Here is a 103,972-nt window from a genome sequence, read left to right as displayed (position 1 = left end):
AACCGCCTCTGTCACACATCCAAGCTCATTGTTGCCACTGCAAGTTGGTGTGCCAGAAGTCATGAGTCAGGCTATTACTTTTGATGAGTTAAAAGAGGCAGATAACGAACTGATTAAACGGACACGTTGGGCGGATGTCTTGGCTTTCGGTCCTGGTTTCGGTGAGGATGAATGGGCGCATCAAGCCTATCAATACTTATCTCAGCAGCACAAACTGAAAGTCGTTGATGCAGACGGACTCAATATTCTCGCGATGCTGAATCAGCGTAACGACGTAGTGGTTTTACGAGATGAGCAACGCGTTATGACGCCACACCCCGGAGAGGCAGCACGTTTACTTAATGTCTCTACAAAGGGCATAGAGCAAGACCGTTTTGCCGCCGCAAGACAACTTCATGAACGTTATGGTGGTGTTGTTGTTCTTAAAGGGGCGGGTACGCTTATCTATGATGGTGTGAGAATGTACATTTGTCTTGCCGGAAATCCGGGAATGGCCAGTGGCGGTATGGGGGATGTGTTATCCGGTGTAATTGCCGCACTGCTTGCCAAAGGGTTACCTATTGCTGTTGCTGCACGTTTGGGAGTGATACTCCATAGTTACGCTGCGGACATTAATGTTCAACAAAAAGGCGAAATTGGGTTATTAGCAAGTGATGTTATTGAATCACTTCGATGCGCTATAAACGTCACAGAGAGCTAGTGCGTGCGTGATACACTCAAAAAAGTGGCAGAAAAGTGATGTGAAACGTGAAAAAAATCAGAAAATTATTCTTGTACGAACCGACTAATAAGTATCGTTTGGTGTAATTTTGACCGTTTATGAGAGGTTGAACGGTAAAATTCCCGTTGTTTAACGCAAAGGTTTGCGCAAAGGATTAAATGAAGGGTGGTTTTAACTGTTTGATATTGTTAACAAAGTTATGATTTTGGAGTGTGGTGGGGTGTTTTTGATATGCGATTTCCAAAATGGTATCACAAAAAAAATTCAAATATCAGACTTGTAGGAAATAAATCACGACCTATAATGCTGAAAACCGGAGCGTCTGCCAACGCTCCGGTTTTTTTGTGTCCGAAGAACAGTGAACTCGTCTGCCAACGACTTCACTACGCACTCTGAGATGACACATATACTTATGAATCAAGGAATTACACAATGCGTATCGAACAAGAACTTAAGTTAGGTTTCAAAGATGTACTGTTTCGCCCGAAACGTTCAACCCTTAAGAGCCGTTCTCAAGTAAATTTAACCCGCGATTTTACATTCAAGCACAGTGGCCGTCAATGGTCTGGTGTACCTGTAATTGCGGCGAACATGGATTCGGTTGGTAGCTTCGCAATGGCGAAAGCGCTAGCAGAGCATGGTGTAATGACTGCTGTTCACAAACACTACACAGTAGAAGACTGGGCTGAGTTTGCGAAAACAGCAGATAAAGCAACACTAAACAACGTTATGGTTTCTACGGGTACGTCTGAAGCTGACTTCCAAAAAACCAAAGACATCATGGCGATCTCTGATGAGTTTATCTTCATCTGTATCGATATCGCGAACGGTTACTCGGAGCACCTAGTCGAGTACGTACAACGTGTACGTGCTGCATTCCCAGACAAAGTTATCTCTGCAGGTAACGTAGTGACTGGCGACATGTGTGAAGAGCTAATCCTAGCGGGCGCAGACATCGTTAAAGTGGGTATCGGCCCAGGTTCAGTATGTACTACTCGTGTTAAAACAGGTGTTGGTTACCCTCAACTTTCTGCAATCATCGAATGTGGTGACGCTGCACACGGCCTTGGTGGCATGATCATCGGTGACGGTGGTTGTTCATGTGCGGGTGACGTTGCAAAAGCATTCGGCGGCGGCGCTGACTTCGTCATGCTAGGCGGTATGCTAGCAGGTCACGAAGAGTCAGGCGGCGAGGTGATCGAGCAAGACGGCAAGCAGTTCATGAAATTCTATGGAATGTCGTCGAAGAGCGCGATGGACAAACACTCTGGTGGTGTTGCAGGCTACCGAGCAGCTGAAGGTAAAACCGTACTTCTACCATTCCGTGGCAGCGTTCACGGTACTATCCAAGACATCCTTGGCGGTGTTCGCTCAACATGTACTTACGTAGGTGCAGCTAAGCTTAAAGAGTTAACCAAGCGTACTACGTTCATCCGCGTACAAGAGCAAGAAAACAACGTATTCGGTAAAGAATAAGTTTTTGCTTAAATAGAAATAGATAGATTAAGAGCCGCAGTTTGCGGCTCTTTTTTTTGCTCTAGAAAACGAAATACCTAATACGTGTACTGATACGGTGAATAGTCGTTAATTAAGTAAAGGTTGGAAAATGCACTGATGATATTCAGCACAATTATCGGAATATCTCACAAAGCGCTCTCTTTATAATGAATTATGTTATTACTGTGAGGTATTTATTGGGCTAGGGAATGCATTTTTACTGATTTAGTCAATTTAAAGCCTCTATTAGTGAAACTGACAAAAGTGCTTTTTATATGATCGAGATTCATTTTATAAGACACGGATATCTTAATCATGAAGTTACGTTCGATTATTTCCGCCTGCGCGCTACTAAGTTGTAGCCAAACCTTTGCCAGTGAACCAGAAACGGTGACTTGCGAATCAAACAAACCAGGAACCGTGATGGTTCAAGAAGACGAATTGTTTGTGGTCGTAAATGACACGCTAATCCGCAATTCAGACTACTGGCAAAACTTTCTGGATGGCAACATCCTACTCTGCACCAGCCATGTGACGGACATGAGCGACCTGTTCGCTAAAGACCAATACTTCAATCAAGACATCAGCCGCTGGGATACTTCCCATGTTACCAACATGGATCGCATGTTCTCCGGCGCCAAGCGCTTTGACCAAGACTTAACCTACTGGAACGTCAAGCGCGTCTCTCGTCATAACGACTTCGCTAAAGGCAGTGGCCTGTCTGAAGATAACCTTCCAACCTTTACGCAATAACGTCTATTCAACCCTAGGAAAATACAATGAAAAGAACCATTACTTCTCTTCTAGTAGGCGCAGCTGCGCTTGCCAGCCAAACTGCATTTGCTGCAGATATCTCAGTAAAATGCCCAGACCAAGCCGTTAACTCCGTGATGATTGAAAACGGACAAGTCTATGTAGTTGTGGACAATGCTCTAATCAAAGACAAGACGATGCTAGATACACTAGAGCAAGGGAAAATTCGATTTTGTACCACGCAAGTGACTGACATGAATAAAGTATTTTATCTGCGAAAATCGTTTAATGCAGACATCAGTGATTGGGATACATCGAATGTAACTAATATGAGAGACATGTTTTTCCTTGCAAATATATTTAATCAAGACATAGGACATTGGAATACATCAAAAGTGACGGATATGAACGGTATGTTCGCTGGCCAAAAGAGTTACAATATATTTAACCAAGATATTAGTAACTGGGATACTTCGAATGTAACGGATATGGCTTACATGTTCTATTTTACAGACGCATTTAACCAAGATATAGGTAATTGGGATACATCGAATGTGACGGATATGACACACATGTTCTATCATGCAGATGCATTTAACCAAGATATAGGTGGTTGGGATGTATCCAAGGTGAGAAATATGAGAGATATGTTCTCATATTCAAAGGTATTTAACCAGGATATAGGTAGTTGGGATACATCAAATGTGACGAATATGATGGAGATGTTTAATTCTGCAAAAGCATTTGATCAAGATATAAGTCATTGGAATGTATCTAATGTGACGAGTATGTCGGGCATGTTTTCCAGTGCAATAGTATTCAATCAAAATATAAGCCGTTGGGATGTATCTAATGTCATGAATATGAATCAGATGTTTGCCGGTACAAAATTGTTTAACCAAGATATAAGTCGTTGGGATACATCTACTGTGACGAATATGGGTGGGATGTTTAATGGCGCAGAAGTATTTAACCAAGATATAAGTCGTTGGGACACATCTAATGTGACACAGATGGGACTCATGTTCCATAGCGCAGAATTATTTAACCAAAATATAGGTTATTGGGATACATCTAATGTTGTATATATGAATAAAATGTTTAAAGAGGCAGCTGCGTTTAATCAAGATATAAGTTATTGGAATACATCGAATGTAACGGATATGACCGAGATGTTTTCAGGCGCTTATTCGTTTAATCAAGATATTAGCTATTGGGATACGTCGAACGTAATAACTATGTGGCGGATGTTTTATGCTGCCGTTAAAATGAGCCGTGATTTAACCAGCTGGAATGTAAGCAATGTAACTGAGCATACTGACTTTGCGAAAGCCAGTGGTCTGACTGAAGAACAACTGCCGTATTTTGTAGACTAGTTTTCTCATCGGTTTAGCTAAACAAAGGCCAGTGTTGATTGATTCAACGCTGGCTTTTTTGTTTAGAAGTGACGCTAGCGAGAGGATACCAGTTAGTTCAACCCAGAGCACATAAAGTCGAATAAAAAACGGCGGAAGGCTATAGCTAGCAAAAATTGTCATGCTTTAAACTATCTCTCCAAGTAATTAAGTCATACCTTACTTACGGATATCTGTGACTATTTCTATAAATGTATCTTTTTAATTGTTGTTTAATAGCAACAGTGAATTGATTTGAGTGCTATATATCAACACTTATGGTTTTCATAACATATATCTGTTGCAGCGGGGAACGTTGCAAACCTCAGAAATCTATGGAGTAAGATATGAAAACTACTAAATTAATCCCCCTTTCGTTAGTTGCTAGTGCCGTTTTAGGAACAACATCTGTTGCTGCGGAAACCTTCTTGGGTGCTGACTATCACGATGGCAAAAATAAAGTTGCTTTTCTTAGTGAGAATGTTCGTATTGCTGGCAATGTGTTCTTGCCACCCAATTATGACGAAAGCAAAAACTATCCAGCGCTTGTAGTGATTACGCCAGCCAGTGGTGTTAAAGAGCAAACCGCAGGTATTTACGCCGAGAAAATGGCAAAAAAAGGCTATATTACCCTAGCTTTTGACCATCGTACTTACGGTGAAAGTGGTGGTTATCCTCGCGGTATGGAAAATGCGCCAATGAAGGTTGAAGATATTAAGAATGCCATTACATTCTTGAGTCATTTTCCAGGCGTTGACCCTCAGCGCATCGGTGAGCTAGGCATTTGCTCTGGTGCTGGTTACAGCTTACAAGTTGCAATGCAGGATACCCGTTTAGACTCTGTAGCAACAGTCAGTGGCTTTGTTGACTTTACTGACTATGGTATGGGTGGGGCAACTCAGTATATGGACCAACTTACGGGCGATCCGGTTGAGCAATATCGTCAGCAGATCCAAATGGCGAGCGAGGCACGTCAAAAGTATTACAAAACAGGTGAGGTCGTGCTTGTTGATGGCATTCCATCTGCAGAAAAAGCCAAATCCATGAATGAGTTTTGGGTTCGCGCTGCTGATTACTATCGTAACCCTGAGCGTGGTGGCGGTGCCGAAAACTATTCACCAATGCGCGCTGCTATGTCTCTAGATACACGCTACGCTTATAACCCATCAGAAAACATGGCGTTACTTGGCGACACTCCTTTCTTGGCTGTCGTTGGGACTGAAGCGCTATCGGCGTATTTTAGCGAAGTGGCGGTAAAACGTGGTAAAGATGCTGGTATTGACGCTGAGTTGTTTGAGATTAAAGGGGCGCAACACTTCGACCTCTACGATCAAAACAAGTATGTTGATCAAGCCGTAACTAAACTTGATAAGTTCTTCTCAGCAACGTTGTTATAGCTTTTGGAGAGGGGTGGATAAGCACTGAGTCGTGTCAAACGTACTTCGCTCATCCGTGTGCAATAACAAGAAAGCAACGTCTTTGGTAAAGAATTAGTTTTTGCCTGAATACTAAATAAACTAAGAGCCGCAGTTTGCGGCTCTTTTTTATTCGAAAGAGAGTTTCGTTAAAAGCTCAACGGAGCGTTATTGTGTCAGGTCTGCAACGAACGTTTGTTGGTTTCTTAAGCTACTTTGCAACTCCCCTTTGATCCACTGATTAAACAAACTAAAGTCAGAATGTAGCGGCCAGAAAAGGGAGGCAATGACTCTTTTGCCAAAAAAATCGGGGTGGTCGTTAATCAGCTTTAGCTTATTTTCTTTTATGTTCCCCTCTATAAGAAACTCCGGCAAAAATGCGATGCCTTTTTGGGCTTTACATAGGTCTAGGATGGTCCCTAAATCATCAAGCCTCCACAAATTATAGGCGGCGATGTTTGATAAATTGAGTAACTCTTCGCACCCATCCATTAAAAGAACGCGTTGTGATGGACTACCACCAATGTGCGTTAAGTCTTCGTGAGCTACCCACCAACAATTGACGTGAAACAATTCATCAATGTTAAAGTCGTTTCCTGTTTTGTGGTACGGGTTTCCTAAGGCAAGATCTATTTTTCCTTCGTTAATGTAATTTCCTAATACAAAACTTGGTTTAGTGACAACCAGCAGATCCACATTAGGAAATGCTTCTGAGAAATCCAACAGTGTTTTTTTTACTTCCTGATTGAATACCAATGGATCTATTCCAACGCGGTAAACAATTTGTTCCGAGATATTCATTTGTTGAGCTGTTGTCATCAATTCGCGGTACTTTGAAACAACAGGGGCTGATAAATGAAATAGGCGTTTCCCTTTTTCATTCAACCAGACTTTAGAATACTGCCTATTAAATAAATTGAAGCCTAAGTCTGATTCAAGATTTTGAACAGCAGTACTAACGGTAGATTGGGATTTACCAAGCTTACGAGCAGCAGAACTAAATGAACCCTCTTCAACTACAGCTACAAACGAAACAATATTTTCGAAATGCAGTTTCATGATTCGACCAACCTTTTAAAAGCAAGCAAATTTTAGTTTTTTGAATTGTAATTTGTATATTTGCAACACAATAGCGTGATGATGCTCGTATTTCAACACGTTTTATAAAGCATAGTTATTTAAGAGTGCAGCTTTCATTCTTGCCATATTACTATCTTGCATAAGGATTCATTACAAAAATCTATCATTTTGATAGAATCAATTATCATGTAGATAGTTTATTACTCTATAAATGATCTACCTCTCATCATTTGCATTGTTTTAATTTAAGTGATTTTTGTTATTCTTCTCAGCTTTACTAAGGTAACTATTTGTAAAATATGGTTTTGTCTGTTTTTTGTTCGGCTTCTTTTGCTTTTTGTTTGGTTGTTTTTTCGATTGCCTATCGATTTTATCAATAAGGGCTATTTTCTGTTGAATGGAAGTATTAATTAATATGGGGCTGCATTTTTAAATTCACTTCATAGGAACAAAACATGATTACTAAATTGTACGTGAAAACAGGCCTGTTTTTGTCGCAATTCAAAAACGATGAGCGTGGTGTAACGGCGATTGAATATGGTCTAATTGGTGTTGCAATGGCAGTGCTAGTTAGCGTAGCGGTAGGTGATAACGGCTTCATTAAGGAGTTGGGTAATGCGTTTGATACGATTGCTGATACGATCAAAACTGCTGGTACTAAACCAACGCCATAATTAAACATATTACCCTTTGGTTTTATGTAGATAATATCGATAGATATTTATGCCAGACCTATGGTTTTCATTGGTCTGGCATCGTTAATTCAGATTATCTAATAAATGTTTTTTGAAAATAAACCAGAAAAGTTAACCTGAGAGTCTTATTTTTGAGTCATGAATGGTATTTGTTAGTATTGGCAATTGCGTGTGTTTATGTTTCATTTGTCGATTTTATTTGTCGAAGAATACATAATTACACCTTGCTCATACTCCTCTTGTTGCAAAGTTTTTTTTCACCATTAGATATTCAAATAACAACCTTTTTGCTGGTGTTAGGGGTAGGGTTAATACTTTACGCTCTGATTTCGATTGGAGCGGGTGATATTAAGTATGCCGCTGTCTTATCTCTTTCAATCCCTTTACATGATTTGCCGTGGGCCTATATTTTGACGGCTTTTGCTGGTGGTTTTTTAGCTGTTATTTATTTGATAGGTCAAAAGCTAATAAGCAACACGTCGAATAATAAAGAGGGAATCCCATATGGAATAGCAATTAGCGTTGGATTTTACTTAGTAATTTTAACTCAAAATACGCCACATATATAAACCTCCAAAAATAGGCACGTTATGAGATCTCGACTGGTATTACTTGTTGCTATTGTTGCTTTGATAGTTGGCGCGCTAGGCGTTGTCGATTTGTTCAAAAGCGAACCTCAGTCAGCAACTACCGCTGAATTGGCAGATAACAAAGAAGAAGAGCATGTTGCTGTCTGGACGACCACAGAAGCGTATGAAAAAGGGCATGCGATCAGTGCTCAAGGCGTCATAAAACGACAGCTCCCACTAAGCGAAGCATTGACGCTTGGTGTGAGAGAAGACGCTGAAATCAGTTTTTCCCCTTCCGTTTTATTGAATCGAGATTTGAATCCTGGCGAAGTTGTGTTGCCAGAATACCAAGTCGCGTCTGGTCAGCCTGGGTATATCGATCTTCTCGTCACGGAGGGAATGACGTTGTATCCACTCGAAGTGAGCAACAAGAATCTAATCAATGATTATATCCGACCAGGTTCATACATTGATGTCCTTACGGTGAGCTCTCCAAATGATAACTTAGCGGGAAATATTGATAAGCCAAAGCGCTTCAAAGGCGTAAAAGCATCAATGTTCCTCAAGCATATTAAAGTGCTCAACATCGGTGATGGAGAAGGGGAAAACAGTTCTGTTACTGCACGAGCCCCGAGTAAAGAAGACGGTTTAACGACTGTTGTCATTGAAGTTAGACCTGATGACCTAGCCAAACTTGCGTTAGCCCAAAGAACTATGCACATCGAAATATACCGAAGCCAAACCTACAAGCAGCCTGAGTACGCAGAAGTGCGCAATATTATTGATAATTACACTGGTATTGACGAGTTGCGCGGTAACGTCAACAACCCAAGAGAGGCTCTGTAATGACAATACAACCTCAAATGAAGCAATCAGTTTACCGTTCTATTGTGCTCTTTTTTATGGGCTTACTGTGCGTAACGAATGTTTATGCGGCGAATCGCTCCATTACGCTCAATGATGGACAACATATTCAGCTTAAGACACCAATTAGAAAGGTCTTCATCAGTAATCCTGATATTGCGGATTATAAAATCATTAATGACAACACATTGGTGGTATTCGCTAATGGAATAGGGCAGTCACGATTGATTGTGTACGGGATTGATGATGATGTGCTGCTCTCTGATCGCATTATTGTTGATTTGGACTTAAGCGAAGTCAGACGCCAGCTTAAATTCCATTTTCCAGACGCTAAGGTCAAGGTTCAGTCTGTTGGTGAGCAAGTTGCCGTCAGTGGTGTTGTTGATTCCGAAGCAACGCGTGATGACATCTATCGATTGGTTGCAACACTACTTGGCCGAGAAAAGACAGAGCGATGGGACAAAGCCGAGAAGTTGGAGTTCAGCTCTGAAAGTGCCGACTATGAAGAGCCGGAGGGGATGGTTTTCGCGCGAAATATGACATGGGAAGGGATCGTCGAACGCATTGAAGTCGCGACGACTCAACAAGTGAACGTCAAAATTTCCGTTGCTCAAGTCACCGAATCATTTGGAAAAACAGTAGGCGTTGACTGGAGCTCTGTGGGTTCTAGTGTCGGTGAGTTTGTTTTTGATCAGTTTGACGCCGCAAATTTAAGCACGTTGATTACAGCATTAGGTAATGACCAAATTGCTGAAGTTTTAGCTGAACCTAATTTAACTGTACTCTCCGGCGAATCGGCAAGTTTCCTCGTTGGTGGAGAGGTGCCGGTCATCGTATCGACGGACAGCAATGTCAATATCACTTTTAAAGAGTTCGGCATTAAGTTGGACCTTACTGCGAAGGTACTTAGCCAAGATAAGATCCGAATGCAATTAGCCCCAGAAGTCAGTGAAGTAGAAAGCTATGTAGAGGCGGCTGGTATAAAAGTGCCACAGCTGGCTTCGCGTCGAGCGTTAACGACGGTCGAGTTAGCAGACGGAGATAGCTTCATTCTAGGTGGGCTAATGAGCAGCACCGATTTAGAAAAAATGCAGAAGATTCCTTTTGTCGGCGATATCCCTGTACTTGGCGCGGCATTCCGTAAGGCAACGACAGACAGAAAACGCACTGAGTTGATCATCGTGGCGACGGTAAATCTGGTTGAGCCAATGAAGCCAAAAGACATTCAACTCCCATATATCAAAAAAACATCAACATTGGCGCGTTGGTTGAATATTGAATCCGAGGGTAATTCCCCAGTGACATCGGATGCAACGATTCGCTTACTGTCTGAAGGAGGTTTCATTCAATGAAGAAACTCGTACTCATTACTTTATTGACTTCATCCCTCTTTGGTTGCGCTTCAGAGCGTTATTTTGGTGGTAACGGTGCTGAAGCTTTGGTGTACAAAGAACACCACAATTTCGAATTTGCGATCAAAAAACAAGCGGAAACCACCAAGCAGATTAAGCAACTGATTCACGATATTGAGTCGATGGATAAAGAGGCGACTTACGTGGTGGATTACAGATCAACGCGTAGCAAGACGATGTTAGAGCAGATATTTAGCCAATATCCGTCACACATTGTCGCGCCGCAAAGAGTGACGTTCCGCAATGCACCTCATTTATCGAATGAGCTCAGCATTCAAGTGACGTTAACGCGCATGAAGACTCAGCAATGTACGCCTGCACAAATTCACGTCCAACTAGGTCAACCTGACTGCTTTGTAGAGTCAATGCGTTTAAAACAAGTGTCCTACAAGTCTAGATTGGTGGGAGAGTAACATGTTTGATCTGACCAAAGCGTTAAGCACCAAGGCTAAGCCTACTCAGTCCACCGCGACTGGCGTTGCTGGTTGTACTTTGTTTTATCAATCACAAGAGTGTTTGAACCTAGTTCAGGAAGTGTTTCGATTTGAAGGTTGGAATGACCCTGAATGTGTCAAAGCCAATGCTGGATTAACTAAGTTAACGGAACAGCAGAGTAGTCACATTGTTATCCTTGAGCTTAATGAATCCAATAACGTTGTTGAAGACGCCAAATCTTTTGCCAGCAAATTGCCTACGCATAAAGGCGTGGTCGTAATTGGCAAAGAGGATGCTATTTCGACGCTGCGTTCGCTGAAAGATATGGGCTTCTATTATGTTTTTTGGCCAGTGAACAAACAGGAATTTGCTGACTTCTTAAATCATGTTAGCAAGAACCTAAAGACGTTTTCGGGTGTCAGCCAAAAACGCAAAGCAAAACGTGTTGCAGTTGTGGGAGCAAAAGGTGGTGTTGGTGCCTCATTTATCACAACAGAGTTGAGTTCACTACTGTCTACTCAGGGCACGGATACCATCCTTGTTGATCACCAATACACTGATACCAATATTGATGTCTTATTGGGCTTAAAAGAATTTAAACCCCGCGGTATCGATGAGTTTACCGCGCCATTGCATGAAATGGATGAAGAAGGTGCATTGAGCTATCTGTTTAATGCACGAAAAAACCTACGTTTGTTAGCGATTGATGGGGATATGAGTCAGACCGATATCCTTAACTATAACCAAACGCTTTGTGACCTTTTGGCAAGAAATACCAATTTCATTATCGAAGATTTCTCTGGTGGCGTGGATTTCAAAGTTGAACCTCAACTCTTGGTAGAAAACTTCGACGTGGTTGTTTTGGTATTAGACGCATCGGTGTCTTCGGTAAGAAGCGCAAAGCGGTTATTTGAAAAAATGTCGAATTTGCAGCTCACACTCGCATCTCGCACTCGTGTTATTACGGTCGTGAACTACCATCGACCAGAAAATGCTTATGTATTGCAGAAGCCTGACATAACCAAATACTTAGGGGCGGATGTTGACCTAGAAGTGGCTTACTGCAAATCGCTTTCACACATCATCATTGATGGTAAGCGAGGCCATAAACATGATCGCCACGTCAGTCGCTCTATGGAGTTACTGGTGAAGCTGATCAATGGCCAACCTGTTGATCAAAAAGGCATGGGATCGTGGTTAAAGAAGGTGCGTGCTAAATGAGTTCTAACAAAGACTTATATCTCGCTTTTCGTGGTCAAATATTTGAAGCGTTAGATGCTGAAGCGGTTCAGAAAATGAGCCGTCGAGATCTTGAGGCCCAGATACAAGCTGCGGTAGACCTTCTTGCGAACAGCTACCAACGACCGATCACTTCCATGATGAAGTCTGGGTTGGTGAAAAGCTTAATTGATGAGCTTTTTGGCTTAGGGCCTTTGCAACCTTTGGTCGAAGACCAGTCTATCTCCGATATTATGGTGAATGGACCAAACCATATTTTCTTTGAGCGACACGGGAAAGTTCAAAAGTCAGAAGTCACATTTGTAAATGAAGAACAACTCCTAGCCATTGCGAAGCGTATTGCTTCACGTGTTGGTCGCCGTGTTGATGAGTTGTCTCCAACGGTTGATGCCCGACTCGATGACGGTAGCCGTGTCAACATTGTTATCCCACCTATTGCGTTAGATGGGACGTCAATCTCGATACGTAAATTCAGGGAGCAGAACATTGGTTTCGAAGACTTGATTGGCTTTGGAACCATGTCACCAGATATGGCAAGAGTGCTCATGATTGCGTCTCGCTGTCGAATGAATGTGCTAATTTCAGGTGGTACAGGCTCAGGCAAGACCACGCTGCTCAATGCATTGTCTCAATACATTGCAGAAGATGAACGCATCGTCACGATTGAAGACGCTGCGGAACTGCGTTTGCAACAACCGAACTTGGTCCGATTAGAAACTCGAACGTCCAGCGTGGAACAAACCGGTGCGGTAACGCAACGAGATTTGGTGATCAACGCACTTCGTATGCGCCCAGACCGAATCATATTGGGTGAGTGTCGTGGGTCTGAAGCCTTTGAAATGTTGCAAGCAATGAATACTGGCCATGATGGTTCGATGTCTACGTTGCACGCTAACACTCCGAGAGATGCGATTGCTCGTGTTGAATCCATGGTGATGATGGCAAATTTGAATCAACCTCTTGACGCGATTCGAAGAACAATCGTCAGTGCCGTTCAAATGGTCGTTCAAGTTAATAGGTTACGTGATGGCTCCCGTAAAATTACCAGTATCTCTGAAATTGTTGGCCTAGAAGGCGATAGCGTCGTGATGGAAGAGATCTATCGTTTCCGTTACGACGATGCGCATTTCGGGGAAACGGTGAAAGGCGACTTTGTGACCAGTGGCATCATGCAACGATCTGAGCTTGTGAAAAAATCCCAATTCTTCGGCTTATATGACGAGCTGATGGCTGCATTTAAGGGGATATAGCATGCTCTGGATCTCGCTCATCCTCTTTGCGGTTGTACTGCTTTTGATCAGGGATTCGAAGGTCAAAAAGGTTAACCAGTTTTTCAATATTGAAGAAGCTGAAGCGGAAAACTTCAATGCTATCAACGTTAAATCATTGGTACGAAAGCAAAGCTGGCAAAAGTTCAAAGAATCCATTTCACCAACATTAACTGTATTGGGGCCGAGATCTTCTCTGTACATAGCGCTGTATATCACGGGCAGTCTGATCGCATCTTGGTACGTCGTCGTTAAATTATTGTTGATGACGAATACAGTGTTGATTCTCGGTTTATCTTTGTTGCTTACCATTTTTGGTTATCGCTACCTGGTCACAAGAAGACGTCGAGATTTTGAAAACACATTCCCGGATGCGCTGAATATTCTGATGAGCGCGGTAACGGCTGGCGACAGTCTAATGCAAGCCATTAGTTACGTCGGCGAGGTGATGGACAACTCAATTGGTCGTGAATTCAAGTTAATGGGTGACCGGTTGAAGTTAGGTGAATCTCCTGAAGTGGTACTTCAACGTTCTTGCAAGAATTACCCGTATCCGGAGTTTCTCTTCTTTACCGTGACGCTTAGAGCAAACATTGCGCGTGGTGGTCAGCTTAAAGGGGTGTTAGCAAGACTAATTCGAGTCTTGGTGGATGCTAGGACGTTAGAGAAAAAGAAAATGGCGATGACCTCTGAAGCGAGGATCTCGGCCAAGATTGTGGCAGCAATCCCATTGATTTTTATGGTTATTCTTAACTATGTAAATCCTGGCAATGTGGATTATGTCTTGTATGACCCTTCTGGCCGAATCGTGCTCTTTTATGTGCTTGGCAGTGAGTTGTTCGGGTTATTCATTGTTTGGCTGTTAGTCAAAGGAGTGCGCGCATGATGTTATTGGTTTCTCTTGTTGTGCTGTTTGTTTCGTTACTCTTTTTAATCGTTGATTCACTACGTACTGAGCAGCGACGCAAGAAAGTGGCATTTTACATCGGGGGAGATGCAGTGCGTGCCCCCTCCCGCGTTAACCGTTTTTTTGTCCGTTTCGGTAAAGAGTATCGACACGAATTAGAACAAAAAATGATTGAAGCTGGGTATTACAACACAGAGTGGGCCAAGTTCTATTTTCCGGCCAAGTTGTTGGTACTTGCTTTGGTTGCTGGTGGGGTTTTACTGTCGGATATGACAACGACCAGTCAGCTTATCGTGGTCATTTTTGCTCTTATTGGCGTGATAGTTGTACCTGATACCTTGCTGCAGCTTCGACGTAAAGTTTTGATTAGTAAGACGTCATCTCAGTTACCGTATTTATTAGACATGATGTCGGTGTGTGTTCAAACCGGTATGACGATAGAAGCGGCTTTGGTGTACTTAGGGAAGGAGTTGGCAGAGTTTGATTCAGACCTTTGCTATCAAATTAAACGCACTTCCGATTCAGCCAAAATACACGGTGTAGAAAAAGCGCTTAATGATCTCAGTGACCGGATACCAACACCAGCAGTTCGAAGCTTTGTCCTGACTATTATTCAAAATTTGCAATACGGAACCTCCGTGGCTCAAGTATTAAGTGATCTCGCAGAGGACATGCGAAAAGTTCAGATTCTTACGGTCGAGGAAAAGGTTGGCAAACTCTCGGCGAAGATGAGTGTGCCTTTGATCTTATTCATTATGTTTCCGATCGTCATTCTGATACTCGCTCCGAGTGTCATGCAAATGTCGATCAATATTGGGGGTAACTAATGGTTGCAAAACGTATTTCTGTCGTTTTGTTCGCGTTAAGCGTATTAGCAGGCTGTCAATCGACACCTTCACAGCAGAGCCAGCAACTAGATGATGTCACTAGCATGGAAAAAGTGAAGAATTACGACGGCTTAATCACGCATTATAAATCCAAGCTGGAGCAAGGTTCGCAAGATCCTGCGGTAAAAGAAAACCTCGCGTGGGCTTACTTCCATAAAGGGGATCTTGAATCAGCTAACTTCTACGTTCAACACCTCAGAAAAGAGGGTATTGAGAATCCTAGTCTGTATCAACTAGAAGGGCAGGTGTTTGATGCAAAAAACGACACTGAAAATGCCATTGCCGCTTATCTATCTTCAGTCAGTGCTGGTAATCAGGCAGGACAAATTCATGTCTTGCTCGGCGTATCCTACACCAAAGCGGGTAAGTATGAAGATGCTTATCAAGAGCTGAATAACGCCCGCTTACGTGGATACGACGATGTCGTGATCAAGAACAATATTGCGATGATACATATGGCAAACGGTGAGTACCATCAGGCAATTGAGACGCTCACTCCCGTGTTAAAAGACAATCCAGCAAATAAAGTGGTCAAAGCGAACCTTGCTATCGCACTTATGAAAGCGCAACAAATGGACGCAGCGAAGAAATTGCTCAAAGGTGATTTTTCAGCTCAAGAGATCCACAGTATCGCGACTGAATTGACTCAGACTAGGAGTTAGTGATGAGAAGTCTTTGCAAGCAGAAGGGGGTGACGGCGATAGAGTTTGCTTTGGGGGCGCTCGTGTTGTTCTTTGCCACTTTTGCTATTTTCGAGTCCAGCTATCAAATCTACGTCGTAAACATGACGGAGTACTCTCTCAGAGAAACCATCAGAAACACAAAGATATATGAGGGAAAAGGCATTAATCAACAGTATGAAGATAAGTTTCGAACGTTGATAGAAGCCGATAATAACCTGTGGCATTTCTTAATTGATAGTACCCGATTCTCTATTCAAGGTCGGTACTACAAAACCTATGACGATTTTATTGCCAATCGAGGGCATTCTGATCAAGGTCTGAACTTCAATTATGACTTAGCCGAAATCACGGTTACGTATCACTACTCTCCAATGATAAAGCTAACCGGTGCTGCTGATAAAGACATTGCTCGAACCATGGTTTTGAACTTAGAGCATGAAGGGTGGAAAGATGACACTCCGTAACCGATTTTTACCTTCTACCAAGCACCAAAAAGGCGCATTTACTATTGAGCTTGTGTTTGTTCTTGTCGCATTGTGGGGTGTTTACCTTTTTGCGGCGGATCTCAGTTATCAGTTACTTGTGCGCGCAAAGCTCGATCGTTCCAGCTTTGCCTTGGTCAATGTGATCAAAGAACGTACTCGTTACTTTGATGCTGATGTGTTGGCAGGGAAAAACTTATCCGTCACCAATACCGATTTAGAAGACCTGACTCAAGTGGCGAGCCGGATGTTGGATACAACGCCAGATAATGTGGCGATTAAAATCGAGTCGTTGACGAATAAGGCGAATGTGGCTGCTTTTACCAGTAGCAAATTCAATAAATTAGGTTGCGAAACGGACTCAATTCTTGCTCATGCAGATTTGGCTCCGGTTGAAAAAGGCATCGTATACCCACTGTATCGAGTCAGTGTATGCGAAGAGCAAAGCTCTTGGTTCAAACCTTTTTTCAATGGCGGCACAGGGACAACGGTCAAGATTGGCTCTTCTTCAATCATGCCAGGGAGATAATGAAATGAAAATGCAGCGATACCAGCATCAAAGTCTCCAACAACAAAAAGGCGTCGCCGCGATATGGATGGGTTTATTGCTTGTTCCTATCATGGGGTTCACTTTTTGGGCTGTTGAGGGAACACGTTATGTTCAAGAGTCCAGCCGATTAAGAGACTCAGCAGAGGCTGCTGCGATGGCGGTGACCATTGAAGACCAGCCCGATGCAGCTCGTGAACTGGCAACGAAATATGTCGAAAACTATGTGCGAGATATTAAATCAGCCAGCCTTTCTGCCCAGCGATTTCATCAGGCGGAAGATGAAGGGGCTGGGGTGCTCGAATACATTCAATATACGGTGAACGCAAGGACGACACACGACTCATGGTTTGCGAGTAGTTTTGTTCCTTCTTTTAATGAGCAACAGGATTTAGCGGGCCGTTCGTTAGCCAGAAAATACCCCGTTTACCTTGGAGATAACAACATCGATATTGTCTTCGTATCTGATTTTTCAGGCTCGATGGACGAAAGGTGGGGATCAAGTCGACATAAAAAAATTGATGATTTGAAAACCGCAATCGATCAAATATCAAACAAGATTCTTTGTACATCTACTCGTAAAGAGTATGTCGATGGGGAGTGGAAAGATGTTTGTGACGAGCCGGGAGAAGATACAACCGGAGACAAGCTGCTTAATCGAGTAGGTTTTGTTCCATTTAACGTTCGAACCAGAGAAATTGTCGGGGGCAATCAAGCTCGCGCGACTAGCCAATTAAGTTACAGAGATGGTTATAACGCTTATCTATCGCCGTATACCTATAACGATGTTAATTGGGATTATTGGCGTACATATTCGCAAAGTCAGGTACTCAACTGTGCGAGCAGGCAATCAAGATGTTCAAACCCAAAATCGGATAATCAAAAGTATGCGAAGCGTATTCGTGATGTCATCAATTTGGACCGTTATGCCGTTGCGGATGTTTACAACTATGTGGATTTTCCGGCGTCAGTTTCAACCATGTTTACTGATAAATCGGGATTAAAGCCCAATTTCTATAGTGTGAGCGGAACACGTCTATTTAATGCACATGGTTCCTCCAATTCATCGCAGTTTTACAACATTCGATTATCGAACAAGCTTTCCGATTTGAACGCAATTAAGTCGATGTGGGCAGATGGCGGTACTGCTGCGTTTCAAGGCATATTAAGAGGATCTCAGGTTCTTCATGATGGAGACCCAAACAGTACAGATGATGAAGAGCAGCAAGCGTACAACAAGAAAATCAAGATGCTGCTGATTTTGAGTGATGGGCAGGAAAGTCCTAACAACGGCATTCTGAAAGGGCTAGTAGACAACGGTATGTGCGACAAAGCCAGAGCAGAGATTCCGGGCTTATACATCGGTGTTATTGGTATCGATTTTCGTGCTTCTCAACAAAGTGGTTTTCAAGACTGTGTTGTCAATCCAAGTGAAGACATCATCGATGTATCTGACTTAGATGAATTGATTGAAAAGATAGAAGAACTCATCCGCAAAGGCTCAAAAACAAGCGGAATAACTAAGTTGTACTAGAGGAAAATATGAAAAAGTTAGTGATTGGCGCAGTCGCGTTATCAATGATGCCGTTAAGCTTTGCAGTAAAGGCTGGAGAAGGGCTTAGTGTTTACTGCGACAATACCTTCAGCGAGTACCAACATAGTGTCACTGTGGATGATGTTATCGGGATTGGTCAACATCGACAGGGCTTTTTGCAGATAGAGCAGAAATCCGACAGTCACGAGCTAAGACAAGTATTGGCGGGTAAATCAAAGTTGGGGTTGGAACAATCTGGATGTTCGACTTGGATTGGCAATCAAAACAACTATCTACAAGGCAAGGGCTTAGTTGCGCGTCTGCATTTTGGCTTTGACCAATCCAACTTAACTCCGATGGGCAGTAAGGCTCTGAATCAACTCGCAGGTTCGCTGAAAAATAGCGATAGTGCTATTGCGGTAGATGGTCACACCGACAGCAAGGGTTCTGAAGGCTACAACCAATCGTTGGGCTTGCAGCGTGCGTTAACAACGTCTAACGGTTTGATTGCGCAAGGCGTGGATAAAAGCCGTATCGTCGTTCGTTCATTTGGTGAAGCTCAGCCGATTGCGTCGAATTCAACCGCTGAGGGGCGATCACAAAACAGACGCTCAGAAATATGGGCTTCTAAGAATGATCAGGCAAAACTAGATCAAATAAAACCAGACGAAGTAAAGCCAACGGAATAGGTTTTAATCGCAGAGTGTTCACCTTGCCTAAAACGCAAGGTGAAGCATTAATAACAATGGTGTCGTGGTGGGTCAATTTGGAGTGGCAGTGGGTAAATCTAAAACAGTATTAGTCATATGGGTGGGTCTAGCATGGAGTGGTGTTACCGCTGCCTCAGAGCTAATTAACTTTAATGAGCAAGATAAGCTAAACAACATCAAGTCGGCTTATCAGCAAGAATATAGCGCGCTCAATATTGATGAAAATATTGCGCATTACAATAAATTGAATGCTGAAATTGAGTCCACCAAGATCAAGTTGGTCAACAACGTTGAGATGATCAAATCTGATTCAAACCGTTTAACAGACAAGTTGGTCGATGGCGTCTACGATGAATCCTTGATGCTCACCTTACGTAACACGTCATCCAAAGTGAACTCAATGAAGAAAGAGATTGAGACCGCCGGTAAGTTGCTTGCAGAAACAAAACAGCAGCTGTCGCAAGACCAACGAGAAGCCAGTCAGATTGAGCGAAAGAAAAACGACGCGTTGCTGGCTTTGTATGAGAAGATCAAAGCTCGACATTTGGACGATTCGAAACGCGTTATTAATGATACTTATCAAGGCCAATTACAGTGTAATGTCTCGGAAAGCTTATCAACGTGCGTGAACCGCAATCTTCCTTCTATCAAAAATGCATTTGTGTTGAGTAAAGGTGGCTTGTCGCGCATTCAACTTACGCGTTTTAGAGTGGTAGATGCAAACCAAAGACTAAATGGCGATCTCTCCTTTACCGCGGATGCGAGTTACAAACATGCCTACAGTGCAAATACAGAAGTGGAGCTTAGACAGGCGTTAAACCTAGATAGAGTGCGGTTTGTGTTCCGTTCGAACTCGGAAAGTACGGTGTTCTACATCAACGATCAAGAAGTCGGGTCGGGTGATAGAGTAGATGTGGCGGGTAATTACGTGGGGGTTTACAGTGTTCGCGCCGTAAATAGCAATCAGACACAATCGCTTAAATTGAATCTCAAAAATGGCGGTGATTACTTCTTCCCATTTTCAAATAAGGCCAACGCAACCGATCTCCATTCAACTCGTTCAGTAATGGAAGAGGCGAGTAAGGTTGATGATGAAGCGACTAGAGACAAGCATTCTGGCAAATTCTCTGAGAGTCTTTTACCAAAAAACGCCGTTGCCGGAATGGAGCCTGCTGTGAAGCAAGATGTGAAACGCTATACCAATAAAGTGCTGTATAAAGACGATGCGTTTACTTACCTTTTACCCCAATTCAAAGGCAACCAAAAGTCTCACGATATCTTCCTGAATAGAGAGCAGGCTACCCAGTATTGTGAACGTCTATCCTCCCGTTTACCTAGCACTACCGCCTATCAATACCTTGAAAAGTACGCCAACCTTTCTTCTGGAGATTATTGGACGAATAAAGGCAGCGTTTATTCATCAGATAAGCATAAAGAGCTTGATAAAGCGTTTGATACGAACAAGTTTATTTGCATGGTGAGTATGAGCTAACAACGATAACGATGCTATTCTGCGTCGCAAAAAACTTCTATAAGAGCCGTATTTACGGCTCTTTTTTTGTCTTCTTTTGGTGAATATTAGTTTGCTTAAAGGGGGGATAGCTTAGACAGTTGCCTTGCTGTGTTTAAATCCTTTCTCAATGCTATCCCATTATAGTTATTACCTCATAACATGTTCTTTTTAAAAATAAAACGTGAGTGGACATATGGCGAGTAGAATGTATTTAGAGTTGGCAAAGCAAGCTTGTCAGAGTGAAAGAGAATACGAATGGGGGTTGGCGTGCGAGCTTTGGTCGGAAGCTGCTACAAAAGCACCTGAGGGCAGCACGAATAAGTATTGGGCATTACTTCGGTCTGATTTTTGCCGATGTCGTGGTAGAGAGCATGGCATGTGTTTTCTAACAGAGACGGCCTATCAGCGAGAGGAAACGAGAGAGGCAGTACGAGGGTTGAATCGACTTAACTATATGAAAGGTAAATAAATACCACTTCAATGCTTCTTTTTTATGCAATAAGCGATATTGAGGGCCCGATATTCGATTAAGCCTTCAGAGGTTCTCTATGTCACGTCAGAAAAATCTGATACTCACCTGCATGTATTTCTAATTTAGGTAAATTTAAATAATCTCAAATTATGGTTGGCAGCGTTATTTGATAGAGAATACCTATAGAAGTATTCAAAGATTTAAATGCGATATCTAACTGATACCCGAGTAACTTCAAGATACCGGTTTCTTGGGTATGAATGTCCATTTTTTACAATGGGCATTTTGAGTTTTACAGGGAGGGGAGTTATATGACTTATTGTTTTAAAAATGAGTTGAGTCGGTGGGTCGATACTCGAGATATTTCTCGAAAGGACCTTATCGCGCTGTTACAAAATAACTACTATGAGGAGTTTAAAGGCCTTGATTCTATTACCTTAAGCCGATGGTTTACCGGTAAAAGTATCCCGCCAATATATAAACAGTTCTATATTGCCAAGTGTTTGGATATTGATTTAATAGAGGTTCTGTTACGAATGGATCTGTCTAAGGTTCGTTACTCGAACAAACATGATCTTGTCATCAGCACCTTAGTTCGAGCTCTAGATTTTTCGATTTCTAACCTTTCTTATCGCAAGGTGTCTGGGCCTCCTAAAAGCGAAATAAAAAGTCTGACGATCAATGAATACTCTGACATGTTCAAAGAGTTTAACCATAACATTTCACCTCTCAAAAGGTTCTATCAGGACCTTCAAGAGAAAGCGAGTGATGTGAAGTATCAATGCGTTTTAATTAAAAATGACCAAGAGGCAACGGTAGGCCATTGGTACGGCATGGTGAACATTGAAGGTATTAATGGGCTACCTTCATTTATTACGCTCCCACAGGAAGAAGCTGAGCGTAGCTGTTTGATTGGTGTAGGTTACTATACGAGCTCTGCTCATTATTTTGAATTGATTATTCAAGCACTTTGCTATTACTTGATTAGATATTCCAGTAAAAAAGATTACGCGTACTTTTTCATCGTCGATTTTCAACCACTAATTGCATTCAGTAAGCTGGTCTTTAACGCAGAAGAAGTAAAGTACTATCCGCCAAAAGAGAAGGGCAGCATGGGTGTTTACCTATTCAGACACAATATAATCAAATCGATTTCTAACCCCGTTCTATTGAAGAAGGTGAAAGAAAAGCTCGAATGTCTAGTGGATTGCGAGCCAAGTTGTAACTTGTGTAATCTGCGTGATTTTAGAAAAGATGAAATGATAATAGGTAATGGCATTCCTTTTTTAGACGTGACTGAATCTAGAACTCATGTTTGACAGTGTAGTAAGACAGAGCCGCGTATGGCGGCTCTTCGATCACTCGCTTGTGAGTGATTCCAACTCTTCATCGCTGAGATAACGGTGGCCTTGCCCAAGCCCCGATATCTTTTTGAACATCAATTCGCATTGTTCTTCTGCATGGGGATCATTTTCATTAACGCAGATACCATTTAAGAATGCATAACGTCCCTCACAGCCTATATCGTGGTTTGGGTTGATCATTGGAGTGGATAGCTGAGCTGTCACTCCATCGATTACGCAAGCGACTTTACCTTTTACGACACCGATTACACGTTTTACCCGATGTGCTTTATCTCCGCATTTCCATGCTTGGCGTGTTCCCCATTCATAACCATGTTTTTCTTTGCCTTTCTGAATATGCACAATGAGGTTCAAGTTCTTTTCCGTTGCATCAATAGGAGCTTGTACTATTTTTTGTGGCGGCGTAGTTCTGACAACAGATAAAGGCGCATTACAGTTTAGGTATTTAATCGGGTTTGCAGCGCCTTGCGGGAAATGCGAAGAAATGGCCTTGTAACGAAGCTGTTCTCGAACGGTTTCATTGGCTAATTCTCCAATAAAGCCCCAACGTTCTTTTCCATCAATATCGACTGGATACCAAGATTTGATCTTGTAAACTTCGCGAGTTAACCCACGATAGGTTGTTACTGCGTAAGTTGCTCTATCTCGTTTGCTACCAATGACCCAAGCTTCTCTTGTTGCATCGTAAAGCTCTTCTTGCGTAATTTCGCGATAGTACTTTTTATTGATGTTAATAAGTACGATGGGTAATGAGGTCTCGAGCGCTTCGGCACTATACATAGCGATAATCTCATCAGTCGTTTTAATGCCAAAATCGCTGGAGTAATGACCCCCTTGTAAATTAGACAGGTTGGTTAGTCCTATAAAATCGATGAGCGCTGCTTCAACCTCAAATGCCGTTACTTCGTCTAATCCATGCCTCAATACATAGTGTTCTACTTTGAATCCCACATTTAAAATACTTCGAATTGTGTCAAGTTTGTCGCTAGAGCTATCACTTTCTAATGCACATTCTGCATGATTAAAGATTCGATTGCCTCTGCCTTTTCCAACATAGAAGACGATGCCGTTGCGAGGGTCTCGTAGAAAGTAAACATAATATTTAAGTTGTTCGATGACTGATTGAGAAAACATAACGTGGATTGTCCGCGCGATAGTTAATAAGGGTGGTAGTGCATATTTAAATGGCGACGGAATCTATCACGAAACCTAACTTAAGTCTTGAATGTTTTGTTTGTCGCGAAATGGCAATTTTATTTCCGGTCCACTCGATATGATGCACCTGTATTGAGACAACTGACTCGGAGATAGAAACCATGAGTATCGTAATTAAAAATGCAAACGTGTTTAACGGTGTAGATGAGCAACTTCTGAAGAACGTGGACCTTCTGATTGAAAATAACTTAATCACACAAATCGGGAAAGTGGATGACTCGAATGCTGAGCAAATCATCGATGCAGAAGGCAAAACGGTGATGCCAGGTTTAATTGATGCACACGTACACATTACGCTTTCAGCGGGCTTCAATGAGCTGGATGGCATGACTCGAGAAGAGATCGCGATTCGCTCAGCGAGAATCTCTGAAGAGATGTTGATGCGTGGCTTTACGACCATTCGTGATGTTGCAGGCAACACATTAGGTCTGAAGAACAGTATCGATAAAGGTTATGCGAAAGGTCCAAGAATTTTGCCTTGTATGGCCGCGATTTCGCAAACTTGTGGTCACTCAGACTACCGTCAAAACCAAGCACAAGAACGCCTAGCGAACGGTCATGAAGACTCACCACTAATGAAGTCGGGCGCATTTAAAGTCGCGGATGGTCGTGCAGAAGTATTGAAAGCGGTTCGAGAGCAGTTGTTTATGGGCGCTTCTCAAATCAAAGTGATGGCAGGTGGTGGTGCATCCTCTACGTTTGATCCTCTGGATACGTTGCAATACACGTTAGATGAAATGAAAGCGGCGGTGGAAGCGGCAAGCGATTATGGTACCTATGTAGCGGCTCATATTCACACAGCACCAGCGATGAAACGTGCCGCAGAGGCAGGTGTCATGTCCTTTGAGCACGCCACTATTATGGATGAAGAAATTGCTCAAATTGTGAAAGAGAAAGGCATTTGGCTTGTTCCATCATACTTTACGTCATCATTGATTGCAGAACGTAAGATCCCGTTGCCAAACGAAGAGACTTACCGCAAGACAGAACGCGTTGGTAAAGCAATGTTTAAGTCTGCTGAGCTTATCAAGAAATACGATATTCAAAACCTAGCGTTTGGTACTGACTGTGTTGGTAAAGCAAACGTTCATGAAAGTCAGATGCAAGAGCTGGGCGCTATTGAAACCACATTCGATACGATTACAGCACTTCGCATGGCTACCTCAAACTGTGGGCGTCTATTTGAATTGTCGACTTACAAACATCCGTATCAAGAAGGTAAGTTAGGTCAAATTGTGGAAGGTGCTTATGCAGACTTGCTTATCGTCGATGGCAATCCACTAGAAGGTGTAGATTGCGTGGTACAAGATGAAACTAAGAAAGTCATCATGAAAGACGGTGTTGTGTATAAGAACACACTATAGGCTAAATACCTCCTTACAAAAGGCGCTCACTGAGCGCCTTTTTTGCGTTTGGGGAAAGATTGGACGCCATTTAGCGAAAGCTTTCTGGGTTAATCCTTTGACCCGTTCTAGCCCTTTAAACCTTCCTACCAGTATCATCTTTCATTGAAACTAACGTCTCCTTTTAGGCTAATTTGTATTGTCCAGCGAGAGCGCCTCGATGCTCCCCTCGCGTTGAGTTTGGTTATGTTCTAGTACCCTATGCGTAAGGGGTAAGACCTTAAACATAGCGGCATAAGAGCGATGAATAGACACAATTTCACTTCTTATTTTTGGCCGTCAATGGCCTTGTCTTAGGTACTAAAGTTTAGAAAGAGAGAAGGGGCACAAGGTGATGATAGGAACGTGAATTCAGGGATATGGCATACAAAAAAACGCACCTCAAAAAGGTGCGGTTTAGATAAAGGTAAAGTGACAGAATCAAATCGAGCTTACTTCATCACATAGCGATAAGTTTTGATTGCCAACCAAGTAAAGGCTTTGAATAAAGTTTTTACGGTCTTAAAGGCAACTTTACCTATGGACAGCATCAGTTCGCCGGCAACGGTTAGACAAGTGTGTAAATCAGTTTGTTTGAACTCTGCGTAAGTCATGTTGGTCTCTCATTTTTTAAGTGGGGGACTCCTGTCGCTCAATGCATACCCTGTAGCGGTATAGTAGAAATAAGCATGAATGGGGACTTACCATTTGGCGCCAACGGTATTTCTATTTTGAAGGCGAAGGTATGAAAACGGAACCTTACTGAACAAATACAAATACAAATACAAATGATAGTTTAATGTTCTATTGCGCTTATAAGAGTAAAGAGTCAATTTAGTACTTTAATTGAAATTCATTCATGAGAGCATCCATGTAAGGAGTCAGCTCTAGGAACAGTTTTGTAGCAAGGAAAGACTCACTCTTGATTTTAATTCGGATATAAGAGTATTGTTTTCCAAATAGCTTAATACCTCTATTTTTTACTCTACTTCCCTTCGCTATAATATCAAATTCTGTGCTGGATTCGAAAATATTGTAAATTACTTGCGTATGGCAATTAAGAATTACATATTTTATCTTAGTATGATGAGTAAGTAGCTCTAATATACGAAGGACAGTTGTTAGTCGAAACTCTGGCACAGAGCTAAAGCTCGATATTAAATACAGACTCAGAGGTTCATCTTTGCTTTTATCTAGCGTTGTGAAAGAGCAGCTTTCTAAATGCAGTTCTTCTAAGTGTTTATTGGGTGTAGTGGAAGGAATGAAGGTCATTAGAAGGTGTGCCAAAAGGTATCCGGTAGAATCTTCGACGGTTTTTATGGTAATGTTTTGATTATCATATAGTTTTTCATTGAAATTGATTTCGAGGTAATGTTCATGAAAAGCTTTAATTCTAGATATTGAGTTGCGATTGGCTGTTGCTAGATTTGATTCTTTTGTCGCCAGCCCTTCATAACCTAGCCAGTATGGATCGAGATACTGGCCTCTAAACTCATCTAATACGACTGAGGCGTTTTGGAATTTACTGACAGACGGTGCAACTAGTCTCGTGATGTCATCTCCAAAACTTCTAGCTACTAGAATCTGCTTAGACACTTTTGGCGCTGTGACGCCTCGTTCCCAACGGCTGTATGTTGTTTTATCAAGCCCTCCCAAAAGGGGGTCAAGATCAACTAGATGGTCTACTACCTGCTGCTGGGTAAGCATTTTTCTATTGCGCATACTTTTCAAGTAGTTCGCAAAAATTTCTGTCATAACATTTCTCAAGTATAAGTCTTTATTAATTATGACTCAGTGAATGATAAAAGCAAACTTCAGGTGAAATATAAATCAGGAATTTTAAAACGCGAATGTTCGTGGTTTCATCTAATTACCTAGTGTCTACCTAAGAAAAACGATATTTATAGTTTATATTCAATCGAACTTTGACGCTAATTTACAATATTCAACTCGTTGCTTTGATTGTATTTAATGTGTAGGCATATATTTTTATCTTGTATTTACTGTGCTCAATCCCAAGTGGCCCTCGTTTTGCAAAATGTATCACATCTGCTCAGTCAGGGGCATAAAGTTAATTTCCCTGAGCTTTGGTAGATTTTATTAACGATTTTACAACGTATTATTTCTTAAGGAAGAAAAATGAACAACTTTAAAAAAGTAGCATTAGCGTCTCTAGTTCTCGCAGCAATTGGTACAGCGCAGGCAGCGGACCCACAAGCAACAGTTGTATGGACTGGCTCGATTCCTAGCGTTCAACCGGGTGATACAATCCTGATCACTGGCTTAGGTGGTGACCTAACTGCACAATCGGGTGCTTTGACTCCAGCTGCTGATGGCACATTCACTTCTGAAACAATTGTTTTAGAATCGCGTTTGAATGCTGGTTCAGCAGAAACTCCTGAAGTGGGTGCACTACAAAATGCAAACTGGCAAATTGCGTCTAGTACTCTGACATACGGTGGTGTAACAAATAACGCTGCTACGTTAGAAGTATCTATCGATGGTGTTGTTGTAACAGATGACGCAGCAGCTGCTGCAGATGCTAACTCAATTCGCCTTTCAGTAGCACAAAATAGCCCTTTGACAGATGTTGGCGGTGATAGTGTCCAAGCTGCGGTAACAGTACTTGCATCATCTATGTAATGAGTATTACTTAACAATTTAGTTCTAAGGCTTGCTGCTTTCAGCAGGCCTTATTAATTTAAGCTAGTGATCAATATGAAAGAAAAAGCAGTGATGTTATTTGGATTAGCGTTCATTAGCATGAGCGTTAGTTCATTTGAAAAAACACTATTAGTTAAAACAACAATTGATATTAATAATTTTTATACAGACGCTATTACAAATGTTGAGTTCTCCCCATCAATACTAGAGTTGGAAGTTAATAGTGATAATACCGAGTTCAAACCAGCATCAACCACAATGAAAATTAGTACTAGTATACCTATGAATATATCTAGCGTTTCTTATACATCAACAATGATTGAGAATAAATCTGCGTGTATTAATTTTTCAGGACAAAAATTTGATCAGGAGGGATTTGTTACAGTTAAATTTGATGGCCAACCAATTTCAGATGATGCCTCTCTATCTGTAGAAGATTTTAACTCTAATGATGGAAATTTTAAATATAGTGAACATGAATTGGAATTGGAATTTTTACCATTTTCTGATGTTGAAATAGATGGTTCTCCAAAAGAATGTAGTGGTCAAATCGCGTTTGTTATCGGGGTTGATATATGATAAATAAAGTAAAATACGTACTATTGCCCTTATTAAGTCTTTATTCTTCGGGTAGTGCATTTGCAGCATTTATTCCTGAAAGTTTCGAAGACCACTTTAAACTCCAAGAATTGCAAGTTAAACTTCGTAATTTAGACGGCTCATTTTCAGAACCGATAACGGTTTTGAGTTCATTTAATACACTTAAAATTGATGAAAATAACATTCAAACAAAATCTTTAATTAATAGGTTCTTGGAAGAAAATAAAGTTAATGAAATATATCGTGAAGAAATAATCAGTCAGTTGATTTTAGGTATTGATGAACAATTTCAATGTTCAGGGAAACTCGAGAATTGTGAACTGTATCCGGAAACTTTTGATATTGTTCAGAATTACAACGAACGAGAAGTTTATTTATTTGTCTCACCCATGATCTTAGATCTTACAAATCGTCAAACCACTACTAAATATCATGATGCAAAAAGTGTAAGTAACGGTCTAATAAACTCGTTTGATCTGTATTTAAGTTCTTATCAAGATTCTGACTCTGTTATATCATTAAATGATGAAACTATTCTAGGGTTACCTTATGGTTATTTTAAAAGTGACTTTAACTTAACCAATAATGAACAAGGTTCTGAGCTCTATGAAGCGGCTTATCATTTAGATGTTGCCTCTTATTCGTTAAAAATTGGACACTTTGAATATGATCCTGACGTCAACTCTGTTGATTATTTGAATAGTACTGCACGTATGGCACAGAATGCAGTTACATTCGGCTCGTCAGAAAAATTACTAATTGGCGGGCAACTTAGCAACAAGGTGTTGAGTTTTTATGTACCTTCGACGGGTTCTGTTAAAGTATACCGTGATGAACGTATAATTTATCAAGCAAATGTTACGGCAGGCCAACAATCTATTTCATACACTGCGTTACCTTCGGGGCGATATGAAGCCCGTGTCGAAGTCTCTGTTAACGGGGAAGTTGTAAATGTACAGTATTTTCAAGTATATAACAGTACTAATGACACACTAGCAGAAGGCAGTATTGACTATACTGTTAGTGCGGGCTTCTTGGCAGAAAGCAACTTTGATTATCAAGACACAAATATAAATACTATTGATAATGATGTATATGGAAGAGGGCTTCTTAACTACCAAGTAACACCAAACTTGCAGTTAGGTGCTGGGGCGTTATTTACCGATTCGGGCACAATGTATAAAGTTGGTGGCAACTTTAGTTTGCTTCCCTCAGGTTGGTTAGTAGAAGGTGTCCATAGTCACTTTGAAGAAGCATCGCATACTAACGTAAATCTAAATTTTGATTTCTTCAGTATCTCTTATGACAAGCTAGATAACAAGAATGGCGATCTCCTAGCAACACACATGTACGGTTATTCAGACTATTCGCGTTGGTCAGTTAACTCATACTACAGCCTCGGTCAAGGGCGTTCAATTTACGCTATCTATACGCGAAATGAAGAAACCTTATTATCTAATAATGATAACTTTGGTGAATTGGAGCGGGAAGATAATTTAATATCTTTTGGGTATACAACACCGACAATTTTAGATTCGATTCTCAATGTTAATTTTGATTATTCAGATTTTAATCATGATAAGTCAATTAGTTTACTTTGGAGTGTCCCTCTCTCTGATTCAATGGAGGCGATGGTAAGTACCACAAGTGATACTGAAGAACTTGATCAGTTTCGAACCGCGGTTCGAGTGAATGAACTCATTGATTCTGATGCGTTCTATACGTCTCTTGAGGTAGCCAATACATATAACCGCGATAGTGAAGAGATGTATCAGGATACAACATTCTCGGTCGATGGTTCGACAAACTATGCTCGTGTAAATGCGGTAGCATATTTATCAACTCGCGATAGCAACAAGGGGGCAAATGCTGGTATTTCTAGTACACAAATACTGACAGGTGAGGGGGTGCACATCACCAAAGAGCGGGCTTCAGCTTATGCGTTGATTGATATTGAGGATGTACGTGCTAATGAAGAAATCGATGAAGAAATTATTGAACGTGGTTATGTCACTTTAGATAGAAACGGTAAATCTAGCAGTAAGTTTATTGTTTATGAGAATGAACGAATTGTTCCTTTAAGAAACTACTACGAATACGATGCTAACTTTGATTCAGAAAGCGTGAATTTGTTTAACTCTGGTGAAAGCAAAAAGACCGTCTACTCACATCCAGGCGCTGTGTCTTACCTATCACCGAAGGTTAGTAGAGTGGTGTCATTTGTTACGTCATTTAACGATATATCCGATGAACCTATTACAGAAATAACATGTAAGGGTGAAGGGTGTCTTGAAGTTAATGAAATGACAGAAGGTGTTTATCGAGTGACGGTATTAGAAGGACTGAACTTCGAACTGTCTTCTAATCGCCAACAGTGCTTATTGCCATATGAATTTAGCTCGACGAACCAGCTTAACTTTGGTCAGAATTATTGTTTGCCAATTACTGAGAATAGTGAAATTCTACAAATTGAAGTTAATGAAGAGATATTAAGTGCAGTTTTCTTAGGTGCATATGAAAATTCAAATCAACTAAAGAATTCAGTCAACAAACTTAAATTACTAGGATATAGAGTTATCCAAAAAGATGTTGGTAATTATAAAGCTGTTTATATTGCACATAAAACATCTAACATGACTGATATGTTAGCTAATCATAAAACTGAAATCGAGAATATTAAGCTACTAGCGAAAAACTTGTACAAGGCGGATTCAATTAGCTATCCAGTGGCAAAAACAAACTGAGGGAAATTATGAAATTAAAAAAAATCACACTATCTCTATTGAGTTTAGTATGTGGTCTCTACTCTTTGCAATCACAGGCCTTTCAAGTAGATAAGATGGTAATTGTCGGTGATGAGAAAGGAAATGGAATCATTACGTTGACCAACGATGAAGATTCGCCACTTTTTGTTGAAACGCTTATTGATGAAATAAAAATAAAAGACGGAACAGAGATTATAAAAAATAACTACAGTAGAGAGAATCTTTCTGATTGGAAAATATCTTTAACTCATCAACGCTTGATTCTAAAACAAGGAGAAGAGAAAGACATCGGTATTCGTAGCTTGTGCCACAATACGACGTGTGATAATTCACAAGACTTGATGTTTTCTTTATCATTTCTTCCAAGTAAATATAGGGAGGAAGGAAAAGAGGCTTCCGGTGTCGAAGTTAATTATGGTTTCGCTCCGGTTTACATTATACCTACAACAGAGCCTGTGGTTGATTACTCTATTTTAAATAGAGGTTCTGAATTAGAAGTAAAAAATAACAGTAACACTATGATACAAGTCTACTTGGATAGTTGCACAACAGAGATTACCTCCCAATGTAGACAGAAGCTAACAGTACTTGCTGGTAGACATAAAACATTCAACCTAATAGATACGATTCAAAGTGATAACCTTCGAGTAACTGTTAATTCTCATGATAAAAGTTACTCTAAGAAAGAAGTGATAAAACGGAGTAATTAACTTATGTACAAAATATTTAATCGCTTCATCGTTTTAGGGCTATCAATGTTTACCAGTAACGTATACAGCGCTTTTTACATAAGTGGTGAGGTAAAAGCGGGTGAAGTGAGATGGGATAACGTAACTTACGGTAACGATAACAGTATGGTTCCAAGCAAGTGGGGAGTTCCACCCGCACTCCGTTCAGTAATGTCTTGGTCCCCTGGTTCTTTACCTGCGGCAGCAGCGAATCAAATGATCCTAAGAGGGGGCCTAAACGGTGAAGTCACGTCTCCCATCTCTATTTCTGTCACCGGTGTACAATACAATACTACGGGAATTGATTACATTGAAGACATTAACAGTATTAACCCTTCTTGCCCGATTGATTATGTACAATTACCTATAGTTAGTGTTGGCGGTATTGGTTGCGTTTCTTCAACCAAACTTTCTACTGCAGTACCTACTTCTCCGTTCGTTTTATTTAGGCCAATGTTTCATATCGATGGAACCGTTGTTGCAAGTGCCTTAGCTGGGAAATCCGAGGGAACATATACTGGTTCAGTGCCATTTACTATTCGATATCATTATGAAAACACGAGTGGTGTTTCAACTTATAGAAATATCAGTGATGTTATAGTCTTTAACTTCATTTATGAACCTGTAGAAGTGACGAATGTGGTCGTACTCGAAGGTGATGGAGTAATGGAGCCTGTTTATAATGCCGTCAATCGAAGTGTTTCCGCCCAGACAAACTATAGGTTAGAAGCACAAGGTTATTTTAACAATGGCATCGTGCTGACCATGCACAACCAAGAGTATGAACTAGTTCATAATAATTCGCCGGAGATCATTATTCCATACAATCTAACATGCCCGGAATGCAGTGAGCAGTCTTTAGTTAGCGAAGGTAAGTTGAATCATCAAATGACGTATATTGGAGAGGAAAGTGGTATTCAAACTAATCTTCCATTTAACCTGCAATTTGACTATGATGTGGAAGGCGAACCATTGGTTTCAGGAGAATATTCAGATTCTATAACAATTATGGTATCGCCAAGGATATAAAATGAAATACTATAATTTATTAGCATTACTTGTAGTGCTACCGCCGTTTGTGAACGCTAAAAGTATCGAAGTTACATCACCTTATTACATTAAAGGTGGGGTTAATAGTTCAATTTTAGACGATAGTAAAAAAGAAAGCGAAGCGTTCGGTTTTGAAGCGGTCGCTGGCTATCACTTTAAAAATGATATTTTTTTTGAGGCGGGTTATCAAAACTTTAACGTAAATAGAGATGATAACCATGATCTAGAGGCGCTTACTATTCGCGCCAATTGGTTAATGCCGGTGAGTGATTTTACCGCAATTTATGCTGGGCCTGGTTTTTCTTATATTGATAATGAGCTAAGCCCCAGTGCTCAGTTAGGATTACAATATCAATTGTCTCGAAATTGGATAGCTGATGTTAGCTATCAGGGTATTTTTGATATCAATAAATTAGACGATGATTTGTACTCGTTTAGCTTGTCATTCTTGTATCGTTTCTCGACTTCTCAGCCTGATGTAAAAGATGATATGGACATTGTCTTCTCTACTCCTGAGTTAGAAGAACCCGAGGCAACTCCAATAGAAACTGAAGCGTGTCATCTTGAAAGTATGCCCTATAGACTGGTTGAAGGTGACTATTTGATTAAGATTTCAGAGACCAATCACATCACACTGAAAGATATACTTGATCTAAATCCTCAATTACGAGGGAGAAATATAAATTTAGTTTATCCTGGAGAAATTATCTATTATCCAGTGGTGGTGTGTAAATAAAATCGAAAAACAAAGAGGTATTTCTATAGTAATACCTCTTTATGCATATAATAACATCTTTTAAATAATAAATAAGGATTTGTTAATCCGATAAAAACGATTATCTTGGAAGTATAACGTTAGTATTGTAGTTCTATTTTTGTTTTATTTTTTAACATGTAATGTACTATATGTGGCCTTATACTTCATTGGAGTGCGAAATTATTTGGCAAGTTACTCTAAAATTAATTCTAAGTTATTGTTAATTTAACAAATAGGCTTATAAGAGAACTAGTTTTAATAAACGCTCTATCTCCTAATGAAAGTCCCATTTATTATTTTAGCTTTAAATAGTCTCAGGAATACCTTCGATGATTTATACTAGAATAAACATCTTGCCAGCAATGGTGCTGACAATGGGGTTAGCAGGATGTAATGGTGGCGATGACAGTGCCGGAAGTAACACTATCTCACCAAATCCGTTAGCCTCGACCACAATAACCGCTCAAAACATCACCTTTATCGCAGAATATACCGACCGTTACGTTGTCGACCTTTCTGATAAAGTTTCTGTCAGCAATGGAAAAAGCTTCGTCCTGCAGGACGTAAACCCACTGACACAAAGTGCCGAATGTCAACCTTTGGCCATTGGTGCTCAAAGCTTTACTATCGCAGCTGACACAGCCAAAGCCTGTGACTATGAGTACAAAGTTTCGGTGACTGAAGTGCCAAGTGCTCAAGCAAGCAGCACACGCAACGCAGTCAGCCCGATGAGCCTGACTGGCGCACCTACCGATGTCGCGGTTAGCCGTGTTGCGGTCACCCAATCTAAAAATGCAGATACTTCAGGGGTTGAGCTACGTGCTATCAGCGCGGTGACATTGATTGATACGGTAATTGAAATCAATGTCAAACAACAACTGCTGCATCAAACGGCATTCGAAGTACCAGAAGAGTATGCTTTAAATTCAACACTTTCATTGCCTTACAGCGAAGGCAACGAGGCAACAGCGGACCCACAAACCGACACCATTCTTTATTCACCTTTGGGTGGGTATCAAGGTATTGAGCGTATTCTATTCAGTTATATCAACGAAACCACAGGCGATGTTTTGCTGGGGACGCTTGATATCGCGGTCGCTGAGCGTGCAAATTTAGGTTTAGTTGTCAAAGATAACATTGTTTATGACGACGTCGAAATCAATGACGTCAAGGAAATTGATATCACACCGTACGTCGAGTCTATTGATGACGATGATTTTCAGCTTGTGTATGTTGACTCATTTAACGCTACCACGGCGCCGTTAAAACCACAAGACACTGACAATAAGGTGTTCACCTTTGTCTCCTCAAAGATGGGCAACCATTATGTCTCTTTTGCGGTAGCAGACAAAAACGGAGCCTACGCGATGGGTCTGATGGAAGTGCCAGTGTTTGACCCAAATCGAACGGCGCAATGGAACGGGATTTTCTTTGAAGGCTTGTATTTTACCGCGCCAATGACCACACAAGATGCGGCGGGGAGTCAAATTGAGTATAGAGAAACTTTGGTGGATACCTACTACACGCCGCCAGCCGACCTTGCGCTGTTTGACTTTGGTGGTGCGCAAACGTATTGCGGTTTAGAAGGTCGACTGCCAACCAGCTCTGAGCTTCAGCAGCTTCAGAAGAGAGCTGAGGGCAATGTGCAAGAAGCCAATAACTGGCCAATCTCGACGCAATATCTGGCTAGTGACAATGGCACGGCGAAAACAGTGAATCCGGACACGGGCATCGTCAGTGACTACTTGGGTGGAAACTACCTTGTGACGTGTATTGCCGGTGGGCTTACTGTCCAAGGACCGACTGAGGATGTGATTGCCAACGGGGTCGATGAAGCTCAAGTGGTCTTCACCTTGCTGGGTCAAGATGACGCCCCAATCTTAGGGCCGACCATCAACTTTACAGTGCAGAGTGCGAGCAACCAAGCAGCGTTGGCCACATTGAATGAATCGACCGATGAAAATGGACAAGCCATCGCGAGCGTCACGAACATCAAGGCGGAAGAAGTGACAGTTTGTGGTGAGGTGGGGGTACAGAACACATGTACCACAGTGTCGTTTGTCGGTGATCCGGCGACAGCAATGGTATCAGAGACATCAATGGAGACGTTAGGGTGGATCCCTGGTGATAGCGCTCCTTATCCGCTCGCAGCTAAAATATTGGATGCCAACAGTAATGCCATAAAAGGCGTTGAAGTCACCGCGGAAATCATCAGCGACTTAAATGACCCCGAAAGCGCAGAACTTATTAATCGAAGTGCCTTCACGGATGAGGAAGGAAATGCTGTCTTCAATATGGTGAACGATGAAGCCAATAACTCAGACCAAACCACAACTAGGGTCACACATATTAATACCTTAGGCGGGGTGCATTTCCTAGATCACATCACCCAATGGGGAGGATGGCAATGGGTGACTCCGTTAGATATCACCATCGCACCATATGCTGGCCACATTATTACGTCTTGTGATTCACTGGGAGATGAATGGAGACCCCTCACCCAAGCAGAAGCTCAGGAGTATATTGACGCTTCCGATGCCGAAGATATTCGTTTGACGATTGCAGAAACCAACCCGATTTGGAAAGCGCTGAATGTATGGATTGCTGCCGATGAACAGAATTATGTAACAACTACGATTACGAGCCGTAGTAGCCCAGGATTGTATACTGAAAAGAGTACTCTTAGGTTGGGGATCGATCAGGGTCGATTGGTTTTTGATGCCGACATTATCAGCATGACCCACGATCGTAACTCTTTCAATTGGAGTTTGGGTGGAGGTTCTTATAGAAGGTACTACAGTACGATCATTACTGGGGTGAACTCCTTACCAGGCCTGGATACATCAGGTTTTACCCCAAATTCTGAGGAATTAGCAACCCCTGTAATTTGTGCTAGAGAGCAATAGAACCACACCGTGGGCTCTATTTGTCCCCCTATTGGGACCACCTTTCTATTCTAAATTAACTTTTGCAGTTGCCAGACCATAAGATGTTTTTATCAAATTGAAAGGGGTTATATAACTGTAAGCTTTACGGAACCCCCAGCCTAGCAGGGCGGTTCTCTATACAACAAGAAAAGGGCATCATCACGATGCCCTCTATTAAGTTTAAACCGCTCGTTTTAAAACTCTACAAAGACTTGTTGCACAAACAAAGATTATGAACCTGTCTCCTTACTGTTTGTCTATCATAAGTTCTAAATTTATATTAAAAAACTGAAAATCAACAGTGCCGAGTTTTATTACCGCTTTGACAACGAGGGGCACATAAAGCCAACAGCATTGGCTTCAACTAAGGGATCATAATCTATACAATAGAGCATCAAATCATTTTTCAATATGTAAGTCACTCCAAAAACTGATTGTCACAAATGCGTATCAAAAAACTGAACCTCTAACTGGAATGAGCTAAGTGAAAACTTGCTTAGAAAAAGCTTCATCATTTTTGTTTTGTATTCGAAATTGATAGAGACGACATCAAATCCCGATATTAGCAAAGTTCATTTAGCTATCTACAAATTGTTGGCAACGGCTACCTCAAAGTAATTATACTTCTATCATGCGTTTATAACGTTCAGGTTATCTGTCTAAAGTCATGACTTTAAAAAGTTAAATGACAATATGCGATAACTTGTTTTTGGCTAATATTCTTATTTTGTTACCGTGGTATTTTGCCAAGATTTTGTCAAAAATGACGAAAAATCTGTCCTTCGCTTTGAACTTTCCGTTTCTGTGCTTTGGAATTTCTACTGAAAAGTAATGTTATCTTACAATGCGCAACGGATTTTATATTACTTACGACATTTTCAGATATCATATTGAGGAAAGCAAAATTGTATTTTCTATATAAACTCTCCCAAACGCGTTCATTTTGGTTCACCGTTTTTATTTTCGCTATTAGTTTTCAAGGTATAGGACTTTACTTTCAACATGCGCTTCACCTTAAACCATGTGTTTTATGTATTTATGAGCGTGTAGCGTTGATAGGTGTAGGAGTATCCGCGATATGCGGGATGACAGCAGCACAACATGTTTTTGGACGCTGGCATAGCCTTTTAACGTGGGGGGATTCTGCGTATCGTGGTTTACTTTTTTCGCTCGAGCATATTAATTACCAGTTCAGTCCATCTCCATTTGTTTCTTGTCCTTTACGTGTTAACTTTCCAGATTGGGGCCCGTTAATTTCATTGGAGCCAAGGAGGTTTGAAGCTTATAGTGATTGCGGTAAAGTTGTTTGGCAATTTATAGGGAAATCTATGCCACAATGGTTATTACTGTTTTTTTTCCTTGAATATTATTATTGTAGTTGTCTTAGTGAACGATCAATTTTTTTAGATTATACGGAATTAGTAATTCAAATTAATATATTTAGATTAAATTTGGAAATTGTATTGTAAAATAAATGGATTTGTTAATAAAGTAAAACGTATCTAAGAAAAAGAGTTTCTATAAAAAGAAATCACTTTAGGACAGCCGGGTAAAGCAATGATACTAATGAGCAATTTTGTTAATTGACAAATTTATATAGTTCGTCTCATACATTTTTCTGAATGACGCGAGCTATATGTCTTTATTCATAACTATAATACATTCGTTATTAAGTAAATAATAATATATGAAATTCCTACAGAATATCATATGTTTATGAACTGCGAAGAAAAGGTTCTTATCCGTACTCATAGTTTATTATCTTTATGCGTGAATCTAAATCTAAAGGAGACAAACTCATGCTGTAACCAATCCTGTGTATTGTGACGATTTCCCAAAAGCTAGCAGCCTTAGTGAGTTTCTTTCTCAATGACATAATCACCATAGTAAGCGAGTTAGGTCCAATACACATATTTGGCCAGCCGACTTCAATTAGATGATGCTTTGATAAATGCTGCCCGGGGTATGAAGCGAACTCCCGCAAGATTAAAAACTCACTTCGTGTGAGTCTAAGACAAAGTGGTTGCGAGTTTTTATTACGGTTTCGGTAAATTATCACAGTTAGTGAACTGGAGTGGAACTCTATATCTATCCGCATGAAAAATGACATAATTAGTGAGTAGATTTGCCATCATCCAGTATCCTTCAAGAAGATAAAAGGGCTGTTGGGAATCCGTTAAGAAATTCGTGCTTATCGGACACAAGCTATTCCTTAGCGATAGTTTTGATTTTTTGAAAATACTAAGTGCTACTTGGTTTCCGATAAGCACATACGTACAACGCAATTAAATTTTAAAACTCAAGACAGCTTCCAATTGATCCAGACTTTCTTTTTTTTCCACTTTAGATTGTTTTAGTAAAATGTCATGACCACACTTTTTTTTCAACTTAAGTAAGTCGGTCTGATTTGATACCGGATTTTCAGAACAACTAAGTTTAGGAACAACTCCCACCCACTTTACGGTTAATCCTCTTGCTTGATAAGAAGTTAAAAATATAGTGAAAAACAAAATGATAACTGGCAGTTTCATATTAATATTAGGCTCTTGCAATTTATTGTTACGTATAATGCCTAGTATTTTTCATCATTGGCAATTTGTAAAATAAAAAGTTATAAATGCCATTGCTGTTGCAGTATCCTAATTGGCGAAATTTTCAACATTTTGGTGCTATGCTTTTAAAAAATTAGCTTTAGAACAATGACCTAGAGTTAGGTGACCGCTTCGTTTTGACAACAACTTTTAGGAAGCAGAGAGTTGGATAGGCACTTTTGGTTTTAACAAAAAGAAAGTGCCATATCGAAATTGTTGCAAATTATGCATTTTGTGGAGATCGTGTAATTCGTCATTAAAAGTGGGAAGTAAATGACTGCATATCAATTGCAAAGTAAGCTATTTATGAAAAGTACAGGTGTAGAATATAATTCAGAAAAGGGTAGACATTTCAGGTACCTCGCAAAACAATGTTTGGAAAAATTTTTGGTAGACATGGTCGAAGAAAATCTGTCTCTCGTAAATTCAGCACACCGGTTGAAAGGGATTGCTTCTACATGTGGTGTTTTAGAAGTAGAAAATATCTGTCAGAAAATTGAGCGTTACTCATGTTTGGTAAACCAAAAAGCTGCACGAAATAAATTAGTAGATATGGCGATAGCTATGATATGTATCATAGATATATAAAGGGCGAAGTTTTGTCTTTCAGAAATAAGATAATATTAATAAATACAGTTGTTTTTTTGATTTTTGTTGGTTCCTTTATTTATATATCTATAAATCTAGTGAAAAACAATTACGACAGTCAATTAGATAGTATCAAATCGGGGATCATTGGTCAAAACACAAAACTAGTAGAAACGTTTGTAAAAAGTCAAGATGCTCTATTAGAAGATCAATCAAATTTTATTACAGAAGAAATCAAGTATCTAACACTTGTTTTTGAGTCATCATGTATGGAAGGGTACCCAGAACTTAATTCTATTGAAAGTAACCTAAGTTGTATCAATAGTGTTGCCACTGATTATATTAAGAATATTTCAGTAGTGGACATGAATAATAATATTGAGGTTTCACTAACAGGTGATCAATCTTCCCTTATAGCAGAATACATTGCTGAACATACTCGCTTATGGAATAGTGAAAAAGCATTGAAATTTAAAATTGTCGAAAATGAAAATGTTGTGAATTTTTATGTATTACAACCAATAGAAAAACATCCCAATCACTTTATAAAATTTGAGCTAGATCTTGATATATTTTCCAAGTCACTGTCATTTGACAGCTTAGATGCATATAATTACCGTTTTTTACTTGTAGACGACAAAGGTTATGTAGTTACATCTAATGTTGACAAAAAAATATTGAACTTATTAAGTAGCAGTAACTTTGAAGGAGGAAATGATAGCACTCTCAAGAACTATATTTTAAATCAAAGCTCTGGTTTCTTCTCTATTGACTCTGGAGATGGCATGTACAATGTAATACATAGAAAAAATAAAGCTATGAATTGGCAAATTATTCTAGTTACTCCAGAGTCCCACTTGCATTCAAGCTATGTATCGACAAGAGATTTATTGTTATCCTCAGACAATCTTTTAGTAGAAAAAATTGTTTTAGTGGCGTCTTTTTTATTTTTCTTGTTTCTATTCCTTATTTATATAACCGTGTCTAAAACGTTTAAGCCAGTAAAAAAATTAATAAATCAAGCTGATTATTTGAAAAGTCGTGACTTCAAAAATGCAATGAAAGTACTTTGCCATAATGGAGATGAAATAGAGTTACTATCTCGTGCATACAGTGAAGCCGGTGGAACGATAAAATTATTAATTGAAGATTTAGAAGAAAAAGTTAGGATACGAACAGAGCAATATGAACTAGCCGCACAAGAAGCATTGATTGCAACCAAAAATAAATCAACTTTATTATCTAATGTTTCTCATGAAATAAGGACTCCGTTAAACGCTATTATTGGATACACACATATACTAAGAAAAGAGAAGTTTATCAGTAAATATGAGCATGAACTTGAAGGAATAACAACTGCAAGTATTATGATTTTGGATATAGTCAATGATCTTTTAGACTTTGAGAGACTTGATTCTGTTAATTATACATTAAACAAAAAGAAAGTTGACCTTGGCATAATACTAAGAGATATAGAAAGGACTTTCATTCCGCTAGCACATCAAAAAGATCTAGAATTTGATGTTTGTTTAAATGGTATTGACAATGAAAATCAGCTATTTATTGATCATCTGAGGTTTCAGCAAGCATTAGCAAATATTATATCGAACGCAATTAAATTCACGGATATAGGAAGAATTCTATTAGAAGTCCGTTTAGATATGGTAGACGGAAAGGAAATGGTCGTGTTTTCAGTTTCTGACACAGGAAGAGGTATTAAGAAAGAATATATTAAATCCATCTTTAATAGCTTTGAACAATTGAATCAAGAAGATAAACAGTTTGGATTTGGTCTTGGATTGGCTATCACTAAAGCGTTGATAGGCTTGATGGAAGGCGAATTGATCGTAGAAAGTGAGTTTGGGAAGGGAAGTGTGTTCAGAGTGTGTTTGCCTATAGAAATAATGACTCCAAGCAACATCAACAGTGAAAAAGCAAGCACTCCTCGCGACATAGATATTTCTCCGCCAACACATGACTTAATCGGACTTAAAGCGCTTGTCGTTGATGATGTAGAATTCAATCGTGAGATTTTACAGTATCACCTTTCCGAGCAAGGGGTCGAATGTATATGTGCTATCGATGGTTTTGACGCTTTAGCAGCTCTGACCTTAACTAGTTTTGACGTGATACTAACGGATGTTTCAATGCCGAATATGGGAGGAATCGAATTAGCGAATCGAGTCAAAGCCGATTATCCTGGAGTGCCAATTATCGCTGTGACTGCTAGGGCGACTATTCAGGACGAAGAAAAAATGAGTCACCACTTTAACAGTTATATTACAAAGCCTATAGATCAATCAGAGTTGATAAGAACATTATTGCTTACTTTGGAAAGTTAAATGCCGTCATTCCATATTCCTAGGTGGTATGTACTAAATCATTGAAATCATATCTTTTAATACCGTAGGTGGGCATTTTTGATAATGTGGTTTTAAAAGTGCCCCTTTTTTTTTATAAGAATACAAAAGAAAATCTTAGCTTACATTAATCAAATGTGAGTTATTGCTAATGTTTGGAGAAATCCTTAGGTCTTTTAGAAAGCAGAATGGTTTATCACAGTTAGAGTTTGTAAATGCACTTCAACAGAGTAGTAAGAATTTTAACAATTTAGATGTTGTTACCTTAAGTAGGTGGGAGCGTGGTGCGACCAAACCACATTTGAACCGTCAGAATCAAATATTAGACATGCTAGGGTATAACATCTTTGATATCTGGTTGGATCAAAACAACATCAATAATTTACCTGCTTATGTAAAAAGACTCGATAACCATGGATATTTTAACGAACTAGATGTTAATAATATAGAAATTGTAATATTAAACAGTACAAATTTAGATCTTATTAAAAGATACACGAACATTTTTGAAATTATTTTTAACTTTGAAAGGAACTTGATTTTAGAAAAAATGGAAGAATCAGGGTTAATGAGAGAATCGATAGTAGCTAAGCTTATAGAACAATATGGTGGCGAAGTCACAATCGCTTTAATTGATGGGCAGTTGATTGCCCATATATTTTCATTACATTATGATGTTATTAGTGACTACCTTGGTCGAGATATTATGTCAGTCAATGAGAATTCTTATTTTATATTATCTTTTAATTGCGTTAGCTCATCGGTTTTACCTAAAATCTTGGGACGAGAAGTTTATCGTTACATGCATAGCTTCAACCCAAACACAAAGTTAGTTGTTTATGTAAATAATTCACTAAATTTTGATTTGTTTTTTTCTCTTAGTTTTGAGTATAGGAGTATTCCAGCTGAACCTTTTTCTTTTAAACTAATGAATATTGAGAGTAAAGTATTGAAATCACAACGCGTATGGATGAATATATTATCCCAATATAAGGATTACAATGATGTCTAAGTCAGTTTTAATTGTCGATGATGTATTGTTATCTCAAGGTATCTTGGAAAGTATAGTTTATGAAGTTGATAAAAAAATAAAAATAACTTGCGTGAATAATGCTTACGAGGCTCTAAATAAACTAAGATACAGGAATTATAATTTTATTATAATGGATATAGTTATGCCAAATGGTGATGGGCTGCAACTACTAAATATGCTGTCTCATATTCACATTTCATCAAAAATAATAATAATATCTTCATTGGAACAGAATGTCTTGGAGTCTATCGGATTAATAGGAAAGTTATATGATCTAAATATAATATCTACTATCAAAAAACCTTTTGATGCTGAGTTGTTAAAAAGTAGTTTGACTAAAGAGTTAGATAATAATGATGAAATGGTTTCTTATAGTAGTCTACCGGTTACTGTATACTATCAAGAAAGAGAACATTGTGATGACAATGTGGCATTTAGTATAGAAGTCTTCGGGCGTTTGGATAATGTCATGGCAGTAAACAACTTAGCGATTGATTTGAAATATGATGTAAAGCAAGTTACTCAAAGTTGTTTGTATAGTTTATTTGTATTTGATAGCTTTATCAATGATTATAAGTCTAAATTTAGTCAAGTTAAAGGTGATATCTTATTTACCATTAGTATTAATCTCAAAGCATTAAAGTCAATTCTTTCATCCGGTTGTTGTGAAAGTTTTAAGATTTTTAATGATAATCATATGATTAGTTTCAATATTGGTGGTAAAGATGTTTTGCTTTCTGATCGTGAAAGTTTATTCGAAGTTTCAAATATTTTGAAATCTTACGGCTTTAGTTTCACTATCGAAGAAAGTAGTTTAGACGTTGAATTAATGTCTAAATTGTCAGATTTTCCAATAAAATATGTGAAGTTTAATCAGGAAGTAATTCAAGAAATATCTAGTTTGCCTAAAGAGGAATTGACTCAATTATTCAGTTCGGCAAGCGAAATAGCAAAGTCTAACGGCATAGGCTTAATTTTTGACGGCGTTGAAAATGATTCTACTCGTATGCTTCTTAACTCAGCTGATATCTATCATTTACAAGGCATTTTGATCAGTCCTCCTGTAACGAGTGACAGGCTTTTGAGTGGCGGAATTTTCGAAAGATTTTTATCGCACGAAAAACGTGCAAAATCAACTTGTACTTAAACATTACTATATGCTTTGGTATTTTAAAGCCACCACTAGAAAGTGATGGCTTTTAAGGAATCTGGTTTGATTAGTATTTCACAAACAACATCTTTCTTAAGCTATTGCATCGTGATTTATCCAGTGGGTCGCCAAGATATTCTCCATCTTCAGCGGCTTTCTTCATTACTAGGGCTCTTGCTCGGTCACTGCTGTCTAGGTCTTGATATTCTTCTAAGGTTTTCAGCTTCAATAAACGGTATTTCGATTTGTCTTTGCCAGAGGCGACACGATCGTAACAGTAACTCATCGCTCCTGCGTTTGCGCCAATCTTGCTTGCGTCGGTAATCGCATGAGCGTTAAAACCAATAGTGCTCGTGAGTAAAATCAAAAGGGCATTGCGTGCTTTCATTTTTCTTTCCTAATTCAATCAAGTTGATGAATAAGATAAAGGGCAACGACCTCTAAAAATTGCCATTAAGCGACATTGGCGAAAAGTGAGCAATAACGCTTGTTTGTCAGAAACCTGTTAGTGGTAAAGGTGTGGCGCAAATTGGTAAATCTTAACAACTTGAATTCAATAATCTTTGCTCATCGAATCATTCGGAGCACGCATTATGAATGCGAGAAAATTTACTAACGATACCAAGCGCAAGTTACTTCCGTTTGTTTATCTATTGACGCTGACTGGCTGGGGGATTTACACGCTCACACATGATTACAGTTGGCAGGCATTGTTGTTGTTTGTCATCGGGTTACTGATGGTATTGCGTAATTACCACTTAGAAAGCGAACGCATTGACGAAAAGATCGCGAGTATTGCCGCGCACTCAGTGATTGGTGTCGTCATCCTCAATCAAAATTTACGAGTCGACTTTGCGAACAAAAGCTTTTCCAAGTTAACAGGACATACGGCCAAACAATTGAATGGAGAAGATTTGAAGAAGTATGGTTTCAGTTGTTTGAACGACGCGATTGCGAAGTTAGGAGCAAAAGCAAACTGGAAAGGCGAAATCAAAGTGACGAACCGTTTTGGTGACCACTTAACGTTAGATACTCACATCACGCATTATGAAATGGGGATGGGAATGAGTGATCGATATGTACTTAGCTTCCGAGATATCAGCCATCGAGTTCGGTTGGAGAATAAGCTCAAGAATCTTGCAGAAAAAGACCCACTAACGGGCTGTTGGAATCGTCGTCGTTTTGACAAGGAGATAGCACGTCACGCCAGTATTGCTGACCGTTATGCGGTGTCGAATACCACACTGGCTATTATCGATATTGATCACTTTAAGCAGATCAATGACAAACATGGTCATGATGTGGGTGATGAGGTGATTAAAGAACTTGGGGAGTTGATGCAAGCGCAGTGTCGAGAGACAGACATTGTCGCTCGTGTTGGCGGAGAGGAGTTTGCGATCATCATGCCAGAGACTAATAACCGCAACGCGTTTGAAGCGATTTACCGTCTCAAAGAAATCATTCAATCAAAAAGCGTACTGGGCATCACGATAAGTGGTGGAATTACGACGATCAATCGTTCTGTTGAGCAGAGCTATCGCCGAGCAGACAAGGCTTTGTATCGTGCGAAAACACTGGGGCGAAATCGAGTGTGTAGCTCTGATGGATATTCTGAACACATAGTTCATACGAAAAGAGCAAAAGCGTTCATGTAAATGACGCAAACAGTAACAAGTTAATCAGAAAGCGGTTTACATTTTATAACAACTTGACGAAGCAATGGTGTTTCTTTGTTCAATTGATAGTCATGAAATTAAAATGAGTCGTAATTATTTGATGTCGATGTATTTTTGTTTGTTTATGTTTTTGAGGTGTAAGTGCTCAACATGAAGTGTTTGCTCGTTAAATTCCAGTTTTCTTTTCTTAATATCTGAAATTTATTGGTTTATTTCTTATGCGTTAAGGTGTCAATCTCGATTTAAACTTCATTTTACAGATGTTTAATTAATGATTGTTGTCGAAATAATTCGGCTGTTACTGTCATCTTTTCTAGATAATTAGTTTGAGTTCGAACTAAATTTAAGGCATTTTATATTTAACTAACCGTTCAATTAAAAATAACAAGGATGCAAAATGCCCAAGGTTGGGATGCCTGAAATCAGAAAACCGCAGCTGGTCAAAGCGACGATGTCGGTCATCGACAGAGTAGGCTTGCACGCCGCGAGCATCTCGTTGATCAGCAAAGAAGCAGGAGTATCAACGGGGATCATTAATCACTATTTCGGTGGTAAGCACGGTCTGTTAGAAGAGACCATGCGTGAGATCTTGCGCCAGCTTTCTGCCACCATCAAAGAGAACCTAAACCAGCTACCGGCTGATGCGCATCATCAACGTATTAATGCCATCATCGACGGCAACTTTGTGGGTTTCCAAGCCGAGAACCAAGTGGCAAAAACTTGGTTGGCATTCTGGTCGTACTCCATGCATGACGCGCAGCTCAAACGTCTGCAACGAGTGAATGAACGACGCCTCCTTTCTCACCTAAAAAAAGAATTAAAAGCATTGCTGGATCAAGACCAAGCAGAGCTCGTTGCGCATGGTATTGCGTCACTGATTGATGGCATTTGGCTGCGCGGAACGCTCAACCCGCAAGGCATCGATGCCGAGAAAGCGCGCGTCATCATCAACGACTATCTCGACAAACAGCTCACGTTCTACTCAAAACTAAAATAAAGAGTCAAACCTTCAAATGGATATGAAAGCACACTACATCGATGGTGCCATGCACCTAGGATGCTCAGAAGAACACTTCACCACATACAATCCCGCCAATGGTGAGCCGCTTGCGAATGTGAAGCAGGCTAACCAGCAAGATATGCAAGCGGCAGTTGAATCTGCCAAGCGCGGTTTTGCGATTTGGTCTGCCATGACGGCGACAGAACGCAGTCGCATTCTGCTTAAAGCGGTGGCGCTACTTCGTGAAAGAAACGACGAACTGGCAGCATTAGAAGTCGCGGATACGGGCAAACCAATCCAAGAAGCGAATTGCGTAGACATTGCAACGGGCGCTGATGTGATCGAATACTACGCAGGTCTTGCGCCTAGCATGCATGGTGAACAACAACCGCTTAATGAATCCCAGTTTTTCTACACTCGCCGCGAGCCTCTAGGGATTTGTGCGGGCATTGGGGCGTGGAACTACCCAATTCAAATCGCGATGTGGAAATCTGCCCCTGCACTTGCTGCGGGTAATGCGATGATCTTTAAGCCATCAGAAGAAACTCCGTTAACTGCACTCAAACTAGCAGAAATCTACAGCGAAGCGGGATTGCCAGATGGCGTGTTCAACGTTATTCAAGGTGATTACCGAGTAGGGCAAATGCTCACCGCACATCCTGACATCGCTAAAGTCTCTTTCACGGGTGAATCGGGTACGGGCAAAGTTGTGATGGGTGACAGCGCCGCGACGCTGAAGCAAGTCACAATGGAGCTTGGCGGTAAATCGCCAATGATCATTTTTGATGATGCCAAGCTAGACGACGCGGTTTCTGCTGCAATGGTTGCGAACTTCTATACCCAAGGTGAGGTTTGTACACACGGTACTCGCGTGTTCGTTCATGAAGGTATCTATGATGAGTTTGTTGCTCAACTTAAGAAACGTACCGAACTGCTGGTGGTTGGCGATCCGCTTGATGAGCAAACCCAAATTGGCGCGCTAATTTCCAAAGAGCACGAATCAAAAGTCCTTTCCGCAATTGAACAAGCGAAAGCAAGCAAAGCAACGCTACTGACTGGAGGCTATAAAGTCACAGAAAACGGTTTGGCGAGCGGTAATTTTGTTGTGCCAACGGTTTTCACTGATTGCAAAGACGACATGCCCCACGTGCAACAAGAGATCTTTGGTCCCGTAATGTCAGTGCTTAAGTTCAGTGACGAAGATGAAGTGATTGCACGTGCTAACAACACCGATTACGGACTGGCAGCTGGCGTGTTCACGCAAAACCTCTCTCGTGCACACCGCGTCATTCACCAAATCCAAGCAGGAATCTGTTGGATTAACACCTGGGGTGACTCTCCAGCTGAAATGCCCGTTGGCGGTTACAAACTGTCTGGCATTGGACGTGAAAACGGCGTTGAAACCCTCAAGCATTACACCCAAACCAAGAGCGTGTTAGTGCATTTGGGTGATTTCGACAGCCCTTACGCGTAATCAGTCTGGAGGATTTGTAATGCAACAACACTACGATTACATCATCGTCGGTGCTGGCTCGGCAGGCTGTGTTTTGGCGGATCGCCTGAGTGAAAGCGGTCAGCACCAAGTCTTGCTGTTGGAAGCGGGTGGCTCAGACAAGAGCATCTTCATCCAAATGCCAACGGCGCTGTCTTACCCGATGAACACTGAAAAGTACGCATGGCAGTTTGAAACTGTAGCGGAAGAGGGGTTAGACGGACGCCAACTGCATTGTCCACGCGGCAAAGTGTTAGGCGGAAGCTCTTCGATCAACGGCATGGTTTACGTTCGTGGTCATGCATGTGACTTTGACGAATGGGAAGCAGAAGGCGCGAAAGGCTGGAACTACCAAGCGTGTTTGCCGTACTTCCGTAAAGCGGAAACGTGGACAGGCGGCGCAGACGAATACCGTGGCGACAGTGGTCCTGTTGGGACGTGTAACGGCAACGACATGAAGCTGAATCCACTTTACCAAGCGTTTATTGAAGCAGGCAAAGATGCGGGCTACCCAGAAACGCAAGATTACAACGGTTATCAGCAAGAGGGCTTCGGTCCGATGCATATGACGGTAGACAAAGGCGTGCGTGCCTCTACCTCTAACGCTTATTTAAGTCGTGCAAAAAATCGCCATAATTTCAGTTTGCTGAAAGGCGTAACTGCTCATCGCATTTTGCTTGAAGGCAAGAAAGCGGTCGGCATTGAGTTCGAACAATCTGGCAAAATCAAACAGTGCTTTGCTAATAAAGAAGTGGTGTCGAGCGCAGGTTCTATCGGCTCAGTACAACTGCTGCAACTTTCGGGTATTGGTCCTAAGACTGTGCTTGAGAAAGCGGGCGTTGAAGTGAAACACGCTCTAGAAGGTGTGGGTAAAAATTTGCAAGACCACCTTGAAGTGTACTTCCAGTATCACTGCAAACAGCCGATCACGCTTAACAGCAAGTTAGGTTTGATCAGCAAAGGTTTGATTGGTACGGAATGGATTCTGACGCGCAAGGGGTTGGGGGCAACTAACCACTTTGAATCGTGCGCGTTCATTCGTTCTCGTGAAGGATTGAAATCGCCAAACATTCAATATCACTTCCTACCAGCAGCAATGCGTTATGACGGTCGTGCGGCATTTGATGGTCACGGGTTCCAAGTTCATGTTGGTCCAAACAAGCCAGAGAGTCGCGGTAGCGTTGAAGTGGTTTCTGCCAACCCAAATGACAAGCCAAAAATCGAGTTCAACTACATCTCGACGGAACAAGACAAGCAGGATTGGCGAGACTGTATTCGTTTAACGCGTGAAATCCTCAACCAACCTGCAATGGATGCGTTCCGTGGTGAAGAGATCCAACCGGGTCTTAACATCACCAGCGATGAAGCGATTGATGAGTGGGTAAAGCAAAACGTGGAAAGTGCTTACCACCCATCGTGTAGCTGCAAAATGGGCGCAGACGATGACCCAATGGCAGTTCTGAATGAAGCTTGCCAAGTGCGTGGTTTTGAAGGCTTGCGCGTGGTGGATTCATCCATCTTCCCAACCATTCCGAATGGCAACTTAAACGCACCAACCATCATGGTCGCAGAGCGTGCTGCGGACATGATCTTAGGAAACGTACTCGAAAAATCGAATAACACACCGGTTTGGATTGCTCCGAACTGGCAAGAGACGCAAAGAATGCGTCCGCCGAAAAGAGACTTAAGCTCGATCTCTTCTATCGCTTAATAACTCAAAGAAAAGTCAGTAATCATTACAAGGAATTTAAACATGTCTACGATGACAAAAATCTTTTCATCTATCGCGCTGAGTGTAGTGGCGACAGGTGCTTACGCTAACCAATGTGAAACCGTTCGATTTGCCGATGTAGGCTGGACGGACATCACTGCGACCACAGCTGTTACTTCTGAACTGCTCAAAGGCTTGGGCTATAAAACCAAGACCGATCTGCTGTCTGTACCTGTAACGTACTCTTCAATGGCAAACGGCGACATTGACGTATTCCTAGGCAACTGGATGCCAACCATGGAAGGCGATATCGCCAAGTACCGTGAAGCTGGCACAGTGGAAACCGTTCGTGCAAACCTAGAAGGCGCAAAATACACCCTAGCCGTGCCAAAGTATGTATATGACGCAGGCGTGAAAAGCTTTGCTGACTTGGCAAAACATGCCGACAAATTCAAAGACCGCATCTACGGTATTGAGCCGGGTAACGATGGCAACCGCCTTATCCAAGATATGATCGACAGCGATGCATTCGGCTTGAAAGACTTCAGCCTAGTGGAATCAAGCGAAGCGGGCATGGTGTCTCAAGTGTCTCGTGCCGTGCGTCGTAACCAATGGATCGTTTACCTAGGTTGGGCTCCGCACCCAATGAATAGCAATGTTGAGATGGAATATCTATCTGGCGGTGATGACTTCTTTGGCCCTAACTACGGCGGTGCAAATGTTTACACCAACGTGCGCCAAGACTACCTATCTGAGTGTCAAAACGTGGGTCAACTGCTTAAGAATCTAGAGTTCAGCCTAGAGATGGAAAACCAGTTGATGGAAGCGATTCTAAACCAAAAGCAGAAGCCAGCGAAAGCAGCACAAGAATGGTTGAATGCCAACCCACAACAATTTGAAGCATGGCTAGAAGGCGTGAAGACGCTAGACGGCAAAGATGCAAAACAAGCGATTACTTCTTACCTAAAAACAAACGCTTAATCATTCCTCTCTTTAGGAAAAGGTGGGTAGAGATGCCCGCCTTTTAACACAAAGGTTTTATTGTGAATTTTATTACGGACAACAAACTTCCGTTGGGTGAATGGATGGAAACAGGCGTGGATTGGTTAACCATGAACGCGTCGGGTTTATTTGATGCTATCTCTATTTTTCTCGAAACCATCATTCTATTCGTGGTGGATATTTTCAAATGGATGCCACCGGCAGCACCTATCATCATGACTGCAGCGATTGCGTGGTTCCTACACCGCAGCATTCCTTTAGTTGTGTTTATCGTGCTGGCGCTGCTGACCATCCTCAACCTCGGCTACTGGCAAGAAATGCTGGAAACCTTTGTTCTCGTCTTCGCTGCGACAACGATTTCCGTATTAATTGGCGTGCCGCTTGGCATCATGGCGGCGCATCGCCCGTGGTTGTATACCTTATTGCGCCCGATACTCGATTTAATGCAGACCGTACCAACGTTTGTGTACCTAATCCCAACATTGGTTCTGTTTGGTTTAGGCATCGTTCCGGGGCTGATTTCTACCATTATCTTTGCCATCGCCGCGCCGATTCGTCTGACTTACCTTGGTATCACCAAAGTGCCAGAAGAGCTGATTGAAGCGGGTAAAGCGTTTGGTGCAAGCCGCATGAAATTGCTATTTAAGGTTGAGCTACCAGCAGCTTTGCCAAGCATTATGGCAGGTGTTACCCAGTGCATTATGTTGTCACTTTCTATGGTGGTGATTGCGGCGCTAGTCGGTGCGGATGGTTTGGGTAAACCAGTCGTACGAGCATTGAACACTGTGAACATTTCCCAAGGCTTTGAAGCCGGTTTAGCGATTGTTTTGGTCGCGATTATTCTCGACCGCCTGTGCAAAGCACCAAACCAAAAGGAGGCATAACATGGACGCAATTACGATTGAAAACCTCGACGTTGTGTTTGGTCAGCAGCAAGAGCAAGCATTGGCGCTTTTAGACCAAGGCAAGTCTCGCCAAGAGATCATTGATGAAACCGGACAAGTAGTTGGCGTCGATAAGGTTTCAATGAGCGTCAAGCAAGGTGAGATCTGTGTATTGATGGGGCTTTCCGGTTCGGGTAAATCTAGTCTGCTTCGTGCCGTTAATGGTTTGAATGAGATCTCTCGTGGCTCACTCAAAATCAAAGATGGCGACGACATGGTAGAGCTTGCTAACTGTGACGAGCAGACTCTGCGTAACTTGCGTACTCACCGCGTTTCTATGGTGTTCCAAAAGTTTGCGCTGATGCCGTGGTTAACCGTATTGGATAACGTGGCGTTTGGTCTTGAGATGCAGGGTATTGGCAAAGCGGAACGCCGTAAAAAAGCACGCGAGCAACTAGAAATGGTTGGGCTAATCGAGTGGGAGAGTAAGTTCCCGCATGAGCTTTCAGGTGGTATGCAGCAGCGTGTAGGTTTGGCTCGCGCCTTTGCTATGGATACCGATATCTTACTAATGGATGAACCGTTCTCCGCGCTCGATCCTCTGATTCGTGCTCAGCTTCAAGATGAATTGATTCAACTGCAAGAGAAGCTCAATAAGACGATTTTGTTTGTGAGCCATGACCTAGATGAAGCGCTGAAAATCGGTAACAACATTGCCATTATGGAGTCAGGAAAACTGATTCAACACGGCAAGCCTGAGCAAATCATCCTTGCGCCAGAAAACGACTATGTAGCAGATTTTGTGGCTCACACTAATCCGCTCAATGTTTTGAAAGGTCGTTCATTGATGCAAGCCAGTACCGAGCTTAAGCAGCAGAATGACCGCGTATTGGTGTGTGCAGATAAGCAGATTTGGGTCGAGCAAGAGCCGAAAGGTGTCACGCTGGTGGATTCCGATAAGTCATTGGTGAATTGGGAAAGTGGTTCAACTACACTAGACGACATTGGTGAAAGCACGGTTGTTCAAGCTAACCCAGACATCAGCATGCGTGAGGCGATTGAACTGAAGCAACGCAGTAACCAACCTATCTTGCTAGTAGAAGAGAACAAGTTAGTGGGCGTATTGAGTGATAACGAGTTGTACGATGCGCTGCTTGGTAACTTTAGGTCCAAGCAAGTGGCGTAGTTGTCTCTTATATCAAAACGTTTGTAGATTCCCCCTTTGCAAAATAAAAAAGAGCCGTACTCTTAGACTGGAAACTAAGAAGTACGGCTCTTTCAATTTGAACAATGATTTAGATAGCTAGGTTCTAGGCTAGGAACCAAGGACCTAGGAGACGATACTCATTAAAGAGTAGTAATTACGTCATCCATGTGTAGACGTGCTTTTGGTAGACCGTGGTTGTAGTCTTCGCCGTCTTTGTGGTAACCGATTGCTAGTGCAACTTCACATACGTGACCGTCTAGTTCTGCTTTAAACTCTTCGCCGATCAGTGTTGGGTCAACACCTTCCATTGGAGTAGAGTCGATACCTAGACGCGCTAGTGTGTGCAGTAAGTTACCAAGTGCGATGTAAACTTGCGCTTTCGTCCAGCCGCCGTTGTAGCCGTTCTCATCTGTGTTTGCTTCAGCAAATGCGTAAGCACCCATGAACATGTCGTACATGTCTGCTGGTAGGTGACCAGAAGTTACTTCAGCATCAACACGCTTCGCAAATTTCTCTTTAGTGAATTTTGGATCGTACGCTAGCAGAATAGTGTGAGACGCTGCTTTAGCGTGCGGTTGGTTGAATTGGTGCATGTTAGCAAACGTGTCGTGGAAACGCTGTTTCGCTTCGTCGCTCTCAATTACGATGAATTTCCAAGGCTGAGAGTTGATAGAAGACGCAGATAGGCGGATTGCTTCTTTGATGATTGCCATATCTTCTTGAGAGATGCGTTTCTCTTCGTCGTATTTTTTAGCTGTGTAACGGTTGTTTAGGTCTGTAATGATTTGATGAGACACGTTTATATCCTCTTAATATTATTAGACAAATGAGGATGCGCTTAGCATCGACAACCATGCGTACCTCGAAAGTGAGTCCATAATATCGACTTTTATCGAATTGATAATACGTGTTTCGTTTAAATCACTTTCTATTTTTTATTGAAAATCGAATTTGAACGGCTATCAGGCAGGTTAGCATTCTCCGCACGCCGACGTTCAGAAACCGCAGAACCCACCAATGAGCTTGGTAGTATTATTAAATTACATTCATAATGAAAATAGATAAGTTGGTTGGAGGCTAGGGGATGAACGTAATCGAAGTTTTTAACGACAGCTATGAACGCTGTGTTACCCATGAGGACTTCTTTGATTTGTTCTACGAGAACTTTTGGTCGAAAGGCGAAAACTTCAGACAGAAGTTCGATGGGGTGGACATGAAGAAGCAAATCCGGATGCTTAAAGGGTCTATCGTGTTTGTGATGATGGCAGACACCTCTACAGACGCTCGTGACATGATGCGGAAATACGGGCACAAGCACGGGCATAATAATATTGGCGTCGCCCCTGAAGATATCGATGTCTGGTTTGAAAGCCTGTTAGAAACCGTCGCCCAATGTGATCCTGACTTTGATGAAAGGGTGGAGCACGCTTGGCGTCACTGCTTTGAAACAGGATTGGCAATTATGAAGAAAGAATGCACCGATGCTTAAGTTCAATCAATGTTGAATTCGTAAAGGGAGTAGAACACAGCTACTCCCTTTTTCCTTTTTCTACTTGCCTCTATAGAGGCTACTAGGCTTACTCTTTCCCCTCTTCCGATTCTCCCTGATTCTTCTTCACCGCCTTGGCGATATCGGAGACCGCTTCGACGAGATTAATCGGCATCGGGAAGATAATGGTCGATGTTTTGTCTGTGGTGATTTCAGTGAGCGTCTGCATGTAACGAAGCTGTAATGCGTTCGGTGCTTTATTTAGCATCTCTGCTGCTTCTCTGAGCTTGTTAGAGGCTTCTAATTCACCTGTCGCGTGTATGATCTTCGCGCGACGGTTACGTTCTGCCTCGGCTTGACGGGCGAGGGCGCGCACCATGCTGTCGTTCAGATCAACGTGTTTCACCTCAACCGTTGCTATCTTGATACCCCAATCGTCAGTTTGCTGGTCGAGGATGGATTGCAGGTCTTTGTTGAGGCGCTCACGTTCAGAAAGCAACTCATCCAGTTCATGCTGACCAAGCACCGAACGCAGCGTTGTCTGTGCTAACTGGCTGGTGGCATCGCTGTAGCTTTCAATGTTGTTGATCGCCATTTGTGGGTCGACAACTCGAAAGTAAACCACGGCGTTGACTCTGACTGATACGTTGTCACGGGTGATCAAATCTTGAGTCGGAACATCCAACACTATGGTACGTAAGTCAACGCGAACCATTTGTTGAATGAAAGGAATTAATATGATCAAGCCCGGTCCTTTTACTTCTTGGAAACGACCGAGGAAGAACACCACGCCGCGCTCGTACTCACGCAGCACCTTGAACATTTGCGTTGCCAGTGCAACCAATAAAACAACGATAACGGCAACAGTGTAGAGCATCATAAGCGCCTCCTATTCCTTAGGGCGGTCACTGGGTTTCACGGTTAGGGTCAACCCTTTTATGGTTACCACGGTGACGTGGTCTCCTTGTTTGAGCTGTGCATCAGCTTTGGCTTGCCACAATGCACCATCCAGTTGGACAAGCCCCGTTCCATCAACAAAATCATCGCTCACAACGGCGAGTTTACCCGGGTAGGTTTCTAGCCCAGTGGTGGCTTTTTTGCTGCGAATTTTAAGAAGCAAGCCAACGGTAATCACAATTAATCCTGCAGAGAAAACAGCGATACCGAAGATCAGCGGTAGCGCGATTTGGAAGCCGGGGATGTCGCTGTCCATTAGGAAGATTGAGCCGAGAACAAACGCAACGACGCCACCTAAGCCGAGTATGCCAAAGCTCGGGTTAAAGGCTTCAGCAATCATCAGAGCAATACCGAGTAGCAGTAACCCTAAACCAACGTAATTTACTGGCATCATTTGCAATGCGTACATGGCTAGCAATAGGCAAATCCCACCGAGCACGCCGGGCAAGCCGATGCCGGGGTTGTAAAACTCTAGAAGCAAGCCATAAATACCAATGAGCATCAGGATATAAGCCACGTTGGGGTTGGTGATCACCGCCAACATTTCCGCACGCCAGTCGGGGACGCGCTCCACCCAAGTTGGGTTATCTAACGTCAGCTTAAACGGCTTGCCGTTCACTTTGACCTCTGTGCCATTGATGGTGGTGACCAAGTCTTCGGGCGAGTTAGCTATGAAGTCGATGACGTTGAGTTCTAATGCTTCGGTGGCGTCCAAACTAGCCGCCATGCTGACCGCTTTTTCTGCCCACTCGGCATTTCTATCGTGCAATCGCGCTAAGCCTTTGATGTACGCTTTGGCATCATTAATGACTTTCTTTTCCATTGCGGTTTTGGCAGGGACTTCGTCCGAGGCTTTTTCTGTGGATTCCGGTTGTGAATCTGTTGAATCTTTACCTTCGTCTGAAGACGGCTGTTGTGGTGCGCCACCCAAGGCAACGGGAGTCGCGGCTCCTAAGTTAGTGGCTTCTGCCATCGCAGCGACATGACTGGCGAGCAGAATGTACGTGCCTGCGCTGGCTGCCCGAGAGCCTGATGGACCAACCCAAGTTGCAATGGGTACGGAAGAGGTGGTGATGGCGTGAATGATGTCCCTCATTGAACTATCAAGCCCGCCCGGTGTGTCCATTTTTAGGATGACGAGGTCAACGCCGTTTTGTTGAGCTTCTTCAATCTCTCGCGACAGATAATCGCTCAGGGCAGGACCAATCGCACCTTTTACAGGCAATACCCAAACGGTGTTCGCTAGCGCTTGGCTGGCAAACAAGAGTAGGGGAAGAAGCCACAATCGTATCTGTTTCATACAGCCCTCCTTGTGTTACCACTGGGACTTATTGAAAACACTATTTAAAGTATAGATACGAGTAGACAAGAGAATAGATTTATCCGTCGCCTCCAAATGTATGAGCAAATGTACAAGGGTGAGGCTTAAGCTGTGATACACACTTTCTCACGTAATCTGGGTTTTCATGCGTTGTGGTTCGTAAGAAAACCAGTAAACTGCGAGGAATCAACGACACTCAGACAAGAAGGTAAGTGGGAAGTTATGATGTTAATTGCGATTCGATTGGTGAAGCTTGCCGTTATCTGTGCAGTGTTCTTCACTATCTACGATTTGATTGCGTTCGGTGAGGTGACTTGGATTAACCGTTTCTTCAATCTGTAATCCGAAATGAAAGGGGCATCGCGCCCCTTTTTGCTGTCTAATTTGTCAGTTCTGGCTGTGAAGGTGGTGTGTTCACCACGGACATCTGCTGACATCGATCTTGAGCTAGGAAAAGAAACTTGTCGTAACCGCTTCTTTCTAGTTCTTCGCTAGAGACAAGTTGTTTAACGATGTTATCGCACTTCTTGATTAGGATTTCGACTTGCAGTGCGTTCTTATTGGTTGGCCATGCACGAGTCAGCACCTTGATGATGTTGATACACACAGTACGCAGTAAAGGGCAGTGTGCTTGTAACTCAATCAAGGCATCAATGAGAGATTGATAATCTTGTTCTGCCGCGCGGATCTTTTTGTATTGTTCCTGCATCCACGCCTGTCGCTCAACATTGTCCGCTTCTAATGAGCGGCCAAGCGTAATTTTACTCGACAAAATGGTATCACTAGAATCGGTTTGTAAGTTCTCAAAACACCATGTGATTGCATGAGTAAACTCGGATTCAAAGTTCATTTCATGTAATAGCCACGCGAGATGAAACTGTGCGTAAAAATGCGCGAATGGTTTACGGTGATATAAATCACTGAGCACTTTAAACGCTGCTACATATTGGTTCTCTTCAATCGCGATATGTGCCGCAATCAAATCCAATTCATTTTTTAATGCTTTATTTTTCGGCCCAGACATGACGGATTTGAACAAGTTCTTTGCTTGAGCCAATAAGTCTTCTCTTCCCTCGAGTTTGCGTGCGCAATAAAGAAGGATTCGAATCAGGTTTAACTTTGCGTAGGTATTGTTTCTGTAAGTATCTTTGTTGATTTCCATGTATACATGGTAATGCATTAGAGCAGAATGATAGTCATGCTCAGCTAAGCATAAATTCACGATGACAAGTTCGCGTTCCGAGTTCCCCTCAACCAAACTGCTTGCAAGCTCCAAATGTTTGATCGCAGTTGGCACCTCACGGTTAAGCATTGTGTAGTTTGCTGCACATTCGCGGACTTCAACGTTGTTCGGAGACTCCTCTAACAAGGCGAGTACTATTCTTTTTGCCTCGTCTGCTTCACCCAGCGCAACCATGGTATTTGCCAAGCCAATCTTTGCCCAATTCACGTCTTTACGCTCAATCACTCGTTCGTAAACGTGTTTGGCTTCTTGGTGTAGTTTGAGGCGTGTTAGAAAGTCAGCACGAAACTTCTCAATAATGAAGAAATATTCGGGATTAAATGGTGTTAACTCATCGCAGGCCTCTAACCCTGAGCGAGCATCGTTTTTGAGTTCAGCCTCATAGAGTGCGCGCAAAGTGACTTTACGCTTTATTGCGGCTGAAATACGTTCTCTAAGCGTTATGGAATTAAAAGGTTTGAGCAGGTATTCGTCGGGTTTAAGCTCAATGATGGCACGCACGATAGTGGCAGAGCTCTCACCAGTAACAAGGATAAACACCGTGTCATGGTTCAGCAATTTGAGGTGTTTTAGCTCTTCGAAAAGCTGCTTGCCATTCATACCCCGACCGAAGTTGTAATCACAAATAATGAGATCGATGTGCTCTTTGTGCGCAATCGAAATTGCCCCTCTTGCTAAGCGTGCTGTGAAGATACGTTTATCCGAAAAGCCAAGTTTAGTCAGCATGTTACGAAGAGTAAGGACGACAATAGGTGCATCGTCAACGATCAGGATATTGTATTCAGAGAAAGATTTACTGCTCATTTCTTTATGTAATCGTCTAATGGTTTAAACAAAGCTGCTGGTTCGTCAGCAGCAATGAACAAAGGCGTTATACAAGCTTCTTTAAGGCTTCAAGTGGTATCGCTTTAGAAGCGACAAATCCCTGATACAAGTCCACTCCTAATTGATTCAAGTAGTGCAAGGTATCTTCGTCTTCGACCCCTTCTGCAACCGATTTTAAGCCCAATGACTTCGCCAGTTGAAGGCTTGAAATGGTCAATTGTTGGCTCTTGAAATTGGACAAAGAATTGCTGATAAATTGTCGATCAATTTTGAGCTCGGTGTACGGCAAGACCGCCAACTGACTTAATGATGAATAACCCGTCCCAAAATCATCAATAGCTAAACCAACGCCACGTAAACGTAAATTAGCGAGGTTGGCCAATGAGATCACACCTGAGTCGTAAACTTCATCTTCCGTCAGTTCCAAGGTGATGCGTTCAGGGGCAACGCCATAGTCAGTACATAAAGCAAAAAAGCGTTCACTCATAGGCTCTCTGAGTGATTTCTGGTTCATGTTGACCGATAAATGAATCGCTTTACCCAAATGTGCGATATCACGTAGTGCTTCTTGAAGCACGAGCCAAAATAGACGATCGAGTTCGTTGCGTTGGTTTATTTGATCCAAAAATGCAACAGGGGCAAGCAAGCCATGCACCGGATGATGGCAGCGAACCAAGGCTTCTACACCAACCAGCGTGTTGTCGTCTGTGGTGTATTGAGGTTGGTAATAGTTTTCAAACCAACCGTTATTAAAAGCCTGCTCAATCTCTTCATTATTGAGTTGAATCTGAGGTCGCTTTACTTCCGATTGCTGCATCTGTTTTTGAAATGCAGTTACAATCTCGTGTAACTGTTCAAAAGAGATGGGTTTGGTCATGGCACGCACAAATACGTAATTGGCGGATAAACACATGTTGTAAGTGATCTCGACAATGTCTTTGCTCATCGCACTTAATATCACCACACCCTTTGGTTTGATTTCCTCAGACAATGTTGAGAGTAAGTTGATACCATTTAAGTCGGGCAGGTCAATATCGCAAATCATTAGGTCAATGTTTCCGCCAGCACACACTTCTGACACTTTTGAACCGCTATGGACTAGGCTCACTTGTCCGTCAACTAAGCGGTTTGCCAAAATCTTTAAATTTGTTGCTTGTAAAATGTCGTCTTCAACAATCAACACGTTCATTTATTGCTCTCACAAAGCGTTAGCCATTGTTTAGTGATGGCTACAATCGAATTCATTTCTTGCAGAAGGGCATGTTTCGCCTGTACCTCCTGCGGTGTGCCAATTAACGTTTCACACTGTTTGGCCAAGTTTTGTAGCGGGTTGAGATTTAATGCTGCCGCCGAGCCTTTAATACGATGCGCTACTGATTTTAAGCTTTCTTTGCCTGATTCAATCAGCTCGATGTCGCTAGATAGTGCATCACAAACCACTTGAGCCATTTCGATACTCTCTTCTTGGTTATAAGCACTTAGCCACGCGCTTCTTGCTTCTTCTGTGATTTCCAATGCCAAATATTGTTCACACAAGTCACGTAGGTCATCCAAGCTATAAGGTTTGAATAATACTTCTTCTATACCAAACTCTCTTGCTCGTTCCACGACATTCCTTGAGTTTTCCGCGGTACAAGCGATGACAGGGATATGTTTCAGCGAGTTGTTTTGTTTGAGTGTTTGAGTTAACTGATAGCCGTCCATTTCTGGCATATGGCAATCAGTGATGATCAAACTGACTGGCGTTTGTTGTGTATCATCGTGAATGGCACAAAGCTGTCGTAACGCTTCTGTACCGCTTTTCGCTACATCACAGGCAATCCCAAGTCGTTCAAACTGTCTTTTGAAAAGTAATCGGTTGATCACATCATCATCAACGACAAAAACTCGTCCCTTCCAGTCTTGTCCTGGCCGCTCTTCAAGGGCGTCGTAAACCATCGAACTCGTGTCCAGCTTTTGGTGAATCAAGTCGGGGTAGATGCTGCTGTAGTTTGAATCAGCTTTGATCTCGTGATGTCGCATTTCAAATTCATCCAAGGTGACTTGCCAACACTCTAGCCATTTCTGAATGTACGCATTTTCAGTGTAAACAGGGCCAAGTCCGGTTAATTCAAGTGCCTCGCTTTTCAGTGGTAGTTGGATATATACCGTTGTTCCAATTTCGGGTTGGCTCTCTACTTCGATATGTCCGGCCATTATCTTGACTAAGCTGTATACGATAGACATACCAAGCCCTGTTCCACCGAAGCGACGACTGACACTTTTGTCTCCTTGAACAAAAGGTTGGAAAAGAGAAGCCAACTGACTGTCATTCATTCCGCAGCCACTGTCGGAAACCGACAACTTCAACGCGTCTTGTTCAATATTTAAACTGACCGTGATGTGGCCCTGTTCAGTGAATTTGACTGCATTGCTTAGCAAGTTGTTCATAATTTGATTGACGCGCAACCAATCAAGCTCAACAAAAGCATACGGGCTTGGCGTCCATTTCACATGGAATGCTAGGTCTTTTTGTTCTACGACTTTTTCAAAGCTGCGCAACATTGGCCCAAGTTCTTGGTAACTGTTTCCGACTTGAATGTCTAACTGCAACTGGTCTGCATCGATTTTTGAAAAGTCCAAAATATCGTTCACATGCAACTTTAAACGCTCAGCCGATAGCATGGCGTTCCTAAGCAATTCCTTGCTTTCTCGTCGTTTTAACTCGGGTTCTAGGAGCTCCATTAAGCCCAACATTGCTGCAATTGGCGTTCTTAGCTCATGGCTTACGACGGCGAGGAAATGATCTCGTGCTTCAATCGCTTGCATTGCTTTGATGTTTGATTCTTTAAGCGCGCACTGTTTTTGTTTTAACTCAGTAATATCGTCAAATACCGTCATTTGATATTGCACCCCATCATACGGATGAATTAGGTGTTGGCGACGAACCCTGAAGTGCTGTTTCCCCAATTGAAAAACAGGCGTGCCTGACGCATCTGACAATGGGTATTCCTTGTCTTTTAACTGCTTCAAAAAGTAAGCGCGTTCAGGCTCCGCAATGCTGATGTCTGAATTACAACGATTAAGCATATTAAGGAACGGCTTATTCGCCAGTACCTGTTTATGGTCGTCGTCAGAAATCAAAATCATATTTGGGATATGGTCCAGAACCGAAGACAGCCATTGGTTTTGACGTTGTCGGATTTGGGTCTCATATTCCTTGCGGCGAATCTTTCGCGTGAGTTCGCCAGTTCTGACGATGTAAATGATCGCGGCAAGCAGCAAAACACATGTGCCAACCAGCGCCCAAATCGCTACGATTTCTTTGTCAAAACCGTAATTCACTGTCACCTTGTTATGGCGATCTTTCAATTGCTCCAACTCTGCGTCTGTGGTGATCTTTAAGACGGTATTTAAGACTCGACGCAGAAATTCTGAGTCTTTTCGTAACTCCATGCCTAGTTTTATCTTTAGTTGAATATCGATGGGCGGCGTTGCAGCTTTGAACTTGACCCCTTGTCCTTCATAAAAATGATTGTCGATTAAGTTTTGATTGACGAAGGCGTGCGAAACCTCACCATTTTCGAAGGCTTCCATTAGGTAATCGAAATCACGATACACAGATGAATACTCATAAGAGGAGTAATCTAAAAAGTGCGGATAAAAATTACCTGAGCGGTCCAAAATCGCAACAGCATCACGTGCGTACGAATTGAGTGACTCAATATAGCCGTATTGTAGAAAGCCCAAGGATCTTGTCGTGATAAAGCGCTTCTTGTCGGTTAACGCAATATTACGAGCAGGGAGTAAATCGACGATACGTTCCTCCAACATCAAATCCACATCACGACCGTTAGGTGGAACATACTCAAATTTAATCATGCTCTTTTGCTCCATTAACTTTAGCAAATCATGAACATAGCCTTTAATTTGACCTGTTTCCGGATCTAGATAAGAAAGGTGATAGACATTATCTTGGATCGTGTAACGAACCGTCTGATGACCTTGCTGCTGTTCTAGAATATCGAGCATTAATTCGTTGTGTAGAATATTGATATTGGCTTCGATATGAACCCGGCTGTGTTTAGACTCTTTGGAGTGTGAAATATACTTGGAAACGATCGACATCAACTGTTTAGACTGTTTCGCCGTAAAGATCGTAACTTGTCCGGGCGCCAAAGCGCTATCGTAAACCACTTTTCCGATCAGTTCGCCTTTAGGGTTTTTAAATCCATAAGAGTTTAAGGTCGATAAACCAACCACTGCAGCATCGGCTGCGCCAGTATTCAAAGATGTAGTCATCATCATGGTATTACGAACCGTATGAACGTGTTCGAATCCCAAAGCTTCGATTTGGTCGCAAGCGCTGGAGTCTTTTACACATACCCACTTTAATTCGTGTAGAGGTTTACTCTCTAGTTCGATGTCTCTGAGCCAAACCAAGCGAAGGGTTTGGAAAATCGGGGCAGAATACAAAAAGCGCTCGGCACGTTTTTTAGTTGCGACAAAGCCAACAGTGAGATCGATATCTCCTGCTTCTAGCGCATCGAACAAAGCATTAAGGGTTCGGTAGGGAACGTACTCGGCTTCCACATTCAAATCATGCGTCATGGTTTCTGCATATTCGATGTTGATGCCTTCTTTTGAATCAAGATCGCCCCAATAAGGCAGCCAATCGCCTTCTAAAACGCCGACTTTTATTCGTTGTTGAGTTTCGAGAAACTTCCTGTCTTCCAGAGTAAGGAAATCACTGCCTAATGCACTGAACGATAGGGTAAAAAGTAACATTGCAATCGATGCGATTTTTTTCACTATTTTTGTGTGTCCGATCACGAAATTCAAACCGAAAGGGGAACGGATAGTATAGGTTTTCACCAAATCCATCCAATCAAGGTTGTTTATCTTGTCGACAACGCACGCTTGATACTGCCTAACAGGTAAGTAAAGGTATTGGGGGTACAAACAATCAATGGGTTATGAGGGCAGGCTCAATATCCCTATCTCTAGTAATGGAAAAAAACGGAAAAGCAACTAAGTTCATATTAAGGGGCTGGGTAAGGATACTCTTAATATGTATAAAAGGCTTACCACTAAAGGGGTGTGTGGATGTTTATTAGCATTAATCAGCGCTTCATTTTATGCGGGCGGGACGTTAGCTAAACAAGACTTACAATTGGTGAAGCCGATTGAGGGAGAGCCGAGTATCGATATGGATTTTGCTCGTGTTGGTTGGCAGCTTTTTCGTGATCCAAAGCTCTCTTCTAATGGTCAAATCAGTTGTGAAACTTGTCATGATTTACAAACGAATGGCGCGGAACCGAGTGCGGTTTCAACTGGTGTAAACGGTTTAGGTATTCGCAATTCTATTACTGTATTTAATGCGTCTCTTAATTATCGCTTTTTATGGGACGGTACCGCTAATTCACTCATGGCGCAAATCGATGGGCCGGTATTAAACCCGCTAGAAATGGACTCGACTTGGAAGGACATTGAGCAATACGTGAAAAGTGATTCAACCTACAACGCATTGTTTAAACGGGCGGATGGGCGAGAGATTACCATACGAAACATCAAAGGAGCGATTGTTGAGTTCCTGAAAGCTTTACAAACTCCTAGCTCGCCTTTTGATTCTTATCTACTAGGTTATTCCCATGCCCTTGATGAGCAGGAAATTCGAGGATGGCAAACTTTCCAAGAAGTAGGATGTGTGCAATGCCACCAAGGTAAAAACGTCGGTGGTGCGATGATTCAACGGTTTACTTACTTCCAAACGCCAGATGTTGATTTAGACACAGGACGTCGTTTAAGGACGACAGATGGAGAAGACAAGTTCTATTTCCGTGTTGCGAGCTTGCGAAACGTCGGCCAAACCAGCCCTTATTTCCACAATGGCAAAGTCGACAAACTCTCCGATGCTATTCAGATTATGTCTCAAACTCAGTTAGGCGTGACCATGAGTGATGAAAAGGTGGCAGACATCGAAGCGTTTCTCATTGCATTAACCGCCCCAAGGCCTTCGATTTTGGAGGTGTTTGAAAATGAGTAAGTTCAGAATACTTAACGTACTACTTTTTGTGATCATTGCCGTCATGATGGTATTAGCGTACATGACTCATGTGAACTCCAAAAATACTCAAGTTCTACATGCTTCTTTGTCTGAGATTGGTCATCACTTAATTGAAGAGCGGGACACGGTCGTTAATCGTTACCAGACCAGCTCAAGGAAGGACTACGAGATTACGCAAAATCTCGTCGAGTTGGAACTTGCCGCGGAGCAATTGGGTGAAGATTTTGAACAATCTATTTGGTTTAATTTCACCTCAACAAAGAACAGAGTCAAAAATATCCTTGTTCAGTTTGATGGAAAAGTGCGTGAGGCCACCCAGACACTGGATATGTTGATAGGGGTTCAGGTCGCCAATCAATATGAACTGCTGGCGCTACACAACATTTATAAGGATCAATTCGGGGCGGATACTCAGGACGTTTGGCTTGAAGAACACTACTTTGACTTTCTTACTAATGCTGCGTTGCAAGGGGACAACCCAGAAAGTCAGAACATATCGTTATTTTTGAATCGTCTACGTCAAAGTGAACGTAAGATTGAGTTGCTGACCAACAAAATATTAGAAGGTCACTATTTTGAATTTGTTGAGTATTCCGAGCATCAACTGTTGGAATTTGTTCAGCGTGAAGCACGTTTGACGTGGTTTCTTGTCTTGCTCTCTATCGTCTTACTCGTGGCGGTGTTTGTGCTGCAAACTCAACACCGTGTGAATAAGCTCAAACATCTCAATGATGATTTAACGGAAGCGACAGATAAAGCGGAACGTGCAGCAAAAGCTAAATCACAATTCTTGGCAACCATGAGTCATGAGTTGAGAACGCCGATGAATGGTGTTTTAGGAATATCTCAGATCATCGCGAGCGAGACTCAAGAGCCTAAGACCAAAGAGCACGTTCAGGTCATTCTTGACTCTGGCCAGCACTTAATGACCATTCTGAATGATATTTTGGACTTTTCCAAAGTAGAAGAGAATAAGCTGGATTTGGAAGAGGCTCCTTTTAATCTGTCGCAAGTTTTAACACCAGTATGCAGTGCAATCCAGCCTCTAATTGAAGAAAAGAACATACAGCTGTTTATTGAAAATGAAGTGCCCGATCAGGTCGAATTTCAAGGTGACTGTGCCCGTATTCGCCAAATCTTATTTAATTTGGCGGGTAATGCGGTGAAGTTTACTCATGACGGACACGTATTGATTCGTTCAGAGCTGGATCAAGAAAGAAGGCGTCTGGTGCTCTCTGTGAACGATACGGGCATAGGTATTCCCGCAGACAAGCAAGATCGCATCTTCAACTCCTTCGAGCAAGCCGATACGTCTACCACTCGTAAGTTTGGTGGTACAGGCCTTGGTTTAGCGATTGTGAAAAAAATCACCGAACTTATGGGCGGTGAAGTCAAAATCAAGAGCGTTGAGGGAATAGGCACCCAATTCCTTGTTGATATTCCCATTCCCTGGGAAGAAAAGTCGGAATTCCAACCAGAGCAAGCGAAGGAGGAGTCGAAGGGAGAGAGCAAAAGCAACCTTCGTATATTGTTGGCGGAAGACAATCGGGTTAATGCGATTGTCGCAAAAGGCTTTTGTGAGAAGTTAGGGCATACGGTAGAAATCGCTGAAAACGGTTTAATAGCCACGAAGAAAGCACAAGAAAACCAGTATGACCTGATCTTGATGGACAATCATATGCCAGAAATGAATGGTATCGAAGCCACGCGTTTCATCCGAGAAAATCTAGGGGTGAGGACTTTACTGTTTGCTTACACCGCCGATGTATTTAGAGAGGCTCATGATAACTTTATTGAAGCCGGTGCTGACCATGTATTAACCAAGCCGTTGCAACGTGAGAGCTTTACGGATGCGTTGAAGCAGTTTTCTTCACGTTTACCTGTTCAAACAATTGGGGAGGCTGAACAATCCGAGAATGTCGTTCAACTGCATCGCGAGCCAATCGAAAAGCTGCGCTTAACAGAGGAAGAGCTTACCCACTCAGATACGATTGAGATCTTGAGAGAGGAGCCTGAAGCGCTGATGGATTTGTTGAAAAGCATCGTTTGCGATTTTGAAGCCGCCGTTGATGAGCTAATTGAGTTCTTTATGGTCGAAGATTTAGATTCACTTCATAGTACCTTACATACAACGAAAGGCATGGCATTGAACCTAGGGCTTGATACCTTGGCAAATCAAGCATTAGAAATTGAAACGCAGGTAAAGAATCGACAAACCCCTGAGATTGAACAGTTGCAAAAACTGATTAACCGGCTGCAGGTCAATGTTCATCAAGGTCAACGTTTGATTGAAAAATCGAGATCGCAAATCAATGATTCCAACCAGGTGATATGAATACTTTATGCACCCCTCATTTAGGTTGTGACTGAATCTATGAGTATGTTTTACTGAGGACTCTTGATTACAAGGAGCCGTTATGAGCCAGCACACCGCACGAATTAAATGGCAGCGCAATGTTGATGAAATCTTCAGTGACAACCAGTACAGCCGTGCCCATATATGGGAGTTTGATGGAGGATTACAAGTACCCGCGTCTCCCTCTCCTCATGTTGTCCCTTTACCGTTTTCGGTAGAAGAGAATGTTGATCCAGAAGAAGCTTTCATTGCCGCACTTTCGAGTTGCCACATGCTGGTCTTTCTTTCTGTAGCGGCAAAGCGTCGTTATGTGGTGGATGCTTATATCGATGAAGCGATGGGTGAGCTTGCTGTTGGCGAAAATGGCAAGGAATGGGTTTCCAAAGTGGTGCTTAAACCAAAAGTCGTATTTTTAGGTGAGAAACAACCAACACGCGAGCAGCTAGAAAAAATGCATCATATGGCACACGAGCATTGTTTTATTGCGAACTCGGTGAAAACGGAAGTGACGACTGAAATCATTTAAAACACTCAATGCCGCGATACTCTCTCGTCATTTCAGTTCAAAATGAAAGAGTGCCGAAATAGCTTTGCTTTTCGTCGCTTTTGATTTAGCTGAAAGCTCTAATAAACGGTATTTTATGCTCGATATGAGTGACTGGTTTCACATTTTAGCTCATTTGAAGCCGAGAACTGAACCAATGTTGTGCAGTGGCGCAAACTGTTTATTGTTAAATTAATGTTAATATTGAATGGTGTGTCATTGATTAATAGCGAGCATGGATGTGCAAACGCCTTTGAATCCCTTTATTCAAGCGAATGGATTACCTCAATTTGGTCATTTAGCATCGATTCCCGAATCACTTCAGTTGGGTTCGTTTCAATATCTTAATGAGATGGACCAGCCTGCATCGAATTGGCGAAAGCGATTCGACTATAAACAGTTCCAGTTCGTCTCGATCGTGACAGAGAAATACATCATTGGTGTGGCGATTGCCGATATTCGCTATTTGGCATCTGGCTTTTGCTATGTGTTTAACGCAGAAACCCATGAACTGGTGGAGCAGCAGTGGCTAAAGCCGCTCAACATGGGCTATCAAACACAGCCTTCAAGTTGGAACAGTCAAGCCTATCTCGCTAATGATGCCATTCAATTCAAGATTGAAAATGGACTCTGGCACATACAGCTTTCAACAGACCTTATTCAAGCTGACTTGAGGTTAAAACCTGAGTCAGAAAGCTTGCCTTTGATGCTCTGCACACCAACCGCGTATTCAGGTTGGACCTACACCCAAAAACACAACGTGCTCGCTGTCCAAGGTGAAATGAGTGTGAAAGGGCAACCACAAGATCTAACCAACGCAGTCGCTGGGTATGACTTCTCTGCTGGGTATATGCGGCGGGAAACCAGTTGGCGATGGGCGAGCATTAATCATCACAGTGAAGACAAACGGATAGGGCTGAACTTTGCTGCTGGAGTTAACGAAACCGGGTATTGTGAAAACGTGATTTGGATTGATGGTGAACGGCATTTGATGCCACCTGTACAATTCGATTTTTTTCGCATGCATCAAGAAGCGTCATGGCGAATTACGTCACAAGACCAGCGCGTCGACTTGATCTTCAAACCTAAAAATCAGCGCTCAGAGAAAAAGAATTTCTGGTTTTTGAAGAGTAACTTTCGTCAGTTTGTCGGCTACTTTTCTGGCTATTTGATTGATGGCAATGGCATTAAACACGAACTTGATGAGGTGATGGGACTCACCGAAGATCACTACGCGAAGTGGTAGGAAGAGACGATGGAATGGTCACGAATTACTGAACACCCTGATTTATTATTGATGCTGCTCGCACCGATCTTTCTCCTTTGCATTGCCGCAGAGTATTGGATTGGGCAGCGAGGGGGTAAGTTACATGAAAGCGCACGCTACTATTTGCCTGAAGTTGTATGTAACTTTGTCCTTGCAAGTCTGCACCAAGCTACTGATATTCTGACTGGGTTGCTGATCGCTAAGCTCTATCTTTGGTGGTTTGGTTGGCGGTTATTTGATATCGAAATGACGGTATCGACGTTTTTACTTTTAATGGTCTTGCAAGACTTTTTCTATTACTGGTTCCACCGAGCAAGTCATCGTATCCGTTGGATGTGGGCGGCACACGTGGTGCACCACAGTTCAGAGCGCATGAACTTCAGTACCGCATTTCGTCAAAGCCTGATGTACCCATTGGCCGGCATGTGGTTGTTTTGGGTGCCACTGGTCATTATTGGTTTTGATCCTAAGTGGGTAGTGTTTGTTGTTCTGCTTAATCTCGGTCTGCAATTCTTTGTTCATACCCAGTCGATTCGTTCTCTTGGTCCTTTAGAATGGGTCTTCAATACGCCATCTCATCACCGTGTTCATCATGGTGTGAATCGTCAATATATCGATAAAAATTACGCTGGCGTGCTGATCATCTGGGATCGCATGTTTGGTACATTCGAGCCAGAAGTTGAAACGGTTCGTTATGGCATCTCAAAACCTGTTAACAGCTTTAATCCTATTACCGTGACGTTTGCGGAATGGAAAGACATGTTCAAAGAAGTGACTCGTCCTAATTTATCTTGGCGTCAGCGTTGGCGGTGTTTGTTTGCGCCTCCGTCTGACACCCTGGAATAGCCGTTTCTTATGATTAACTAAACGCCATACTATTTATTCTTGACAGTGTTCGGTAATGTTGTTTTAATGCGTACGGTGTTTTGTAAGTTTTAAGGAACGGACGGTGACATTTAATCGAGTTTTCTCAATTGTAACGATGACCGCCGCTATGCTCGGCTCTGGGTACACATACGCAGCAACTGCTTTTAGTGCCGAACAGCTGTGTAAAGCAGGGTTAGCACTGGCGATAGATAAGCAGCCCCGCGGGATTAAAACGGCGGGAACGTCAGGTCATCGTATTTTGCTGGCTTTGAAAAATGGTAAAAATGATTGGGATTACCGCTGCACGGTAAATCGTCAAAATCGTACGTTAAAGATTGACGCTAAAGACTTGAAGCGAAATGACGAATACCTCGCTCAAGCAATACGTTATCGCGTCAATGAAGGGAAGCGATCGGTCGAAGTCACCATGAAGAAACGCGCTGGTGGCGGGCTGAAAAACGACACGTTCACGACACTTCAGTTGGATTAACCCCAAAGATATGGGGAACATTATAACGAAGACACGCCCCTGTATTTTGCAGGGGCTTTTTTATGCCTGCAGTTTTAGGTAGCAAATACAAGAGATCGATTACAGCCGCAGCATGATAGCAGTGAAGTACGAATTTAAAGGATAGTTTTGGAAATTTGAGAAAAAGACTAGCTTAAGGGAAAGCTTGGAGCGGGCAGCGGGAATCGAACCCGCATCATCAGCTTGGAAGGCTGAGGTAATAGCCATTATACGATGCCCGCGCATCGATAGGACAGTTCCAATATGCCACATTAACGACAAAAGAAAAGTCTTTTTTGATCAATTGGTTGCTCAATGCGTAAATAACTCTCAAATTGCCTATAAAGCGTTCGATTTGTTGCTTTTACAGTCGTGGCGGAGCGCTCTTCTTAAACTCAATCGGGCAGAATTTTCGTCTGTTCTCGCTTTCTATTGTTTCTCGAATTTGAACACTTGGCAATCATGGTCAAGACTAAATGTTGAAATGATTCAATTTTTTCCCAGTTGCAATAAATGAAGGCCGATAAATACGGCAAAATAGAGAGGAGAATGAGTATGTGGAAAGGTTTATTGGCGGCGTCTTTCGTGTTTATGATAACGGCCTGTACAACCGTGACGACCGACGTCGATAAACAAGCGGATTTTTCATCCTACAAAACGTTTGATTTTGGAGAACAATCAGAGGCTCCAACAAGCCTAGATGCTCGTCGTATTGAGCAAGGTCTTGCTTCTCAATTGGAAGCGAAAGGGCTATCACAAGTAAAAAATGGTGGTGACCTTTATGTGCACCACGACATCATCAAAGAATCGGAGCTCGTTTCTTCTGGTTCCTCTTTCAGTGTGGGTTACGGCTGGAACAGTTTTGGCGTTGTAACCTCAAGTCCTGAGCGTTACAAAGAAAAGAAGTATGGCAAGTTAGTGGTGGAGTTAGTCGATACCAAAGCGAATCAAGTGGTATGGAAAGGGGTATCAAGCCGTAAACTTACGGAGTCGATGAGCACTGAAAAACGTGAAGAATTGATTTCGGAAGAAGTGACAAAAATGTTTGAAAATTACCCGTATGGTAAAGATTAAGCGACTATTAAATAAAGGTTAAATGGACATCAAATTGCCCTAGCAAAGGTTTGCAAAACTCTCTTTTTATTATCGATTGAGAATTTAGATTGCAAATTGGCACGCATGGAGTTAAAACAGCGTATCGTTGTGGTTTAGGTGAATTCTGTGCGTGCTTATCTAGTCTGTGTGTTAGGGCTTTTTGTTGCGCTGATGGCTTTTGAATTGAGTCAGGAACAACCGTCACCAAAACTTTCCCATGCGATTGCTTTTACTTCTTCTCTTACCAAAGGCGAAGCCCATCTTGAGGAAGTCCCTTTCTCTCCAAGGCGCAAAGTTACGGCAAGTTTACTCAGCCGCAATGCATTGCGAGTTAATCATTCTAATTCGACCACAGATAATGATGAGCTCGATGTATTGCCCGCGCGTTGGTTAACGGTATCGACAGAGTCTACGAATCGTTTTCTTTCGGCCTTTGTTTCCCCAATCCTACGAACTATTTATCCTCGTTCAAAGTATCGAATTGGAGGTCGGCAAGAATCGAACCTGATTTACCGCTTCATGCATGCGAGGTAGTGCCTAATCGTCTGTTTTCGCAAATTCGTTATGATGTTTAGGAGTATTTATGTTTGATTCAATTGTTCAGGTGTTACTTGCGCTTTGGCACCAAGATTTCACGGCTTTAATGGCCCCAGGCAGTGCAGGGCTGATTTACTTTGTTGTTGCAGCACTTATTTTCTTAGAAAGTGGCTTTATTCCAGCCGCTCCATTTCCATGTGATAGCGTGGTGGTTTTGTCCGGCACGTTAGCTGCGGTAGGTGTGTTAGATCCTGTCGTCATTATGCTAGTGATTGTTGTTAGTGCGGCAATGGGCAGTTGGGCGGCCTACCTGCAAGGAAAGTGGTTAAATCGCTTGCCGAAAGTACAGGGGTGGGTGAATGCTGTGCCAGCGAAACGTTTGGAACAAGTTGACGTGCTCTTAGGTAAACACGGATTGATTGCACTGTTTTGTGCACGTTTTATTCCTGTAGTTCGCTCTTTACTTCCATTGATGATGGGGCTTCGCGTGAATCGCGTGAGTAAATTCCATTACTTTGCATGGCTGAGTGCCATCTTGTGGACGTTGTTACTATGTGGTTTGGGGTTGCTGTTGCCATTACTACCAGAAAAGCTCAACAAGATTGTGACGATGGGTTTAATGGCTGCTCCTGTGATTACATTGACCATCGCTATCATGAGTTTTGTGTTGGTAAAAGTTCGCAAGGCTTGGAGCAAATCAAAAACAACTCCACAACTGCCATAATTGTTCTGGTAAGAAATTTGAAAAGCAAAAAAGGCGCTATCACAGCGCCTTTTTCTGTATTTACATTGTTTGCAACGAGCGCGAATCAGTAACCGATATTGTAAAGGTATTCGCCTGCTTCCTTACACTCAGTTTTGTAGAACTGTTCCATCTTCGTTTCATCCATGCCTTGTGCTTTGAACTCAGTCTCCGCAGAAGAAAGTTGGCTGAATGTATAGCCGCGCTCAGCCATGAGATAGTGTCTAAACATCGCTCTATGCTCTGGCACGGCATTACGAGCATTCGAAGCGTTCGCACATTCTAGAAGCGCTTCATTAGTCATTTGTTCTGGTTTTGATGTCTCACTTGCTGATGTTGTGAATGAAGCAAGTGCTAAAGCCATAGCGGCGGTGATTGCGAATCTTTTCATTGTAAGGATCTCGAGTTAATTCAATGGATAGATGAGATCATCCTTGGCTAACACTGACGCATTCCTTCTTTAAGTCAGTGAAGTCAAACGGCGAGCATAGATTCGCGGCCGTGTTTGAAAACGTACAATAAGTTTGCTTGTTTCCACCCTGATAGGTGAAAAGGAAGTTTGCCGTCTAAAGCATTATCATCTGGGAGAGGCGTTGCTTTTAATGCGATAGCCAACAACGGCGGAGACAAAAACGCGACGAGTAAGTGGTAGTCAGGTTTGATGTTTAATGGCAACTCACCGTCATCGCCCGAATTTCTTCGACAAGGCAATAGCCCAAGAAAATCACGTTTTAAAAAGCGAAAGTAACCGTCTTTCCCCCAGGAACTATCGCTATGCTTTTCAAGAAAAGGAGCTTTTAGCGATGCGTAATCTTGCTGACTGAGCTTAGCGAGTTTTTGTGATGTATTGAAATTCTGAGTCGAAATATCATGTGCGTGTGCGGCAACCATTTGCCCTGAGAATAGAGCAAGTGACAATAACAGCATAAGACGAAACAGATGACGCAAAACGAACCCTAAAACCTCACCAAAACGAAACCTAATGGACCTAGTGCTACTGCTAAAGGGGACCGCACGAGGTCAATGATTGCGTATACTAACCAGATGCTGAGAAGATGAACAGTTTTTTATGACCTTCAAGAAAGGGAGCGAATCCGCTCCCTTTCTTGAAGGTAGATAAACAACGACTAAGCACTTGCGTAAATGACGCTGCCGCCTTTAATGGTATCGATGATTTTGCGTGAGAGTTTCTGTGGTAGGGCTGGACATCCCCAACTGCGGCCAAGATACCCATTCTTTTGGATAAAAGAAGGGTTCGCATAGTCTGCGCCATGAACCACAATGTAGCGCTCACGTGCTTTATCGTTCACGCCTGATGTCAATCCGTCAAGACGAAGTGAGTAACCGTTAGAGCCATAATAAGTCGTGTCAGTTAAGAATGTACCCAAAGACGTCTTACGAGAGTTTACGACGTTCGAAAATTTGGTTGCTGTTTTCTTACCGCTGTTCACTCCATGAGAGACATAGGTGTTGAAGATCAGCTTCATTTTATCTAAGTCGACCACATAAAAGCGCTTTTCAGTAGATGGTTTACTGTAGTCGATAATAGTAAGAAGCGATTTCTTACGATCTGGGGTTTTCTTGTAAGCCAAAAATGCATCATTGAATAATTTGTAATCAATGACTCCGCTTAGATTGGCCTGCTTATAGGCTTTTTCAACCAGTTGTTGAGTGGCTTTAGTTTCTGTTTTTGTGCCAGAGTGATGAGCAAAGGCAAATGGCGAAACAGAGAGCGATGTCCATATCAATAATAAAAATAGCTTTTTCATTTGTACTAAATAAAACTCTTGGTGTAGCAAATTCAGCGATTGCGTCTTGCAATCGTTAATACAGCATGCACATCAATTTAATTCTATTCTCAACGTTTCCTATTATGCGTAGTGACACGTATTACCGAACCATTTTTGGTATTTGGTAGAGTTCCGCCAACTAACTCGCTGATATTAATCAACATTGAGAGGTTAATCGATGACTTTAAAAATCTTCAAGACAAATACTAGCCGATTTAGGTAATTAATAAAACTGTGTTTACCGTGATTTACTAAGCAGTGGTGCTAATAAAACGTCGTTTAATTATAAATGAAATAAAAATACCGTTTGAATTCAATGTATTTATTTCATACTTAGCATTGTGCAAAAATTTTTTAGACTGTGATCCTAGTCGTAACAAATCATTACCCAACTACAGACAATTGATAGATTAAGCGAATACTTAACTCCGCATATTCAACTATACGTGCAGCTAGGTTGTTGTATGTGGTCAATTTATTGAGTATTGCTGTTCACATCATCGGAATGATTTATGTTAGTTTGCTAAAAAACGGTTATCAAAGGACGATGAAGATGGAAGTTCATGAGTGTGTCTCATTTATCTTAGTTAAGGGCAAACAAGTGTTGCTGGAAACTAGAGCAAAGGATAAGGAATCTGACCCTGGGGCAATAGCGATACCCGGTGGCCATATGGAGTTAAACGAAACCCGACAACAAACATTGTTTAGAGAATTGCAAGAAGAACTCAACATCAAGCCACTTCAATTTGGTTATTTATGCTCTTTATATCACCCAACTACAGAACTGCAATTGATTCACTATTATGTGGTGACCAATTGGCAAGGTGATATTCAGAGTTTAGAAGCGGAGTCTGTTAACTGGTATCCAATAATAAATGCACCAGTCTCGACGGAAGTCGATCGCGTCGCATTAAGTGAATATCTTCGATTAAATACAGCGCTAAGAACGATGTTTAATAAATGAAGTTCCATAAATAATAATTGTGACGAGTAATAATATTTTTGATTGAATTGTAAATATCGAAAATATTCGAATTATCTAGTAAACAAAATATAGTGGATAAATACTTTGCGAAAACTTGATCAAAAATAAACTTTGCTTTCAGTTGGTTATGCTAGTTTCTGCAAAGGTAAGTTGAAAAAGGGATGTGTATGTCGAAGTGGTTAGATTGGGCAAAGCAACTACAAGCAATTGCTCAAGCAGGGGAAGCATACAGTAAAGATGCTTACGATCTAGAACGATTCAAAATAGTCGAAGACATCGCTCATCAGATGTTTGCTGACATCAGCGATAAGTCCGTTGCCGATATTCAAAACTTATTTATCCCTGAAACGGGCTATCCAACACCCAAAGTCGACCTACGTGCTGGGGTGATAAAAGACGGCAAGATACTTCTCGTAAAAGAGCGCGAAGACGGAGGGTGGACATTACCTGGTGGTTGGGCTGATGTTTGTGAAACTCCAAGTAGTGGGGTGGTGCGCGAAGTGCTGGAGGAATCTGGCCTCGTGGTTGCAAGACCGAAACTGATTGCGATTCGAGACAGAGCGATGCATGACTATCAGCCGCCTTATCCATTCCACATCTATAAGATGTTCTTTTTGTGTGAATACGTTTCTGGTGAACCTAAAGAGAACATTGAAGTTTCGGAAATCGATTTCTTCGCGCAGCATAAGATTCCACCACTTTCACAAAGCCGAGTTTTACCAAGAGATATTGAAATGGTCTTTGATGCTTTTTACAGTGAAGATTTTCAAGTACACGTCGATTAAGGAAGAAAATGAAAACGATAGGCCTAATTGGTGGTATGTCATGGGAGTCTACCGCGAACTATTACCAAATCATTAACCGTGAAGTGAAAGCGTGTCTAGGTGGGTTACATTCAGGAAAAGTCTGTTTGTACAGTGTCGATTTCGCCGAAATTGAAACGCTTCAACATCAAGGTCGATGGGACGACACGGTTACGATTCTCTCGCAAGCAGCAAAATCGGTGGAAGCAGGCGGTGCGGACTTCATTCTGATTTGTACTAATACCATGCATAAAGTCGCGGACCAAATTCAGCAAGCTGTCAATGTACCGCTTGTTCATATTGCAGATGCGACCGCTGAGAATCTGGTGGCGGATGGCATTAAGAAGGTTGGTTTGCTTGGTACGCGTTTTACCATGGAGCAAGACTTTTATAAGCAGCGACTCATCGATAAATTTGGTGTTGATGTTGTCGTTCCAAGTTCAGATGACCAAACGATTGTTCATGAGGTTATCTATAACGAGCTGTGCAAAGGAGAAGTGCGTGAGGATTCTCGTCAACAGTATCTCGCTATTATCGATAAGTTAGTTGAAGAGGGCGCTGAAGCGGTCATTCTTGGTTGTACTGAGATTGCGATGTTAGTTGAACCTCAACACACAGACGTTAAGCTTTACGATACAAAAGAGATTCACGCTAAGGCCGCGGTAGAAGCTGCGCTGAATGAAGCGTAATTTTCTACAGAATTGATCGACAGGATTAAATTGCTCAGGGAAGAGTTATGAATTATCGATGCGGACAATGTCGCCAGTTTACGAGACAGAAGAGCAGTGCTGATGTTTGCGGTGCTTGGGGTCATCCAACGGATGCGAACCGTGCAGCTTGCGATTATTTTATGCCGACGATTCGGGTTAAAGATCGAGTTGTTTCTCCTTTAAAAAGTAAAAATGGCTAAGTCGTTCTCATTAATTGAGAATTTCTTAATCAACCAGTATTAGTTGATTGATGCAAACGATTGCCACCTTGGGAATGTATTGTATAATTTGCGTCGCGTCACATTTTGGTGGCGCGTATTACATTTCAGGATTCCCATGTTGAAGAAATCTCTTGCTCTAATGCTTGCTGCGTACTCACTTCCTTCCGTTGCAGGTTCGACCATCGGTATTGTCGGTGCGATGGATGTCGAAGTTGAAGCGCTATTGCCAAAAATCCAAAACCAACAAGTAAAGAAAATTGGTAGCCATCGCTTTTACACGGGAGAGTTAGAGGGCAAAACCGTTGTCGTGACGAAATCTGGCGTAGGTAAGGTCAATGCAGCAATGACTACCACACTTCTGATTGAGTCTTTCGGCGTTGACCAACTGATCTTCACGGGCATTGCTGGTGCTAGCGACCCTAAATTGGACCCGTTAGATGTCGTGGTCTCTACGCGTTTGGTTCAGCATGATGTCGATCTAACCGCATTCAATATGCCGAAAGGTCTACTGCCTGATTACGAAGAGCGTTACTTTTACGCAGATAAAACACTGCAAAAATACGCATTTGATGCAGCCGTTGATACGCTTGGCAAAGAGAGTGTTTACCGTGGCGTTATCGCATCTGGTGACCAGTTCATTGCAAGCAAAGTGAAAGTGACGGGTATCTACCAAGAATACAACGCCATGGCTGTGGAAATGGAAGGCGCAGCGTTAGGCCAAGTAGCAGATGCGTTCAAAGTACCTTACGTCGTTATCCGTACGATTTCAGACAAAGCGGATGGTTCGGCAGATGTTGTCTACTCGGATCTTAAAAAGGCAACTGCGGATAATTCTGCCAACATTACGCTAAACATGCTTAAGCGAATGTAGTGTTCTACTTCTTATCTAAAAACTAAAAAAGCAGCACTTGATGTGCTGCTTTTTTGTTGAGTTTTGCACGTCGTCATGTTGGCTTATGGAGTACTCATTCGACTACGCGATATCTGATTGAGAAAATGGCTGGTCATTGGCGGATTTCCACCAGAGATTTAACTGCTCTTTATCCATTGGTTTACCGAACAGGTAGCCTTGCATAAAGTCGCACCGATAAGATGAAAGCCATTCGTGCATGACGTTGTGTTCGATGCCTTCTGCGGTGACTTTTTTATTCTGTGCATGGCAGAGCTCAATGATTGGCTTGATGACATGTCCATTATCGGTGTTCATTAATGTTAAAAGAAACTCTCGGTCAAACTTGATCTTTTGCACTGGGTATTGCACCAATTGTGTCAGTGATGTGTAGCCCGAACCGAAGTCGTCGATCGCGAGTTTGTATCCCAGTTTTGCCAACTCGTCGAGTAGGGCAGTACCTTGTTGGTCCGCAGCGAAGGTTTCGGTAATTTCCAACTCAATGCAATGTGCTGGCACGCCATTTAGTTTCGCTTTATCGTGAATAAACTCTGCCATAGAGAGCGAATTGAGTTCGGCAGACGACAAGTTGATGGATAGAATGATGTCTTTACCAAAAATGCTCTTAAGCTGGTGGTATTCTTCCATCGCGTTTGCGAAGACCCAACGGTCAATTTTCTCAAATAATCCGGTCTGTTCTGCTATCGGAATAAACTCTTTTGGCGGTATTGAACCAATGCCTTCCGCCTCCCAACGTAGTAAAACTTCTAAGCCTTCAATTTCGTTAGCATTGCTGTTCATGTAAGGTTGGAAGACTAAATGGAACTCGTCTTCAACGTTGTTTTTACGCAGTGCACGCTCAATTTGGCTGCGACGCTGCGCTTCAATATTCAGAGCGGCAGAATAGTACGCATACTGATTTTTACCTGCGCGCTTTGCTTGGTACATCGCGGCATCTGCACTAGAAAGCAATTTAGCGACATCGGCACCATCTCTTGGGTATTGGGCGATACCAACACTTGAGGTGACAGGAAATGAGTTTGTGGATGAATGACTCAAATTGTGGATGGGTTTGAGTAGTTCGGTTGCAAACAAATCTGGGATGTTACTGTCTTTGTGGTTTGCACTAAGGAGAATCGCAAATTCGTCCCCAGACAAGCGAGCTCCAAAGCATGGGCTATTGTACTGTTGAGTGAACTTTTGACAGACTTTCTTGATGTGTTTGGAAAATACTTGTAGCAGTTTATCGCCTAACTCATGGCCGTATTTGTCATTTACGTATTTGAAGTTATCAAGGTCGATATAAATCACCCACAATTGTTCTGATGGTTCCGCCAGTTCGCGGGTCGCTAATTCGTGAAAACGGTGACGGTTTGCTAACTGAGTCAGGTGATCGGTTTCTGCTAATCGTTTTGTTTTGTGATAGATATTGTTTAGCTCTTCATACATATCGAAGAAGCGGGATGACAAACGTCCTATTTCGTCATCTGTATTCAGCTTCTCAATATTTTTGCGTTTGTTTGACTCAATTTCGCGTAACTGTCTATCGAGTCGAGAAACAGGACTTAGGACGTATCGGTAGAGAATCAGTACAATCAGAGTGATTGTACAGAAAGACGCAATGCCAAATGATAGCGCCAGTTCTAGCCATACTTTATCGACTTTGTTCCACATTAAGTACTCTGCAGGAGAGAGCACCGCATAAAAATGGGGTAGCAGTTCGATGGTTTGTGCGAGTGGGATATCCAGAATAATCGGTTTGTTAGAAAAGGTGATGACGCTATGGGTATCGAACTCAATCTCGTGCTTGATGTTATTGAATGCTTCTAGAGAGACTGAAACCACAACGAAGAAAGCATTTTGTGGGTCAAAGCTTGGTGGGTGTTCGCCCGTTCGTTGATCAAACAGTTCGTATTGAAGCAGAATGCTCTGGCCGCTGGAGTTATAGATAAAGCCAGTGTGGCTAACCTCGCCATGCTGCGCGTAACTCGTTTCTACGTATTCAAGGATCTTGGGGTCAAAGCGACCACTGGATTCATAGAATTGGTTCTCAGTGTAATAAAGCAGTTCTTGATTGCCATCGAGGATCGCCATATTCGCATCGCCACTGTAGCCATGGCTTAATACATCAACGGTTTCATCGAGACGGTTGAATAGCTGTCGCTCACGATACGGATTGTCATGATTGACGAAGTAGTCTTGTAAAACTTCGCTTTTGCTTAATGTGTAGGCGTAGCTATTGAGGAATATGTTGGCCTGACGAAATTGCCCCGCGAGCTTTTCCATTTGCAGCTGAATGTAGCTGTCTTCTCGCTTAATCAGTGTGACTTTTTGAATGCTATATATGATGTAACTCGACACCAACGCGCTAATAAGAATGACTGGCGCGACAAGCAAAACAACTCTATTGCTTAGTTTCATTATGGTTCTTCAACTTCCGTTTGTGTCCCTACAAACGTTCCCTACTTAAAGGTTCCGAACGGATGACGATAGTATTTCTGTGTTTTTCAAATTGTAAGTGGGTGGTTTTCTAAAGTCAGACGACCTTCGTATATTTGTGATGCTGTGTGCGCTTTTTTACGAGATTGACCAGAATAAGTCTCAAACTTTAGACATATTTTCGTTATTTCAAACTGACTCAACACATTTTTGTTGTGAATGAGTTTGCTCTCGGAATTAACAGTTCAATGACTTTTCTCATATTTTCATAAGTCATCGAAACGTTTCGATAGGGAAGTGTGACCGCAATATCTTTTTCGTAATCAGTTAGCACTCAATTACGGATCATTCTCACACCTTATCGATCTGTGACTGGTCAATTCTTCTTGGCGTTTTATTATTGCATCGAAACGTTTCGATGAGTGTTTTGTCAATATCGAATTTAGTCCAAGAGAGACACTCACAGTTGTATGAACGTGTAACCGAAAGGTCGATGAGATGAAAAAAAGTACCCTAATTAACTCAGAAATTTCTTACTTGGTGGCGACGCTTGGTCATACCGACGAAATCACCATTTGTGACGCGGGCTTGCCAATTCCTGATCATGTACAACGTATTGATTTAGCGTTGACGCACGGAGTTCCTGGCTTTCTAGATACCGTCCGAGTGATCTTATCTGAGTCCCAAATTGAGGGGGTCATCATTGCTGAAGAATTCGCAAAAGTTAGCCCAGTTCACCATGATGCACTTGTTACTGAGTTGACGAAAGAAAGTGAGCTAACTGGTAAACAAATCGCGATTAACTACGTATCGCATGAAGACTTTAAAGCTCGTACAGAACAAAGCCGTGCTGTTGTGAGAACAGGCGAGTGCACACCTTACGCGAACGTGATTTTCCAAGCCGGCGTGGTGTTTTAAGCCAGAACTAATTGAGGACAAATTATGACTCAAGCCATTCTACAACTGAGCGACATCGAGAAAGCCTTCCCGGGCGTTAAGGCGTTGGATAAAGCCAGCCTTAATGTATACCCAGGTCGAGTGATGGCGTTGATGGGCGAGAACGGAGCTGGCAAGTCAACTTTGATGAAAGTACTCACCGGTATTTACCATATGGATGCAGGAAGCATTCAATATCAAAGTAAGCCAGCGGCGTTTAAAGGTCCAAGAGACTCGCAAGAAGCCGGCATCAGTATCATTCACCAAGAATTGAACTTGATCCCGGAGCTAACGATTGCCGAAAACATCTATCTAGGTCGTGAGTTTACCGGCACGATGGGGCGTATTCAGTGGGGCAAAATGTATGAAGAAGCAGACAAGTTGCTTCAACGCCTTAACGTAAAGCACTCATCGAAAACGCTGCTTGGTGATTTGAGCCTTGGTGAGCAACAAATGGTGGAGATTGCGAAAGCGCTGTCTTTCGAATCCAAAGTCATCATCATGGATGAACCAACGGATGCGTTAACCGACAAAGAGACGGAATCGCTGTTTAAAGTGATTAACGAACTTCGCGACCAAGGCTGCGGCATCGTTTACATCTCACACCGTCTGAAAGAAATCTTCGAAATTTGTGATGACATTACTGTGTTACGTGACGGTAAGTTCATCGGCGAATGCCAAGTTAAAGACACCAACGAAGATGGACTCATCGAAATGATGGTTGGTCGTAAGTTGGAAGAACAATATCCACGTATCGATGTGACGCATGGTGATGTTTGTCTTGAAGTGATTGGTTTGACGGGCTCGGGTGTTCACGACATTAACTTCACGCTTCAACGTGGTGAAATCCTTGGCGTATCAGGCTTGATGGGGGCGGGGCGTACTGAACTGATGAAGGTCATTTACGGTGCGCTACCGAGTGAGCGTGGTGTCATCAACTTAGACAACAAAACCATTAACCCAGTTAGCCCGCAAGACGGCTTGGCGAATGGCATTGCTTACATCTCTGAAGACCGTAAAGGCGATGGCTTGGTGCTGGAGTTATCCGTGAAGGAGAACATGTCTCTGTGTGCACTGGATAAACTCACCAAAGGCTTCCAAATCCAACATGGCGAAGAAGTCGTGGCGGTAGAAGACTTTATCAAACTATTCAACATCAAAACGCCAACCCGAGACCAAATCATTGGTAACCTTTCTGGTGGTAATCAGCAGAAAGTGGCAATCGCAAAAGGGTTAATGACCAAACCTAAAGTTCTGATTCTGGATGAGCCAACTCGTGGTGTCGACGTGGGTGCGAAGAAAGAAATCTATCAGCTAATCAACAAATTTAAAGCCGAAGGCATGAGCATCATCTTGGTTTCTTCTGAGATGCCTGAAGTGCTGGGCATGAGTGACCGCATCATGGTGATGCACGAAGGTCGTATTACTGGCGAATTCGATGCGAAAGACGCCGACCAAGAAACACTACTCGCTTGTGCCGTAGGCAGAAAGATCAATGAGGAAGCAGCATGAGTACTAAGACCATGGGCAAACCAACCGAAGCGAACAGCAAAAAGTTGTTCACCAAAGAATGGCTGATTGAGCAAAAGTCACTGATTGCACTGATTTTCTTGATTGTTGTTGTGTCATTCTTGAACCCGAACTTTTTTACGGTAGACAACATTCTTAATATTCTTCGTCAAACCTCAGTCAATGCGATCATCGCGGTAGGCATGACGTTGGTTATTCTTACCGCAGGCATAGACTTAAGTGTTGGTTCTGTACTCGCGCTGTGTGGTGCGTTTGCCGCGAGCATGATTGCGTTAGAAGTGCCAGTGCTTATTGCGGTTCCGACGGCATTGTTTGCTGGTGCGGCACTGGGTGCGATCAGCGGTATCATCATTGCTAAAGGTAAGGTTCAAGCCTTTATCGCAACACTGGTTACCATGACGTTATTACGCGGTGTAACTATGGTTTATACAGACGGTCGTCCTATCTCTACGGGCTTTACTGATACCGCAGACGCATTTGCATGGTTCGGTACAGGCTACGCACTTGGTATCCCAGTTCCTGTTTGGTTGATGGTAATTGTCTTTGCTGCGATTTGGTACCTACTGAACCATACTCGCTTTGGTCGCTATGTGTACGCACTTGGTGGCAACGAATCAGCAACGCGCCTTTCTGGTATCAACGTTGACCGTGTGAAAATTGGTGTATACGCCATCTGCGGTATGTTGGCAGCGCTTGCTGGTATCATCGTGACGTCTCGCTTGTCTTCGGCGCAGCCAACAGCGGGTATGGGTTACGAGCTAGACGCTATCGCAGCGGTTGTTCTTGGCGGCACCAGCTTGATGGGTGGTAAAGGTCGCATCATGGGGACCTTGATTGGTGCTCTGATCATCGGCTTCCTAAACAACGCGCTGAACCTACTCGATGTTTCTTCTTACTATCAAATGATTGCGAAAGCAGTGGTTATCTTGCTAGCAGTACTGGTAGACAATAAAAACAAGTAATTGATATTTAAAATAAAGAGCCCCACTAAATCCTGAATACAAATCGAGCCAGAGGACGTGTGCTGGCTCACCCTACACAAAGGACTAGAACGATGAAAAAACTCGCAACTCTTATCTCTGCTGCACTTCTTTCTTCAACCGTATCGGTAGCGGCACACGCTCAAGATACGATGGCGATTGTTGTTTCTACGCTGAATAACCCGTTCTTCGTAACGATGAAAGACGGTGCAGAAGCAAAAGCGAAAGAACTGGGATACGACTTGATTGTACTGGACTCGCAAAATGACCCGAGTAAAGAACTATCAAACATCGAAGACCTAACGATTCGTGGCGTAAAAGCGATTCTGATTAACCCAACAGATTCAGACGCTGTGTCAAACGCGATTCGTATGGCGAACCGTTCTAAGATCCCTGTGTTGACACTAGACCGTGGTGCAAGCCGTGGTGATGTAGTGAGTCACATCGCATCTGACAACGTAGTTGGTGGTGAAATGGCTGGTCACTACATCATGGAAAAAGTAGGTGAGAAAGCGAAAGTTATCCAACTAGAAGGTATTGCAGGTACGTCTGCGGCGCGTGAGCGTGGTGAAGGCTTCATGACAGCAGTGAAGGGCAGCAACATGGAGCTACTAGCAAGCCAACCTGCTGATTTTGACCGTACTAAAGGTCTGAACGTAATGGAAAACTTGCTTGCAGCTAACCCAGATGTTCAAGCGGTATTTGCTCAGAATGATGAGATGGCATTGGGTGCGCTTCGCGCAGTACAGGCATCAGGTAAAGACGTTATGATCGTTGGCTTCGACGGTACTGATGATGGCATTGCAGCAGTTAACCGTGGCAAGCTAGCAGCGACTATCGCACAACAACCAGACCTTATCGGTGCGTTGGGTGTAGAAACTGCAGCGAAAGTCTTGAAAGGCGAGAAGGTTGAGGAGTACATTCCTGTTCCGCTTAAAGTAGTGACTAAGTAAGTTTAACGTTCGACTCAGTGATTCTTCTTTGTTGAAGATAACGGAATGGCCCAATAAATGTGTTGGGTCATTCCAAACAACGAAAGCGGTAAGTTAGAAAATTAAATCTAGTTGAATCGTAATACGCTTACGTTTTTTCAAAGAGCGTAAACCTATTACTCCTGTTCAAATATAAAGGGTTCAATCAGAACCGAGGATAACCGTATGAATAAGTTAGTGGTGTTAGGTAGTGTAAACGCTGACCATGTTCTTCAAGTGCCTTCTTTCCCTCGCCCAGGCGAGACGCTGCATGGTCGCAACTATCAAGTTATCCCAGGTGGCAAAGGTGCCAACCAAGCTGTTGCGGCAGCTCGATTAAACGCAGACATCGGTTTTATTGCGTGTGTGGGTGATGATTCGTTCGGCATCAATATTCGTGAGAACTTCAAAATGGATGGCATCGACATCACTGGTGTGAAGATGCAGCCTAACTGCCCAACGGGCATTGCCATGATTCAAGTGGCGGACAGTGGCGAGAACAGCATTTGTATCTCAGCAGAAGCCAACGCAAAGCTGACTGCAGAGGCGATTGAGCCCGATCTAGAGCGCATTCGTCAGGCTGATTACTTGTTGATGCAACTAGAAACGCCAATGTGCGGCATCGAGAAAGCAGCGCGAATCGCGAAAGATGCCAAGACCAACGTGATTCTTAACCCTGCACCAGCTCGCGAGCTGTCAGATGAATTACTGTCTTGCATAGATGTGATTACACCAAACGAAACGGAAGCGGAAGTGCTAACAGGCGTGACGGTAGCAGACGATGACAGTGCACAAGAAGCGGCGAACATCCTGCATTCGAAAGGCATTGAAATCGTCATGATCACGCTGGGTGCGAAAGGGGTGTGGTTGAGTCAAAACGGTCGTGGTGAAATCATTCCTGGCTTCCGCGTAGAAGTAACAGATACCACTGCGGCGGGCGATACGTTTAATGGGGCATTAGTCACTGGTTTATTGGAAGACTTACCTTTAGAATCAGCGATTAAGTTTGCCCACGCAGCAGCAGCGATCTCAGTAACTCGCTTTGGCGCGCAAACCTCCATTCCAACCCGCAAAGAGGTTGAGGAGTTTCTGGCTCAACACCAATAATCTAGGAGTAATAACATGGCAACGATGAAAGACATCGCAAAACTGGCAGGGGTTTCCACTTCAACTGTGAGCCATGTTATTAACAAAACTCGCTTTGTCAGCGAAGAGATCTCGGAACGAGTCAACAATGCTGCCAAAGAACTCAATTACTACGCGCCGTCTGCTTTGGCGCGTAGCCTCAAAGTCAATCGAACCAAAACCATTGGTATGCTGGTGACTACCTCAACCAACCCATTTTTCGGTGAAGTCGTAAAAGGTGTTGAGCGCAGTTGCTACCATAAAGGCTACAGCCTGATCCTGTGTAACACAGAAGGTGATAACGAGCGAATGCGTGAATCTATCAATACGCTGTTGCAAAAGCGCGTTGATGGCCTGATTTTGATGTGTTCATCGTTAGAAGGGGAGCGCATTGATGTATTTGAGCGTTATCCTGACATTCCGGTTGTAGTGATGGACTGGGGCCCTATGTTGTTCACCAGCGATAAGATCCAAGATAACTCACTTCGTGGTGGTTATCTTGCAGCTAAATACCTTATCGACTGCGGCCACCAAGAGATTGGTTGTATTACAGGTCCACTAATCAAGCATCAAGCGCAAATGCGTTATGAAGGCTATAAGCGAGCAATGATTGAAGCTGAGCTTGAGTTCAATGCAAACTGGATTGTTGAATCTGACTTTGAATGTGAAGGTGGTTATCAAGCCTTCAAGAAAATGGCGGAACGTGGTCCGCTCCCAAGCTCGATTTTTGTCTCCAACGACATGATGGCAATGGGCGCAATTAACGCAGCTAACGAGCTAGGTATTAAAATTCCAGAGCAGTTATCCATTATTGGCTACGATGACATCCATATCGCCAAATTCATGTCTCCATCTTTGACCACGATCCACCAACCGAAATACCGTCTAGGGCAAGCCGCAGTCGAAACCTTATTGCGAAAACTGGATGATAAATCTGATGAAGCTCAGGTTGTACAGCTTGAACCTACATTGGTTGAGCGTAACAGTGTGAAGTGTCTCTCCGAATAAAGAAGTTATTCTTTCTCAATTAGTTATTTATCTAAACTTATAATGGTTAGCTTTCTGAATGGATTTAGAAAGTAAATGCCTTCTTTTTAAATAATAAGCCCATCAAAGTGTGATTTTTTGCGCGTAAAGTGAAAGATATCGTGTAGAAATTCACAGGAAAGCTTATTATTAGAAGAGTCTATAAATAGATTTATAAATTATTGTGGTGAATGGAAATTTTTTATGTTTGTTAAGAGATACGCACAGTATTCAACCAAGAGACCTTGGTTTCATCGTATCAATGTAATGTTGGTATTGTTCGTATTTGTAGTCAGTGTTTATGAACTGCTCGCAAACGAAGAATTCGTCTATTTGTCGGGCATCGCTTTTACGTTCATTGCAACTGCATTTTTTGCCTCTGCGTCATCTTTCAAAAAGCGCTATTTAGGGCATGAGTCGTAAACGCCTTTGGGTGACAAGTGCCATCAAAGCACTTTAAAACAATTATTGATCTGATTTATGATCGGATACATCAAAGGGAGGACAAATGTCCTCCTTTTTGTTTGCTGCGAGACAATAAGATGAGCGCATCCCAAGCACAATAATAAAGGACATCTTCATGGACCTATTTGCCCTGTTAGACATTAACAACACCCTTGTTAACATTCCTATTGGTGGTGGCTATGCAATGAGCTGGATCGAAGCGTTTGGTACAGTTTTCGGTCTGCTTTGTATTTGGTTTGCGAGCCAAGAAAAAACCATTAACTACTTGTTCGGCCTGCTGAACGTAACACTTTTTGCCGTTATCTTTTTCCAGATTCAGCTTTACGGATTGCTTCTGCTTCAACTTTTCTTCTTCTGCGCCAACATCTATGGCTGGTATGCATGGACAAGACCAAATGCACAAGGTGAGACACTTGAGGTTCGTTGGTTAAGCAAACAGAAGCTGATCGCGACAGGTTCAGTAAGCATTGTTGCGATTGCGATGTTAACGATTTACATCGACCCATTCTTCTTTACGTTGGCTAACATTGCCGTTGATACGCTAAATGTGTTCGGTGCAGGTTTGTCTGAGCCAGTCTTAGAGCCAGATGCTTTCCCATTCTGGGATGCAACCATGACCGTGCTTTCTATCGTGGCGCAAATCTTGATGACACGTAAGTACGTTGAGAACTGGATTCTTTGGGTCGTAATCAACATCATCAGCGTTGGTATTTACGCGACACAAGGTGTGTACGCAATGTCGGTTCAATACGCAATTCTCATGTTCATCGCAGCAAACGGTACAAGAGAGTGGGCACGTAGCGCAAAACGCAACGGTGAGAAGACCCTAACTCAAGCGACAGCTCAAGGTTAAGCCAATGATGAAACAACCTCATATTGGCGTAGACAGCACTCAAATAGCACCTCGAGTGATCGTGTGTGGTGAGCCAGATCGAGCAAACCGTATTGCCGCGTTATTTGATAACGCAGAACTGGTCTCTGAAAACCGTGAGTATCGAGTGTTTACGGGGACATACCGAGGTCAGCGCGTATCAGTGTGTAGTACGGGTATCGGCGCTCCATCGATGATCATTGCGGTGGAAGAGCTAAAACAGTGTGGTGTGACAGATGTGATTCGAGTGGGATCGGCTGGCGCGATGCAATCTGGCATTCAACTTGGTGGGTTGATTGTGGCTGAAGGCGCAGTGAGAGACGAAGGTGGCTCGAAAGCGTACGTTCGCTCTTCTTATCCGGCTTACGCAAGCTTTTCGTTACTGAAAGCGCTGGACAGCTATTTAGCCGAAAAAGAGGCGCGCTATCATTTAGGTGTGGTTCGTTCCCATGACAGCTTCTATACCGACGACGAAGAAACGATCTGCGAGTACTGGAACAAGAAAGGCATTCTCGGTGCGGATATGGAAACCTCAGCTCTGTTTACCGTCGGTAGGCTGCGTGGTCTGAATGTAGCCTCCATTCTGAACAATGTGGTTTTGTATCAGCAGGATGTGAAAGAAGGGGTAGGGCAGTACGTAGATGAAGCGCAAGTGATGATGGAAGGGGAGCGTTTAGCGTCTTACGCTGCTCTTGAAGCCTTAATTGCACAGAGTTAACCAGATCACAGCTTAGTTAATTTTATAAGCGGCACCTCGGTGTCGCTTTTTTATTGGCTGTCATCAAACGATTCTAGCGAGTACAATCTATTTGAGATTGTTGTCATTAAAGAGAAACTCACGTGAAAATAAGCCCTTATCCGACTGGACGTTTCAAAAGCTTTCTAGAACAGAAAAGTGCTGAGTTTCGTGACTTGATCTATCAATGCCAAATCGGCAGTCGATACTTTGACTCTGGTGAAGAGATCCTTCGCCAAGGTGAACAACTTCAATATCTCTATGTTGTGCCAGTCGGGCGAGTTTCAATGAGTATCATTGCTGCTAACGGACGTCGTTTCCAGTTGGGCGAAGCCAATTGCGATTATCATATCTATGGTGAAATGGAGTACTTCACACAAACGCCTTGCCAATGGAATGTGGTAGCTGATGAACACATGCAGGTGGATATCATCTGTATCCAAAAACTGACTGAGGCGCTGCATCAGCAACCTGACATGATGTTCTTCTTTGCCTCTGCTTTGGCGGAGGACTATCAGGATTCAATGGACATCTATACCAATCGCTTGTTACACCCAATTACTTACAACATCGCTTATGATTTGTTAGTACAAAAACAGACTAATACATTGTTGGGTGGATTTGGCAAAGTAAACCAAGAAGCCGAAAGATTTGGCACTTCCGGGCGTGTTTATCGCCGAGCGGTGAAAGATTTAATGGACAAGGGTTTGATCAGAAAGGGCGAACAGGGGCTAGAGATTGTTGATGAACTTGCACTAAAAGCGTTTCTTGATGCCTATGAATAGCCCGCAACGATTCCATTCTAAAAATAAAAGCTGCGGGCTATCTGGTTTATCTGTCATTCAATCAGAATAATGTGTGTTTACTCTGATTTAAAAACACAATTTTTAGCAAAATCAGACGCTTCGTTAGCGGTCCATTCGCCTTTTGGCTTTTCTTTCATGTCGTTACACCACGCTTCACTGCCCACCTCTGTACAAGCCATCAGTTGCGCTGCGACAAAAACCATTAATGCTAACTTCTTCATTTTCTAATCCTTTTTGATAAGACTTGTTTTGAAGTATAAGCACTCGATCACGAGATAAACATGAAAATTATTATTTTGCGCTTACCGTCTCAAATCCGATATAGGTACAGTGTAATTTGTTGATTTATTGAGCCAATTTAGAAGTGTAACGAATGTAAAGTTATTAAATAATCGGTTGAATGCCTATGTGAGTAACGATATATTGCGAATGCGCATGATAATGGATCTCATTTAAGGTTTGAAATAATGGAAAAACTCGTCAGTGCGGCTCTTGTTTCGCTGCTCACAATCTCACCTGCTTTTGCTGCAACCGTCAAAATCGATCACTACATGGGAACGACAGAAGTCGAACAATCACCAAAGCGTGTGGTTGTGATTGGCTTTGGTCCTCTTGATATGCTCGATAGCTTTAATATCGACCCTGTTGCAGTCTCGAATGCCTCGCATCTTCCTAAATACTTATCGAAATACAATAAAGACAATTACATCTCTGCTGGTAGTTTGTTTGAACCAGATTTCGAAACCATCTATATGCAAAAACCAGATTTGATTTTGGTTGGTCCTCGTGGTTCATCGAAATACGATGAGTTAAGTGAAATTGCACCAACAGTCGTTTTTGCATCAGGAGAGAAAGAAGATTACTGGCAGGGCACAAAAGCACAATGGCGTAATCTTGGTAAGATCTTCAACATAGAGGACAAGGTTGAGCAAAAGATCGAAAACTTGGATGCACAGTTCAAGGCGATTCGCGAATACAACCAAACCAATAATAATGATGCGCTCACGATTTTGAGTATCGGAGACAACATCAGTGCATTCGGTGCGAAGTCTCGTTTTGGCGCGATTTACACAGATTTTGGCTTTACTGAAACAGTGAAGAACCTCAAAACAGGCACGCACGGTGACGTCATTTCTTACGAGTTTATCCGCGAAGCTAACCCGAAAAATATTCTAGTCATTGATAGAAACTCACTTCATGCAAAGTCTGACAATGACCTTGCTAAAGCGTTGGATAACGATTTGGTTAAAGCAACTTCGGCTTACAAGAACAAGAAAATAACCTTCCTAGATGTTGATGCTTGGTACTTAGCAATGTCTGGCGTAACAGCAACGGAAAAGATGGTGAGTGAAATCAAACACACGATCGATCTGTAAAAAAGCTAGCTGAGGTTAACTTTGAAAAAGTTGTTGCTTGTTCTTATTGTTCTAAGCGTCGCATCGTTGTTTGTTGGGGTGGCAAATATGACACCCCAACAGTTGTTTTCGGGCGATGCAAAAGCAATAGAACTCTTCTTTACTAGCCGAATTCCGCGTCTATTTGCCATTCTTCTTGCCGGAGCAGGGCTGAGCATCGCTGGATTAGTGATGCAGCAAATTAGCCAAAACCGATTCGCCGCGCCTTCAACAACGGGCACGATTGAGTGTGCCATGCTCGGTTACGTAATGAGTGTGGTGTTTTTTGGTAATGGCGAACAGCTTTGGCTTGTCTTTGCTGTCTCTATTCTGGGGACCTTGATGTTCGTCCAGTTCATTCAACGCATCCAATTCAAAAGTGTCGTGTTTGTACCGCTCGTCGGCATCATCTTTGGTAACGTTGTTGACGCCGTTACTACTTTCATTGCCTACAAATACGATGCACTACAAAGTCTTTCAGCGTGGAGCGTAGCGAATTTTGCCAACATTTTGCGTGGTGATTTTGAGCTGCTTTACATTGCCGTGCCTGTGGCGCTTTTAAGCTACCTGTTTGCCGCGCGTATCTCTGCTGTTGGCATTGGTAAAGACTTTGCAGTAAACCTTGGTCTTAACTACCAACAAGTGGTGACGTTAGGTGTACTTTTGGTATCGGTAATGTCTGCCAGTGTTGTGATGATCGTTGGTCAACTGCCGTTTCTTGGGCTTATCGTTCCAAACTTAGTCAGTTACTTCTATGGCGACAATCTTAAACGCAATATCCCGCTTACTGCCATGTATGGGGCAATACTCGTTTTGGCGTGTGACTTGGTTAGCCGATTGATCATCTTCCCTCATGAAATGCCGATTTCAATCGTGATCAGTATCTTGGGCGGAGTGGTGTTTATCGCGATGTTGTTGCGAGGTAAGCAAATTGCGTGATTCCAAGAAACTGTTCTTTTTGGCAGCCGTCGCGCTGCTTTTTGCGTTTCTGTTTATTGGTATTGGCTTAACAGCAGATAACTACCAATACTTTTTGTCGCGACGTGTGCCTAAAGTATTAACCATGGTACTGGCAGGTATTGCGATAGCTCAATCTTCGTTGGTGTTCCAAACCATTACCCACAACCGGATTCTTACACCAAGCATCATGGGGTTTGATGCGTTGTATGTGTTAACGCAAGTGCTGATTGTTTTGTTGTTTGGTGGTTTAAGCGCGCTTGTTCTGAATGTCTACATCAACTTCTCGATTGCTGTGCTGGTCATGGTGGGATTTTCGCTGTTGCTGTTTGGTTTTTATTTTTCAAAAGGCGGGCGCAATCTCATCACTTTGCTGTTGGTGGGGCTGATCTTTGGGCAGTTGTTTAGCAATATTGCGGTGTTCTTCTCCCTTCTGATGGACCCAAATACGTTTGCGTTTGTGCAATCTAAACTGTACGCGAGTTTCAACAATGTGAAGGTGAACTTGGTGTATCTCAGTTCGCCAATATTGCTCATCGCTTGTTGGTTGTTGTATCGCATGCATCGCACTTTAGATGTTTTTTGGTTAGACCAAGACAATGCTAAGAGTCTAGGGGTTGATGTCCCTAAAGTGACGCGCAATGTCTTTATTCTCTCTGCGGTTCTCATTGCCATTTCGACGGCTTTAGTCGGTCCAATCATGTTCTTTGGTTTATTGGTGACGAACTTGAGCCGTGAAATGTTCCACTCTTACCAGCATCGTACTTTATTAGTTGGTTGTTCATTGATGGCAATTTGTGCCTTGTTGTCGGGGCAGTGGATTATAGAAAACCTATTTTCATTTGAAACGACGCTGAGCGTGGTGATTAACTTTATTGGTGGTATCTACTTCTTGTATCTACTGCTGAAAAACAAAGTCGTATAAACATGATAGTTATAGATAAATTAACCAAAGCATTTGGTTCCAACAAAGTCGTTGATGGCGCGGATACCCAATTTGAGAAAGGGAAGGTGACATCGATTATTGGTCCAAACGGAGCAGGCAAAAGTACCTTGTTGTCGATGGCGTCACGATTGACCGAGCGAGATGGCGGTAGTGTCATGATTGATTGCAAAGAGATTGCAGAATGGGACACCAAAGAGCTTGCGAAAAAGCTGGCGGTGTTGCGCCAAGCAAACACGATTACGATGCGTTTTACCGTGAAAGAACTGGTCTCGTTTGGGCGATTCCCTTATTCAAAAGGCAACTTGTCCAAAGATGATCACGCGATCATCGAGCAAGCAATTGACTACTTAGACCTGAAAGAAATTCAAGATAAGTTCTTAGATGAATTGAGTGGTGGTCAACGACAGTTGGCGTTTATTGCGATGGTGATTGCCCAAGATACGGATTATGTTTTCCTCGATGAACCATTGAATAATCTTGATATCAAGCACTCGCTACAGATCATGAAAGTCGTTCAGCGCCTTGCTCACGATATGAATAAAGCCATGGTTGTGGTGATTCATGATATTAACTTTGCGGCTTGTTACTCCGACGAGATCCTTGCGCTGAAGAAGGGCAAAGTGGTTGCCAGTGGCAAGGTAGATGAGGTGATTCAGGCATCCACGTTAGAAGATATCTACGAGACACCTTTTAATATCATTGAGCTTAATGGCAAGCGTATGTGTACTTACCACTAAAGCTACATTCATTACATTAAAGCGAAATAGAAAGGTTGGCGAGCTTATTTGGTGAGCTCGTCAATGATTGGACATCGGCTATCGGCATCGCCTGGGCAAGATGAAACCCAACCTTCTAATTGCTTTTTAATCTCCAACAAGTGAGCGATCTTTTGCTCAACTTCATGAAGCTTATCCATCGTACGCGCTTTCACTTCGCTACTCTTGCGATTTGGATTGTGCGCCAGTTGCACAAATTCTTTGCATTCTTGCAGTGAGAATCCTGCGTTTTTCGCTCGGGAAACAAGGTTGAGCTCTTGGATGTGTTTGTCAGAATATTCGCGATAGCCTGAATCGCTGCGAGCTGGTGAGGAGATGATGCCTTTGTCTTCGTACATACGAATCGACTTAGAAGACAACCCTGTTAATTTCGCAACTGCACCAATATTCATGATGACCTCTGTATTTCAGATAACCTTTCTCGCGAGTATAACGCCAAGTGTTTATCTTCCCAAAGGGCTTTGATAGCAAACCTATTTTGTGGCGTTTATACCCAAGTAACCTCGAGATGCTAGGTTCAGCGAGAATGACTTGGTTTGTAGACGCGGCGGCGATTTAAAGATCTAGTCATTCTAAATCAAGAATCGGCAACAAAGTATACAAGCCAAGGCAGCTCGCCCTTTGGGAGCGTGTCATTGACTCGCTTTTTTAGTCAAACAAATGGCTGCGTCAAACAACTTGGAAAGAGCTAGCTATTACACTGCGTTGTTTTCCTTACTCTCGAATCAATGACAACGCTCTGAATCCTGCATCTTGAAGTCACTTGGGTATATATGGATACCATCAATGGCTGTTTACGACCTCGTGTGGTGGAACACCAAACACTTTCTTGAAGGCGTTGGTAAAGTTCGATGGGTGGTGGTAACCCGCCTCGTATGCCGCTTCTGTGATAGTCACTAATCCGCGCTCCAAATGCTGGCGAGCGATCTCTAAGCGGCGGTGACGGATGTAACCGTTGATGGTCATATTAAAAGATTGTTTAAAGCGACGCTGCAGATTAGAAACGCTCATCGAGAACTGTTCTGCTAAGCGCTCTAAGGTTAAATCTTCTTCGAGGTGCGTCTCGATATAACTGACTACATCCTCGATTCGAGCATCGCCAGAACGCTTTTTCTCTTCGCACTCTGCGCAGTAGTCGTCTGGCATTTGCCCAATCGAGTGGGAGAGCACTTGGTAGATCAAACTCTCTACCCCGATACGATCTTTCATGTTTGTGGGAGATTCATGTTGAGTGAGAGCTCGTGTCAAATCAATTAACGTCTCATTAAGCTCCAGCGTGTAAAAGGCTTGGTGAGTTTCAATAAAGCGCTTGTGACCGCAATGTCCCGCCATTCTCGATTCCAACCAAGGTGGCTTAATAAGAATATTAATCTTATTCATTCGGTTGTTTTGAATCAGCGAGCGGCGGAAGTTTGCAGGCTTAGCTAGGTTAACAACCACGCCTTGTGGGCCTTTGCTTGCGTCAAAGTCAAATTGGAGGTCATCGTAACCAAAAGAGAGTTTTCCCTCCAAAAGAATGGTAATCAGTAGTGCAGAATGTGCGGTTGAAACGATATTCGAATCGACTAATTCAATGCAACGTCCGCCATGAACAAAGATTTGGTCGTTGTATTGGTAGGAGAGGAATTGACCTTCCGCGAGTTGGGTTTGGCTGCTTTGACCTTGAGTCACAATGATCTGTTTTTCCGTCTGCTCAAGCTTTTTGGTTAGAGCCACTTTGGCAATTTTAGTTCTTTTTTTTGTCTCTTCCGCCATTTGACGTTTCCTCATAACACCTATGCGATTTCGCATAAGTGATTCGTCTTTGTATTTATCAATAGCGACCCTATCATACGTGAGAATTATTATCATTTATATTTAGGAAGACGTTTATGGAAAGCCCAGTTAGCTCATCAATTAAGCTTTCAAGCCTATGCCTAGCAGTCGTGGTGGCACTTGCTCATCCCGCTTTAGCCCAAGATCAAGATTCTCACTTCGAAGGGGTAGTGGTATGGGGTACGAAGGTATCCAGTAACACCGAATCAATGTTTGCCGACGATATGTCGCTCAAACAAGCTGACCACATGTCTGATTTGCTTCGTGATATTCCCGGCGTTGACGTGGGCGGTACACATTCTGTCAATCAACGTATCACCATTCGTGGTCTTGGTGAAACCGATCTTGATATCCGTTTAGACGGCGCCTCTCAGCATGCCAACATGTTCCACCATATTGGTAACCTAACACTCAACCCAGACATTCTAAAGTCAGCAGATATCCAAGTGGGTAATAACTCAGTTACCCAAAGCGGTCTTGGCGGTTCAGTGTACTTTGAAACTAAAGATGCTCGTGATCTGCTGCGTTACGATGAAAACTTTGGTGCTCGCGTTTACGGCGGTTATGCGTCTAACGACAACCAACAAGGTTCTCTAACACTATATGGATTGCTGTCTGAAAATGTGGACGCGATGGTCTATGGTCACTACGTAACACGTGATGACTTTAAAGATGGTGATGGCAATAAAACCTTTGGTGCGAAAGGAGATGTTTACAACATCTTAGGTAAGCTCGGTTATGAGTTTGGCGATATTCACCGACTAGAAATCTCATACGATATGTATCGTGACAGTGGTGATTACAACCCACGCCCTGATATGTCTGGTGATGCCAATAACGGTTTGTCGAGTGAGCTTCTAATTCCAACCGATTATGACCGTGACACGGTCACATTAAGTTATGAGCTTCGTGGTGAGCAACACCAAGGGGACGTCACGTTATATAACACTGAAACCGAAATCGTCCGTGATGAATCTGTCATGGCGCCGCGTTGGCCAGCAAACCGCTTATCGAAAAATACCGCGAAAAACCAGAACTTTGGCTTAAGCGCAAAATTCCAATCAGTGCTCACTCTGGGTAGCTTTGATCATCGCGCGACTTACGGCCTTGATTACATGGATAAGACTTCTGAAAGTTACTATGGCAGCAGCAAGTTCATGGATGAATCTGCGGTTTCTACAGCTTTGTTCGTCGAAGACCAATTCTTTATCTCGGATGCACTTTCGATCACAGCCGGCCTACGATTTGACGACTACCAACGCAAAGCTGAAACAGGTAACAACGATTACGACGAAGTGACATGGGCACTAGCGGCAGAATGGGCAGTAACACAAGACTGGACGTTGTTTGCAAGTTCTCGCTCGCTATTTAAAGGTCCAGAACTAATGGAAACCTTTATTGCATACCAAGATGTGGCTTATCTACAAGATGGTTTGAAACCAGAAACGGGACTCAATACCCAAGGTGGTGTTCGTTTCAATAAGACGGTAAATGAACACACATTTGGCGCAAACCTAACCGTGTTCCAAACCGATATTGATGACTACATTGCAGAAGCGTATCAAGGAGCGACTCAAACATACCTTATTTACAATGAAGGTGATGTCGAGATCAAAGGTTTTGAAGCAAGCGCTTTCTACGGTTACGAGAGCTTCGGCAGCAAGCTGTCTTATTCTATATCGGATACGAAGAACAAAGATACGGGCGGCCCAGTAGCGGGAGGCAATGGCCGTAGTATTGACATGGGTGACAGTATCGCTTTAACGCTGGATTACCAATCTGATTCGTTAGAAACCATCTTTGGTTGGAACTCAATGTTTGTGCTTGAGGAAGACAATGTGTTTGACGGCCAACCGAAGAAAGACAGTTACGATGTTCACAACTTGTACGCACAATGGGTGCCTTCTAACGTTGACGGGCTATCGGTCACCTTTGGTATTGATAACGTATTTGATGAGCTTTACACGTCTCACGCCTCTCGCTCGGGCACAGCAAGGGGGATTACGTTAGACGATTACGAACCAGGGCGTAACTACAAGTTGTCTGCCGCTTATCAATTCTAACTCTAAGGGCAATAACAGCAACCTTAGATGTTTGGCTCTCGTACGAGAGCCTTTTTTATGAAAGGGACGAGGGACTGAAATTGATCAAAGAAACCACTGTAATTGAAAGCGAGCATGCGGCGAAATATCTCGTGACTTTGTGTCGCCACTTCGCACGTAAAGTGCCGGCGACTTGGAATGATGAAAAAGGTTTGGTGACATTTCCTGTTGGAAATACGGAGTTCAAGTTAGAGGGGGAGCGTTTACTGATAACTTGTGAGGCGGACTCTGAAGAGTCATTAGAAAAAGTGAAGGGCGTTGTGTCGGTTCATGTAGAAATGTTTTCGCGTCGTGAAACTCTAGAGTTGAACTGGATACGATAACGAAAGTGCACGAGCGGATCAAAAGAAACAAACGAAAAAGCCCGTAAGCGTAACACTTACGGGCTTTCTAAAATCATTTCTACTAGGCTTCTTCAGGCGCTAGGCTTTTTTTTTCCTGCTGCATTTTAGCAAGGAAGTACACGTTAACACATGCAATAAAACCATTTGTTAGCACAACAGGCCACGCATCAATCATTAGACCGTATGCAGTGAACAGTGCACAGCCGATGAAGTTTAGGATACGTAGTTTAACGATGTCTTTCATAGTCAGCGAAATAGCAACCATGATTGATGCCGCGTAACCTAAAATCTCAACCATATTCATCTCCATTATTTGACCCTCTTAAATCTGCCGAATGTTTTCGGTACCTATTCTTCTCATCTTGAGATTAGCGAGGAAGCTCCATGCCTCGAATGGTCTTGTTTGTTCTGATGGGTGAACTATAGCAATGGAAAAATCGTGATGAAAGCCTCAAATCAAGGTTAAGAGAAGGTTAGCGATTACGCAAACGTTTAGGAAAGAAATTGTTGATAATTTTACTTATTATGTTGATTGATAATAACGATTCAAATGATAGACAAAACAAAGTTGAAGCAATGACAACAATGACATAATATTGAAAATGAGAATCATTATTAATTAAAGAATTGAGTTATGCCTGTTGCTATTAGTTTTCTGTATTCACTTGCTTTGATGATGCGTACCAAACCTCATTCGTGGGGCGTGGTTATTCATATTATGACGCACGTTGTCATGTTGCTTGTGATTCCTTCTGACTATGCAATCCAATACTTGATGGTCATGTTCTTCTCTTCTCCCTTACTGATCAGGCTCGCCAAGCGTTCTTCTAGTTTTGACATTTTGTTCGCTTTTCTACCGCTTTTGATTGGCACCGGCGGCCTTGTTCTCAGTCATTAAGCTGATTCCATTTCTAGTTTTCATGCAAACTAACTAAACTTTGATTAATAAGCTATTATTTTCATATGCTTGGTTGGGGTTTTACCTTAGTTAAGGTGTCACATAATTGTGACTATATCCTGATTTCGTTTCGACTGATTAACGAAAGTGCAAAATATGATTGTTTATTGACTCAATAGTTAGTTAAATCAGCGTATGAGAAAATGTGAATCACATTCCGATAAACTAAAATAATTTATAAAGGTCTAACGTAAAGACGTTAACCATTTAGCGGGGGTCAGATGAGTACACAAGCTGTGCCGCAAGCCGTCATTGTAGACGCTGTCGAAGGGGATGTTTACGCTTTAGACCTTGAGGAGAAGGTCAGAGCGGTTAACGTTGGAGATACACTGGTTCCGGGTGACGTCATTATCACGGAAAACGGCGCTTCAATTGAAGTGTTAGCGGAAGGTTCTCTCTATTTAGTAGACGAAAATTGTGTGGCGTGCATTCCAGCGCCGACACCTGAAGCTGTACCGACGGAACCGGTCGTTCAAGCGCCTGTTGACGGACAAGTCAATGTTGACCCAACGGCAGCGGCAAACGCTGAGTTTGGTGCAGAAGACGTGGCTGCGATTCAACAAGCCATTTTGGAAGGTGCCGACCCTACCGCCATTTTAGAAGCAACCGCTGCAGGCCCTGGCGGAGGTGGTGGTTCCGGTTCTGCGAATGCGGGCTTTGTTACCATTGAGTACAACAATCCTGAAGTACTCGCATCAACCTTCTTCGAGACATCGGCTCCAAGCGGTGATACCGAAACCGACGATGATATTGATGGCCTCGACATCACCATTTTTGCTGACGGCGGTCAGTCTCTTTCTTCTCAAGTAACAGAAGGCTCAATTTCTCTATCAAGCTACCCGCAAACCATTTCGTCTAGTGTGCTGGTTGAAGCAGGGGATCTCGCACTTGATACTACTTCATTTGTACCCGAAACGTCTTCTTTAGAGTCTTTGTTAAGTGAGCTTAACAGTGATATTACCTCTGGTGGTCAGCCAGTGGCGTTCGTTTATGACGAAGCGCAAAATGCCATTATCGGTACTCAAGAAGGTAACGAAGTGCTTCGTATCGAGATCGAAGCGACATCTTTAGGCCGTGATTTAGAGTTAGAGGTCGTTACCACGATTAGCCAGGGTATTGACCATGTCGCGTCTGTTGCTGATGGCCAAGTATCGATCTCCGGTGATCAAATCAATATCGCTTTTGATATTACTGGTGCAGATATTGGTGGGAACAGCATTCAAGCGCCTATCGATTTTACGACAACCGTTATTGATGGCGATGATCCTGCGCCGCAAAACGTTACTTTTGAAAACGTTGAATCTTCTTCTGTACCAATCACTGGCACCTTTGTTGATATTGGTAGTGATCAATTGGCAACGGTCAGGTTTAATCAAGAAGGGCTTAGTCAATTAGATGGCCTACTGAGTGATAATCAGGCGACAGAGGTGGTACTCTCTGAAGACGGCAGTACTATCACCTTGTCCATTGCGGGCTCGAATGAAACCGTCTTAACCATCAGTTTGAATACTGATGGTACCTACCAATTTGAGCAATTTAAGCCGTTAGAACAAACAAACGGTGAAGATACGATTGAGCTCTCTTTGCCAACCACAATCGTCGACTTTGACCAAGATACGGCAAGCAACACCTTTACGATGACCATCCTTGATGGCGATAATCCAGTGATTGAAAACGTGACGGGATTGTCTTTAGACGAGGCGGGGGTTGACCAAGGTTCACAGGAAGGCGCGGTAGTAACAAGTGGTACTGGGTCGATCACCACAGCGGTCGGAAGTGACATCATTGATCACTATGAGTTGGAACCTACAGAGTTTAATGTTGGTGGAGAACTCCAATCTCAAGGGCAGGTTGTTCAACTGGAACTTGCGTCCGAGAGTAACGGTGTGCGCACTTACGAAGGCTTCATCGAGCTGGATGGCGTGCGTATCACCGTATTTGATGTGGCGATTGATGCGCCTACATTGGGCGAATACCAATTCAACTTGTATGAACAACTCGATCATACGGGTGCTAACGATGACTCGCTTACTTTCTCACTGCCAGTTTACGCGGTAGATGCAGATGGCGACCGCTCCTCGATTGCCGAAGGTTCGAACACACCAGAAGCGGCGCAAATTGTCATTCAAGTTCAAGATGACGTTCCTACGATTGATGGCGTTGATGCACTAGCCGTCGATGAAGATGATCTATCAAGCATCGGCTCCGATCAAAGCGACTCTGTGCTCGCGCAAGGCAGCTTCACGACGACTCAGGGCTCAGACCGTGTTGTAAGTTATCAATTAGAGAGCGGCACTGATCCACTCAATGGGTTGGAATCACAGGGTCGATCTATCTCTCTGACGGAAACAACCAACTCAGATGGCAGCTTTACCTATTCTGCAACGGCAGAAGGGGACGCTATCTTCACCTTACAAGTGAACCCTGACGGTTCTTATTCATTTACCCTTGAAGGTCCAATCGATCATGCTGTGGGTAGTGATAGCTTAACTCTAGACTTCAATATTGTCGCAACGGACTTTGACGGTGACACCAGCTCACTTGTTCTACCAGTTACCATTGCTGATGATGTGCCAACCATTAATGACGTTGTTGCTCTTACCGTCGATGAAGATGACTTAAGTTCGGTAGGCTCTGACCAATCACAGCCAACGTTGGTTGAAGGTCAGTTCACGACAACTCAGGGCTCTGATGGCGTCGTACAGTATCAGTTGGATGTAAATGCTGATCCTTTAAATGGCCTGCAATCTCAAGGGCAAACCGTCTCCATTGCCGAAACGCAAAATGCAGACGGTAGTTACACCTACAGCGCAACGGCAAATGGTAGTGCAGTCTTCACATTGATTTTGAATACTGATGGCTCGTACAGTTTTGAGCTGCAAGGTCCAATCGACCATGCGGCAAATACCGACAGCTTAACCCTTGATTTTAGCGTTATTGCTACCGATTTCGATGGTGACACAAGCCAAATCGTACTGCCTGTTACCATCGTGGATGATAAGCCGACCATTACCGATGTCGATGCAATTACCGTTGATGAAGATGATTTAGGTACGATTGGCTCAGATCAGACTGACCCGATTTCAATCGATGGCAACTTCACTACTACACAAGGCTCTGATCGAGTGGTGAGCTATCAGCTCGATGCTTCTTCAACACCAGTTGATGGCCTTACATCACAAGGCGTGGCCGTCACGCTGACTGAAACCGCAAACGGTGATGGCAGCTTTACTTACGAGGCGACGGCGGGGAGTGAAGCGGTCTTTACGCTGACAGTGAATACTGATGGCTCTTATAACTTCACGCTAGAAGGGCCAATTGATCATGCTGTTGATAGCGACGAGTTGACACTGAACTTCCCAATCATCGCGACAGACTTTGATGGCGATACCACAAATGCCACTATCCCAGTGACAATCGTGGACGATAAGCCTGTTATTACCGACGTCGACGTTATTACGGTTGATGAAGATGATCTAGCGTCAATTGGCTCAGACCAAAGCAATCCAATTTCTATTGATGGCAACTTCACCACCACACAAGGTTCAGACCGAGTGGTGAGCTACCAACTCGATGGCACATCAACACCAGTTGACGGTTTAACATCGCAAGGTGTAGCGGTAACGCTAACAGAAACCGCAAATGGTGATGGTAGCTTTACCTACGAAGCAACAGCGGGTGGCAACCCTGTATTTACTTTGACAGTGAATACGGATGGCACTTATAACTTCACGCTAGAAGGGCCAATTGATCACGCGGTTGATAGTGATGAGCTGACACTGAACTTCCCAATTATCGCAACCGACTTTGATGGCGACACTGTCACTGAAACCATTCCAGTCACAATTGTTGATGATGTACCGACCATCACAGCGGTGGATGCGTTAAGTGTCGATGAAGATGACCTTACCGGTATGGGCTCAGACCCAGGCGGCGATCTGTTCGTAGAAGGTGCGTTTACCACTACTCAAGGCTCTGACCGAGTGGTGAGCTATCAACTGGATTCAACGGCTGATCCTGTTGCGGGGCTGACCTCTCAAGGTGAGGCGATTATCTTGGTGGAAACCGCCAACGGTGATGGCAGCTTTACTTATGTGGCGACCGCAGACGGCAATCCGGTATTCACGTTAAACGTAGCAACAGATGGCACTTACGATTTTACGCTGCAAGGCCCGATTGACCATGCAGCTAACAGTGACAGCCTGACGATTGATTTCCCAATTATTGCCACCGATTTTGATGGTGATACGACCACGGCAACCATTCCAGTCACCATTACGGATGATGCACCAATCATCGATAATGTTGTGCCTCTGGCTGTAGACGAAGATGATTTATCAGGCATTGGCTCAGACCAAACTGACGCTGTGTTTGTTG

Annotated in this window: 95 protein-coding genes and 1 tRNA gene; 74 read left to right on the top strand and 22 right to left on the bottom strand. The window is 42.6% G+C overall.

From position 1 onward, the window contains the following. From VJL_RS20085 to VJL_RS20065, 5 genes are all read left to right on the top strand, one after another. The coding region (locus VJL_RS20085; protein WP_038880858.1) for an NAD(P)H-hydrate dehydratase at positions 1 to 700 on the top strand (700 nt) is incomplete at its 5' end. Positions 701 to 1,153: 453 nt separating this feature from the next. Then, positions 1,154 to 2,197 carry a GMP reductase gene (locus tag VJL_RS20080; RefSeq protein WP_038868098.1) on the top strand — a complete coding sequence of 348 codons (1,044 nt, stop codon included), beginning with the start codon at positions 1,154 to 1,156 and terminating at the stop codon, positions 2,195 to 2,197. Positions 2,198 to 2,533: 336 nt separating this feature from the next. Further along, on the top strand, positions 2,534 to 2,971 hold the full coding sequence (locus tag VJL_RS20075; protein ID WP_038880842.1) for a BspA family leucine-rich repeat surface protein: 438 nt from the start codon (positions 2,534 to 2,536) through the stop codon (positions 2,969 to 2,971). Between the two features lie 26 nt (positions 2,972 to 2,997). Continuing rightward, positions 2,998 to 4,347 carry a BspA family leucine-rich repeat surface protein gene (locus VJL_RS20070; protein ID WP_038880839.1) on the top strand — a complete coding sequence of 450 codons (1,350 nt, stop codon included), beginning with the start codon at positions 2,998 to 3,000 and terminating at the stop codon, positions 4,345 to 4,347. Positions 4,348 to 4,712: 365 nt separating this feature from the next. Next, positions 4,713 to 5,762 (top strand): alpha/beta hydrolase, encoded by a 1,050-nt coding sequence (locus tag VJL_RS20065; RefSeq protein WP_038880836.1) that lies wholly within the window; start codon positions 4,713 to 4,715, stop codon positions 5,760 to 5,762. Positions 5,763 to 5,948: 186 nt separating this feature from the next. Here VJL_RS20065 and VJL_RS20060 read toward each other — a convergent pair whose 3' ends face one another. Further along, positions 5,949 to 6,839 carry a LysR family transcriptional regulator gene (locus VJL_RS20060; RefSeq protein ID WP_038880833.1) on the bottom strand — a complete coding sequence of 297 codons (891 nt, stop codon included), beginning with the start codon at positions 6,837 to 6,839 and terminating at the stop codon, positions 5,949 to 5,951. A gap of 476 nt (positions 6,840 to 7,315) precedes the next feature. On the opposite strand from VJL_RS20060, the gene VJL_RS20055 reads away from it, so the two are divergent. From VJL_RS20055 to VJL_RS19975, 17 genes are all read left to right on the top strand, one after another. After that, the gene (locus tag VJL_RS20055; RefSeq protein WP_038868088.1) at positions 7,316 to 7,534 is read left to right on the top strand and encodes a Flp family type IVb pilin; all 219 of its coding nucleotides are present in this window, start codon (positions 7,316 to 7,318) and stop codon (positions 7,532 to 7,534) included. Between the two features lie 152 nt (positions 7,535 to 7,686). Further along, complete coding sequence (locus VJL_RS20050; protein WP_038880831.1) at positions 7,687 to 8,124, top strand: prepilin peptidase; 438 nt, start codon at positions 7,687 to 7,689, stop codon at positions 8,122 to 8,124. A 21-nt stretch (positions 8,125 to 8,145) separates the two neighbouring features. After that, positions 8,146 to 8,970: a Flp pilus assembly protein CpaB gene (gene cpaB, locus VJL_RS20045; protein ID WP_038880829.1), complete on the top strand. Its 825-nt coding sequence runs from the start codon at positions 8,146 to 8,148 to the stop codon at positions 8,968 to 8,970. Continuing rightward, positions 8,970 to 10,340 carry a type II and III secretion system protein family protein gene (locus VJL_RS20040; protein WP_038880828.1) on the top strand — a complete coding sequence of 457 codons (1,371 nt, stop codon included), beginning with the start codon at positions 8,970 to 8,972 and terminating at the stop codon, positions 10,338 to 10,340. Before cpaB ends, VJL_RS20040 begins: the two co-directional genes overlap by 1 nt. After that, positions 10,337 to 10,813: a hypothetical protein gene (locus VJL_RS20035; protein WP_038880826.1), complete on the top strand. Its 477-nt coding sequence runs from the start codon at positions 10,337 to 10,339 to the stop codon at positions 10,811 to 10,813. Before VJL_RS20040 ends, VJL_RS20035 begins: the two co-directional genes overlap by 4 nt. A 1-nt stretch (position 10,814) precedes the next feature. Next, positions 10,815 to 12,056, top strand: a complete 1,242-nt coding sequence (locus VJL_RS20030; RefSeq protein WP_038880824.1) for a CpaE/TadZ family protein — start codon at positions 10,815 to 10,817, stop codon at positions 12,054 to 12,056. Next, positions 12,053 to 13,324, top strand: coding sequence for a TadA family conjugal transfer-associated ATPase (locus tag VJL_RS20025; protein ID WP_038880823.1), 1,272 nt, complete (start codon positions 12,053 to 12,055; stop codon positions 13,322 to 13,324). The genes VJL_RS20030 and VJL_RS20025 overlap by 4 nt, the downstream gene beginning before the upstream one ends. A 1-nt stretch (position 13,325) precedes the next feature. Then, positions 13,326 to 14,228: a type II secretion system F family protein gene (locus VJL_RS20020; protein ID WP_038880822.1), complete on the top strand. Its 903-nt coding sequence runs from the start codon at positions 13,326 to 13,328 to the stop codon at positions 14,226 to 14,228. Beyond that, the gene (locus tag VJL_RS20015) at positions 14,225 to 15,076 is read left to right on the top strand and encodes a type II secretion system F family protein (RefSeq protein ID WP_038880821.1); all 852 of its coding nucleotides are present in this window, start codon (positions 14,225 to 14,227) and stop codon (positions 15,074 to 15,076) included. The genes VJL_RS20020 and VJL_RS20015 overlap by 4 nt, the downstream gene beginning before the upstream one ends. Then, positions 15,076 to 15,798 (top strand): tetratricopeptide repeat protein, encoded by a 723-nt coding sequence (locus VJL_RS20010; protein WP_038880819.1) that lies wholly within the window; start codon positions 15,076 to 15,078, stop codon positions 15,796 to 15,798. The genes VJL_RS20015 and VJL_RS20010 overlap by 1 nt, the downstream gene beginning before the upstream one ends. A 2-nt stretch (positions 15,799 to 15,800) precedes the next feature. After that, complete coding sequence (locus tag VJL_RS20005) at positions 15,801 to 16,283, top strand: TadE/TadG family type IV pilus assembly protein (protein WP_038868073.1); 483 nt, start codon at positions 15,801 to 15,803, stop codon at positions 16,281 to 16,283. Then, positions 16,270 to 16,830: a tight adherence pilus pseudopilin TadF gene (tadF, locus tag VJL_RS20000; protein WP_038868070.1), complete on the top strand. Its 561-nt coding sequence runs from the start codon at positions 16,270 to 16,272 to the stop codon at positions 16,828 to 16,830. The genes VJL_RS20005 and tadF overlap by 14 nt, the downstream gene beginning before the upstream one ends. A 4-nt stretch (positions 16,831 to 16,834) precedes the next feature. Beyond that, positions 16,835 to 18,382, top strand: a complete 1,548-nt coding sequence (locus VJL_RS19995; RefSeq protein WP_038880816.1) for a TadE/TadG family type IV pilus assembly protein — start codon at positions 16,835 to 16,837, stop codon at positions 18,380 to 18,382. Between the two features lie 8 nt (positions 18,383 to 18,390). Continuing rightward, positions 18,391 to 19,071: an OmpA family protein gene (locus VJL_RS19990; RefSeq protein WP_038880814.1), complete on the top strand. Its 681-nt coding sequence runs from the start codon at positions 18,391 to 18,393 to the stop codon at positions 19,069 to 19,071. A gap of 88 nt (positions 19,072 to 19,159) precedes the next feature. Further along, a complete protein-coding gene (locus VJL_RS19985) occupies positions 19,160 to 20,584 on the top strand; it encodes a hypothetical protein (protein WP_227741149.1) in 1,425 nt (474 codons plus the stop codon). A 214-nt stretch (positions 20,585 to 20,798) separates the two neighbouring features. Then, the gene (locus VJL_RS30485) at positions 20,799 to 21,074 is read left to right on the top strand and encodes an ANR family transcriptional regulator (RefSeq protein WP_146075613.1); all 276 of its coding nucleotides are present in this window, start codon (positions 20,799 to 20,801) and stop codon (positions 21,072 to 21,074) included. 263 nt (positions 21,075 to 21,337) lie between these two features. Next, positions 21,338 to 22,396, top strand: a complete 1,059-nt coding sequence (locus VJL_RS19975; protein ID WP_227741148.1) for an XRE family transcriptional regulator — start codon at positions 21,338 to 21,340, stop codon at positions 22,394 to 22,396. A gap of 39 nt (positions 22,397 to 22,435) precedes the next feature. Here the strand turns inward: VJL_RS19975 and VJL_RS19970 are convergent, their stop codons facing one another. Beyond that, positions 22,436 to 23,575 (bottom strand): LEM-3-like GIY-YIG domain-containing protein, encoded by a 1,140-nt coding sequence (locus VJL_RS19970; protein WP_038880802.1) that lies wholly within the window; start codon positions 23,573 to 23,575, stop codon positions 22,436 to 22,438. 182 nt (positions 23,576 to 23,757) lie between these two features. Here VJL_RS19970 and VJL_RS19965 point away from each other — a divergent pair, with 182 nt between their 5' ends. After that, positions 23,758 to 25,020, top strand: a complete 1,263-nt coding sequence (locus tag VJL_RS19965; RefSeq protein WP_038868054.1) for a metal-dependent hydrolase family protein — start codon at positions 23,758 to 23,760, stop codon at positions 25,018 to 25,020. Between the two features lie 470 nt (positions 25,021 to 25,490). Here VJL_RS19965 and VJL_RS29685 read toward each other — a convergent pair whose 3' ends face one another. Continuing rightward, positions 25,491 to 25,652: a hypothetical protein gene (locus VJL_RS29685; RefSeq protein WP_173400282.1), complete on the bottom strand. Its 162-nt coding sequence runs from the start codon at positions 25,650 to 25,652 to the stop codon at positions 25,491 to 25,493. Between the two features lie 220 nt (positions 25,653 to 25,872). Then, entirely contained in the window at positions 25,873 to 26,793 is a 921-nt protein-coding gene (locus tag VJL_RS19960; protein ID WP_038880799.1) for a helix-turn-helix transcriptional regulator, read from the bottom strand. Between the two features lie 384 nt (positions 26,794 to 27,177). On the opposite strand from VJL_RS19960, the gene VJL_RS19955 reads away from it, so the two are divergent. The 8 genes from VJL_RS19955 (at position 27,178) to dsbB (ending at position 37,998) form a co-directional block, all read left to right on the top strand. Further along, positions 27,178 to 27,681, top strand: coding sequence for a hypothetical protein (locus VJL_RS19955; RefSeq protein WP_038880796.1), 504 nt, complete (start codon positions 27,178 to 27,180; stop codon positions 27,679 to 27,681). 75 nt (positions 27,682 to 27,756) lie between these two features. Then, complete coding sequence (locus VJL_RS19950) at positions 27,757 to 28,281, top strand: hypothetical protein (RefSeq protein ID WP_038880793.1); 525 nt, start codon at positions 27,757 to 27,759, stop codon at positions 28,279 to 28,281. Continuing rightward, complete coding sequence (locus VJL_RS19945) at positions 28,278 to 31,046, top strand: TcfC E-set like domain-containing protein (RefSeq protein WP_050568873.1); 2,769 nt, start codon at positions 28,278 to 28,280, stop codon at positions 31,044 to 31,046. The genes VJL_RS19950 and VJL_RS19945 overlap by 4 nt, the downstream gene beginning before the upstream one ends. Before the next feature lie 8 nt (positions 31,047 to 31,054). Beyond that, a complete protein-coding gene (locus VJL_RS19940; protein WP_038880791.1) occupies positions 31,055 to 31,777 on the top strand; it encodes a fimbrial biogenesis chaperone in 723 nt (240 codons plus the stop codon). Positions 31,778 to 31,780: 3 nt separating this feature from the next. Then, positions 31,781 to 32,824: a hypothetical protein gene (locus VJL_RS19935; protein WP_038880789.1), complete on the top strand. Its 1,044-nt coding sequence runs from the start codon at positions 31,781 to 31,783 to the stop codon at positions 32,822 to 32,824. Between the two features lies 1 nt (position 32,825). Further along, the gene (locus tag VJL_RS19930) at positions 32,826 to 33,581 is read left to right on the top strand and encodes an outer membrane beta-barrel protein (protein WP_038880787.1); all 756 of its coding nucleotides are present in this window, start codon (positions 32,826 to 32,828) and stop codon (positions 33,579 to 33,581) included. A 350-nt stretch (positions 33,582 to 33,931) separates the two neighbouring features. Further along, positions 33,932 to 36,508: an Ig-like domain-containing protein gene (locus tag VJL_RS29540; RefSeq protein ID WP_160167712.1), complete on the top strand. Its 2,577-nt coding sequence runs from the start codon at positions 33,932 to 33,934 to the stop codon at positions 36,506 to 36,508. A gap of 830 nt (positions 36,509 to 37,338) precedes the next feature. After that, the gene (dsbB, locus tag VJL_RS28120; RefSeq protein WP_307718620.1) at positions 37,339 to 37,998 is read left to right on the top strand and encodes a disulfide bond formation protein DsbB; all 660 of its coding nucleotides are present in this window, start codon (positions 37,339 to 37,341) and stop codon (positions 37,996 to 37,998) included. Positions 37,999 to 38,267: 269 nt separating this feature from the next. Here dsbB and VJL_RS28115 read toward each other — a convergent pair whose 3' ends face one another. Together VJL_RS28115 and VJL_RS19920 are read right to left on the bottom strand one after the other, a co-directional pair. Further along, positions 38,268 to 38,627 carry a helix-turn-helix domain-containing protein gene (locus VJL_RS28115; RefSeq protein WP_081635016.1) on the bottom strand — a complete coding sequence of 120 codons (360 nt, stop codon included), beginning with the start codon at positions 38,625 to 38,627 and terminating at the stop codon, positions 38,268 to 38,270. 187 nt (positions 38,628 to 38,814) lie between these two features. Continuing rightward, entirely contained in the window at positions 38,815 to 39,060 is a 246-nt protein-coding gene (locus VJL_RS19920) for a hypothetical protein (protein WP_038880786.1), read from the bottom strand. 333 nt (positions 39,061 to 39,393) lie between these two features. Here VJL_RS19920 and VJL_RS19915 point away from each other — a divergent pair, with 333 nt between their 5' ends. From VJL_RS19915 to VJL_RS19900, 4 genes are all read left to right on the top strand, one after another. Then, positions 39,394 to 39,708, top strand: a complete 315-nt coding sequence (locus tag VJL_RS19915; protein WP_038880784.1) for an Hpt domain-containing protein — start codon at positions 39,394 to 39,396, stop codon at positions 39,706 to 39,708. A gap of 11 nt (positions 39,709 to 39,719) precedes the next feature. Next, entirely contained in the window at positions 39,720 to 42,050 is a 2,331-nt protein-coding gene (locus tag VJL_RS19910) for an ATP-binding protein (protein WP_038880850.1), read from the top strand. A 169-nt stretch (positions 42,051 to 42,219) separates the two neighbouring features. Then, the gene (locus VJL_RS19905) at positions 42,220 to 43,080 is read left to right on the top strand and encodes a helix-turn-helix domain-containing protein (protein WP_038880782.1); all 861 of its coding nucleotides are present in this window, start codon (positions 42,220 to 42,222) and stop codon (positions 43,078 to 43,080) included. Continuing rightward, complete coding sequence (locus tag VJL_RS19900; protein ID WP_081635014.1) at positions 43,070 to 44,248, top strand: EAL domain-containing response regulator; 1,179 nt, start codon at positions 43,070 to 43,072, stop codon at positions 44,246 to 44,248. Before VJL_RS19905 ends, VJL_RS19900 begins: the two co-directional genes overlap by 11 nt. Before the next feature lie 70 nt (positions 44,249 to 44,318). Here VJL_RS19900 and VJL_RS19895 read toward each other — a convergent pair whose 3' ends face one another. Next, positions 44,319 to 44,639, bottom strand: a complete 321-nt coding sequence (locus tag VJL_RS19895) for a hypothetical protein (protein ID WP_038880776.1) — start codon at positions 44,637 to 44,639, stop codon at positions 44,319 to 44,321. Positions 44,640 to 44,844: 205 nt separating this feature from the next. Between VJL_RS19895 and VJL_RS19890 the strand changes: the two genes are divergently transcribed. From VJL_RS19890 to choV, 7 genes are all read left to right on the top strand, one after another. Further along, entirely contained in the window at positions 44,845 to 45,906 is a 1,062-nt protein-coding gene (locus VJL_RS19890) for a sensor domain-containing diguanylate cyclase (RefSeq protein ID WP_038880774.1), read from the top strand. A gap of 418 nt (positions 45,907 to 46,324) precedes the next feature. Next, positions 46,325 to 46,924, top strand: coding sequence for a transcriptional regulator BetI (gene betI / locus VJL_RS19885; RefSeq protein WP_038880771.1), 600 nt, complete (start codon positions 46,325 to 46,327; stop codon positions 46,922 to 46,924). A 16-nt stretch (positions 46,925 to 46,940) separates the two neighbouring features. Further along, positions 46,941 to 48,401, top strand: coding sequence for a betaine-aldehyde dehydrogenase (gene betB / locus VJL_RS19880; protein ID WP_038880768.1), 1,461 nt, complete (start codon positions 46,941 to 46,943; stop codon positions 48,399 to 48,401). Positions 48,402 to 48,420: 19 nt separating this feature from the next. Beyond that, entirely contained in the window at positions 48,421 to 50,130 is a 1,710-nt protein-coding gene (gene betA, locus VJL_RS19875; RefSeq protein ID WP_038880765.1) for a choline dehydrogenase, read from the top strand. A 42-nt stretch (positions 50,131 to 50,172) separates the two neighbouring features. Beyond that, on the top strand, positions 50,173 to 51,111 hold the full coding sequence (locus tag VJL_RS19870; protein ID WP_038880762.1) for a choline ABC transporter substrate-binding protein: 939 nt from the start codon (positions 50,173 to 50,175) through the stop codon (positions 51,109 to 51,111). Positions 51,112 to 51,173: 62 nt separating this feature from the next. Further along, entirely contained in the window at positions 51,174 to 52,016 is an 843-nt protein-coding gene (gene choW / locus VJL_RS19865; RefSeq protein ID WP_038880759.1) for a choline ABC transporter permease subunit, read from the top strand. Position 52,017: 1 nt separating this feature from the next. After that, positions 52,018 to 53,202, top strand: coding sequence for a choline ABC transporter ATP-binding protein (gene choV / locus VJL_RS19860; RefSeq protein WP_038880756.1), 1,185 nt, complete (start codon positions 52,018 to 52,020; stop codon positions 53,200 to 53,202). A gap of 161 nt (positions 53,203 to 53,363) precedes the next feature. On the opposite strand, the gene VJL_RS19855 is transcribed toward choV, so the two are convergent. Further along, a complete protein-coding gene (locus VJL_RS19855) occupies positions 53,364 to 54,020 on the bottom strand; it encodes an NAD(P)H-dependent oxidoreductase (protein ID WP_005452292.1) in 657 nt (218 codons plus the stop codon). Between the two features lie 287 nt (positions 54,021 to 54,307). Between VJL_RS19855 and VJL_RS19850 the strand changes: the two genes are divergently transcribed. Beyond that, complete coding sequence (locus tag VJL_RS19850) at positions 54,308 to 54,712, top strand: globin family protein (protein ID WP_038880754.1); 405 nt, start codon at positions 54,308 to 54,310, stop codon at positions 54,710 to 54,712. Positions 54,713 to 54,800: 88 nt separating this feature from the next. On the opposite strand, the gene VJL_RS19845 is transcribed toward VJL_RS19850, so the two are convergent. The 5 genes from VJL_RS19845 to VJL_RS19820 form a co-directional block, all read right to left on the bottom strand. Next, positions 54,801 to 55,592, bottom strand: coding sequence for a slipin family protein (locus VJL_RS19845; RefSeq protein WP_038880752.1), 792 nt, complete (start codon positions 55,590 to 55,592; stop codon positions 54,801 to 54,803). Between the two features lie 9 nt (positions 55,593 to 55,601). Next, positions 55,602 to 56,969, bottom strand: a complete 1,368-nt coding sequence (locus VJL_RS19840; RefSeq protein ID WP_038880751.1) for an NfeD family protein — start codon at positions 56,967 to 56,969, stop codon at positions 55,602 to 55,604. A gap of 400 nt (positions 56,970 to 57,369) precedes the next feature. Further along, positions 57,370 to 59,037 carry a response regulator gene (locus VJL_RS19830; RefSeq protein WP_038880748.1) on the bottom strand — a complete coding sequence of 556 codons (1,668 nt, stop codon included), beginning with the start codon at positions 59,035 to 59,037 and terminating at the stop codon, positions 57,370 to 57,372. Positions 59,038 to 59,104: 67 nt separating this feature from the next. Further along, positions 59,105 to 60,247, bottom strand: a complete 1,143-nt coding sequence (locus tag VJL_RS19825; protein ID WP_038868024.1) for an EAL domain-containing response regulator — start codon at positions 60,245 to 60,247, stop codon at positions 59,105 to 59,107. Continuing rightward, positions 60,244 to 63,849, bottom strand: coding sequence for an ATP-binding protein (locus tag VJL_RS19820; RefSeq protein WP_038880848.1), 3,606 nt, complete (start codon positions 63,847 to 63,849; stop codon positions 60,244 to 60,246). The genes VJL_RS19825 and VJL_RS19820 overlap by 4 nt, the downstream gene beginning before the upstream one ends. A 259-nt stretch (positions 63,850 to 64,108) precedes the next feature. Here VJL_RS19820 and VJL_RS19815 point away from each other — a divergent pair, with 259 nt between their 5' ends. From VJL_RS19815 to VJL_RS19790, 6 genes are all read left to right on the top strand, one after another. Next, entirely contained in the window at positions 64,109 to 65,083 is a 975-nt protein-coding gene (locus tag VJL_RS19815; protein ID WP_038880746.1) for a cytochrome-c peroxidase, read from the top strand. Further along, the gene (locus tag VJL_RS19810) at positions 65,076 to 67,439 is read left to right on the top strand and encodes an ATP-binding protein (RefSeq protein ID WP_038880744.1); all 2,364 of its coding nucleotides are present in this window, start codon (positions 65,076 to 65,078) and stop codon (positions 67,437 to 67,439) included. Before VJL_RS19815 ends, VJL_RS19810 begins: the two co-directional genes overlap by 8 nt. 82 nt (positions 67,440 to 67,521) lie before the next feature. Then, positions 67,522 to 67,986, top strand: coding sequence for an OsmC family protein (locus VJL_RS19805; RefSeq protein WP_038880740.1), 465 nt, complete (start codon positions 67,522 to 67,524; stop codon positions 67,984 to 67,986). A gap of 253 nt (positions 67,987 to 68,239) precedes the next feature. Beyond that, positions 68,240 to 69,250, top strand: coding sequence for a DUF2804 domain-containing protein (locus tag VJL_RS19800; RefSeq protein WP_038880737.1), 1,011 nt, complete (start codon positions 68,240 to 68,242; stop codon positions 69,248 to 69,250). A 9-nt stretch (positions 69,251 to 69,259) separates the two neighbouring features. After that, positions 69,260 to 70,117 carry a sterol desaturase family protein gene (locus VJL_RS19795; RefSeq protein WP_038880735.1) on the top strand — a complete coding sequence of 286 codons (858 nt, stop codon included), beginning with the start codon at positions 69,260 to 69,262 and terminating at the stop codon, positions 70,115 to 70,117. Positions 70,118 to 70,220: 103 nt separating this feature from the next. Continuing rightward, on the top strand, positions 70,221 to 70,628 hold the full coding sequence (locus tag VJL_RS19790) for a hypothetical protein (protein WP_038880733.1): 408 nt from the start codon (positions 70,221 to 70,223) through the stop codon (positions 70,626 to 70,628). Positions 70,629 to 70,813: 185 nt separating this feature from the next. On the opposite strand, the gene VJL_RS19785 is transcribed toward VJL_RS19790, so the two are convergent. After that, positions 70,814 to 70,888, bottom strand: a tRNA-Gly gene (locus VJL_RS19785). A gap of 313 nt (positions 70,889 to 71,201) precedes the next feature. Between VJL_RS19785 and VJL_RS19780 the strand changes: the two genes are divergently transcribed. The 3 genes from VJL_RS19780 to VJL_RS19775 all read left to right on the top strand — a co-directional run bounded on the left by VJL_RS19780 (position 71,202) and on the right by VJL_RS19775 (position 73,002). Then, a complete protein-coding gene (locus tag VJL_RS19780; RefSeq protein ID WP_038868008.1) occupies positions 71,202 to 71,720 on the top strand; it encodes a DUF4136 domain-containing protein in 519 nt (172 codons plus the stop codon). A 147-nt stretch (positions 71,721 to 71,867) separates the two neighbouring features. After that, positions 71,868 to 72,275, top strand: a complete 408-nt coding sequence (locus VJL_RS28110; RefSeq protein ID WP_080774292.1) for a hypothetical protein — start codon at positions 71,868 to 71,870, stop codon at positions 72,273 to 72,275. Between the two features lie 49 nt (positions 72,276 to 72,324). Next, the gene (locus tag VJL_RS19775; RefSeq protein WP_038868006.1) at positions 72,325 to 73,002 is read left to right on the top strand and encodes a DedA family protein; all 678 of its coding nucleotides are present in this window, start codon (positions 72,325 to 72,327) and stop codon (positions 73,000 to 73,002) included. Positions 73,003 to 73,087: 85 nt separating this feature from the next. Here VJL_RS19775 and VJL_RS19770 read toward each other — a convergent pair whose 3' ends face one another. The 3 genes from VJL_RS19770 to VJL_RS19760 form a co-directional block, all read right to left on the bottom strand. Further along, positions 73,088 to 73,411, bottom strand: coding sequence for a hypothetical protein (locus VJL_RS19770; RefSeq protein ID WP_038880731.1), 324 nt, complete (start codon positions 73,409 to 73,411; stop codon positions 73,088 to 73,090). Positions 73,412 to 73,494: 83 nt separating this feature from the next. Then, positions 73,495 to 73,968 carry a hypothetical protein gene (locus tag VJL_RS19765; RefSeq protein WP_227740528.1) on the bottom strand — a complete coding sequence of 158 codons (474 nt, stop codon included), beginning with the start codon at positions 73,966 to 73,968 and terminating at the stop codon, positions 73,495 to 73,497. 179 nt (positions 73,969 to 74,147) lie between these two features. Beyond that, the gene (locus tag VJL_RS19760) at positions 74,148 to 74,789 is read right to left on the bottom strand and encodes a murein L,D-transpeptidase catalytic domain family protein (protein WP_038868002.1); all 642 of its coding nucleotides are present in this window, start codon (positions 74,787 to 74,789) and stop codon (positions 74,148 to 74,150) included. Positions 74,790 to 75,363: 574 nt separating this feature from the next. Here VJL_RS19760 and VJL_RS19755 point away from each other — a divergent pair. The 4 genes from VJL_RS19755 to VJL_RS19740 all read left to right on the top strand — a co-directional run bounded on the left by VJL_RS19755 (position 75,364) and on the right by VJL_RS19740 (position 78,400). After that, complete coding sequence (locus VJL_RS19755; RefSeq protein WP_038880845.1) at positions 75,364 to 75,774, top strand: NUDIX hydrolase; 411 nt, start codon at positions 75,364 to 75,366, stop codon at positions 75,772 to 75,774. Between the two features lie 188 nt (positions 75,775 to 75,962). Continuing rightward, complete coding sequence (locus tag VJL_RS19750) at positions 75,963 to 76,580, top strand: NUDIX hydrolase (RefSeq protein WP_038880729.1); 618 nt, start codon at positions 75,963 to 75,965, stop codon at positions 76,578 to 76,580. Between the two features lie 8 nt (positions 76,581 to 76,588). Beyond that, positions 76,589 to 77,287, top strand: coding sequence for an aspartate/glutamate racemase family protein (locus VJL_RS19745; protein WP_038880727.1), 699 nt, complete (start codon positions 76,589 to 76,591; stop codon positions 77,285 to 77,287). Between the two features lie 357 nt (positions 77,288 to 77,644). Beyond that, the gene (locus VJL_RS19740) at positions 77,645 to 78,400 is read left to right on the top strand and encodes a 5'-methylthioadenosine/adenosylhomocysteine nucleosidase (protein ID WP_009704133.1); all 756 of its coding nucleotides are present in this window, start codon (positions 77,645 to 77,647) and stop codon (positions 78,398 to 78,400) included. Positions 78,401 to 78,502: 102 nt separating this feature from the next. Here the strand turns inward: VJL_RS19740 and VJL_RS19735 are convergent, their stop codons facing one another. Further along, positions 78,503 to 80,839 carry a putative bifunctional diguanylate cyclase/phosphodiesterase gene (locus VJL_RS19735; RefSeq protein ID WP_038880724.1) on the bottom strand — a complete coding sequence of 779 codons (2,337 nt, stop codon included), beginning with the start codon at positions 80,837 to 80,839 and terminating at the stop codon, positions 78,503 to 78,505. A 516-nt stretch (positions 80,840 to 81,355) separates the two neighbouring features. Between VJL_RS19735 and rbsD the strand changes: the two genes are divergently transcribed. From rbsD to VJL_RS19685, 10 genes are all read left to right on the top strand, one after another. After that, positions 81,356 to 81,775 carry a D-ribose pyranase gene (gene rbsD / locus VJL_RS19730; RefSeq protein WP_038867992.1) on the top strand — a complete coding sequence of 140 codons (420 nt, stop codon included), beginning with the start codon at positions 81,356 to 81,358 and terminating at the stop codon, positions 81,773 to 81,775. A 24-nt stretch (positions 81,776 to 81,799) separates the two neighbouring features. Continuing rightward, a complete protein-coding gene (rbsA, locus tag VJL_RS19725; RefSeq protein ID WP_038880721.1) occupies positions 81,800 to 83,305 on the top strand; it encodes a ribose ABC transporter ATP-binding protein RbsA in 1,506 nt (501 codons plus the stop codon). Further along, positions 83,302 to 84,285 carry a ribose ABC transporter permease gene (gene rbsC, locus VJL_RS19720; protein ID WP_038880719.1) on the top strand — a complete coding sequence of 328 codons (984 nt, stop codon included), beginning with the start codon at positions 83,302 to 83,304 and terminating at the stop codon, positions 84,283 to 84,285. The genes rbsA and rbsC overlap by 4 nt, the downstream gene beginning before the upstream one ends. 92 nt (positions 84,286 to 84,377) lie before the next feature. Then, positions 84,378 to 85,256: a ribose ABC transporter substrate-binding protein RbsB gene (gene rbsB / locus VJL_RS19715; protein WP_009704137.1), complete on the top strand. Its 879-nt coding sequence runs from the start codon at positions 84,378 to 84,380 to the stop codon at positions 85,254 to 85,256. A 204-nt stretch (positions 85,257 to 85,460) separates the two neighbouring features. Next, positions 85,461 to 86,381, top strand: a complete 921-nt coding sequence (gene rbsK / locus VJL_RS19710; RefSeq protein ID WP_038867987.1) for a ribokinase — start codon at positions 85,461 to 85,463, stop codon at positions 86,379 to 86,381. A gap of 15 nt (positions 86,382 to 86,396) precedes the next feature. Next, positions 86,397 to 87,407, top strand: coding sequence for a substrate-binding domain-containing protein (locus tag VJL_RS19705; RefSeq protein ID WP_005435752.1), 1,011 nt, complete (start codon positions 86,397 to 86,399; stop codon positions 87,405 to 87,407). Between the two features lie 222 nt (positions 87,408 to 87,629). Next, positions 87,630 to 87,848: a hypothetical protein gene (locus VJL_RS19700; protein ID WP_038867986.1), complete on the top strand. Its 219-nt coding sequence runs from the start codon at positions 87,630 to 87,632 to the stop codon at positions 87,846 to 87,848. A gap of 157 nt (positions 87,849 to 88,005) precedes the next feature. Next, positions 88,006 to 88,743 carry a nicotinamide riboside transporter PnuC gene (gene pnuC / locus VJL_RS19695; RefSeq protein ID WP_038880716.1) on the top strand — a complete coding sequence of 246 codons (738 nt, stop codon included), beginning with the start codon at positions 88,006 to 88,008 and terminating at the stop codon, positions 88,741 to 88,743. A gap of 4 nt (positions 88,744 to 88,747) precedes the next feature. After that, positions 88,748 to 89,479 carry a nucleoside phosphorylase gene (locus tag VJL_RS19690; protein WP_038880712.1) on the top strand — a complete coding sequence of 244 codons (732 nt, stop codon included), beginning with the start codon at positions 88,748 to 88,750 and terminating at the stop codon, positions 89,477 to 89,479. Between the two features lie 122 nt (positions 89,480 to 89,601). Then, positions 89,602 to 90,282, top strand: a complete 681-nt coding sequence (locus VJL_RS19685) for a Crp/Fnr family transcriptional regulator (RefSeq protein ID WP_038880709.1) — start codon at positions 89,602 to 89,604, stop codon at positions 90,280 to 90,282. A gap of 77 nt (positions 90,283 to 90,359) precedes the next feature. Here the strand turns inward: VJL_RS19685 and VJL_RS28105 are convergent, their stop codons facing one another. Further along, positions 90,360 to 90,524, bottom strand: coding sequence for a DUF3012 domain-containing protein (locus VJL_RS28105; protein WP_078609721.1), 165 nt, complete (start codon positions 90,522 to 90,524; stop codon positions 90,360 to 90,362). Between the two features lie 246 nt (positions 90,525 to 90,770). On the opposite strand from VJL_RS28105, the gene VJL_RS19680 reads away from it, so the two are divergent. From VJL_RS19680 to vctC, 4 genes are read left to right on the top strand one after another with little or no spacing between them, the layout of a single operon-like run. Then, complete coding sequence (locus VJL_RS19680) at positions 90,771 to 91,679, top strand: siderophore ABC transporter substrate-binding protein (RefSeq protein WP_038880706.1); 909 nt, start codon at positions 90,771 to 90,773, stop codon at positions 91,677 to 91,679. 21 nt (positions 91,680 to 91,700) lie between these two features. Beyond that, the gene (gene vctD / locus VJL_RS19675) at positions 91,701 to 92,636 is read left to right on the top strand and encodes an iron chelate uptake ABC transporter permease subunit VctD (RefSeq protein ID WP_038880704.1); all 936 of its coding nucleotides are present in this window, start codon (positions 91,701 to 91,703) and stop codon (positions 92,634 to 92,636) included. Continuing rightward, positions 92,629 to 93,579, top strand: a complete 951-nt coding sequence (gene vctG / locus VJL_RS19670; protein ID WP_038880701.1) for an iron chelate uptake ABC transporter permease subunit VctG — start codon at positions 92,629 to 92,631, stop codon at positions 93,577 to 93,579. Before vctD ends, vctG begins: the two co-directional genes overlap by 8 nt. 2 nt (positions 93,580 to 93,581) lie before the next feature. Further along, complete coding sequence (gene vctC / locus VJL_RS19665) at positions 93,582 to 94,337, top strand: iron chelate ABC transporter ATP-binding protein VctC (RefSeq protein WP_038880700.1); 756 nt, start codon at positions 93,582 to 93,584, stop codon at positions 94,335 to 94,337. Positions 94,338 to 94,381: 44 nt separating this feature from the next. On the opposite strand, the gene cueR is transcribed toward vctC, so the two are convergent. Then, positions 94,382 to 94,768 (bottom strand): Cu(I)-responsive transcriptional regulator, encoded by a 387-nt coding sequence (gene cueR, locus VJL_RS19660; RefSeq protein WP_038880697.1) that lies wholly within the window; start codon positions 94,766 to 94,768, stop codon positions 94,382 to 94,384. A 391-nt stretch (positions 94,769 to 95,159) separates the two neighbouring features. Continuing rightward, positions 95,160 to 96,131, bottom strand: a complete 972-nt coding sequence (locus tag VJL_RS19655) for a helix-turn-helix domain-containing protein (protein ID WP_038880695.1) — start codon at positions 96,129 to 96,131, stop codon at positions 95,160 to 95,162. A 116-nt stretch (positions 96,132 to 96,247) separates the two neighbouring features. Here VJL_RS19655 and VJL_RS19650 point away from each other — a divergent pair, with 116 nt between their 5' ends. Next, positions 96,248 to 98,254, top strand: a complete 2,007-nt coding sequence (locus tag VJL_RS19650; protein ID WP_038880693.1) for a TonB-dependent siderophore receptor — start codon at positions 96,248 to 96,250, stop codon at positions 98,252 to 98,254. 80 nt (positions 98,255 to 98,334) lie between these two features. Next, the gene (locus tag VJL_RS19645) at positions 98,335 to 98,616 is read left to right on the top strand and encodes a DUF2218 domain-containing protein (protein WP_038867965.1); all 282 of its coding nucleotides are present in this window, start codon (positions 98,335 to 98,337) and stop codon (positions 98,614 to 98,616) included. Positions 98,617 to 98,698: 82 nt separating this feature from the next. Here the strand turns inward: VJL_RS19645 and VJL_RS19640 are convergent, their stop codons facing one another. Beyond that, the gene (locus VJL_RS19640) at positions 98,699 to 98,947 is read right to left on the bottom strand and encodes a YgjV family protein (protein ID WP_038867963.1); all 249 of its coding nucleotides are present in this window, start codon (positions 98,945 to 98,947) and stop codon (positions 98,699 to 98,701) included. Between the two features lie 324 nt (positions 98,948 to 99,271). Here VJL_RS19640 and VJL_RS19635 point away from each other — a divergent pair, with 324 nt between their 5' ends. Both VJL_RS19635 and VJL_RS19630 read left to right on the top strand, forming a co-directional pair. Beyond that, positions 99,272 to 99,535, top strand: a complete 264-nt coding sequence (locus tag VJL_RS19635) for a hypothetical protein (RefSeq protein ID WP_038867962.1) — start codon at positions 99,272 to 99,274, stop codon at positions 99,533 to 99,535. Positions 99,536 to 99,816: 281 nt separating this feature from the next. Next, on the top strand, positions 99,817 to 103,972 hold a 4,156-nt coding region (locus tag VJL_RS19630; RefSeq protein WP_038880690.1), incomplete at its 3' end, for a retention module-containing protein.

Origin of the sequence: Vibrio jasicida CAIM 1864 = LMG 25398, assembly GCF_000400365.1 — a bacterium.
Lineage (GTDB): Bacteria > Pseudomonadota > Gammaproteobacteria > Enterobacterales > Vibrionaceae > Vibrio > Vibrio jasicida.
This window is presented reverse-complemented; position numbering and strand designations above follow the sequence as displayed.

Bases quoted from the DNA above. Each gene is read 5' to 3' on its own strand.
- VJL_RS20065 (WP_038880836.1), top strand. From the start codon at position 4,713: ATGAAAACTACTAAATTAATCCCCCTTTCGTTAGTTGCTAGTGCCGTT.
- VJL_RS20030 (WP_038880824.1), top strand. From the start codon at position 10,815: ATGTTTGATCTGACCAAAGCGTTAAGCACCAAGGCTAAGCCTACTCAG.
- VJL_RS19945 (WP_050568873.1), top strand. From the start codon at position 28,278: ATGATAAATAAAGTAAAATACGTACTATTGCCCTTATTAAGTCTTTAT.
- VJL_RS19815 (WP_038880746.1), top strand. From the start codon at position 64,109: ATGTATAAAAGGCTTACCACTAAAGGGGTGTGTGGATGTTTATTAGCA.
- VJL_RS19950 (WP_038880793.1), top strand. From the start codon at position 27,757: ATGAAAGAAAAAGCAGTGATGTTATTTGGATTAGCGTTCATTAGCATG.
- pnuC (WP_038880716.1), top strand. From the start codon at position 88,006: ATGGACCTATTTGCCCTGTTAGACATTAACAACACCCTTGTTAACATT.
- VJL_RS19635 (WP_038867962.1), top strand. From the start codon at position 99,272: ATGCCTGTTGCTATTAGTTTTCTGTATTCACTTGCTTTGATGATGCGT.
- VJL_RS19795 (WP_038880735.1), top strand. From the start codon at position 69,260: ATGGAATGGTCACGAATTACTGAACACCCTGATTTATTATTGATGCTG.
- tadF (WP_038868070.1), top strand. From the start codon at position 16,270: ATGACACTCCGTAACCGATTTTTACCTTCTACCAAGCACCAAAAAGGC.
- rbsC (WP_038880719.1), top strand. From the start codon at position 83,302: ATGAGTACTAAGACCATGGGCAAACCAACCGAAGCGAACAGCAAAAAG.
- vctC (WP_038880700.1), top strand. From the start codon at position 93,582: ATGATAGTTATAGATAAATTAACCAAAGCATTTGGTTCCAACAAAGTC.
- VJL_RS19870 (WP_038880762.1), top strand. From the start codon at position 50,173: ATGTCTACGATGACAAAAATCTTTTCATCTATCGCGCTGAGTGTAGTG.
- VJL_RS19930 (WP_038880787.1), top strand. From the start codon at position 32,826: ATGAAATACTATAATTTATTAGCATTACTTGTAGTGCTACCGCCGTTT.
- VJL_RS19700 (WP_038867986.1), top strand. From the start codon at position 87,630: ATGTTTGTTAAGAGATACGCACAGTATTCAACCAAGAGACCTTGGTTT.
- VJL_RS19840 (WP_038880751.1), bottom strand. From the start codon at position 56,969: ATGAAACAGATACGATTGTGGCTTCTTCCCCTACTCTTGTTTGCCAGC.
- VJL_RS19940 (WP_038880791.1), top strand. From the start codon at position 31,055: ATGAAATTAAAAAAAATCACACTATCTCTATTGAGTTTAGTATGTGGT.
- choV (WP_038880756.1), top strand. From the start codon at position 52,018: ATGGACGCAATTACGATTGAAAACCTCGACGTTGTGTTTGGTCAGCAG.
- VJL_RS19780 (WP_038868008.1), top strand. From the start codon at position 71,202: ATGTGGAAAGGTTTATTGGCGGCGTCTTTCGTGTTTATGATAACGGCC.
- VJL_RS19770 (WP_038880731.1), bottom strand. From the start codon at position 73,411: ATGAAAAGATTCGCAATCACCGCCGCTATGGCTTTAGCACTTGCTTCA.
- betB (WP_038880768.1), top strand. From the start codon at position 46,941: ATGGATATGAAAGCACACTACATCGATGGTGCCATGCACCTAGGATGC.
- VJL_RS19955 (WP_038880796.1), top strand. From the start codon at position 27,178: ATGAACAACTTTAAAAAAGTAGCATTAGCGTCTCTAGTTCTCGCAGCA.
- VJL_RS19990 (WP_038880814.1), top strand. From the start codon at position 18,391: ATGAAAAAGTTAGTGATTGGCGCAGTCGCGTTATCAATGATGCCGTTA.
- VJL_RS19755 (WP_038880845.1), top strand. From the start codon at position 75,364: ATGGAAGTTCATGAGTGTGTCTCATTTATCTTAGTTAAGGGCAAACAA.
- VJL_RS20005 (WP_038868073.1), top strand. From the start codon at position 15,801: ATGAGAAGTCTTTGCAAGCAGAAGGGGGTGACGGCGATAGAGTTTGCT.
- VJL_RS19805 (WP_038880740.1), top strand. From the start codon at position 67,522: ATGAGCCAGCACACCGCACGAATTAAATGGCAGCGCAATGTTGATGAA.
- rbsA (WP_038880721.1), top strand. From the start codon at position 81,800: ATGACTCAAGCCATTCTACAACTGAGCGACATCGAGAAAGCCTTCCCG.
- betA (WP_038880765.1), top strand. From the start codon at position 48,421: ATGCAACAACACTACGATTACATCATCGTCGGTGCTGGCTCGGCAGGC.
- VJL_RS19890 (WP_038880774.1), top strand. From the start codon at position 44,845: ATGAATGCGAGAAAATTTACTAACGATACCAAGCGCAAGTTACTTCCG.
- rbsK (WP_038867987.1), top strand. From the start codon at position 85,461: ATGAATAAGTTAGTGGTGTTAGGTAGTGTAAACGCTGACCATGTTCTT.
- cueR (WP_038880697.1), bottom strand. From the start codon at position 94,768: ATGAATATTGGTGCAGTTGCGAAATTAACAGGGTTGTCTTCTAAGTCG.
- VJL_RS19825 (WP_038868024.1), bottom strand. From the start codon at position 60,247: ATGAACGTGTTGATTGTTGAAGACGACATTTTACAAGCAACAAATTTA.
- VJL_RS30485 (WP_146075613.1), top strand. From the start codon at position 20,799: ATGGCGAGTAGAATGTATTTAGAGTTGGCAAAGCAAGCTTGTCAGAGT.
- VJL_RS19810 (WP_038880744.1), top strand. From the start codon at position 65,076: ATGAGTAAGTTCAGAATACTTAACGTACTACTTTTTGTGATCATTGCC.
- VJL_RS20020 (WP_038880822.1), top strand. From the start codon at position 13,326: ATGCTCTGGATCTCGCTCATCCTCTTTGCGGTTGTACTGCTTTTGATC.
- VJL_RS20015 (WP_038880821.1), top strand. From the start codon at position 14,225: ATGATGTTATTGGTTTCTCTTGTTGTGCTGTTTGTTTCGTTACTCTTT.
- VJL_RS19995 (WP_038880816.1), top strand. From the start codon at position 16,835: ATGAAAATGCAGCGATACCAGCATCAAAGTCTCCAACAACAAAAAGGC.
- VJL_RS28115 (WP_081635016.1), bottom strand. From the start codon at position 38,627: ATGCGGATAGATATAGAGTTCCACTCCAGTTCACTAACTGTGATAATT.
- VJL_RS19745 (WP_038880727.1), top strand. From the start codon at position 76,589: ATGAAAACGATAGGCCTAATTGGTGGTATGTCATGGGAGTCTACCGCG.
- VJL_RS19845 (WP_038880752.1), bottom strand. From the start codon at position 55,592: ATGATGCTCTACACTGTTGCCGTTATCGTTGTTTTATTGGTTGCACTG.
- VJL_RS29540 (WP_160167712.1), top strand. From the start codon at position 33,932: ATGATTTATACTAGAATAAACATCTTGCCAGCAATGGTGCTGACAATG.
- VJL_RS19850 (WP_038880754.1), top strand. From the start codon at position 54,308: ATGAACGTAATCGAAGTTTTTAACGACAGCTATGAACGCTGTGTTACC.
- VJL_RS19905 (WP_038880782.1), top strand. From the start codon at position 42,220: ATGTTTGGAGAAATCCTTAGGTCTTTTAGAAAGCAGAATGGTTTATCA.
- VJL_RS19920 (WP_038880786.1), bottom strand. From the start codon at position 39,060: ATGAAACTGCCAGTTATCATTTTGTTTTTCACTATATTTTTAACTTCT.
- VJL_RS19690 (WP_038880712.1), top strand. From the start codon at position 88,748: ATGATGAAACAACCTCATATTGGCGTAGACAGCACTCAAATAGCACCT.
- VJL_RS20070 (WP_038880839.1), top strand. From the start codon at position 2,998: ATGAAAAGAACCATTACTTCTCTTCTAGTAGGCGCAGCTGCGCTTGCC.
- rbsB (WP_009704137.1), top strand. From the start codon at position 84,378: ATGAAAAAACTCGCAACTCTTATCTCTGCTGCACTTCTTTCTTCAACC.
- VJL_RS19750 (WP_038880729.1), top strand. From the start codon at position 75,963: ATGTCGAAGTGGTTAGATTGGGCAAAGCAACTACAAGCAATTGCTCAA.
- VJL_RS19830 (WP_038880748.1), bottom strand. From the start codon at position 59,037: ATGAGCAGTAAATCTTTCTCTGAATACAATATCCTGATCGTTGACGAT.
- cpaB (WP_038880829.1), top strand. From the start codon at position 8,146: ATGAGATCTCGACTGGTATTACTTGTTGCTATTGTTGCTTTGATAGTT.
- VJL_RS20055 (WP_038868088.1), top strand. From the start codon at position 7,316: ATGATTACTAAATTGTACGTGAAAACAGGCCTGTTTTTGTCGCAATTC.
- VJL_RS28105 (WP_078609721.1), bottom strand. From the start codon at position 90,524: ATGAAGAAGTTAGCATTAATGGTTTTTGTCGCAGCGCAACTGATGGCT.
- VJL_RS19970 (WP_038880802.1), bottom strand. From the start codon at position 23,575: ATGTTTTCTCAATCAGTCATCGAACAACTTAAATATTATGTTTACTTT.
- VJL_RS19895 (WP_038880776.1), bottom strand. From the start codon at position 44,639: ATGAAAGCACGCAATGCCCTTTTGATTTTACTCACGAGCACTATTGGT.
- VJL_RS20010 (WP_038880819.1), top strand. From the start codon at position 15,076: ATGGTTGCAAAACGTATTTCTGTCGTTTTGTTCGCGTTAAGCGTATTA.
- VJL_RS19775 (WP_038868006.1), top strand. From the start codon at position 72,325: ATGTTTGATTCAATTGTTCAGGTGTTACTTGCGCTTTGGCACCAAGAT.
- VJL_RS19655 (WP_038880695.1), bottom strand. From the start codon at position 96,131: ATGGCGGAAGAGACAAAAAAAAGAACTAAAATTGCCAAAGTGGCTCTA.
- VJL_RS19650 (WP_038880693.1), top strand. From the start codon at position 96,248: ATGGAAAGCCCAGTTAGCTCATCAATTAAGCTTTCAAGCCTATGCCTA.
- VJL_RS19935 (WP_038880789.1), top strand. From the start codon at position 31,781: ATGTACAAAATATTTAATCGCTTCATCGTTTTAGGGCTATCAATGTTT.
- VJL_RS29685 (WP_173400282.1), bottom strand. From the start codon at position 25,652: ATGACTTACGCAGAGTTCAAACAAACTGATTTACACACTTGTCTAACC.
- VJL_RS19900 (WP_081635014.1), top strand. From the start codon at position 43,070: ATGATGTCTAAGTCAGTTTTAATTGTCGATGATGTATTGTTATCTCAA.
- rbsD (WP_038867992.1), top strand. From the start codon at position 81,356: ATGAAAAAAAGTACCCTAATTAACTCAGAAATTTCTTACTTGGTGGCG.
- VJL_RS19915 (WP_038880784.1), top strand. From the start codon at position 39,394: ATGACTGCATATCAATTGCAAAGTAAGCTATTTATGAAAAGTACAGGT.
- VJL_RS20040 (WP_038880828.1), top strand. From the start codon at position 8,970: ATGACAATACAACCTCAAATGAAGCAATCAGTTTACCGTTCTATTGTG.
- VJL_RS20025 (WP_038880823.1), top strand. From the start codon at position 12,053: ATGAGTTCTAACAAAGACTTATATCTCGCTTTTCGTGGTCAAATATTT.
- VJL_RS19965 (WP_038868054.1), top strand. From the start codon at position 23,758: ATGAGTATCGTAATTAAAAATGCAAACGTGTTTAACGGTGTAGATGAG.
- VJL_RS19960 (WP_038880799.1), bottom strand. From the start codon at position 26,793: ATGACAGAAATTTTTGCGAACTACTTGAAAAGTATGCGCAATAGAAAA.
- VJL_RS20035 (WP_038880826.1), top strand. From the start codon at position 10,337: ATGAAGAAACTCGTACTCATTACTTTATTGACTTCATCCCTCTTTGGT.
- VJL_RS19800 (WP_038880737.1), top strand. From the start codon at position 68,240: ATGGATGTGCAAACGCCTTTGAATCCCTTTATTCAAGCGAATGGATTA.
- VJL_RS19735 (WP_038880724.1), bottom strand. From the start codon at position 80,839: ATGAAACTAAGCAATAGAGTTGTTTTGCTTGTCGCGCCAGTCATTCTT.
- VJL_RS20060 (WP_038880833.1), bottom strand. From the start codon at position 6,839: ATGAAACTGCATTTCGAAAATATTGTTTCGTTTGTAGCTGTAGTTGAA.
- betI (WP_038880771.1), top strand. From the start codon at position 46,325: ATGCCCAAGGTTGGGATGCCTGAAATCAGAAAACCGCAGCTGGTCAAA.
- VJL_RS20080 (WP_038868098.1), top strand. From the start codon at position 1,154: ATGCGTATCGAACAAGAACTTAAGTTAGGTTTCAAAGATGTACTGTTT.
- VJL_RS19680 (WP_038880706.1), top strand. From the start codon at position 90,771: ATGGAAAAACTCGTCAGTGCGGCTCTTGTTTCGCTGCTCACAATCTCA.
- VJL_RS19760 (WP_038868002.1), bottom strand. From the start codon at position 74,789: ATGAAAAAGCTATTTTTATTATTGATATGGACATCGCTCTCTGTTTCG.
- VJL_RS19740 (WP_009704133.1), top strand. From the start codon at position 77,645: ATGTTGAAGAAATCTCTTGCTCTAATGCTTGCTGCGTACTCACTTCCT.
- VJL_RS19975 (WP_227741148.1), top strand. From the start codon at position 21,338: ATGTCCATTTTTTACAATGGGCATTTTGAGTTTTACAGGGAGGGGAGT.
- VJL_RS19640 (WP_038867963.1), bottom strand. From the start codon at position 98,947: ATGGAGATGAATATGGTTGAGATTTTAGGTTACGCGGCATCAATCATG.
- VJL_RS20075 (WP_038880842.1), top strand. From the start codon at position 2,534: ATGAAGTTACGTTCGATTATTTCCGCCTGCGCGCTACTAAGTTGTAGC.
- VJL_RS19705 (WP_005435752.1), top strand. From the start codon at position 86,397: ATGGCAACGATGAAAGACATCGCAAAACTGGCAGGGGTTTCCACTTCA.